105 protein-coding genes, 1 tRNA gene and 1 pseudogene (1 of these 107 running past the window's edge) are annotated in these 115343 nt (G+C 56.9%); 62 read left to right on the forward strand and 45 right to left on the reverse strand.

Annotated features, from left to right (window positions below; genetic code table 11):
* Positions 1-275: 275 nt before the first annotated feature.
* Complete coding sequence (locus ACIPF8_RS19675; protein WP_400424195.1) at positions 276-1178, reverse strand: NAD-dependent epimerase/dehydratase family protein; 903 nt, start codon at positions 1176-1178, stop codon at positions 276-278.
* A gap of 212 nt (positions 1179-1390) precedes the next feature.
* On the opposite strand from ACIPF8_RS19675, the gene ACIPF8_RS19680 reads away from it, so the two are divergent.
* The 7 genes from ACIPF8_RS19680 to ACIPF8_RS19710 all read left to right on the forward strand — a co-directional run bounded on the left by ACIPF8_RS19680 (position 1391) and on the right by ACIPF8_RS19710 (position 7748).
* The gene (locus ACIPF8_RS19680; protein ID WP_400424196.1) at positions 1391-3100 is read left to right on the forward strand and encodes a SulP family inorganic anion transporter; all 1710 of its coding nucleotides are present in this window, start codon (positions 1391-1393) and stop codon (positions 3098-3100) included.
* 2 nt (positions 3101-3102) lie between these two features.
* Positions 3103-4230: a hypothetical protein gene (locus ACIPF8_RS19685; RefSeq protein WP_400424198.1), complete on the forward strand. Its 1128-nt coding sequence runs from the start codon at positions 3103-3105 to the stop codon at positions 4228-4230.
* A gap of 344 nt (positions 4231-4574) precedes the next feature.
* Positions 4575-5099, forward strand: a complete 525-nt coding sequence (locus ACIPF8_RS19690) for a cytochrome b (RefSeq protein WP_400424509.1) — start codon at positions 4575-4577, stop codon at positions 5097-5099.
* A 34-nt stretch (positions 5100-5133) separates the two neighbouring features.
* Positions 5134-5715: a YceI family protein gene (locus tag ACIPF8_RS19695; RefSeq protein ID WP_400424512.1), complete on the forward strand. Its 582-nt coding sequence runs from the start codon at positions 5134-5136 to the stop codon at positions 5713-5715.
* A 35-nt stretch (positions 5716-5750) separates the two neighbouring features.
* Positions 5751-6323: a YceI family protein gene (locus ACIPF8_RS19700; RefSeq protein ID WP_400424200.1), complete on the forward strand. Its 573-nt coding sequence runs from the start codon at positions 5751-5753 to the stop codon at positions 6321-6323.
* Between the two features lie 481 nt (positions 6324-6804).
* The gene (locus ACIPF8_RS19705) at positions 6805-7305 is read left to right on the forward strand and encodes a DUF3761 domain-containing protein (RefSeq protein ID WP_400424201.1); all 501 of its coding nucleotides are present in this window, start codon (positions 6805-6807) and stop codon (positions 7303-7305) included.
* 197 nt (positions 7306-7502) lie between these two features.
* On the forward strand, positions 7503-7748 hold the full coding sequence (locus ACIPF8_RS19710; protein ID WP_400424203.1) for a GlsB/YeaQ/YmgE family stress response membrane protein: 246 nt from the start codon (positions 7503-7505) through the stop codon (positions 7746-7748).
* A 92-nt stretch (positions 7749-7840) separates the two neighbouring features.
* Here the strand turns inward: ACIPF8_RS19710 and ACIPF8_RS19715 are convergent, their stop codons facing one another.
* Together ACIPF8_RS19715 and ACIPF8_RS19720 are read right to left on the reverse strand one after the other, a co-directional pair.
* Positions 7841-9052: an SDR family oxidoreductase gene (locus tag ACIPF8_RS19715; RefSeq protein ID WP_400424205.1), complete on the reverse strand. Its 1212-nt coding sequence runs from the start codon at positions 9050-9052 to the stop codon at positions 7841-7843.
* 27 nt (positions 9053-9079) lie between these two features.
* Entirely contained in the window at positions 9080-9901 is an 822-nt protein-coding gene (locus ACIPF8_RS19720) for a MipA/OmpV family protein (RefSeq protein WP_400424207.1), read from the reverse strand.
* A 170-nt stretch (positions 9902-10071) separates the two neighbouring features.
* On the opposite strand from ACIPF8_RS19720, the gene ACIPF8_RS19725 reads away from it, so the two are divergent.
* The 4 genes from ACIPF8_RS19725 to ACIPF8_RS19740 all read left to right on the forward strand — a co-directional run bounded on the left by ACIPF8_RS19725 (position 10072) and on the right by ACIPF8_RS19740 (position 17256).
* Positions 10072-10770, forward strand: coding sequence for a response regulator (locus tag ACIPF8_RS19725; protein WP_400424209.1), 699 nt, complete (start codon positions 10072-10074; stop codon positions 10768-10770).
* Entirely contained in the window at positions 10770-12068 is a 1299-nt protein-coding gene (locus ACIPF8_RS19730) for an ATP-binding protein (protein ID WP_400424210.1), read from the forward strand. The genes ACIPF8_RS19725 and ACIPF8_RS19730 overlap by 1 nt, the downstream gene beginning before the upstream one ends.
* Positions 12069-12302: 234 nt before the next feature.
* Positions 12303-14996: a M1 family metallopeptidase gene (locus ACIPF8_RS19735; RefSeq protein ID WP_400424212.1), complete on the forward strand. Its 2694-nt coding sequence runs from the start codon at positions 12303-12305 to the stop codon at positions 14994-14996.
* A gap of 172 nt (positions 14997-15168) precedes the next feature.
* Positions 15169-17256: a M13 family metallopeptidase gene (locus ACIPF8_RS19740; RefSeq protein ID WP_400424214.1), complete on the forward strand. Its 2088-nt coding sequence runs from the start codon at positions 15169-15171 to the stop codon at positions 17254-17256.
* 77 nt (positions 17257-17333) lie between these two features.
* Here ACIPF8_RS19740 and ACIPF8_RS19745 read toward each other — a convergent pair whose 3' ends face one another.
* Entirely contained in the window at positions 17334-18110 is a 777-nt protein-coding gene (locus ACIPF8_RS19745; protein ID WP_400424216.1) for a tyrosine-protein phosphatase, read from the reverse strand.
* Between the two features lie 334 nt (positions 18111-18444).
* Between ACIPF8_RS19745 and ACIPF8_RS19750 the strand changes: the two genes are divergently transcribed.
* A complete protein-coding gene (locus tag ACIPF8_RS19750) occupies positions 18445-19599 on the forward strand; it encodes an ABC transporter substrate-binding protein (RefSeq protein WP_400424217.1) in 1155 nt (384 codons plus the stop codon).
* A gap of 88 nt (positions 19600-19687) precedes the next feature.
* Here ACIPF8_RS19750 and ACIPF8_RS19755 read toward each other — a convergent pair whose 3' ends face one another.
* The gene (locus ACIPF8_RS19755; protein ID WP_400424219.1) at positions 19688-20620 is read right to left on the reverse strand and encodes a 2-hydroxyacid dehydrogenase; all 933 of its coding nucleotides are present in this window, start codon (positions 20618-20620) and stop codon (positions 19688-19690) included.
* Positions 20621-20869: 249 nt separating this feature from the next.
* Between ACIPF8_RS19755 and ACIPF8_RS19760 the strand changes: the two genes are divergently transcribed.
* The 9 genes from ACIPF8_RS19760 to ACIPF8_RS19800 all read left to right on the forward strand — a co-directional run bounded on the left by ACIPF8_RS19760 (position 20870) and on the right by ACIPF8_RS19800 (position 31616).
* Entirely contained in the window at positions 20870-22132 is a 1263-nt protein-coding gene (locus tag ACIPF8_RS19760) for a cation:proton antiporter (protein ID WP_400424222.1), read from the forward strand.
* Between the two features lie 464 nt (positions 22133-22596).
* Positions 22597-23736 carry a non-hydrolyzing UDP-N-acetylglucosamine 2-epimerase gene (gene wecB / locus ACIPF8_RS19765; RefSeq protein ID WP_400424224.1) on the forward strand — a complete coding sequence of 380 codons (1140 nt, stop codon included), beginning with the start codon at positions 22597-22599 and terminating at the stop codon, positions 23734-23736.
* Between the two features lie 179 nt (positions 23737-23915).
* The gene (locus ACIPF8_RS19770) at positions 23916-25238 is read left to right on the forward strand and encodes a glycosyltransferase (RefSeq protein ID WP_400424514.1); all 1323 of its coding nucleotides are present in this window, start codon (positions 23916-23918) and stop codon (positions 25236-25238) included.
* On the forward strand, positions 25235-26308 hold the full coding sequence (locus tag ACIPF8_RS19775) for a hypothetical protein (protein WP_400424227.1): 1074 nt from the start codon (positions 25235-25237) through the stop codon (positions 26306-26308). The genes ACIPF8_RS19770 and ACIPF8_RS19775 overlap by 4 nt, the downstream gene beginning before the upstream one ends.
* On the forward strand, positions 26298-27350 hold the full coding sequence (locus ACIPF8_RS19780; RefSeq protein WP_400424230.1) for a hypothetical protein: 1053 nt from the start codon (positions 26298-26300) through the stop codon (positions 27348-27350). Before ACIPF8_RS19775 ends, ACIPF8_RS19780 begins: the two co-directional genes overlap by 11 nt.
* Positions 27347-29200 (forward strand): polysaccharide deacetylase family protein, encoded by a 1854-nt coding sequence (locus ACIPF8_RS19785; RefSeq protein WP_400424233.1) that lies wholly within the window; start codon positions 27347-27349, stop codon positions 29198-29200. The genes ACIPF8_RS19780 and ACIPF8_RS19785 overlap by 4 nt, the downstream gene beginning before the upstream one ends.
* Positions 29197-30351, forward strand: a complete 1155-nt coding sequence (locus ACIPF8_RS19790; protein WP_400424236.1) for a YaiO family outer membrane beta-barrel protein — start codon at positions 29197-29199, stop codon at positions 30349-30351. Before ACIPF8_RS19785 ends, ACIPF8_RS19790 begins: the two co-directional genes overlap by 4 nt.
* On the forward strand, positions 30348-31247 hold the full coding sequence (locus ACIPF8_RS19795) for a hypothetical protein (RefSeq protein ID WP_400424239.1): 900 nt from the start codon (positions 30348-30350) through the stop codon (positions 31245-31247). Before ACIPF8_RS19790 ends, ACIPF8_RS19795 begins: the two co-directional genes overlap by 4 nt.
* Before the next feature lie 102 nt (positions 31248-31349).
* Positions 31350-31616: a hypothetical protein gene (locus ACIPF8_RS19800; protein WP_400424242.1), complete on the forward strand. Its 267-nt coding sequence runs from the start codon at positions 31350-31352 to the stop codon at positions 31614-31616.
* 63 nt (positions 31617-31679) lie between these two features.
* Here ACIPF8_RS19800 and ACIPF8_RS19805 read toward each other — a convergent pair whose 3' ends face one another.
* Positions 31680-32108, reverse strand: coding sequence for a molybdopterin-binding protein (locus tag ACIPF8_RS19805; RefSeq protein WP_400424244.1), 429 nt, complete (start codon positions 32106-32108; stop codon positions 31680-31682).
* 319 nt (positions 32109-32427) lie between these two features.
* On the opposite strand from ACIPF8_RS19805, the gene ACIPF8_RS19810 reads away from it, so the two are divergent.
* Both ACIPF8_RS19810 and mctP read left to right on the forward strand, forming a co-directional pair.
* Positions 32428-32607, forward strand: coding sequence for a DUF3311 domain-containing protein (locus tag ACIPF8_RS19810; protein ID WP_400424246.1), 180 nt, complete (start codon positions 32428-32430; stop codon positions 32605-32607).
* Positions 32607-34118, forward strand: coding sequence for a monocarboxylate uptake permease MctP (gene mctP / locus ACIPF8_RS19815; RefSeq protein WP_400424517.1), 1512 nt, complete (start codon positions 32607-32609; stop codon positions 34116-34118). The genes ACIPF8_RS19810 and mctP overlap by 1 nt, the downstream gene beginning before the upstream one ends.
* A gap of 57 nt (positions 34119-34175) precedes the next feature.
* Here mctP and ACIPF8_RS19820 read toward each other — a convergent pair whose 3' ends face one another.
* Complete coding sequence (locus ACIPF8_RS19820; RefSeq protein WP_400424249.1) at positions 34176-34772, reverse strand: hemerythrin domain-containing protein; 597 nt, start codon at positions 34770-34772, stop codon at positions 34176-34178.
* 274 nt (positions 34773-35046) lie between these two features.
* On the reverse strand, positions 35047-35820 hold the full coding sequence (locus tag ACIPF8_RS19825) for a DUF3050 domain-containing protein (protein WP_400424252.1): 774 nt from the start codon (positions 35818-35820) through the stop codon (positions 35047-35049).
* A 216-nt stretch (positions 35821-36036) separates the two neighbouring features.
* Here ACIPF8_RS19825 and ACIPF8_RS19830 point away from each other — a divergent pair, with 216 nt between their 5' ends.
* Positions 36037-36285: an energy transducer TonB gene (locus tag ACIPF8_RS19830; protein WP_400424255.1), complete on the forward strand. Its 249-nt coding sequence runs from the start codon at positions 36037-36039 to the stop codon at positions 36283-36285.
* Between the two features lie 20 nt (positions 36286-36305).
* Here the strand turns inward: ACIPF8_RS19830 and ACIPF8_RS19835 are convergent, their stop codons facing one another.
* Positions 36306-36734, reverse strand: a complete 429-nt coding sequence (locus ACIPF8_RS19835; RefSeq protein WP_400424258.1) for a DUF3574 domain-containing protein — start codon at positions 36732-36734, stop codon at positions 36306-36308.
* Positions 36735-36898: 164 nt separating this feature from the next.
* Here ACIPF8_RS19835 and ACIPF8_RS19840 point away from each other — a divergent pair, with 164 nt between their 5' ends.
* The 3 genes from ACIPF8_RS19840 to ACIPF8_RS19850 all read left to right on the forward strand — a co-directional run bounded on the left by ACIPF8_RS19840 (position 36899) and on the right by ACIPF8_RS19850 (position 39899).
* Complete coding sequence (locus ACIPF8_RS19840; protein WP_400424519.1) at positions 36899-37507, forward strand: TetR/AcrR family transcriptional regulator; 609 nt, start codon at positions 36899-36901, stop codon at positions 37505-37507.
* Positions 37508-37742: 235 nt separating this feature from the next.
* The gene (locus tag ACIPF8_RS19845) at positions 37743-38648 is read left to right on the forward strand and encodes an alpha/beta fold hydrolase (protein WP_400424261.1); all 906 of its coding nucleotides are present in this window, start codon (positions 37743-37745) and stop codon (positions 38646-38648) included.
* Between the two features lie 186 nt (positions 38649-38834).
* Entirely contained in the window at positions 38835-39899 is a 1065-nt protein-coding gene (locus ACIPF8_RS19850) for a hypothetical protein (RefSeq protein WP_400424264.1), read from the forward strand.
* Between the two features lie 31 nt (positions 39900-39930).
* Here ACIPF8_RS19850 and ACIPF8_RS19855 read toward each other — a convergent pair whose 3' ends face one another.
* Positions 39931-40365: a hypothetical protein gene (locus ACIPF8_RS19855; protein ID WP_400424267.1), complete on the reverse strand. Its 435-nt coding sequence runs from the start codon at positions 40363-40365 to the stop codon at positions 39931-39933.
* 149 nt (positions 40366-40514) lie between these two features.
* The gene (locus tag ACIPF8_RS19860) at positions 40515-41669 is read right to left on the reverse strand and encodes an acyltransferase family protein (protein ID WP_400424522.1); all 1155 of its coding nucleotides are present in this window, start codon (positions 41667-41669) and stop codon (positions 40515-40517) included.
* A 484-nt stretch (positions 41670-42153) separates the two neighbouring features.
* Here ACIPF8_RS19860 and ACIPF8_RS19865 point away from each other — a divergent pair, with 484 nt between their 5' ends.
* Positions 42154-42786 carry a uracil-DNA glycosylase gene (locus ACIPF8_RS19865; protein WP_400424270.1) on the forward strand — a complete coding sequence of 211 codons (633 nt, stop codon included), beginning with the start codon at positions 42154-42156 and terminating at the stop codon, positions 42784-42786.
* 588 nt (positions 42787-43374) lie between these two features.
* Here the strand turns inward: ACIPF8_RS19865 and ACIPF8_RS19870 are convergent.
* Entirely contained in the window at positions 43375-44775 is a 1401-nt protein-coding gene (locus ACIPF8_RS19870; protein WP_400424272.1) for a PLP-dependent aminotransferase family protein, read from the reverse strand.
* 280 nt (positions 44776-45055) lie between these two features.
* Here ACIPF8_RS19870 and ACIPF8_RS19875 point away from each other — a divergent pair, with 280 nt between their 5' ends.
* Positions 45056-45289 (forward strand): hypothetical protein, encoded by a 234-nt coding sequence (locus tag ACIPF8_RS19875; RefSeq protein ID WP_400424275.1) that lies wholly within the window; start codon positions 45056-45058, stop codon positions 45287-45289.
* Positions 45290-45466: 177 nt separating this feature from the next.
* A complete protein-coding gene (locus tag ACIPF8_RS19880; RefSeq protein ID WP_400424277.1) occupies positions 45467-46300 on the forward strand; it encodes a heparin lyase I family protein in 834 nt (277 codons plus the stop codon).
* A 125-nt stretch (positions 46301-46425) separates the two neighbouring features.
* Here the strand turns inward: ACIPF8_RS19880 and ACIPF8_RS19885 are convergent, their stop codons facing one another.
* The 6 genes from ACIPF8_RS19885 to ACIPF8_RS19910 form a co-directional block, all read right to left on the reverse strand.
* Positions 46426-46791 carry a hypothetical protein gene (locus ACIPF8_RS19885; RefSeq protein WP_400424279.1) on the reverse strand — a complete coding sequence of 122 codons (366 nt, stop codon included), beginning with the start codon at positions 46789-46791 and terminating at the stop codon, positions 46426-46428.
* Between the two features lie 133 nt (positions 46792-46924).
* Positions 46925-47266: a Rap1a/Tai family immunity protein gene (locus tag ACIPF8_RS19890; RefSeq protein ID WP_400424281.1), complete on the reverse strand. Its 342-nt coding sequence runs from the start codon at positions 47264-47266 to the stop codon at positions 46925-46927.
* Positions 47267-47539: 273 nt separating this feature from the next.
* Entirely contained in the window at positions 47540-48085 is a 546-nt protein-coding gene (locus ACIPF8_RS19895) for a GNAT family N-acetyltransferase (protein ID WP_400424284.1), read from the reverse strand.
* A gap of 184 nt (positions 48086-48269) precedes the next feature.
* Positions 48270-49277 carry a glycoside hydrolase family 6 protein gene (locus ACIPF8_RS19900; protein WP_400424287.1) on the reverse strand — a complete coding sequence of 336 codons (1008 nt, stop codon included), beginning with the start codon at positions 49275-49277 and terminating at the stop codon, positions 48270-48272.
* Between the two features lie 177 nt (positions 49278-49454).
* Positions 49455-50150, reverse strand: coding sequence for a hypothetical protein (locus tag ACIPF8_RS19905; RefSeq protein WP_400424290.1), 696 nt, complete (start codon positions 50148-50150; stop codon positions 49455-49457).
* A 160-nt stretch (positions 50151-50310) separates the two neighbouring features.
* Positions 50311-51207: a LysR family transcriptional regulator gene (locus tag ACIPF8_RS19910; RefSeq protein WP_400424293.1), complete on the reverse strand. Its 897-nt coding sequence runs from the start codon at positions 51205-51207 to the stop codon at positions 50311-50313.
* Positions 51208-51319: 112 nt separating this feature from the next.
* On the opposite strand from ACIPF8_RS19910, the gene ACIPF8_RS19915 reads away from it, so the two are divergent.
* Together ACIPF8_RS19915 and ACIPF8_RS19920 are read left to right on the forward strand one after the other, a co-directional pair.
* Positions 51320-52531, forward strand: a complete 1212-nt coding sequence (locus ACIPF8_RS19915) for a serine hydrolase domain-containing protein (protein ID WP_400424296.1) — start codon at positions 51320-51322, stop codon at positions 52529-52531.
* Positions 52528-53766 carry an MFS transporter gene (locus ACIPF8_RS19920; RefSeq protein ID WP_400424299.1) on the forward strand — a complete coding sequence of 413 codons (1239 nt, stop codon included), beginning with the start codon at positions 52528-52530 and terminating at the stop codon, positions 53764-53766. The genes ACIPF8_RS19915 and ACIPF8_RS19920 overlap by 4 nt, the downstream gene beginning before the upstream one ends.
* Positions 53767-53835: 69 nt before the next feature.
* Here ACIPF8_RS19920 and ACIPF8_RS19925 read toward each other — a convergent pair whose 3' ends face one another.
* Together ACIPF8_RS19925 and ACIPF8_RS19930 are read right to left on the reverse strand one after the other, a co-directional pair.
* Complete coding sequence (locus ACIPF8_RS19925) at positions 53836-55017, reverse strand: acyltransferase family protein (RefSeq protein WP_400424302.1); 1182 nt, start codon at positions 55015-55017, stop codon at positions 53836-53838.
* 124 nt (positions 55018-55141) lie between these two features.
* Positions 55142-55654 carry a GNAT family N-acetyltransferase gene (locus ACIPF8_RS19930; protein WP_400424305.1) on the reverse strand — a complete coding sequence of 171 codons (513 nt, stop codon included), beginning with the start codon at positions 55652-55654 and terminating at the stop codon, positions 55142-55144.
* Positions 55655-55959: 305 nt separating this feature from the next.
* On the opposite strand from ACIPF8_RS19930, the gene ACIPF8_RS19935 reads away from it, so the two are divergent.
* Both ACIPF8_RS19935 and ACIPF8_RS19940 read left to right on the forward strand, forming a co-directional pair.
* Complete coding sequence (locus ACIPF8_RS19935; RefSeq protein WP_400424307.1) at positions 55960-56739, forward strand: flagellar brake protein; 780 nt, start codon at positions 55960-55962, stop codon at positions 56737-56739.
* A gap of 95 nt (positions 56740-56834) precedes the next feature.
* Positions 56835-57086, forward strand: a complete 252-nt coding sequence (locus tag ACIPF8_RS19940; RefSeq protein ID WP_400424310.1) for a hypothetical protein — start codon at positions 56835-56837, stop codon at positions 57084-57086.
* A gap of 92 nt (positions 57087-57178) precedes the next feature.
* On the opposite strand, the gene ACIPF8_RS19945 is transcribed toward ACIPF8_RS19940, so the two are convergent.
* Complete coding sequence (locus tag ACIPF8_RS19945) at positions 57179-60925, reverse strand: autotransporter outer membrane beta-barrel domain-containing protein (protein ID WP_400424313.1); 3747 nt, start codon at positions 60923-60925, stop codon at positions 57179-57181.
* A 159-nt stretch (positions 60926-61084) separates the two neighbouring features.
* Between ACIPF8_RS19945 and ACIPF8_RS19950 the strand changes: the two genes are divergently transcribed.
* Complete coding sequence (locus ACIPF8_RS19950) at positions 61085-61414, forward strand: hypothetical protein (RefSeq protein ID WP_400424316.1); 330 nt, start codon at positions 61085-61087, stop codon at positions 61412-61414.
* Here ACIPF8_RS19950 and ACIPF8_RS19955 read toward each other — a convergent pair.
* A complete protein-coding gene (locus ACIPF8_RS19955) occupies positions 61411-61557 on the reverse strand; it encodes a hypothetical protein (protein WP_400424318.1) in 147 nt (48 codons plus the stop codon). The two genes, ACIPF8_RS19950 and ACIPF8_RS19955, sit on opposite strands and share 4 nt — an antisense overlap.
* A gap of 9 nt (positions 61558-61566) precedes the next feature.
* Positions 61567-62277 carry a TetR/AcrR family transcriptional regulator gene (locus ACIPF8_RS19960; RefSeq protein ID WP_400424321.1) on the reverse strand — a complete coding sequence of 237 codons (711 nt, stop codon included), beginning with the start codon at positions 62275-62277 and terminating at the stop codon, positions 61567-61569.
* 82 nt (positions 62278-62359) lie between these two features.
* On the opposite strand from ACIPF8_RS19960, the gene ACIPF8_RS19965 reads away from it, so the two are divergent.
* Complete coding sequence (locus ACIPF8_RS19965; protein WP_400424324.1) at positions 62360-63883, forward strand: MDR family MFS transporter; 1524 nt, start codon at positions 62360-62362, stop codon at positions 63881-63883.
* 91 nt (positions 63884-63974) lie between these two features.
* Here the strand turns inward: ACIPF8_RS19965 and ACIPF8_RS19970 are convergent, their stop codons facing one another.
* The 4 genes from ACIPF8_RS19970 to ACIPF8_RS19985 all read right to left on the reverse strand — a co-directional run bounded on the left by ACIPF8_RS19970 (position 63975) and on the right by ACIPF8_RS19985 (position 68087).
* A complete protein-coding gene (locus tag ACIPF8_RS19970; protein ID WP_400424327.1) occupies positions 63975-65156 on the reverse strand; it encodes a GGDEF domain-containing protein in 1182 nt (393 codons plus the stop codon).
* 193 nt (positions 65157-65349) lie between these two features.
* Positions 65350-65727 carry a hypothetical protein gene (locus ACIPF8_RS19975; RefSeq protein WP_400424330.1) on the reverse strand — a complete coding sequence of 126 codons (378 nt, stop codon included), beginning with the start codon at positions 65725-65727 and terminating at the stop codon, positions 65350-65352.
* A gap of 197 nt (positions 65728-65924) precedes the next feature.
* The gene (locus ACIPF8_RS19980; protein ID WP_400424333.1) at positions 65925-66659 is read right to left on the reverse strand and encodes a polysaccharide lyase family 7 protein; all 735 of its coding nucleotides are present in this window, start codon (positions 66657-66659) and stop codon (positions 65925-65927) included.
* Between the two features lie 57 nt (positions 66660-66716).
* Positions 66717-68087 (reverse strand): HdeD family acid-resistance protein, encoded by a 1371-nt coding sequence (locus ACIPF8_RS19985; protein ID WP_400424336.1) that lies wholly within the window; start codon positions 68085-68087, stop codon positions 66717-66719.
* A 2-nt stretch (positions 68088-68089) separates the two neighbouring features.
* Here ACIPF8_RS19985 and ACIPF8_RS19990 point away from each other — a divergent pair, with 2 nt between their 5' ends.
* Positions 68090-68308 (forward strand): hypothetical protein, encoded by a 219-nt coding sequence (locus ACIPF8_RS19990; RefSeq protein ID WP_400424338.1) that lies wholly within the window; start codon positions 68090-68092, stop codon positions 68306-68308.
* 147 nt (positions 68309-68455) lie between these two features.
* Here the strand turns inward: ACIPF8_RS19990 and ACIPF8_RS19995 are convergent, their stop codons facing one another.
* On the reverse strand, positions 68456-69433 hold the full coding sequence (locus ACIPF8_RS19995) for an alpha/beta hydrolase (protein ID WP_400424341.1): 978 nt from the start codon (positions 69431-69433) through the stop codon (positions 68456-68458).
* A 78-nt stretch (positions 69434-69511) separates the two neighbouring features.
* Between ACIPF8_RS19995 and ACIPF8_RS20000 the strand changes: the two genes are divergently transcribed.
* The 4 genes from ACIPF8_RS20000 to ACIPF8_RS20015 all read left to right on the forward strand — a co-directional run bounded on the left by ACIPF8_RS20000 (position 69512) and on the right by ACIPF8_RS20015 (position 74505).
* Positions 69512-70414 (forward strand): LysR family transcriptional regulator, encoded by a 903-nt coding sequence (locus ACIPF8_RS20000; protein ID WP_400424343.1) that lies wholly within the window; start codon positions 69512-69514, stop codon positions 70412-70414.
* A 233-nt stretch (positions 70415-70647) separates the two neighbouring features.
* A complete protein-coding gene (locus tag ACIPF8_RS20005) occupies positions 70648-71397 on the forward strand; it encodes a Crp/Fnr family transcriptional regulator (RefSeq protein WP_400424346.1) in 750 nt (249 codons plus the stop codon).
* Positions 71398-71466: 69 nt separating this feature from the next.
* Complete coding sequence (locus ACIPF8_RS20010) at positions 71467-73560, forward strand: PAS domain S-box protein (protein ID WP_400424348.1); 2094 nt, start codon at positions 71467-71469, stop codon at positions 73558-73560.
* Positions 73561-73620: 60 nt separating this feature from the next.
* On the forward strand, positions 73621-74505 hold the full coding sequence (locus tag ACIPF8_RS20015; RefSeq protein ID WP_400424351.1) for a response regulator: 885 nt from the start codon (positions 73621-73623) through the stop codon (positions 74503-74505).
* A 113-nt stretch (positions 74506-74618) separates the two neighbouring features.
* Here the strand turns inward: ACIPF8_RS20015 and ACIPF8_RS20020 are convergent, their stop codons facing one another.
* Entirely contained in the window at positions 74619-76307 is a 1689-nt protein-coding gene (locus ACIPF8_RS20020; protein WP_400424353.1) for a methyl-accepting chemotaxis protein, read from the reverse strand.
* A gap of 522 nt (positions 76308-76829) precedes the next feature.
* Here ACIPF8_RS20020 and ACIPF8_RS20025 point away from each other — a divergent pair.
* The 7 genes and pseudogenes from ACIPF8_RS20025 (at position 76830) to ACIPF8_RS20055 (ending at position 84011) form a co-directional block, all read left to right on the forward strand.
* Positions 76830-77132, forward strand: a complete 303-nt coding sequence (locus tag ACIPF8_RS20025) for a DUF6582 domain-containing protein (RefSeq protein ID WP_400424356.1) — start codon at positions 76830-76832, stop codon at positions 77130-77132.
* Between the two features lie 378 nt (positions 77133-77510).
* Complete coding sequence (locus ACIPF8_RS20030) at positions 77511-78497, forward strand: TIGR04086 family membrane protein (protein ID WP_400424359.1); 987 nt, start codon at positions 77511-77513, stop codon at positions 78495-78497.
* A 153-nt stretch (positions 78498-78650) separates the two neighbouring features.
* A complete protein-coding gene (locus ACIPF8_RS20035; protein WP_400424362.1) occupies positions 78651-80189 on the forward strand; it encodes a PAS domain S-box protein in 1539 nt (512 codons plus the stop codon).
* Positions 80190-80385: 196 nt separating this feature from the next.
* Complete coding sequence (locus ACIPF8_RS20040; RefSeq protein WP_400424365.1) at positions 80386-80571, forward strand: CsbD family protein; 186 nt, start codon at positions 80386-80388, stop codon at positions 80569-80571.
* Positions 80572-80634: 63 nt separating this feature from the next.
* Positions 80635-80889 (forward strand): CsbD family protein, encoded by a 255-nt coding sequence (locus ACIPF8_RS20045; RefSeq protein WP_400424367.1) that lies wholly within the window; start codon positions 80635-80637, stop codon positions 80887-80889.
* Positions 80890-81329: 440 nt separating this feature from the next.
* A pseudogene (locus ACIPF8_RS20050) lies at positions 81330-81458 on the forward strand (ESPR domain-containing protein); the annotation flags it as partial.
* Positions 81459-81863: 405 nt separating this feature from the next.
* Positions 81864-84011 carry an autotransporter outer membrane beta-barrel domain-containing protein gene (locus ACIPF8_RS20055; protein ID WP_400424525.1) on the forward strand — a complete coding sequence of 716 codons (2148 nt, stop codon included), beginning with the start codon at positions 81864-81866 and terminating at the stop codon, positions 84009-84011.
* A 79-nt stretch (positions 84012-84090) separates the two neighbouring features.
* Here the strand turns inward: ACIPF8_RS20055 and ACIPF8_RS20060 are convergent, their stop codons facing one another.
* From ACIPF8_RS20060 to ACIPF8_RS20075, 4 genes are all read right to left on the reverse strand, one after another.
* Positions 84091-84831 carry an alpha/beta fold hydrolase gene (locus tag ACIPF8_RS20060; RefSeq protein WP_400424527.1) on the reverse strand — a complete coding sequence of 247 codons (741 nt, stop codon included), beginning with the start codon at positions 84829-84831 and terminating at the stop codon, positions 84091-84093.
* 195 nt (positions 84832-85026) lie between these two features.
* The gene (locus ACIPF8_RS20065; protein ID WP_400424369.1) at positions 85027-85662 is read right to left on the reverse strand and encodes a DsbA family protein; all 636 of its coding nucleotides are present in this window, start codon (positions 85660-85662) and stop codon (positions 85027-85029) included.
* A complete protein-coding gene (locus ACIPF8_RS20070) occupies positions 85655-86230 on the reverse strand; it encodes an NADPH-dependent FMN reductase (protein ID WP_400424371.1) in 576 nt (191 codons plus the stop codon). The genes ACIPF8_RS20065 and ACIPF8_RS20070 overlap by 8 nt, the downstream gene beginning before the upstream one ends.
* 60 nt (positions 86231-86290) lie before the next feature.
* On the reverse strand, positions 86291-86839 hold the full coding sequence (locus ACIPF8_RS20075) for a DUF4863 family protein (RefSeq protein ID WP_400424530.1): 549 nt from the start codon (positions 86837-86839) through the stop codon (positions 86291-86293).
* 104 nt (positions 86840-86943) lie between these two features.
* On the opposite strand from ACIPF8_RS20075, the gene ACIPF8_RS20080 reads away from it, so the two are divergent.
* Positions 86944-88098, forward strand: a complete 1155-nt coding sequence (locus ACIPF8_RS20080) for a LysR family transcriptional regulator (RefSeq protein ID WP_400424374.1) — start codon at positions 86944-86946, stop codon at positions 88096-88098.
* A 633-nt stretch (positions 88099-88731) separates the two neighbouring features.
* Positions 88732-89289, forward strand: coding sequence for a hypothetical protein (locus ACIPF8_RS20085; RefSeq protein WP_400424377.1), 558 nt, complete (start codon positions 88732-88734; stop codon positions 89287-89289).
* A gap of 321 nt (positions 89290-89610) precedes the next feature.
* On the opposite strand, the gene ACIPF8_RS20090 is transcribed toward ACIPF8_RS20085, so the two are convergent.
* On the reverse strand, positions 89611-90042 hold the full coding sequence (locus ACIPF8_RS20090; protein WP_400424380.1) for a hypothetical protein: 432 nt from the start codon (positions 90040-90042) through the stop codon (positions 89611-89613).
* 195 nt (positions 90043-90237) lie between these two features.
* On the opposite strand from ACIPF8_RS20090, the gene ACIPF8_RS20095 reads away from it, so the two are divergent.
* The 7 genes from ACIPF8_RS20095 to ACIPF8_RS20125 all read left to right on the forward strand — a co-directional run bounded on the left by ACIPF8_RS20095 (position 90238) and on the right by ACIPF8_RS20125 (position 96404).
* Positions 90238-92484 (forward strand): hypothetical protein, encoded by a 2247-nt coding sequence (locus tag ACIPF8_RS20095; protein ID WP_400424382.1) that lies wholly within the window; start codon positions 90238-90240, stop codon positions 92482-92484.
* Positions 92485-92659: 175 nt separating this feature from the next.
* Positions 92660-92733: transfer RNA gene (locus tag ACIPF8_RS20100), tRNA-Gly, on the forward strand.
* A 141-nt stretch (positions 92734-92874) separates the two neighbouring features.
* Entirely contained in the window at positions 92875-93582 is a 708-nt protein-coding gene (trmB, locus tag ACIPF8_RS20105) for a tRNA (guanosine(46)-N7)-methyltransferase TrmB (RefSeq protein ID WP_400424385.1), read from the forward strand.
* A gap of 68 nt (positions 93583-93650) precedes the next feature.
* Positions 93651-94220 (forward strand): hypothetical protein, encoded by a 570-nt coding sequence (locus tag ACIPF8_RS20110; RefSeq protein WP_400424387.1) that lies wholly within the window; start codon positions 93651-93653, stop codon positions 94218-94220.
* Between the two features lie 94 nt (positions 94221-94314).
* Entirely contained in the window at positions 94315-95298 is a 984-nt protein-coding gene (thiL, locus tag ACIPF8_RS20115) for a thiamine-phosphate kinase (RefSeq protein WP_400424390.1), read from the forward strand.
* Positions 95295-95819, forward strand: coding sequence for a phosphatidylglycerophosphatase A (locus tag ACIPF8_RS20120; RefSeq protein ID WP_400424393.1), 525 nt, complete (start codon positions 95295-95297; stop codon positions 95817-95819). Before thiL ends, ACIPF8_RS20120 begins: the two co-directional genes overlap by 4 nt.
* Positions 95820-95894: 75 nt before the next feature.
* Positions 95895-96404, forward strand: coding sequence for a CinA family protein (locus ACIPF8_RS20125; protein WP_400424396.1), 510 nt, complete (start codon positions 95895-95897; stop codon positions 96402-96404).
* A gap of 38 nt (positions 96405-96442) precedes the next feature.
* On the opposite strand, the gene pyrF is transcribed toward ACIPF8_RS20125, so the two are convergent.
* Entirely contained in the window at positions 96443-97270 is an 828-nt protein-coding gene (pyrF, locus tag ACIPF8_RS20130; protein ID WP_400424399.1) for an orotidine-5'-phosphate decarboxylase, read from the reverse strand.
* Positions 97271-97412: 142 nt separating this feature from the next.
* Here pyrF and ACIPF8_RS20135 point away from each other — a divergent pair, with 142 nt between their 5' ends.
* Genes ACIPF8_RS20135 through ACIPF8_RS20145 form a run of 3 tightly spaced genes read left to right on the forward strand, consistent with a single transcriptional unit; the run spans position 97413 to position 99393 of the window.
* Positions 97413-98012, forward strand: coding sequence for a LemA family protein (locus ACIPF8_RS20135; protein ID WP_400424402.1), 600 nt, complete (start codon positions 97413-97415; stop codon positions 98010-98012).
* Complete coding sequence (locus ACIPF8_RS20140; protein WP_400424404.1) at positions 98012-98890, forward strand: TPM domain-containing protein; 879 nt, start codon at positions 98012-98014, stop codon at positions 98888-98890. The genes ACIPF8_RS20135 and ACIPF8_RS20140 overlap by 1 nt, the downstream gene beginning before the upstream one ends.
* Entirely contained in the window at positions 98890-99393 is a 504-nt protein-coding gene (locus tag ACIPF8_RS20145; protein WP_400424407.1) for a TPM domain-containing protein, read from the forward strand. The genes ACIPF8_RS20140 and ACIPF8_RS20145 overlap by 1 nt, the downstream gene beginning before the upstream one ends.
* An 85-nt stretch (positions 99394-99478) precedes the next feature.
* Here the strand turns inward: ACIPF8_RS20145 and dacB are convergent, their stop codons facing one another.
* The gene (gene dacB / locus ACIPF8_RS20150) at positions 99479-100906 is read right to left on the reverse strand and encodes a D-alanyl-D-alanine carboxypeptidase/D-alanyl-D-alanine-endopeptidase (protein ID WP_400424409.1); all 1428 of its coding nucleotides are present in this window, start codon (positions 100904-100906) and stop codon (positions 99479-99481) included.
* Positions 100907-101112: 206 nt separating this feature from the next.
* A complete protein-coding gene (locus ACIPF8_RS20155) occupies positions 101113-101496 on the reverse strand; it encodes a hypothetical protein (RefSeq protein WP_400424412.1) in 384 nt (127 codons plus the stop codon).
* 548 nt (positions 101497-102044) lie between these two features.
* Between ACIPF8_RS20155 and mgtA the strand changes: the two genes are divergently transcribed.
* The gene (gene mgtA, locus ACIPF8_RS20160) at positions 102045-104807 is read left to right on the forward strand and encodes a magnesium-translocating P-type ATPase (protein WP_400424415.1); all 2763 of its coding nucleotides are present in this window, start codon (positions 102045-102047) and stop codon (positions 104805-104807) included.
* A gap of 120 nt (positions 104808-104927) precedes the next feature.
* Here the strand turns inward: mgtA and ACIPF8_RS20165 are convergent, their stop codons facing one another.
* The 8 genes from ACIPF8_RS20165 to ACIPF8_RS20200 form a co-directional block, all read right to left on the reverse strand.
* Positions 104928-105578, reverse strand: a complete 651-nt coding sequence (locus ACIPF8_RS20165; protein ID WP_400424418.1) for a DUF1345 domain-containing protein — start codon at positions 105576-105578, stop codon at positions 104928-104930.
* A gap of 233 nt (positions 105579-105811) precedes the next feature.
* Entirely contained in the window at positions 105812-108871 is a 3060-nt protein-coding gene (locus ACIPF8_RS20170; RefSeq protein WP_400424421.1) for an efflux RND transporter permease subunit, read from the reverse strand.
* A gap of 13 nt (positions 108872-108884) precedes the next feature.
* Entirely contained in the window at positions 108885-110087 is a 1203-nt protein-coding gene (locus ACIPF8_RS20175) for an efflux RND transporter periplasmic adaptor subunit (RefSeq protein ID WP_400424424.1), read from the reverse strand.
* Between the two features lie 25 nt (positions 110088-110112).
* Positions 110113-111570: an efflux transporter outer membrane subunit gene (locus tag ACIPF8_RS20180; protein ID WP_400424426.1), complete on the reverse strand. Its 1458-nt coding sequence runs from the start codon at positions 111568-111570 to the stop codon at positions 110113-110115.
* Positions 111571-112210: 640 nt separating this feature from the next.
* Positions 112211-112471 carry a hypothetical protein gene (locus tag ACIPF8_RS20185; protein WP_400424428.1) on the reverse strand — a complete coding sequence of 87 codons (261 nt, stop codon included), beginning with the start codon at positions 112469-112471 and terminating at the stop codon, positions 112211-112213.
* A gap of 22 nt (positions 112472-112493) precedes the next feature.
* Complete coding sequence (locus ACIPF8_RS20190; RefSeq protein ID WP_400424431.1) at positions 112494-112955, reverse strand: profilin family protein; 462 nt, start codon at positions 112953-112955, stop codon at positions 112494-112496.
* A gap of 248 nt (positions 112956-113203) precedes the next feature.
* A complete protein-coding gene (locus tag ACIPF8_RS20195) occupies positions 113204-114217 on the reverse strand; it encodes an AraC family transcriptional regulator (RefSeq protein ID WP_400424434.1) in 1014 nt (337 codons plus the stop codon).
* A gap of 358 nt (positions 114218-114575) precedes the next feature.
* Positions 114576-114806 (reverse strand): hypothetical protein, encoded by a 231-nt coding sequence (locus tag ACIPF8_RS20200; RefSeq protein ID WP_400424437.1) that lies wholly within the window; start codon positions 114804-114806, stop codon positions 114576-114578.
* A 122-nt stretch (positions 114807-114928) separates the two neighbouring features.
* Here ACIPF8_RS20200 and ACIPF8_RS20205 point away from each other — a divergent pair, with 122 nt between their 5' ends.
* Positions 114929-115343 carry the 5' portion of an ESPR-type extended signal peptide-containing protein gene (locus ACIPF8_RS20205; RefSeq protein WP_400424440.1) on the forward strand. It continues 3596 nt past the right edge of the window, so only the first 415 of its 4011 coding nucleotides appear in the window; its start codon is at positions 114929-114931; the stop codon falls past the right edge of the window.

The raw sequence follows: 115343 nt of genomic DNA on the forward strand, positions 1-115343 counted from the left end.
CCGCCAACGGCGGGCAACGGCTGTGCGATCGCCTTCTTTTGGTTACTTTTCTTGGCGAAGCAAGAAAAGTGACTAGCTGCCGGGCTACCCCCGGCTAGCATCCACGGAGTAGCGACAGTATTAAGTAACGATGAGCACCAGTTGTAGATGCACCGCCGCACTCACTCCGTAGCCCGTTAAAAGGGGTCAGAGTTTTTTTTCGGCAAAACTCCGCCGAAAAAAAACTCTGACCCCATTTAACTCTGTACTCCGCAGTGCTTAGAGCGACATGCGAATCAATCCAGCCGCATGTCGTTCTCAATCCAATCCAACACCGAAACATGCCGCGGCTGCCAGTGCAACTCCCTGCGCGCCCGCGCCGCACTCACCCGGCTATTCGACCCAAACGAATACACCGCGTGCCCATAACCCCACTCATCAATCGCATCCTGCACCGGCCATGATTGCGCCTCCCCCAATCCCAGACGACGCGCAATCGCCGCCCCAATCTGTGCGTATGACGCTTCACCATTCTCAACAAAATACATCGAACCCGCCGCCCCATGCAGCAAAGCCAACAGATACAGCTCAGTCACGTCCTCGATATGCACGTTCGACCAGATATTGACGCCCTTGCCGACAAACCGCACAACACCGCTACGACGCGCCTGCGCCACCAATGGCGGAATCTGCACGCTGTGCGCGCTCACGCCCAGGCCGTTACCGTAGATCATGGAATTACAGAGGATGATCGAGCGCACACCGCGCCCGGCGGCATCCAGGATCAATTTGTCCAGCGCCGCACGTGGTGCTTTTTCTGGGGCCGGCGTGTAAGGCGTGCTCTCGTCGAAAATCTGTTCCGATGCCCACTCGCCGCGCGCATCGTCGCCGATCACGCTGGAACCGCTGGTATGGATGAACGCCTTACCCGAACCGGCCAGCGCATCGAGCAAGGTCTGCACCGCAAACAGATGGTCGGAGCTGGCAGCGTTGATCACTGCATCCGCCTGTTTTGCCTCACGCGTCAATATGTCGCCGTCGGCCAGCGTGCCCAGCACCGGCGTGATGCCAAGCGTTGCCACACGTTCAGCCTGCTCTTGAGTGCGAACCAGGCCGCGCACCTGATAACCCTCGGCGATAAGCCGCACTGCAACTGAACCGCCGATAAAGCCGCTTGCGCCTGTAATAAATACGTTCATATTGAATCCTTGCAGGTTAAATGTCAGATAACAGTATGGACGACCTGTTTATTGAGAAAAATGGTCATCTCGACAAATGATATTTGACTTAAAATCAACAACAGGCCCGAGTCATGGCCACATCAAACAAACAGTCTTGTTTCTTTCCGGCTTCGCGTTGCCTGAGAAACAGCATAAAATAAAAACAAGCACGTCCACCTTCCGGGAGGCGCATGACAGTTTCACAAACACAACAAAACGACCTGAACCTGCCGCCACCGCCCGCCAAGCGAATCGCCGTTGCCGATCTGATTGCCGGCCTGTCGATTGCCGGCTTGCTGTTGCCGGAAGCGGTCGCTTACTCCAGCATCGCCAACCTGCCGCCGCAGACCGGCGTCATTGCCCTGTTTGCCGGCTTGCTCTGCTACGGCCTGTTCGGCAGCAGCCGCTTTGCCATCGTCTCCGCCACCTCTTCTTCGGCCGCGGTGCTGGCCGCTGCCACCGCTTCGCTGGCCAATGGCGACGCCGGCCTCAGAATGACGCTGGCGATCGGCCTGGTGATCATTACCGGTGTGTTCTTCCTGCTGGCCGGCCTGGCGCGGATGGGCAGCGTCACCGATTTCATCGCCAAGCCGGTATTACGCGGTTTTGCTTTCGGCCTCGCCATCGTGATCATCGTCAAGCAATTGGCGAGCGTGGTCGGCGTGCAACCCGTACACAGCGACATGACTCGCTTCATTCCTGAAATGCTGGCGCAGGTCGCTCACTGGAACTGGATCAGCGTGGCCGTCGCCGCGACAGCGCTGGCATTGCTGTACCTGTTTGCACGCCTGAAGCGGGTGCCGGGCGCACTGCTGGTGATCGTCATCGGCGTGATTGCCGGCAAATGGCTCAATTTACCGCAGTACGGAGTCGGCCTGGTCGGCAGCATCCATTTGGAGCTGGCGACGCCGACGCTGCCTATCCTGTCGCGCGCCGACTGGCTGCGCCTGGGTGAACTGGGTTTTGCGATGGCCATGATCCTGTATGCGGAATCGTATGGTTCGATCCGCAGCTTCGCGATCAAGCACAATGACACGGTGGCGCCGAACCGCGATCTGCTGGCGCTGGGCGCATCCAACCTGCTGTCCGGCCTGTTCCACGGCATGCCGGTCGGCGCCGGCTATTCCGCCACCTCTGCCAATGAAGCCGCCGGCGCGACGTCGCGCCTGTCCGGCTGGATTGCAGCGCTGGTGATGCTGGCGATCGTACTGACCTTGTTGCCGGGCATCGCGCTGACACCGGAACCGGTATTGGCGGCAATCGTGATCCATGCAGTCGGCCACACCCTCAACCCGATGATCTTCCGTCCCTACTTCCAATGGCGCCGCGATCGCCTGGTGGTGATTGCCTCGGTGATTGCGGTACTGCTGCTGGGTGTGCTGGATGGTTTGCTGGCGTCGATTGCGATCAGCCTGCTCATGATGCTGCGGCAATTCTCGCAATCGACCATTTCGGTGCTCGGACAACTCGGCCAGGGTCACGACTACGTCAACATGCGCACCCATCCGGAAGCCAAACCGGTAGCCGGCGTCATTATCCTGCGTCCCAATGAACCGCTGTTCTTCGCCAATGCCGAACGGATCCTGACCCAGGCCCGCGAATCCATCCTCAATGCCGGCAACACGGTGCACACGGTCATCCTCAGCCTGGAAGAATCGCCAGACCTCGATAGTTCCAGCCTGGAATGCCTGCACGATTTTTTCAGCTTCGTCAGCGGCAAGGGCTTGCGGCTGTTGCTGGCGCGTCTCAAGGATCCGGTGTACGACATCATGAAGAACGCCATCGCCCCGGTCTTTCCCGCTGAGTCGCTGAGTGCGTTGAGCGTGGCGGAAGCCGTGCACCTGGCGCTGGCGGACAAGCAGGCGATCAACCATCCTACCGAACAGCTAACCGGAGAATAATCATGCGTGCATGCTGGAAAATATTGGCAGCCTCGCTCTGCGCGGCCTATGCGCTGACCACGGCAACGGCAGCGAATTCGGCAGAAATCGCCTTTTCTTCCCAGAGCGATTTCACCGAAATCAACCTGAACATCAGGGATACCTTCAGCGCCAATCCGGACGCATTGGCGCTGGAAGTCACGCTCAGCCCGGACGCCCAGCAGCGCATGCAGGCGGCGAGCAGCGCCGCCCTTGACCAGAACCTGACCGTCATCATCAACGGCAAGGCCGTCAATACCGCGCGCGTCATGAATGTCCTCGACACGCCGCAGCTACAGATCACCGTTTCCAGGCAGGTGGCGATAGAGTTGTTGCCAGGCTTAATCGGCGGCAATCCCGGCTCAGCCCAGCCAGCCGATTCCGTGACGACCGCGCCAGTGATCCCGACGCCGGGACCGGCCAGCATTCCGACGCCATTGCTGGCAGCAGCACCGGTCGCGGTCCAGGCGCAGCAGGTGGTAGCGCCCTCGGTGACCGAGTCAATCACCGAACCAGTCAGCGCATCGGCTCCTGAAATCCCTGCGATGCCGGCCGCGGCGGCAGAAACGCCGCCTGCCCCCGATCCGGCGCTGCCCACCGTCGCCCTGCCTGCCGATCCGGCTCCAGTACCAACCACTGTGCTGGCGCCCATGCCTGTTGTCACAACAACTGTCGCCGCAGCGGCGCCGGATCTGGCCCCATCCGCAGCCCCCCAAGAAGCCGCCGCCGAGCCGGTAGTCGCGGCCCTGCCGCCGGCTCCGCCGCCCCCACCGCCAGTGATTCCCGGCTGGGCGCTGGGTGCATGGTTGCCGACCAGCGCCACGCCTACACAATTTGCCGATATCAATGTCGGTGATCCGGTGACCATCCTTGCCAACGCACTGGACGCCATCACTTGCAACAAAGCCAGGCTGTCGGTACTGGAAAGCAGCAACCAGCGGGTCCTGCTGCAAATGGCCCGCAACAGCCAGTGCGTGATCGGCGGCGTGCTGGTCGACCGGGTGCAGATTGCGCCATCGGTGATGCCCGCCCGAATCGTGATTTCCTTTTTTGCGCAAGGGGATGACCTCAATGCGACGCCAGCCAAGCAAGGCGTCTACCGCCGCAAATAAATCCGTTCGTGCCCCGAAAGCCGTTTATCCAGGCCATGCCGCTAGGATTATTCCTAGTGGCGACAGGTCGGCAACAGCATTTGGGAATTTCCGATACCATAGCGAATCCGTAAAGGCCTAGAGCCTGTTTCTAGAGCCGGCTAACGGCCTTGAGCAGGCCCTAAGCAAGACACGTAAAGCGATTGCTTCAAGCGCCGCAGCGGAAACTCGCGACTCTTTTACGAGTCATACTTTGCCGGAGCAAGGCAATACTCACGTCATGCAAGATGCCCGTACGGAACGTAATGTCGATGAAACCCCAAACAGATTGATAGATTAAACACGTGACAACAACATCGCTCCCTTTGCAACGCTACACCGTCACAGCCATTGTTCTGCATTGGCTGGTCGCAGCCCTGATCATTGCCACCTTCGCGCTCGGCCTGACCATGGTCGACATTCCCGGCCTGACGCCAACCAAGCTGAAATATTTTTCCTGGCACAAATGGATGGGCGTGACCGTACTCGGCCTGGCCTGCCTGCGCCTGCTCTGGCGCAAGACCAAAGGCGCGCCGCCCTATCCGGACAGCATGCAGCCTTGGCAGCAGAACGCCGCCCATGCCTTGCACATCCTGCTGTATGTGCTGATTTTTGCGGTGCCGATCTCCGGTTATTTCTATAGCCTCGCAGCCGGCGTGCCGGTCACTTACCTCGGTATCTTCCCGCTGCCGGTGCTGATCGCGCCGAATCCGGATCTGAAACCGGTGCTGAAACTGGTCCACTACACGCTCAACATGATCATGCTCGGCAGCGTCTGCGTGCATGTCCTGGCGGCGCTCAAGCATCACTTCATCGATCGCGACGGCGTGCTCAAACGCATGCTGCCCTGATCATTTTCGCCAAATTAAAAAGGATCTTTCCATGATGTCTACGCGACTCCTGTTTCGCAATACCGTTTTCTGCGCCAGCCTGTTGGCCATGGGCGCCGCCGTGCCGGCACTCGCCGCACCGCTCAAGCCCGATCTGGCCAAGAGCAGCGTCACCATCGTCTTCAAGCAGATGAACGTGCCGGTTGAAGCCAAATTCAAGCAATTCAACGCCGTCATCGATTTCAACAGCGCGCAGCCGGAAGCGGCCAAGGCCAGCGTCGAGATCGCCATCCCGAGTTTCGATCTGGGCGATCCGGAATACAACAAGGAAGTGTTGAAGAAAGAATGGTTCAACGCCCAGCAGTTTGCCAAAGCGACCTTTGTCGCCAGCTCGATCAAGCCAAGCGCAGGCGCGCCGGCTGGTAGCAAATACGATGTCGCCGGCAAGCTGACCATCAAGGGCAAGACCACCGACGTGCGCTTCCCGCTGAGCGTGAAGAAGGAAGGCGGCGCACAAGTATTTGACGGCACCTTGCCGATCAAGCGCCTGACTTATAACATCGGCGAAGGCGAATGGAAGGACACCAGCATGGTGGCCGACGAAATTACCATCAAGTTTCACCTCGTAGCGAATTAATCGAATATTTTTTCTCACCGAAAGGATCACCAGCAATGAAACTCAAGCTCATCATCGCCTCCCTGCTGGCTGCCAGCGCCGCCAGCGCATTTGCGGCTGCCGACACCTACACGATCGACCCGACCCATACCTATCCAAGCTTTGCCGCCGATCACATGGGCATTTCCGTATGGCGCGGCAAGTTCGAAAAAACCACTGGTAGCGTGACGCTGGATCGGGCCGCCAAGACCGGTTCGATCGATATCCATATCGATCCGAGCTCGATCGATTTCGGCATGGCCAAGCTGAACGAACACGCCTCCGGTCCGGACATGTTCGACGTCAAGAAATATCCTGATATCACCTACAAGAGCAGCTCGATCCAGTTCGACGGCGACAAGCCGGTCGCAGTTGACGGCGAACTGACCTTGCATGGCGTCACCAAGCCGGTGAAACTGACCATCAATTCGTTCAAGTGCATCCAGCACCCAATGCTGAAGCGCGAAGTATGCGGCGCCGACGCCACAGCGGAATTCAACCGCAGCGATTTCGGCATCAGCTATGGCGTGCCGAAGTTTGCGCCAGAAGTGAAGCTGGCGATCCAGATCGAAGCGCTCAAGACCAACTAAGACGCAAGCAAGCAGCTGCTGCAACTCCCGATAAAGCCGACCAGCCTTGCTGGTCGGCTTTTTTATTGGCAACCCCGCTTATCAATTCCCCGTTCATGCAAGGCCGCATGGCAGCATTACTCCACTGTTGACTCAACCCAGCCAGGGCCTGTTGCCATGGCCGCCAACAAACTGGCCGGATCACGACGCCGGACCAGAAAGAACGGGTCGCAAGGGCGGTTTCCGTGCATGCATCAGACAAATCGCCAAAAATTTCATCAAATCAACGATTCACCGCACAAATATCACAATTGTTTTCAATTGTAGCGATAAGTTATGTCAGCCATATCGGATATGGCTGCGTTGAATACACACCTCGGTCATTTTGCCAGGTGCGGCGCACAACACATCGTTTAGTCGTGCTGCAAGTAGACAGATTGATAACCCAGCCTGTGCCGCATCAGCGGTACATATAAGCATCACTTACCAGATGGAGAAAAAAATGAAGGCATTGTTTATTTCCGCAGCAGTCGCAGCAGCCCTCCTGACTTCCGCTACCAGCTTTGCCCAGGCTCCGGCCGCAGCGCCAGCCGGCAGCACCGGCCTGTGCAAGGACGGTAGCTACTCCTCCAACGCTACCAAGAAAGGCGCTTGCGCCGGCCATAAAGGCGTGAAGGAATGGTATACAACAGCCGCCGCGCCAGCCGCTGCCGCTACTGCTGCCGCCCCAGCTGCCGCAGCAGCACCTGCTGCAACCCCGGCCGCAACACCGGCTGCTCCTGCCGCCATGGCAAAACCGGCAGCTCCAGCGGCCACAGCAAAAGCTGCCGGCACTCCAGCGCCAGGCGGCGGTCCTGGCCTGGTTTGGGTCAACAGCAGCAGCAAGGTGTACCACTGCCCTAATACCAAGTATTACGGCACAACCAAGGCGGGTTCGTATATGTCGGAAGCCGCTGCCAAGGCAGCCGGCAATCACGCCGATCACGGCAAAGCCTGCAGCTAAGCAGCGAACAATAAACGGGGCCAGCGATGGTCCCGTTTATTATTTGGCGGTCATTTGACGCATCCACTCATCACGACAAGGCAAGATCGGCAGCATGGCCGGTCCCCAAGGTTTATCTATCTTTAACAATGTCACCGTTACTTTTAGGCTACTCTTATCGGGTAGTCAAAAGATGGTCAATCTTGAAAGGAAATCTCATGGGTATTATCGCTTGGTTGATAATTGGCGCGATTGCCGGCTGGCTGGCTGGCGTGCTGGTCAAGGGCGGCGGCTTCGGCGTGCTGGTTGACATCATCGTCGGTATCGTCGGCGCTTTCATCGGCGGCTGGTTGGCCGGTGTACTCGGCATCCAGGTCGGCAGCGGCTGGATTGCATCGATCGTGACAGCGACCATTGGCGCCGTCATCCTGTTGTTCATTCTGCGGCTCATCAAACGAGCCTGAGTCTGGCCAACAGCTAAAAGATGTACAAGAAACCCGCTTAACCGCGGGTTTCTTCATTTCAGACGCAGGCAAACCCGGCGACGCTCGCCCACCTATTCGAAATCACAAGCCATTTGCGACTTCAGCGACAAATTCCTGATCGAGTGATCGCACAAATTTATGTAATCGAGGAAGGAAGGAGCCGGTTGCAAGCCTTCACCGAGCACGCGCTGCTGATCGAAAACATAATTCAAGCGCGAAAAGCGCCCATACAGCCGCAGCGCCTTGCACAGTAAACGGGTATTGAACGGTTCGTAATGCGGCGCCTCGCCGGCCTTCTGTTGCGCCGCGTGCCGCTCACCGAGCGAGAGAGCCATGTTCATCAAGTCGGCCTCCGCCACCCGCATGTAAGCCTGCACCTTGCCTTTGCCGCCCAAACCCTGAAATGCCTGCAACAACTCGGCCACCATGGTGCTGCTTTGCTGCCCCGCGGAGACATGGTATGCAGAGAAGCTGAGCGATTTCTTCAAGGTCAGCTCGACAATAATGCGTGCGCAATAGTCGACCGGCACGATGTCCAGATAGGCGCTTGGCGGGCAGACAAAGCGGTTCAGTTCCGAAATCACTTTCAGCACCCAGAAATTACGGGCGGACGGCTTGCAGCCCAGCCAGGAATGGCCGATGACCATCGAGGGACGCACCGCCACCAACGGCAGATCGGGAAAGCATTCCCGCAACTGATTCTCGGCGCACGCCTTGGATGCGGTATATGGCGCCAGATGCGCCCTTTCGACCGGCAAGCGCAGCGCTTCAGTGACGAGCGGTCCGCGCGCCACGCCGCAGGCCATCGCGGCGCCCACATACACGAAGCGCCGCAAACTGCTGACGCCGGAAAAACGTTCTGCCAACCGCAAGGTGGCGTCGACGTTGACCGCCCAGATATCCTGCCGATTGGCCAGCGAGGTAATTGCTGCGCCATGGATGACATGGCTGACCTGATCAAGCCTGGCGTCCAAGAATGCCCGCGGATCGTTCAAATCGCCTACGACAATCTGACTTTCCGACACGTGCGGCGGCACTTCCGATGAGGAAAAGCGAGCGATCGATTGACGCACCCTTTGCGCACCTTCTGCGGCCGATTTTGCACGTACCAGAAAAAGCATCTGCTTGAAATGCGGGGTGCCGACGAGCGCCGCGGCCACTGCGCCACCGACGAAACCGGTGGCGCCGGTAACGAAGATGCGCGTTGGTCCGAGCGCTGACATGCGCGCAGCAAAATCTTGCTCCTGGCGCAACCACTTTGACCTTGGGAACAGGTTAAACACGATTTTTTACCACCGGCTCTGATTCGGTCAAAATGAATAATTCACGGTTGTAAATCCACCGTAATTGGTTTTGTCCAGCATCAACGGGCTATCGGCCGCTTTTTGCATATAATGCGTGGCGCTCAGCACAGTCGAGACCGACCAGGTCTGGTTGAAGCTGTGGGTCCAGACAATGGAAGAGGTCAACGCGTTCAAGCCTGAGTCGGCCTTATATGCGGCGTAACCCGAGTTGCGGCTTTGTTCAGCGGTGACACCGAAGAAGGTCTGGTTGTATTTGGCGCTGCCGAACTCTGCGGTACCGCTCACGCTTACCTGATCCTTGGCCAAGGTCAGCACGGTGCCACTCAGTTCGGCGTGATAGGACAAACCGCGCTCGCGATTGCTGAGCGGCTGTGAAGCGCCGACGGTGAATGTTGCTACATGGCCCAGCTTGATGCCGAGGTCCAGGTTGGCCAGTACCGAGCCCTTGATCTCGCCCATGCCTTTGAGCTTGGCCGATCCTGGCAGCAAGCCGTCGTTGGAATCCTTGCGGCCGACCCCATAGCCAATGCCTGCGCTGGCAAAAAACAGGTCGCCGATGTCATGCTTATAACCGGCGCCTTGCAGGCTGTCGACGAAGAACCCGGACGGCGTGACGATGTTCAACACCGGCACCGGCAGCATCCGATACTCGTTACTGCCGGCATAACGCGCGGCGACGCCGGCTCCCAGCCCTATCGTGACCTTGCTATCCTGCAGCCAGGATCCGGACTGTGGCTGGGATTGGCTAACCTGTTGTGCAGCGGCCATGCGCGCGGCGAAGACGCCACATAAGGCGGTGGCCGCCAATAACTTGATCTGGTGTTTCAAATTTCTCTCCGGTAAGTAAGGCAGTGCACATTCTCGGCAGTCCGGAGCTGTATGTCTGTGGTGCATCGGTAGGGAAACTGTGTCAGTTCACGGTGATTATGTTTTTGTTTGTAATGGCGCCATTCGGCATCCGGGTGAAACGCTATGATGCAAAAAAAGGGGAAAGAGCAATGAAGAAGGTTTTACTGGTCGAAGACGACGTACGTCTTGCCGAACTGATATCGGAATACCTGTGCCGCTACGATTTTGAGGTGTCGCTGGTCCTGCGCGGGGATCAGGCGCTGGAAGCCATCGAGCGCGAACAACCGGACATCGTGGTGCTTGACCTGATGCTGCCGGGCATGGACGGCATGGATATCTGCCGCGCCATCCGCAAGAACTCGACATTGCCGATATTGATGCTGACCGCGCGCGCCGACATTTTCGACCAGGTCACCGGGCTTGAGATAGGCGCCGACGATTACATGCTGAAACCGGTCGAACCGCGCCTGTTGCTGGCGCATCTGCGTGTGATCCTGCGCCGTGTCGACAGGCACGATCGCAATGTGGCCGATGCGCCGATGCGCTTTGGAGAACTGGAGGTCGACCTGTCGGCGCGCCAAGTGTGCTGGAAAGGCAAAGAAGTTGATCTCAAGACCGCCGACTACAACCTGTTCGTGATCCTGCTTCAAGCCGCAGGCAAAGTGCTGAGTCGCGATGAACTGTTGAAGCGCTGGCGCGGCATCGGCTTCGACGGCATCGACCGCACGGTCGATGTCAGCATTTCCCGTTTGCGAAGGCGTTTCGACGACGACGCCCAGGAACCGCGCAAGATCAAGACCGTTTGGGGCCGTGGTTATTTGTTCAATCCGATCGCCTGGGAGGAGTAATGCTCAGGATTCTGGTACGCCTGTATCTGATCGTCGCCACGCTGTCGATCGTCGCCATCGTGTTTGTGCAAAGAGGCTTTCCGTATCTGTTCGAATCTGAATTCAAAGCGCAGATGCTGAGCGAGTACAGCAATGAAGTCACGCTGCTGCGCGACTCCCTGGCGCCGCTCAGCCGCGCCGAGCAGCAGACTGCACTGGAGCGCATGAATCGGTTGAGTCCACGGCGCTACACCCGCTTGTCGCCCGAGCAAATGCAGGAACTGTCGCCATCGGAACACCGCGAACTGGAACGCTACCACATGGTCTGGACTGGCCGTGGCGACCATAACCGCATCAGCATCTATGCGGCCCTCGAAGACGGCGGCGTCATAGAAATCCGCTCATACAATTTGGACAAAACGGAAGCCATAGCCTATGTCGTCATCTTCACGGTGATGCTGGCGGCGATGCTGATTTGGTTGACGCCACACTGGCGCGACTTGGAAAAATTGCGCATCGCCGCGGCACGCTTCGGTGAAGGTGCGCTGGATGCACGCGCCAAGTTATCGGAAAATTCATCCATCAAACAGCTATGCGCGTACTTCAACAATATGGCGGACCGCATCGCCAGCCTGATCAAGGCGCAGCGGGAGATGGTCAACGCCGCCTCCCACGAATTGCGCACGCCGCTTGCCAGGCTCGAATTCGGCCTGGTCAATCTGATGGATACGACCGAAGACAACGGCACCCACAAACGTATACAGGCGATGCGCAAGGATGTGGAGGAACTGGATATCCTGGTCGGTGAATTGCTGACGCTGAGCATGCTGGAACAGTCGTCGCTGCCTGAACCGAGCGCAACCATCCCGTTGGAAGATTTCCTGCGCAGCGCCACCGGCGTCTCCCTGGAAGAATTGCAGCTACGACGCAACACCGTTATCTGGTCGATCTCCCCTGCTCTACGTGAAGTCGTTACCGAACCACGCAGCCTGGCGCGCGCCTTCTCCAACCTGATGCGCAACGCGCTGCGTTACAGCCGCAGCACCATCCGGGTGCGCACTGAAATAGACCGCGCCGGCGGCAGTTGGAACCTGATCGTCGAGGATGACGGTGTGGGCATTCCTGAGCAGGAACGGGAGCGTGTCTTTGATCCGTTCTACCGGCTCGATCGCAGCCGCGACCGTGCCACCGGCGGTTACGGACTGGGCCTGGCGATCGTCAAGAAAATTGCTGAGCGTCTCGGTGGCAGCGCCCGCGTCGGCAGCTCCGATCTCGGTGGCGCGATGTTCGTGTTGCGCTTTCCTTTGCCTGATCGATAAGAGTCATTTTAAGAGTCATTTTGAGGCGCATCTATCACTTCCTGTTATTCCAAATAAGGCAACCTGACTGACATTCGCAGATTCACCGCATTTGCCCGCAACCCGCCAGGGCAAATGCGTTGCGCGCGATACGCATTTCGATTTTACTTTTTTTGTTCATACGATTTAACCCTGGCACATCGACGCCACGCGCGCTAGAATCCCAAGACCAAATTTGGGAGGATTTCACTTGTGATGTGCACTACCCGTCGTTTCACATTAGCCGCTCTCGCTATCAGCATTACCTCATTCAACGCCGCAGCGGCGACCCCGAATGATGCAGCTCCCCTGGGAAAATTACCGCGCTGGGTTCAACCCCTGGCCTACCATCTCGACTTCCGCATAGATCCTCGCCAGACGGATTATTCCGGCAACGCCACCATCGACATCGAACTCAAGCAAGCCGCCGATCACCTGTGGCTGCATGGCCAGGATTTAAACGTCAGCAAAGTTACGCTGACCGATGCCGCAAAAAAAATTCACTCGGCACAGTACAAAGCCGCAGCGCCGAAGGAAGGCGTCGCCGAACTCGATTTCGGCAAGATACTGCCGGCCGGACGCTACAGCGTCAGCCTGGAATACCGTGCGCCCTTCAATCAACAACTCGAAGGCGTGTACAAGGTCAGCAGCCAGGGCGCGCCATACGTGATTACACAAATGGAAGCGATCAGCGCCCGCTACGCCTTTCCCGGCTTCGACGAACCGGCTTTCAAGACCCCGTTCACATTGAGCCTGAGCGCGCCTGAAAACCAGGTCGCCGTAGCGAACACGCAGCAAGTCGCCGAACAGAAACTGGAGAACGGCTGGCACAAGCTCAGCTTCGCGCCAACCAGGCCGTTGCCGACCTATCTGGTGGCATTCGCGGTCGGTCCGTGGGATGTCGTAGACGGGCCGCAGATCCCGGCCACGCAATGGCGCAAGCAGCCAATCCCATTGCGCGGCATCGCTCCGCAGGGTGAAGGTGCGCGCATCAAACCGGCGCTGGCACAGACACCGGCGATCATCACCGCGCTGGAAGACTATTTCGGCTTCGGCTATCCATTCGACAAAGTCGATCTGCTGGCAGCGCCCGACTTCGCTGCCGGCGCGATGGAAAATCCCGGCCTGGTGACTTTCCGCGACTTCCTGATGCTGCTGGACGCGCATTCCCCCGCCAATAACGTTCGCAGCTCATTCAACGTCGCCGCGCATGAACTCGCACATCAATGGTTCGGCGATACGGTAACGATGCCGTGGTGGGATGACCTGTGGCTGAACGAAGCTTTCGCCACCTGGATGCAAAGCAAAATCACCCAACAGCTGCATCCGGAATACCATGCCGACCTCGAATTGATCAGCAGCGCCAACCGGGCAATGCAAAGCGACAGCCTGGTCAGCGTGCGCCGTATCCGCCAACCGATCACCAATAACGGCGATATCGAAACCGCGTTCGACGGCATCACCTATCAAAAAGGTGCAGCCGTGCTGAACATGTTCGAGCGCTATTTGGGCGCCGACGTGTTCCGCCAAGGTGTCCGTGCCTACATCCAGCAGCATCAGTTCAGCAATGCCACCGCGGACGACCTGGTCGGCGCGCTGGCCAAAGCCTCGGGTAAAGACCAGCGTTTCGCCAAGGCCATGCGCAGCTTCCTCGACCAATCCGGCGTGCCGCTGGTCGATACCGCACTGACCTGGGAAAACGGCCAGGCAGTGCTGCACTTGAAACAGCAACGCTACCTGCCGCTCGGCTCAACCGGCGAAGCCAAGCGCCTGTGGGGCATTCCGGTATGCGTCCGCTATAGCGTCGACGCCGCTGCGGCCAGCAAGACAAAATGCGAATTGCTGGACCAGGAACAAGGCAAGATGGTGCTGCCGGGAGCGACCGCGGCCAGCTGGTACATGCCGAACGCAGACGCTGCCGGCTACTATCGATTCGACATGGCGCACGCCGACCTGGCGCGCTTGACCGACAACCTGGCATCGCTCCCCAACACCGAACAACTGGCCTACGCCGATGCGATCAATGCCGGCTTCAATCGCGGCGATCTTGACGCCTCTGCGGTGTTGGCGGCAGCGCCGCGCCTGGCACAGTCAAGCAGCCGCGAAGTGGCGACGGCACTGCTGCCGTCGCTCCAGTGGCTGTCGAAATACGAAGCCCGCACAGATGCCCAGCACGCGCGCCTGACCGAACTGGCACGCCAGGTGTATTTGCCGCGCCTGCAACAGTTCGGTTACCAGCGCCGAGCCAATGAAAGCCAGGACGATGCGCTGCTGCGTGCGACGCTGGCCGAATTCCTGGCGCTCGACATCAAATTGCCGGAAGTGCGCAAGACATTGCTGGCGCAAGGCGATCAAGCGTTGCAAACAAACGCCGATGGCAAACTGGAACTGACACGCGCCAATCCTGACCTGCTGCGCTCAGTGCTGGCGGTCAGCACGCAGGAACGCGGCACACCAGCCATCGATATCCTGATCAAGGCGCTCGGCAACACCAGCGAGCCGGCACAGCGCCTAGCCATATTGAGCGGCCTGGGCGCGGCCACCGCATCCGCGAATGCCGAGCGTGCCCGCAATCTTGCGCTCGACCCGCTGGTCAAGGTCGGCGAAATGAGCACCCTGCTGCGCGCCAGCAGAGAAGATGGCGAAGGCCGCGAAGCCATGTGGAAATGGTTCACCGCCAATCATGAGCAATTGGTCAACCGCAGCGGCGATTCGTCCGGCGGCAAATTGCCGGCGCTGGTTGCCGGTGACGCCTGCTCACAGAGCGAAGCGGATCGCCTGACGGCTTTCTTCGAACCGATGCTCGGCAAATTGACCGGCGCCGAACGCGGATTGGCGCAGACCCGCGAAAATACCTTGCTGTGCACGGCATTGCGCGACAAGCAGGATCCTGCAGCAATCCTGCGCTGATCGATGTTCCTGATGTAATGTCTTACTAAAAACGATATAAGATTGTGGTTTGGTTTTTTAAAAGAATGTTTTAAACATGGCAACAAGCGGATCAAGCCCTGGCCGCCAATAGATTTTTCAGAATGCCTACAAGGCTGTTTTTCCGACGACTTCTCATAAGGATTATTTACTCGTGAAACGATCTCTCATTTGTGCAGCAGTGCTGACCATGATTGCGGGTTACACCGCTTCCACCGCCAGCTTCGCTCAGACTCAATCGCCATCGCCACGCACCGTTGCAGCCGCAGTAGCCGCCACTACCCTGGCGAGCGGCATCGACATGCAGAACGCCGACTTGTCGGTGCGCCCGCAGGACGATTTCTATAACTACGTCAACGGCACCTGGCTCAAGAAAACCGAAATCCCGGCGGACAAATCGTCGTGGGGCGCTTTCTACGAGCTGCGTGAAAATTCGTTGAACCAGCTGCATACCATCGTCGATGCAGTCAGCGCTGAAAAAGATCTGACACCAGGCTCCAACAAGCAAAAGATCGCTGACCTGTACGCCAGCTACATGGATGAGCCTGCACTGGAAACGCTCGGCATCAAGCCGCTCGGCGCAGAATTCGCCAAGGTCGATGCGTTGAAGGACAAGAAACAGATCGCCGGCCTGATCGCGCACCTGAACAGCATCGGCGTCAGCGCGCCATTCGACATGGGCATTCACCAGGACGCCAAGGATTCGACCAGGGTCATCGCCGATCTCGGCCAGAGCGGCCTCGGTCTGCCGGACCGCGATTACTACCTGAAAGCCGACGACGCCAAGCTGAAGGACACGCTGGACAAATACCGTGCGCATATCGAAACCATGCTGACGATGTCCGGCGACAAGGCTGCAAAGAAAAATGCCACCAGCATCGTCGCACTCGAAACCGCATTGGCCAAGGTGCAATGGACCAAGGTCGAGAACCGCGATCCGGTCAAGACCTACAACCGGGTTGAACTGGCACAACTGCAAACACTGGCGCCACATTTCAACTGGAATGACTACCTGTCCGACGCCGACTTGAAAGACAAGGTCACGTATCTGGTGATCAGCCAGCCAAGTTACATCAAGGGCCTGGACAAGATCATTCAAAGCACGCCGCTGCCGGTCTGGAAGGCCTATTTCAAATGGCATGTGCTGAGCAGCTTTGCTGCCGATCTGTCCAAGGAATATGTCGACCAGAACTTCGCCTTCAAAGGCACCGTACTGCGCGGCATTCCGCAAAATGAACCACGCTGGAAGCGCGGCGTCAACGTGCTGGAAGCCGGCATCGGCGAAGGCCTGGGCCAGCTGTATGTCGAACAGTTCTTCCCGCCAGAGAACAAGGCGCGCATGGAAAAACTGGTGGGCAACCTGATCGCCGCCTACCATCAAAGTATCGATGGCCTGGACTGGATGGGACCGGACACCAAGAAACAGGCGCAAAAGAAATTGTCTACCCTGATGCTGAAGATCGGCTATCCAGACAAATGGCGCGATTACTCCAGCCTAGTCATCAAGCGTGACGACCTGGTCGGCAACCTGATCCGCGCCAACCAGTTTGAATACAAGCGCAACGTCGACAAACTCGGCAAGCCGGTCGACCGCACCGAATGGGGCATGACACCGCAAACCGTGAACGCCTACTACAACCCGGAATTCAACGAAATCGTTTTCCCGGCAGCCATCCTGCAACCGCCGTTCTTCAACGCCAACGCTGACGATGCAGTCAACTACGGCGGCATCGGTGCGGTCATCGGCCATGAAATCAGCCACGGCTTCGACGACCAGGGCAGCCAGTACGACGAAGTCGGCAACCTGCGTGACTGGTGGACCAAGGAAGACCACGAGAAATTCGCGGTCAAGACCAAGGCCCTGGTGGATCAGTACAGCGCCTACAGCCCGGTTCCAGGCTACAAGGTCAACGGTGAACTGACCTTGGGTGAAAACATTGCCGACAACTCCGGCCTGGCAATTGCTTACAAGGCATATCACCTGTCGCTGGGCGGCAAGCCAGCGCCGGTGATCGACGGCCTGACCGGCGATCAACGACTGTACCTGGGCTGGGGCCAAGTATGGCGCGGCAAGGTACGCGACGCGCAAGCGATCGTCTACGTCAAGACCGACCCGCACTCGCCGCCACGCTTCCGCGGCAACGGCACGCTGGAAAACCAACCAGGCTTCTACAGCGCATTCGATGTCAAGCCGGGCGACAAGATGTACCTGCCGCCTGAGCAACGCGTCATCATGTGGTAAAAGCCTGACGCAGTCATGCTGTCTCAAAAGCCACCGACTCGTCGGTGGCTTTTTTTATGTACCGGTCCCGACGACGGTCATTCCAGATAATTGCCGCGAATCCGCTCAACATCGATATCAAGCACGTTCCGCAAATAATTCTCCATGCCGGCGTATTCATCCTCCACCACCTGCAGCGCCGCTTCGATGTAGGCGGCATCCACTGCCAGCAACGGCGCAATCATTTCCTGCGGCAGCTGCGCTTTAGTGATCTGCGCCAGTACCTGCGCATTTGCCGTGGCATTGTGGCGGTTCGACTCCAGATAATTCTCGACGATCACGGCGCGATCGATGCCCAATGCCGACAACAGCAGTGCGCTGGCAAAACCGGTGCGATCCTTGCCGGCGGTGCAGTGATAGAGCATGGTCTTGTTCTGCTCGGCGAACTGCAGGAAGCGCTGGAACTGGGGTTGGTATTGCACCGGGAAAGCCCGATAAAAATCAATCATGAACTGCCGGCTATTTTCTGGATTGCCGCTCTTGAGCAAAGGTAGTATCGCCTCTTGCGACATATTGCCAACCACGACCGGATCCGCAATCCAGTTGAAAGATTCGGCAAAAGACGCTTCGGCAGCCTGCTTCTCGGAAGCCATACGAAAATCGACCACAACGTCCAGCCGATATGTTTTGAGCCTGGCGATATCCGCAGCGGATGCCATGCCGGGATTGGCGCCGCGCAGCAATCTTCCGCTCTGTATCGTGCGGCCGTCGGCGGTGACATGGCCACCCAGGTCGCGGGTATTCTGGATCTTGTCGAATTCGATGTAGCCGTTCGCCGGCTCCTGCTGTTCCTGCTTATCGGACGAATTCAGCATGACCCACCTGTCGCCAGGAATGACAGCTTGTGTTGCGTCGAAAAATAAATCATTCCTACCCCTCATATAAATTGAATCTGCGAGCTTTCGCACTCTGCACAGAACGGCCATTTTAGAGCATCGGCATGAGAGCAGTCCTGGCTGCTGAGCGCTGCAGACGCCTGGTTTCGCGACGCGTGGTGCAAATAAGTAAATACATCAACTACTGCCAAACAGCCGCCTTCTTTTGTTTTCTTCACGCAATAACTCTATAATATGCGCTAGAGCAATATTAGAAGATTGCTATATTTCTTCCAACATTGCGCAGTTTGATCAACATCTGAAAGTAGCGTTCATGCATCTTCACCGCCATCTCCTATCGTTTGTGCTCCCCCTGGTCCTCGGCATCAGCAGCCCACTCTCCTCCAGCTTTGCCGAATCAGGCGTGACCGATCAGAAAATCGTGCTGGGGCAATCCGCCGCATTTACCGGCCCGGCGGCTCAACTGGGAATTCAGATGAATGCCGGCGCCAAGGCCTATTTCGACTCGGTCAACGAACAGGGCGGCGTGTATGGACGACGCATCGAAATCATCAAGGCCGACGATAAATACGAAGCCGACCTGGCTGCCGCCAACACCAAGCGGTTGATCGAAAAGGACGACGTATTTGCCTTGTTCGGCTATGTCGGCACGCCGACCAGCAATGCGGCCCTACCGATTTTCACCGAAGCCGGCGTGCCGTTCTTCGCGCCGGTCACCGGCGCCCAATCGCTACGCGAGCCACTGAACCATCAGGTCTTCAACGTTCGCGCCAGCTACTTTGACGAAACCGAGCACCTGGTTGAAAAGCTGGCGAACGTCGGCATCAAGAACATCGCCGTGTTTTACCAGAACGACGCTTATGGCCGCGCCGGACTGGAAGGCGTGCAGCGCGCCATGAAGAAATTGAACCTGGAGTTGGTTGAAGCGGCGACGGTGGAACGCAACAGCACCGACGTCAGCGCGGCAGTCAGCAAGGTATTGCCGAAACGCCCTGCCGCCATCATCCAGATCAGCGCCTATGCATCATGCGCCGCCTACATCAAGGAAATGCGCAAGGCAGGTTATAACGGCCAGTTCTATAACGTGTCGTTCGTCGGCAGCCAAGCCCTGGCCGATGCGCTGGGCAAGGATGGCGAAGGCGTCGTGATTTCTCAGGTGGTTCCATTCCCATGGAGATCATCGGCTCCAGTGGTAACCGAATACACCAAACTGATGGAAAAATCGGGCGTCAAGGAGCCCAATTTTTCCAGTCTTGAAGGATTCATTGCAGCGAAAGTATTCGTTGAAGGCTTGAAGCGCGCCGGCAAGGATTTGACGCGCGCAAAACTGGTCAAGGCGTTGGAATCTATCAACATGAAGAACTACAACGGCGGCGGTTTCGACATCAACTTCAGCGGCAGTAATCACAACGGCTCGAAGTTCGTCGACATGACCATGATTACCAAGGATAAAAAATTCCTGAATTGATGTGCTGGTGTTGACTATCGGCTCCCTATAAAAAATCCGGCATTCGCCGGATTTTTTTATGTGCAATGCATATGCGCATGTGCCACCTTCAAACAGGCGTCAATACCGCTTGCCCGGAAAAATGGCGGTCGGCGTTTTCCAGGAACAGGCGCACCGTCTCCGCCACCGATTCCGGCGACCAGCCGGCCACATGCGGCGTCAGCACCGCATTCGGCAAATCCAGTAATTCTGTCGGCGGCAATGGCTCGCTTTCGTAAACATCAAGGCCGGCGCCGGCGATCCTCCCTTCGCGCAAGGCCAGCGCCAGCGCTGCGGTATCGATCACGCTGCCGCGTGCAATATTGACGATAAAGCCGCGCGGTCCCAACGCATCCAGTATCGGCCGATTGATCAGGTGTTTGGTGCCGGCGCCGCCAGGCGTGGCAACCACCAGGAAATCAGCCCATTGCGCCAGCTCAAGCGGCGACGCGAAATAATCAAATGGCAGATCGGCGCGTGCCGAGCGGTTGTGATAGCCGATCGTGATGTCGAAGCCGGCCGCACGTCGCGCGATTTGCTTGCCGATTGTGCCCATACCGATAATCCCAAGGCGCTTGCCGGAGACGCTGGGCGGCAACGGCAAGGCATCGCGCCAGACTCCCTTATGCAAGGCCACACCCAACTGCGGAATGCCGCGTACCGTCGCCAACAGCAGGCCCATCGCGTGGTCGGCAACGCAGGCATCGTTGGTGCCGGCGCCGTTGGACACGGTGATGCCGCGTTCGCGCGCTGCGGCGACGTCGATGTTTTCAAAGCCGGCGCCCAGTGCGGAAATCAATTCCAGCTTGGGCATCGCAGCAATTTCCTGCGCCTGCAAACCGATCGAGCCGATGGTGAGCACCGCCTGGATTTCGGCCGCATGGCTGGCAATGGCGGCACGCCGCAGCTCGGCCGTCGGTGCATACACAATGTTGAAATGCTGGCCGATACGCTGCAGGTTTTCATCGGACAAGCGATTGAGGATCAGTAAGGTAGAGAGCATCGGATATCGGCAAAGAAGAGTTAGACAAGGCGCGCCATGGCGGCACTGCATGTAATGATAGCCGCGAAGTACACTTGCCTGCTTGCTGACGCCAAATCCGTCTTTGATCACGCGGCGACGGCCCGAAGAGGCGGCGGTGCCTGCGTAATTGAAAGGTATAATTCGGCGCCACGCAGCAACAGCAAGCCGGCCATGGCGCGACCGCTGGCATTCGACATAACTGTAGTGAAGTCATTCTCAAGGATCGACATGCAAATCTGGTTGTTGCAACTTGGCGTCATCATTCTTGCTGCGCTCATCTGCGGCGCTTTGGCGGAACGGCTGGGGCAATCGAAAGTGGTCGGTGAAATCGCCGCCGGCCTGCTGCTGGGCCCGTCGCTCCTCGGCGCAATCGATATCGATCTGTATCACTCCCTCTTTTCCAGCGTGACAATGCCGGCCATGTCGCAGCTGGGCGAACTCGGCCTGGTGCTGCTGATGTTTCAGCTAGGCTTGCACCTGGATCTCAAAAGCCTGCAAGGACGCGCCAGGATGACTGCGCCGTTGACGGTTTCGCTGCTTGGGATGATTATCCCGTTCGCCCTGGGTTGCGCGATCGGCGTTGTCTCCAGGCCTATCGTCGCGCCGCAGGTTGCGCCATTGGGTTACATTCTGTTTTGCGGCCTGGCGCTGTCGATTTCCGCGGTGCCTGTGATGGCACGGATCGTCATGGATCTACGCATGAGCGATTCGCCGGCGGCGGCCCTGGCCCTGGCCTCCGCCACGTTCACCGACCTCCTCGGCTGGCTGATGCTGGCAGTGATTGCGGCCCTCGCCGCGGGTACATTTTCCTTCGGCCAGACGCTGCGCGATCTCGGCCTGCTGTGCGCGTTTGTCGCCGCCTCCGTGTTGATCGCCAGACCGCTGTGGCAGCGCCTGCTCAATCGTCGCAAGGAAATGGCGATGTCGCCAGCGATATTGGCATGCGTCATCTGCTATGTCCTGCTCTCCTCGTGGATCACGGCAACGATCGGTTTTCACAGCGCCTTCGGCGCGTTGATGGCGGCGCTCGTCCTGCGTGGCCATCCCGCACTTGTGCAAGCGTGGCGCCAGCGGGTAGAAAGCTTTGTAGAGCTGGTCCTGATGCCGGTTTTTTTCGCCTATGCCGGTATCCGCGTTTCGCTGGGCAGCATTCAGTCGGCGGATTTCTGGCCATGGTTTTGCCTGTTCCTGGCCGCCGCAATCTTTGGAAAATTCGGTGGCAGCTATCTGGGCGCTCGCCTGTCAGGCATCCCGCACCGCGACGCCAGGGTGATTGGCGCGTTAATGAATACCCGCGGCTTGATGGAACTGATCGTGCTGACGATCGGTTTGCAGTTGGGTATCTTGCCGGTACCCGTGTATTCGATGCTGGTGCTGATGGCTCTGGTGACAACCGCCATGACCGTGCCACTATTGCGGCGCTGGCAACGGCAGGAAAGTACGATTACCAATAATCGAAAAATGGATGATGGAAACCCGGTGCCGACCTGATCTGGATTGCGGCCGCCCTCAACAAGCATGCGTGCCGTTCGGCATCCGCAGATATCACACCTAGGCAATGCGAGCCCAGCAAGCAAGCTGTTGTATTGCTTGAACTTTCATGACAATCTTTAACATTAAATAACAATTTAATAATAACTTAACAACAAAACTAATCGTTATTTATTATAATATTTGCATTAAGTAGTCATGTCACCTAGACTGAATTGATATTTCCCCATGGAAATTTATCATGATGGAAAACGGGTATGCCTCAGATGTCTGCAGCCGCTCATTCCTGCGGCTATGGCAGCGGCGCCTCTAGATTCAGTGTCAGGACCACTTCAGCATCCGTTTCAAGCATAGAACACAGGACCTCGCGAAACTTATCTCAACAGGGTCGCAGTTAACCCGACCAGTCGAGGGTGAAATTGAAAGTCCTATCCATCTTTGGTACACGCCCGGAAGCCGTCAAAATGGCTCCAGTCGTCAAGGCGCTTGCGCGCGAAGCAGGCATCGAATCGCTGGTTTGCGTCACCGGCCAGCATCGGCTCATGCTGCAGCAGGTACTGGATCTGTTTCAGATCAAGGTTGACCACAGCCTGGATGTGATGCTGCCAAACCAGACGCTGAACGGCTTGAGCGCACGCCTGATCTCCTTGCTTGATCCGGTGCTGGAAGCGGTCAAGCCGGATCGGGTCCTGGTGCATGGCGACACCACGACAGCGATGATGGCGGCACTGGCGGCCTTTCATCGGCGCATACCGGTGGCGCATGTCGAAGCCGGCCTGCGCACCGGTGATCTGAGCCAACCCTGGCCGGAAGAAATGAACCGCCGCTTTGTCGATGTGGTCAGCGATTTGCTGTTTGCCCCGACCGCCGGTTCCAAGTCCAATCTCGCTAGCGAGCATCTGGCAGGCCGCATCATCATCACCGGCAACACGGTGATTGACGCGTTGCGCCTGACCACCGAGCGGATCGACCAGGATATACAGCTGCGCCATAGCCTCGACGCTCACTTTCCCTATCTCAAACCGGACCGCAAGCTATTGCTGGTAACCGGCCATCGACGTGAAAATTTTGGCAACGGTTTTGCCGAAATCTGCGATGCACTGGCAAAACTGGCGCGTCGCTCCGACATACAAATCGTCTATCCGGTGCATCTGAATCCGAATGTGCAAGGGCCGGTGCAGGCCGCCCTCTCACACTTGTCGAACGTCCATTTGATCGAACCGCTGGATTATTTACTGTTTGTACGTTTAATGCAGCGTGCCCATGTGATACTGACTGACTCCGGCGGTGTGCAAGAAGAGGCGCCGTCGCTGGGCAAGCCGGTGCTGGTGATGCGCAACGTCACCGAGCGTCCGGAAGCGGTTGCGGCCGGCACGGTACAACTGGTGGGCACCGATTCGGCACGTATCAGCGCAGCAGTTGCCAGGCTCTACGATGACGACGACGCCTGGCGGCAGGCGACGCATCGCGTCAATCCCTATGGGGACGGACGCGCCTCGGAGCGTATCGTCGATGTGCTGTGCGGAAGATCCATAGATGAATTCGGTGCAGAGATATCTGCCCAAGTAGAACAAGCACCATTGCCGGCAAAAGCGATGCAATAAATTCGGCAGCCGAGCAATTCAGGGAGTCGATCATGCGTTACCCGCTTCATGTGCTGCGCCTGGCAGCGAGATATGGATGTTTGTCTGCGTCATGCGTGTTATTCCCCGCCATCGCAACGGCAGCCGAACAGCAATCGCCGCCGCTGCATTTCGATCTGCGCCTGATCGAACTGGACCTGATGACAGCCGTACTCGGCTGCCTCATCTTCCTGTTGGTTATCTATACGATCCGGCACTACCTGTTCACCCTCAACCGCCTGTTCGGCCGGCAGCGCCAGCCCTATCTCGACATCGAGCAGGCTTCCTGGCCGCAAGTGGTGGTCTGTGTTGCCGCCCACAACGAAGAACGGGTGATCGCCGACGCCTTGCACGCCCTGCTCGAAGTCGATTACCCGCGCGACAAATTGATCATCATGCCGATGAACGATCGCTCTACCGACGGCACCCGTGAAATCATCGATCGCATTGCCGCAGCAAACCCGGACCGCTTCATGCTGTTCCACCGCAGCGAAGGACGTCCAGGTAAAGCCGCGGCATTGCGCGACGCCACCGAAAAAATCCAGGCCGAAATCATTATCGTATTCGATGCCGATTACCTGCCGGCGCGCGGCCTGATCAAACAGTTGGTCGCGCCATTCTTCGATCCGGAAGTCGGCGCCATCATGGGACGCGTCGTTCCCATCAATGCCGGCGCCAATCTGCTGACACGCCTGCTCGATCTGGAACGCGCCGGCGGCTATCAGGTCGACCAGGCGGCGCGCATGAACCTCGGCCTGGTGCCGCAGTATGGCGGCACTGTCGGCGGCGTGCGGCGTTGTGCGCTGGAGGAAATCGGCGGCTGGAATATCGACATGCTGGCCGAAGATACCGATGTGACGTTCCGTCTTTTGCAGCACGGCTGGAAGACCGTGTATCAAAACCGTTCCGAATGCTATGAAGAGGTGCCCGAGGTGTGGCCGGTCAGGATTCGGCAGATCAGCAGATGGTCGCGCGGCCACAACCAGGTGATGGGCCGCAACCTGATGCGCCTGCTGAAAAATCGCCGCATCAGCCTGCGCGAAAGAGTCGACGGTGCGCTACTGCTTTGCGTATTCATCATGCCGCCGCTGTTGCTGGTCGGCTGGGCATTGACCATCATCCAGTTCTTCATGACGTCGCATCAGTGGCTGTTCGGCTGGCTGGCCTTGAGCGGCATGGTGGCCTACGGCGCATTCGGCACCAACGCGGCCTTTTTTGAAATGGCGGCCGCCACCTACCTGGATGGTAATCGCAACCGCATCCGCCTGCTGCCGCTGAACATATTCGGCTTCCTGATCAGCCTGGTCTCGATCTCGCGCGCGGCTGTCAGCCAGATCCTGGATGCGATACGAAAGCGCGAACTGGTATGGCACAAAACCGAAAGATTCAGGATCACCCCGGCTTCACCGATCCAGGACCTGATATCGCCACTGGAAAACACGCCGACCACTACCCCCGTTACATTCGGCGGGAAGGCAACTTGAACATGCTGTTTCCGGCGCTATTACTGTTCAGCGTGATCTCCATCCTTTTCTTGCCCTTCATTCCAGCGGTGGCCGAGTGGCTGCGTCCGACCGATGTGGCGCCGCTGCCGGTACGCAGAAACGAAGTAAACAATCTGCGCTATTTCGCCGACAGTTTTCGCCAGCGCATTCTCAACATGCCAGGCGTCGACTTCGCGAAGCTGCGGCTTCTGCAAACCGATCGCACCGTCAGCATCGGCAACAACCTGAACATCGTGCATCAGCAGTTCAGCGACGGCAACCCTGCCGACTACTATCCCGCGACCTTGAATATATTACGGCAAACGAACGGCATCGTCATTTTCGTGCACGACGCCATCCTGCCGCCAGGCAGCCAAACCCAGGCCGATCTGTTCGCCGCATCCAACCTTGCGGTCGGCGACGGCGCCAGCCTGCGCGCCTGTTCGGCGCAAGGCGCCATCACGCTTGGCGCCGATACGGTCGTGCATCGCTGGATTGACGCCCCGTGCATCCGTGTCGGCAGCAACGCATCGATTGACGGACGCATTACTGCGATCACGGAAATCCTGTTTTCCGCCGGCAGCCGATTCGTGCGGGCCGGTGCGCCGGACATGCGTTTCGGCGCGTCTGCAAGCACCGCCGAGGCAGCGCCGCCAGCGCGTCCTTTCCGGGTGCGCCATGTCTTCGACGACGGTGCACAGCAATCGCCGCAGGCGATCCAGGACGGCGACTTCGTGGTGCGCGGGCCGTACCTGATCCGCTCCGGCACGACGGTATTCGGCAACATCAAGACGTACGGCGATTTGCAGTTGGAACAAGGAAGCGCGATTGCCGGCAGCATCGTCTCCAACAAGAATATTGTGCTGGCGCGGGGATGCTCGGTACTCGGCCCGGTGATCAGCCAGAACGATATAGTCATCGGCCCGGATTGCCGCATCGGTACGCCGGATGCCCCCACCACCATGATCTGCAGGAAATTATCGATTGCCGCCGGCTGCGTCGTGCATGGCGTGATAACGACCCAGGACGGTGCGACGGTGATGCCCACGGAGGCCAACCATGCAGCCTGATTGGCGTCACTTGACACGCGTTGCCCGCGCCATGCGAACGACATCGTCGCGGTTGCTTGCGGCCATCGGCTTTCTCAGTCTCTGCCAGGTTGTGCCGGCGACCGCGGCAGACAATTCTCCGGACGCTCCCATGTTTGCCGATTTTTCCTTGCCCAATGGCGCCATCACAGTCTTTGCCAAAGGCGATTATGTCGAACCTTATTTCGCGCTGAAAGCTCTGCTGGCGGCGCATCGCCTGGGCGTCGACGTGACCCAGGCCACTTCGGCTTTCGGTCATTGGCTGCTGCCGTTCCAGCAAGCTAACGGCCCCTTCCCTCGGGTCTGCCGCAGCGGCGCCAACGATTGGCTGGCTTGCGGACCGGCCGACGCCGACGATTCCCTGGACGCGCTCTGGTGCCTGGCCGCAGCCGAAATTCTGCCGAACGATGAAGTATTGGCCGCCAGTTGCATCAGGTCGCTGGAAAACCTGGCAACCCTGTGGAACCCGGCACAGCAAACCTTTCGCGCCCTGTCCGGCGGCACTGCGGCTTATTTTGCCGATAACGTCGAAGTCATCGGCGCACTCGCCTATTTGCGCCATGACCGCGCGGCAAGCAGCCGCTTTGCCGTGCAGCTGGCAGCTTTGCCAAGCGCTGCCAGCATGCAAAAAGGGCTGCGTCAAAATTATGGCTACGATCCGAATGGCGCTCTCGAACCGCAACGCGCCAGCGTGCCGCCGACGCCTTACGGCTTCTACCCGAATGCGGTGGCGCCGGTTTATCTGTGGCTGTACCAACTGCGCCACGGCGCCAGTGGTGCGCGCTACTGGCAAGTCTGGAAAGAACGCTACGGTGAAAAATGGCTGGCCGGAGAAAGCGATCATTTCCCATGGGGGCTGATCGCCTGGGCCGCCTATCTCTCGGGTGATCAGGCAAGCGCCCGCGCCTGGCTCAAGAATGCCGATGCCTGGCGTGTTGCGGGCCGCTGGAATGTCGTCGAAGAAGGTGTGCGAACTGGCTTGAGCCATGCACTGCAATCTTCCGCCACAGAGAAATCGCCATGAGCGCGGCGGGCCGAAGCAAATGGAACAAGGCGGGGCTGGCGCTATTGGTGATCACCATTGTTGGCGCCGCCGCCGTCTGGGTCGAACGCATCCGGGAAGTCGCTCCGGCGCGCTGGTCAAGCGACGCCATCGCGCTGATCCTGCCGGACAACCTGCCGGAAGCCAATCGCCTGTATGCGTCGGCGTGGCTGGATGCCGCTTCTGAAGAAGGCGTCCGGCTGGAAGCCGTTACTGCATCGGAGTTTGCACGGCGCGGCTTGCAGGGCGAGCGGCCGTTTGCCGGCGCGATACTGCCTGACACCATCCACCGCCAGATCAGCACCGCCTTCGTCAACCAGATCAGTCGTTTTGTAGAGCACGGCGGCGCATTGATGCTGGTCGGCGATGCCGGCGTACTGGACGAGAACGGCTACTACGCGGAACCGGCGTCGCGCTTTTCAACGCTGGCCGGTACGCCCTATGCCCTGTATAGCAAGCTGCACGACAAGATGTCGTTCAACCCCACCATCTCCGGCAGTCCGCAGATGATGCAGGCGCTGAACCTGCCACCGGGACGCTGGATCGAGAGCGGCGGGCAGGCCGTCGTCTCCGGCTACGGCGAGGACACCTTGCGCTACCCGGTCCTGCACACCGGCGACACCTATGCCGGCACGATACGCATGCAGGCCCAGGATAAAACCGTGATTGCCGGCGAACATCCGTTCGGCAAAGGCCAGGTGCTATTCGTCAATCTACCGCTGGGTTATCTGAAACTACGCACCGACGGCATCCTGATGCATGGCTTCCTGCATTATTTTGCCAACCGGATCATGGGCCAGCCGCAGCTGTCGGCGGCGCCTGAAGCGATCGGCGGCCTGGTGCTGAACTGGCACTGCGACGCCAAGATATGCATTCCGGCCATGGAGCAGCTGATCAAGGCTGGCGTATTCAAGCGTGGCCCGTTCAGCATTCATGTGACTGCCGGTCCGGATCAGCGCGAATTCGGCGACGGTCTCGGCGTCGACCTGAACAATAACAAGGCATTCCAGGAAACGCTGCGTACCCTGCTTGCGCAGGGCAATGAAATCGGCAGCCACGGCGGCTGGATCCACGACTGGTTCGGCAAGCATCTGTCCGACAGCAACGAGGCGCAAATGACCACCTACCTGGAACAGAATGCGGATGCGATCAAGCGCCTGATCGGTCACGACCAGACCGAATATTCCGCCCCTACCGGCAACCAGCCGGTGTGGGTCACCGACTGGCTCGATGCGCAGCATGTCGACGCCTATTATTTCACCGGGAATATCGGCCAGGGACCGACCCACACCTACCGCGACGGCCGCCGCGATGGCCACATCTGGTCGTTCCCGGTACAGACCTACGGCCACATCAGCACGATCGAAGAAGCCTACACCGAGCATCTTCCAGAAAGTGAAATCAGCAACTGGTTGACTTCACTGGTGAAATTTACCGAGAATACCGGGCAGATACGATTGATTTACTTCCATCCGCCAGGAGCTGTCCTGTATCCCGACGCCATCAACCAGCTGATGCTCGCCGCCGACGCCGCCGCCAAGGAAGGCCGTTTCCGCTGGCGCACGATGACCGACCTGGCGCACTTCATGAGCCGCCGCGAGCAGACCGTGTGGAACATTTCCAATGACAACGAGAGCGTGGTGATCGATGCCGCCAATGCCGCTTCACTGAACCAACTAACCTGGCTATTTCCCATCGCGCTGTACTCCGAGCCGCGGGTCAACGCCGGCCAGGCCAAGGTAGAACAGCGCGGAGATACCTGGGCAGTGATCGCCGCCGACGTCAAGCAATTGCGCATTTCAACACCGTTGATAAAGAAAGCACTGCATTGAATACTTTTACCCGCAACGAAGGCGTCCATCGTCCGGCTCGCCAAAAGACATCGGCAACAGCAACAGCGCTGGTCACATTAGGCATTTCCTTCGGCTGCGCGACCAGCGCTATCGCCGCCGATGAGGACTTTTCCATACCTGTACCTGCTTTACAGCATCCGCGCCTGCTGCCCATACAAAATATGCCCGCCGCGCCAGACGCACAGATCGCCTCGGCTGCTGCGAGCGCCCCCGCACCCGCACCTGTTTCTGCTCCTGCTCCTGCCCCAGCGGCATCAGCTACACAGTTTCCGCCGCCGGCAACCAATACAGAAACCAACGAATCCACGCCAGCCGCAGCCGGCGACATGCCGGCCAGCGCTGCCCCGGCCGTTGCATTCGAGGACCACGCCGTCCCTGTGGCGCCTCCCGAAGCACCTGCCGCAGCACCGACGGAACTGCCGCCCGAACGCGCCGCGCTCGAACTGATTGGCAGCGATGGCAAGATGACCAACGGCTATGGCTACGCCCGCGCATTCTCGCTGCGCGGCATGGCGGTAACGGCGGCCGGCGTGGTGCAGGGAGAATTGACGCAGCAGTCCCGCTTCGGATTTTCCGGCAACTACGGCAACGTCTCGCTGACGCACGATTTCTCTGAAGACTATTACACCAATGTCGGCGTCGGCATTGGCAATAGCCCGCTGTTCCCGAGCTGGCGCGTCGACGCCACCGGATATCGAAAATTCGGCAGCGAACGGCAGTACGTGGCCGGCGTTGGCGCTTACTACGCCAAGGGCAATGAACTCGAGCGCTCCGACCAGGGCCTGCTGTTCACCGGCCTGGCCTATTTCACCGGCATCGTGATAGAAGGCGGCGTGCGCCTGAACTGGGCCGATCCCGGCGACATACTCGGCCCCAGCGAATACATAGCCGCGACCTTCGGCAACGACGATCAGCGCGCCATCATCATTCGTTACGAACACGCCAAGGAAACCTACAAGGTCCTGCCGGGCGGTCCGGAACTGGTGAACTTCAAAAGCAATACGATCAACGTCCAGTTGCGCCAAAGGGTAAGCCGGGACAGCATGCTGCTGGCGGGGCTGGAATACTACCTTAGCCCAGCCTATGACCGCCTCTCACTCAATCTTGGCTGGCGCTGGAGTTTTAGATGAAACCGAGGCAAGATGCCGCTGCCGATGCAACCGACGCAGAGCAAGTGTCGGAAGCGGCAAGCGGCATGCCTGACGGTACGCTACCGATCAAACCCGGTAAAAAACAGGCGCATGACAAACCACGCCGGCGCGCTGTCATCAACCCGCGTTTCGCCGGCTTTGGCGGCCAACTGATCCAGACGCACCGCGCCCTGCGCCGCCTGCCTTTCCCGCCCAGCCGCTGGGTCGATGTCTTGCTGGTGCCGGCGATCATCTTCTTTTGTACGCTGTTGGCGTGGCCATGGATTGCCGAACTGTGGTCGGCAATCATCAGGTTCTGGGTCAATGGTCTGGGTAGCGAGGTGCTATTGAAGGCCGACAAGACTTCTTTTCCCGGAATTGACACCGTGCCTTACGCCTACGTCCAGGCGGCGCTTCCCGATCCGCTGCAATGGTGGAGCGGCATGCTGATTACCATCGCGCTGCTGTTCGGCACCACCTTGCTGCCGGCGCGCATGCTGCCGATATCCTATGCCTTGCGTGTGGTTGGCATAATCCAGGTCGCCAGTCAGTTCTATTTCTTTTTCTGGGCGGCCGAATTCCCCTATCAGTCGGCCTCGTCCATCTCGGCGCTGACACAGTCGTCGATGGTGCTGATCCTGCTGACGCCGTGGATCTATGCGTTGTTGTACAACATCTTCGATTTTGGCATTGTGCGCAAAATACTGCTGTCGCTGATCGGCGTGCTTTACCTGATTGTACTGACACCCTTCCAGTACACGTTCGCGGCCTGGATCATGCAGGAATATTCATTGCTGTGGCATCCGCTGATCTACCTGCTGGGTTCCAGCCTGTTGCAGTTCGGCGCCCTGGTCGGGTTTTATTCCTGGGCCATGAGCTGGAAACGGCGCGAATAACATGTCGTTGCTTGCCCTCGCCGGCAATGCAAATAAACCTGCGGTAATGCGGCGCGGCTTATACTGCGCGCATCAGCCATTGTTAAACGATAAGGACACGTTATGAAAAAGACTGGAATGGCAAAGAGCGACGCCAAAAAGCTCATGGGAAAAATGAGCGCCCCCAACGCCGCAAGCTTTGGCAACGGCGAAACCGTTGCACTGGATCGGCGCGAACAGCGCAAGCGCGATCAGGCACTCGGCCTGGTGCCGTTTGCGGTCAAGCTCAACAGCGAACTGGTGTTACAACTGCAAACGCTGGCAAAGGAACGCCAGCTCGACCTCAATGAAGTGGTCGCCGAAGTCCTGGTAAAAGGGCTCGCTGCCTGATTCGGAAATGCGCAACGGCGGGCGACATTGCATCGCCCCGCCCTTCAATCAGAAAAATCCTCATCAAGCCTTGACGCCAACCACCACATGGGAAGCCTTGAAGAAGGCAACAACAGGCTTGCCGGTGGCCAGTCCCAATCCTTCGACGCTTTCCAGCGTCACGATCGCCGCCAGGGTTTCGCCGCCCTTCAAGGTAATGTCGACTTCGGCGTTCACCGCGCCCGGCTTGATTCCCTTGACATGACCTTCCAGGCGATTGCGCGTGGAGAGCTTTACACCGGCATCCGGGTTCGCCAGGATGATCCAGGGCGCCTTGACCAGGGCCAAGGCTTCACCACCAACCTTCAGGCCGAGCGATTTGGTGCTTGAGCGCGTAATGACGGCTACCAGGCGATCGCCACCCGCCAGGGTAATTTCCACCTCATCGTTGACTGCGCCTTCCTGGATGGCGCTGACTTTTCCTGTGAATTGATTGCGTGCGCTGGTCAACATGTCGGAGTCCTTTCTGACGGATTAGGGGGGAAGCGAATTTCCAATTGTAGTCCTGTTCATTACTTGCCGACGCTTCGAACTCAGTTCCGAAGCCCGAAAAGCGCTAGTCGCCTATGGATTTTCGGCGGTGACGAATCCGGCCAAGGAGTGAGTTGAGGCATGCCGAAGCGGTCCGCTGTAAGCATCGGAAAACGGGCGTAGAATCCATTCCAGACGAATGACGATGTATGTTTTTTTCCCGATTGCCGGCGGCATGCTGATGCTGCGCAGCGGGAGCCGCAAGTAAGCCTGGTTGCCAACTTAACGCAAGGAGTTCAGCATGTGGAGTCTGCTTTTATTGCCCTTCATCGGTTTGTTATGGGTGCCGTTTTATAACAACGAACTGCCCTCCTTGTTCGGCTTTCCTTTCTTTTACTGGTACCAGTTGCTGTGGGTGCCGCTCACCTCGCTGCTGATCTGGATCGTGTATCGCCATGGCGTGCGCAAGGGAGTTGAATGATGCCCACCCAAGTCAACTGGACCGCGCTCAGCGTCTTCATCTTTTTCTTCGTGCTGGTGACGGTGATGGGCTTTGCTGCATCGCGCTGGCAAAGCGGCAAAGCCAACAAAGGTGCGCATCTCGACGAATGGGGCCTGGGCGGCCGCAACTTCGGCACCTGGATCACCTGGTTCCTGGTCGGCGGCGATTTCTATACCGCCTACACCGTGATCGCCGTACCGGCGCTGGTGTACGCGGTGGGCGCCTACGGATTCTTCGCACTGCCCTATACGATCATCGTCTATCCGATCGTATTCCTTATCATGCCGCGACTGTGGCATGCCGCGCACCGCGCCGGCCACGTGACTGCCGCCGATGTCGTGTACGGACGCTACGGCTCACGCCAGCTCGAATTCGCGATTGCGCTCACCGGCGTCGTCGCCACCATGCCATACATCGCGTTGCAACTGGTCGGCATGGAAGTAGTGATCAAGGCGCTGGGCTTGACGGGCGAGCTGCCGCTGGCGGCGGCATTCGTGATCCTGGCGCTGTACACCTATTCGGCGGGGTTGCGGGCGCCGGCGCTGATCGCCTTCGTCAAGGATTTGATGATCTACATCGTGGTGCTGGTTGCGGTGGTGCTGGTGCCGATGAAGCTCGGCGGCTATAGCGCCGTGTTCGCTTCCGCCGGCGAAGCATTCGCTGCCAAAGGCGGCGCCACCGGCCTCACCCTGCAGCCGCAACAGCTGCTGCCGTTTGCCACACTGGCGCTTGGCTCGGCGTTGGCAGCCTTCATGTATCCGCACACGCTGACCGGGATCTTTGCAGCCAAGAGCGCCGACACGATTCGCAAGAACGCCGTTTTCCTGCCTGCCTATACCGTGCTGCTCGGATTGATCGCACTGCTCGGCTTCATGGCTTACGCGGCCAAGCTCACCGTCAGCAACAATAACGATGTGGTGCCGGCGCTGTTCAATGCACTATTCCCGAGCTGGTTCAGCGGCTTCGCGTTTGCCGCGATTGCCATCGGCGCGCTGGTGCCGGCAGCAGTCATGTCGATCGGCGCCTCCAACCTGTTCACCCGCAATTTCTGGAAGCCTTATGTGAACCCGGAGATCAGCCCGGCGGGCGAACAGAAAGTGGCCAAGATCGTCTCGCTGCTGGTCAAGGTCGGCGCGCTGATCTTCATCCTGTTCCTGCCGACCAAATTTGCCATCGACATGCAACTGCTGGGCGGCTTGTGGATTCTGCAAACCTTTCCGGCGGTGGTGTTCGGTCTGTTCTTCCGCTGGTACCGCGCACCGGCGCTGCTGGCCGGCTGGGCCGTGGGATTGGCCGGCGGCAGCTGGCTGGCATTCGCCGACGGCATCAAGCCGGTGCATACGCTGGTGCTGGGTGGCAGCAGCTATACCGTTTATACCGGATTGCTGGCGCTGCTATTGAATATCGCGGTGGCTTCGGTGCTGCAGGTGATACTCGGTGAACGCGGGGCGATCAAGGATGAACTGGCACCAGACGGCGCGGTGCGCTAAAGACTTGGCGCTGAGGTGGCAGGCAAGCCAGTGCGGCTTGCCTGTTGCGGGAATCGTTTATGAGGGCAGGTACAGAGGATAGAGGATGTTTTCTTCGCGGGTAATGCGGTCGACCAGCACCTTGCCGAGATTTTCAAACTCGCCCTTGAAACCAGTGCGTGCATCTGGCAGCAGCAGCCAGTCCTTGCCTTGATATTTATCGAAAAAATCAAACGCAACGCGCCCGATGCCATCCATTTCCTTTTTATAGGAACGATACACTTCGAGTAAATTCGGCTCTTCCGCCAGATTGCGGCGCATGTACGAATACAGCTTCACGCCTTCAGTCAGCAGGTGGCCATACATCGCCATGCGCATCTCGCGTAATGCTCCCGGGATGCTTTCCCAGGCATCGGTACTCATCTTGTTGGCTACCGACGAATACATCAGCAGCAGTGCCGCATGATCACCCTTCAATTGAGGAATCAGTTTTTCGTCGTATTGAATCTGGTTGTTAGCAGCGCTTGCCGCCGGTTGCAGTTCCGGCCGTGCCGCTGCCGGAGCGGCAGCCCTGGCTGGCGAAGCAACCGGAGCAGGGGCGGGCGTTCTTGCGGCCGGCCTTTCCTGATCTTGCTCAACGGTCGCGGATTTATTGAAGATGGATTTCAGCCACATGGTTCATCTCTCCCTGTTTGCAGATAGGAATTGCGCTGCGCTCGAACACGTTTCAGATGTGCCGTGTTTCCGCGACGATAATACATTAATTCCCAACAGGAAACATATTTCTCAAATGTAATTTTATCGATACATTCGCGCTCCCACCATTCGGCGAATTCGCAACTTCGGCGTTCCGCTTATCCGTCCATTTTTGGTGCAAACGGCCTGGATGGGATGGTTTTCCAGCCCACCCTGGCAAGGTGTTAATTGCTCAACACAGCCGATTCACAGACTACTTCTGCCGATGCTGCAGCGCGACCAGAAGACTGTCCCACAGCAGATGGCGCTCGTTGATTGCGCTGATCCCGGCTTCCAGCACTTCGCGCAGCTGGATCGGATCGCCACCGGTGATTTCGTTGATCATCCGCTCCGCGGCCGGACCGTGATCGCCGGAATCGACTTCGATGTGCCGCTCCAGATAGAAATTGAGTTCCGGCACGGCGGCCGGATCGATCTGCCAGGTATTCAACAGCGCCTGGAACATCTCTGGAATGACATTCTCCCGTCCATAGAAAAAGCTGCCGACAACCTGATGCGTCTCAGCCTTTTTGCAAGTGGTGATCGTCGCGTTGACGAAGCGCTGGACCGCCGGCTCGACTTCTGCCCGCCCCAGCGCGGCCGAGAGCGGATCGCCTTTCTTGATGACGTTGAGGAATTGATTGATCTGCCGTGTCGATGCGCCGATTTCCTGCATCGCAGAAAGGTAAAGATCGAAATGGGTCATGGCGCCATGCGGCGTGATATCGGACTCTTCGCCCAGCACGATTTCGTTGATCAGGCGCGCGGCATTCGGATTCGCTGGCGGATACCAAGGGATGGAAACCGTGGTCAGGTCACACTGGAGCCGCTTTACCAGCGACATGAAATCCCAGACCGCAAAAACATGCCATTCCATGAACAGGCGCAAATCCTCCATCGTGCGGATAGCGGAAAAAACTGCATGGTTGGTCAGCAGCGTATGTTTTTCCTTGATGCTCAGTTGAAGCGATTCAATGGTAGTTGCCATGTTATCTCCACAAGTTAAGTTACACACAATTGTGTGCGAGATAACATTGGCAGATATATTTCCACGTGGCAACTAACAATTTCAAGAATGCAACAACGGCCGCAATCTCGGAATCCCGCGAGCGCTACATCACACAAACCCGACACAAGACATTTGCGAAACCGGGCCGCATCTGCAAAGATGCTGGAATGACAATCCGCGGGAAAGAGCATCGATATGACGCTGATCGACAAACTGCTATCGAGAACGGCCGAATCGAAACCGGCCATAAGCAACAAAGTGCTGGTGCGCGTCTATCTGGACACGGCGGGACATGTGCGCGACGTGAAGATCAGGAAAAGCTGCGGCGACCCGGAGCGCGATGCGCAGGCGCTGCGGGAAATTGCCAACATGCGCTTCCCCAGCAAATCGCGCGGTGCAAAAACTTCGCATAATTGGCACGATCTGGCCTACACATTTTCATGAGCGGCCATGCCGGTAGCAGCTCAGAACGATGCGCAGACGCGTGAAAACAACAAGCCCACCGCATCCTGATGGAACTGTGCAACATAGGCACTGCGTATGCTCGATAGGCGCGTCATGGTTTCCGCGCTTTCTGCAGCAACAATTCGGATCACGAAGCTGTCTTCCTGAATAGTCTTGCCGCTGGCCGCATCGCGCCATTGCCCGCGTGTATCCCAGGTCGTCAAGCCGTCGGGGAAAAGCGGCGTCACCACATCCGCCATGAACTTGGCGCGTTCGGCATCCGTTACCGGTTCGCGTTCATGGATATCGCGGCCGAACAGCAATTCGGCCTGCAGTTGCTTGCTGCTGTTCGCCTGTTTGCACAATTCGGCGTCGCTGCCTTGTGGAACGGTAGCGCAGCCAGCCAGCAGCATGGCGCTCAGTAAAGTGCAAAAAAGTATTCGACGCATGGAGGCTCCTGATGGACGCGAACTTTAGGAAAGCCAAATGCTATCGCAATCCTGCGGTCCAGCAACAGGAAATGGGAAACTTCGGCAGTGACAATTTAGAGCTGGATATCAAACCGGTCCAAAATTAGCTTCCAATTTCGCACATGCGTGCTAAACTTCGCCACATGGATACCCACACCGAAAAAAGCGAGCTGACGCTGGCGGCGATTATCGATACCGCATTGGACATGGTCGCGACCCAGGGCATGGAGAGCCTGTCTCTTGGCGAGGTCGCCAAGCGGCTGGATATCAGCAAAAGCGGCGTGTTCTCCCGCGTTGGCTCACGCGAAGCCTTGCGCGAAGCGGTGCTCAACGAGTTCGACCGGCGTTTTAGTGAGGCCGTGTTCGAACCGGCGATGACCATGCCGCGCGGCTTGCCGCGCCTCAATGCGCTGGTGATGAACTGGATCGCACGGGCCTGCAACGTGACCGGCTGCATCTACGTTGCCGGCGCTTTCGAGTATGACGATGTGGATAGCCCGATCCGCGAGCGCATGCAGCACAACGTGCTGCGCTGGCGCGCAGTACTGCGCCGCGCGGTGATACAGGCGCTGGAGGCCGGCCATTTGCGGCCCGATACCGACCCAGAACAACTGGTGTTCGAGATTTACAGCCTGATGGTGGGACTGATGCACGACGCCCGCTTTCTGCGCGATCCCAAAGCCCAGGAGCGGGTGCGCAATGCCTATGAACGCCTGACCTCGACATATCGTAGCTTCAACTATCACGGATGAAGCCCGGGTTACATCGGTGCTTCATTTTTTACGCATAAATTTCGCACACACGTGCGAATAAAGGAATCTGCCATGTTCATTCTTGCCGGATGCATTGCCCTGGCCGTAGTTGTCGGCCTAGGCGCGTGGCGCTTGCGTCACTTTTCAGAGTGGAATATTCCAGCCTGCAACGACGATTTCATCTTCTTTTGATCAGCCCTGACCATCCGCCATTCCCACCGACAGAAAGCCCCTTATGGACATGTCCTCCAATCCGAGTGCCCAGATAACTGCAGGCACTCCGGCGCGCAGACCACCGCCACCCGCGCACCTGCTGACATTGCTGAGAGCTGGCTTGCACATGTCGCAAATCATGCCAGCAAAGTGGGCCACGCGAGTCGCTGCTCGGCTGTTCTGCACACCGGTTCCCAGCAAGCTGGCGTCGCGCCGCTTTGCCCCGCCGACCGGCGTGCGCGTTGAATCGCTGCCGTTTGAACAAGCCTCGCTGACGCTGTATCACTGGCCGGCGCCGAAAGATGCACCGCAGTTGCTGATGACGCATGGCTGGGGTGGCTGGGGCTTGCAACTGACGGCATTGGCCGAGGCGTTGAGCGCAGCCGGCTGGGCCGTCGTGCTGATCGACCAGCCGGCGCACGGACGCAGCGCCGCCTGGCGCAGCACACTGCCGCAGTTTGCGCGGGCGCTCGGTTACGCCGCGGCACGCCTGGGCCGGGTGCAAACTGTGATCGGCCATTCGATGGGTGGCGCCGCTGCCTGCATCGCCGCCGCAAACGGCTTGAACCTGCACAAGCTGGTCCTGATTTCCGCACCGATTTCAATGATTCAGGTGACACACGAATACGCCACAGCCTTTGGCCTTCGCGAAAAGCTGCGCGCAAACATGGTGTCTTACCTGGAAGGGCGCGAAGGCATGGTGTTCGAACGCATGGACGCCATCCATACCGCGCCGCGAATCAACGCCCCAACGCTGGTGGTGCATGACCGCGAAGACAGTGTCGTGCCCTATGCTGCCGCACAAACGCTGATCGAAAATCTGCCCGACGCCAGGTTGCTTGAAACAAGCGGACTGGGACATCGGCGGGTACTGAAGGATCCGAGCGTGATCCACGCCGTGACGCAATTCCTCGGACCGGTCAACTAATCACATGCATGTTGCAGTCCTGTCATGGCCGGCCACGCCATGGCGGGCGCGTTTCCGTATCGCCTCGCAGAGTGCTATGAAAAATGCAACGCAGCCCGCAAATGGCGGCCTGTTTGCTATCATGCCCCTTTCGCCCGCGCCTTCTAGCGCCGCGGCACGCCTCAGACTCACCGATACGGTAACTTGATGACATCCTCCATTGCGCACCCTGCCCCCCTCAGCTCCCCTTCTGGCGCGATTCCAGAAGAGGCGATCGACGCTGCGGCAAAGCATCTGCGCGATATTCTTTCGATTGCCATCGAGCACAGCGACCAGCAGCGCGCCCTGGTGGTAGCGGATGGCCGCTGCGATCTTGCAGTAGCCCTCACCGAAGCCTATCGGCGCTGTCTGCCGGAGGCGATCTTCATCGACTTTGACACGGTCACGCCGGATGCTGTGCTAGCCGCCTTTGCCGAATTGGGCGCCAACGATCTGGTGATACTGGTGCAGTCCACCAACTTCCGCCTTGAAGCTTTCCGCATCCGCGTCGAACTCTTCAAGCGCTCGCTCAAGGTGATCGAACATCCACACCTGTCGCGCATGCCCTGGCCGCAAGGGCTTCATTACATTGAGTCGCTGGCGTATGACCCGGCGTACTATCGCGGCGTCGGCCAGGCGCTGAAGGCGCGTATCGATAATGCCAGCAGCGGCATCGTCGACAGTGGCGGAGAACAACTGGTATTTGCCTCGCCGTTCGAATCGGCCAAGCTGAATATCGGCGACTATAGCGAGATGAACAACGTCGGTGGCCAATTCCCGATCGGTGAAGTGTTCACCGAAGCGCAGGACCTGGAAGCCGTCAATGGGCGCGTACGCATTTTTGTGTTTGGCGACACCTCATTCCGGGTCAACCAGCCGGCCAAGCCAATCACCCTCGTGATCAGCAAAGGCCGCGTGGTCGACGTCATCGATTCAACACCGGATTTCGATCAGGTGCTGGCCAATATCCGCGCAGACGAAGGCGAGGTATGGCTGCGCGAGCTCGGCTTCGGCATGAACCGCGCCTTTTCGCAGGAACGCATGGTCAGCGATATCGGCACCTACGAACGCATGTGCGGCGTCCACCTGTCGCTCGGCGCCAAACACGGCGTCTACAGCAAACCCAACATCAAACGCGCCAGCGCCAGATATCACATCGACGTCTTTGCAGTAACGGAAGCGGTCTACCTGGATGACGAGATCGTATATCGAAACGGCGCCTGGCAAGTCTGAGCGGCCTGCGGCTGGCGATCCGATCCCGGCATCAGTGGTGCGCCAGCTCGTGCGGACGTGACGTGGCGGCAAACACGGCCTGGTTGAAATAGCGCTGCAGCGCCATGATCTCGCGCGCCACATTCACCGGGAAGCCTTGCCGCCCACCGCGGTTATCGAGCAATAGCTGCTCCAGGAATCGCATGCACGCCGCCGGCTTCTCCCATCTCTCCGCCAACTCATTGGTAATCCTCGGAAAATACCTAGCCAACTCCCACGGCTTTTCAGATGCCGGCAACTTCGCAAACCACTGGTAAGTCTGCTCGCGCAAATCCTGATCCCGCCGGTCTTCCTGGCGCCGGAAAAATTCCCAGCGCTTCACCTCGGTTTTCGGCATCGCATCAACGCCATCGAGCACCGATTTGGCTTCAATGATGGATACCTTTTCAAATGGCAAAGCGTGCAATTCTGTATTTATTGTTTTCATGCCTATCCCGTTTAGTCTACAACTGTCACATTGAGAGTTAACGGCTAAGACACGCGGATATTTAGAAGAGAATTTTTGTGATTCCACAAGGAAACAAAGGTGGATATCGCCGTGTACTCACTGCACCACGGCGCTCGAGTTCAACTGCTTTATTTGGAATCGGAAGCAATCGATGCGGAAGGAAAATCTCGCCGTTGGCGACCTGCAAGGTAACGTAGACGAATAGCAATATTCGCCGGTTCGGCAATGTAGCGCGACACCAGCGCAGCAACCACGATGGTCAACCCAAGGAACAAACACAACCAAGGCAAGCTGGCGCCATAGCTCAGTTGCTCCCTGTTCAGCACATTGCGCATCAGCCCCAGAACCACAATATGGAACAGGTAGATCTCATAACTGTGCCGCCCCAACCAGCGCAGTGCGCCGGTCATCCGCCCCGTACTCCAGCCCGGAGTGCGATCGTTTGCAGCGCCAAGTAAAAAGGCAGCGCTGCACAACGCGATCAACGAGAAGCCGAATATTTCATGTCCCCGGATTCCACGCAGGTAGACAACCGTCAATGCGATGCCGGCAATCCATCTCAACCAACGTCCATACTTGAAACCTGACGGCATGCGGCGCGCCAGCAACGCCGTGAGGCAACCAAATGTAATGGCGTCGAAACAGGCAAGATAGCCATACATGAAAAAAATCTCGTTGTCGGTGTGCTGGCTGCGATAAATCGGTCCAACGACAATCGCGACGATGCAAACGCCCGCAATGAGCCAGGTGCGCCGCAACAGCAGGCATATCAAAGGAAGAGCCAGGTAGAACATCTCCTCGACCGATAGTGACCAGTAAATATTGAGGCAGTAATTGAAATAGCCGGTCGACTGCATCAGCACGTTGTGCCAGAAAGTCAGCACCGATCCCGCGGCGATGAAGAAATAGGAAGCCGGCAAATGATGATGGCCATCGGTGTTGCTGAAAAACGGCGTGCCCAAGCAACCAAGAGTGACGATGATGACAAGCGCCAGCAACAGGCAAGGCATGATCCTGGCAAAGCGAAAAAGATAAAACGTGCGCGCATCAATGTTTTTCAACTCGCCCCAGCGGCTCAGTGAGGTGGACGTAATCAAGAACCCGGAGATCACGAAGAACATGGTGACGCCGTAATTGCCGTTGCGCGTTATTGCATCCAGAACAGCCGGGTTCAGCACGCTGCCAAGCGGACTATTCTTCAAGCCGTAAGCCAACGTAAAGTGCAAAATCAGTACGCAGAAAATCGCGATACCGCGAAGAAAATCAACCCGCTCATTTCTCATCGAAACGTTCAGCGACACATGCATTCCTTGTTTGGTAAATTGCAATAGATCGGATACAGCTGGCGCACGCTGCAAACTAGTGACAGCGATTATCGCGCGAAATTGGATTCTCGTTGTTGCTGCGGTCGCTGGCGCAAATTGATCTCCGCGCTGGTTTCGGCGCACCTATTATGCTGGACCGCGCTGATCTGTCCTGATGGGGTTGGCCTCATGGTTCGTGAATGACCGCAATGTGTTTGTTGCGACGGGCAGCCCCCTAAATCGCCGTTCAACTCCAATTGCTGGAAGGTCTGCAATCTTACTCAGAGCGGCCTCTCAAACCAAACATCAAAAGCAAGTCAATCTATTGGTAAATCGGACAGGACGGCCTGATCTGAAAATACGAATTGGCCATTGACCGTTGATCGAGAACGCGGATTGCGATACGCAAAATAACTCAATAGAATGACGAATTAATACTTGGTAGCCTTGGGAATTTTTGGCCATGACGATTGAATATCACGATATCCCTCGATCATTCAGGCAATCGGAATTTGTAGAGGCGCGACACCGTATGCTCCATGAGTCTCACATTGCTCCGCTGACCGCGTATGTGAAGAGTCTCCGTGCCAAACATCCCGATTGGGAATTTCAGGACTTTGATCCGATGGATGGCGGTATTGACGCGGACATGCTCTTTTTGCTGGAAAAGCCCGGTCCCATGACCTCCCCTCAAACGAAACGGAAAGGTTCAGGCTTCATCTCCCGCAACAACGACGACTCCACTGCAGAGGCTCTCTTTAGGTTCATGCAACAGGCGGGAATCGACCGTAAAAGGGTCGTGCTGTGGAATGTAATACCCGGGTGGAACGGCACTATAAAAATAAAAACTGGTGAGAGACATGCGGGAGTGGAGGAGTTGGCAAACTTAATGAAGTTGTTGCCTCGACTTAAAACGGTGGTTCTGGTTGGGCGTCAGGCAGGTAAGGCCGAGAGGCTCATGCTGTCGATGAACGTGAAAATTTTCATGTCGGCGCATCCCTCCCCCAAGGTCAGAAACATGAATCGGGCAATGTGGGATCTAATACCAGAGCAATGGGCGGAGGCCAGTCGAGTTCATCAGATAACGATTTGCTAACGAGTGTTGCGGCCAGTTTGTAGACCGTTGCCCTCTCCTGCTTTGGCCCGGCTACCGTTATCTCTTCGAAGGGTGGCTCTCTCCTCATGTACGGACGTTCGCGAACGGATTTCGAGGAACTGCTCCTGGCCGGAGTCAGCTCTAAGCGACACTCGCGCTTCTCCAAACCGCTCATTTATTCAATGGCAAGTCGATTTAATACGTATTCCGGTCAAAGCCAACCATCTATTCTCGTTCAAAACCAGTCAAGCATTCTCATTGAATGCAGGTCAGTAACTTCGATCCGGACTAGGCCACTGATTCCAGTTGAATACCGACATGCGAGAACTTATGAAAAGATCTTTGCAAGAACGAGCTACGCGACCATAACAATGCCAGGCGTTGAGTAACGTTGAGACGTATACCGCAGTTTTAAGTGAGCAGCGGCTTCCGCACCCAAGCGGACGTCGTGCAGCACGGCTAACGTAGCATTCTTTCAATCTGTTCACTTTCGCGCGTGATCTCACGATAAATAAACACTGAGGCAGCAAACCAATGTGTGACTACATTGAGAGAACTTCCGGATGACGCACAGTGTTTCCTGGACAGTTAAACCACGGTAGCGCTAAACGACTCGGGCCGCCGCGCAAGTAGATGTGACAATCGTTGAAGACCCGCCTGTAAGTGTCCGCGGTCCTTGATGCTACCCAATGAGATCCGAATTGCATTCACCGATCCGCTGCCAGTTGCGAATGCTTCCGCCGGCGTGACCGCGATGCCCTCGCTGTCGGCTGCGCGTGCAAGCTGTGAGGAGTTCCAATACGCCGGCAACTCGAGCCATACGTGCAGGCCGTCACCAAAGCCGTTGTACCGCCCCGCCAGAATATCCCGCGCCATCCTGTGGCGCAGGCGCGCCTCGTTGCGTACGCCTTCCATCAATCGGTCAGCCGAACCGTCGAGGATCCACTGAGTGGCCAGTGCGGCCGTCAGAGGGGCGACCATCAGCGCAAATGATCTTAGCGCGACCAGGAAACGTTCGCGTTCGTGCGGGTCGCGTATTAGTACGAAGGCGACACGCAAGCCGGGTGTCAGGCATTTCGACAGGGTTGAGATGTAGTACACCTGTTCCGGGGCAAACGTCGCAATAGGTGGTGGCGGGGCATCGGCAAGGAGCCAGTAGGGATCGTCCTCGACGATGCGCACATTGCAGCGCTTGGCGATGCTGGCGAGCTCCTTGCGCCGGCGTTCCGGAATGGTGATGGCGGTCGGGTTCTGTAATGTCGGATTGAGGTAGATCAGCTTGGGCTTGTGCTGGCGGCACGCTTCTTCAAGCATCTCAGGCAGCATTCCGTGCTTGTCCGCTTCCACCGCAATGATGTGCCGGCCGAATTGGGTCGCTGCAGCACGCAAGCCGGGATAACTCATTGGTTCTGCCAGGATGACATCGCCAGGCCCCGTCAGCGCAAGGATCAATGCGGCGATCGCCGCTTGCGCTCCCGGACAGACAACAACCTGTCGAGAATCCAGGTGTCCAAACATCGGTGCTAGCCATTTAGCTCCAGCCTTGCGGTCGGCGTCGCTTCCGCCGGCCAAGTGGTAAGTCATCAGCAATTCATTATCTGCCCTCATCAGTACTTGGGACAAACCTTGTTTCAACATGTCGTCGAAGTCCACGCCATCCGGCGGTGGTGGGATATTCATGCTCAGGTCGAGGATAGCGTTCAATTCGACTTTCGGCGCCGCGACATAAGTGCCTCGCGCGCCGCGGCCCTCCAGCAAGTTGCGGCGTCTGGCTTCGTCGTATGCGCGCGTGATCGTCGTCAGGTCGACATCCAGCTGTGCTGCCAACTGGCGCTGCGGAGGTAGACGGTCACCCGGTTTCAGCGATCCATCTACCATCGCCGCCTGCAACGCATCCGCAATCTGCAAAAAACGTGGCCCTTTGTTCCCGGCCAATCGCGGCAACCAGATTGGCACATTTTCATCTTGTATGGTTTTCGGCTGGGACATTTTGTCTCAATGTATGGAAATTGTTTTCAAGTAGTATGCATCAGGACGTGCAGCAACAACATCCTTGCATGGCAGTCGTTGACGTTTTCTCCTCCCTCATCTGCCTTCGGCAAATCACTCCGCGGGATGCCATTCTTATTTCGTAGGTCGATGTAATCAAAGATTCGAGCAAGATGCCTGAGAGGATGGTTTGAACAAAAAATGAAGCTGCTGAAGCAGCGTTTTGAGGTAGTGCGCCTCACGATAGATAGTGTCAAGTAATAGCCTGGAAATATCCAAAATGATGGAATGGATCCCTATAGTCTTAGTTACGTTCAAGGTTCTCGTGCTCGGCACGGGCATGTTCTTCGCCATCAAGTGGCATTACGATCAAGGGAAGAAGGCGACGGAGAAACGCGCGGTGCTACGCGCGAGCGGCAAGGTGGCCGCGGTCTTCGTGCTATCGCTCCTGGGCCTGGTGCTCGTCACCTACGTCCTTGCCAGGGTGCTCGATTTGGACTTGACCTTCCCATGATGGCAAAGCGTAGTCGGCCGATATCCAGTGATGCGACAGCAATTCCCTGACGCAGCTATTGGGCTGCGTCGACAGGCGGGTCAGTTTGCAGCTCAAAAAATGGAGGAAATCGCGCACGAAGTTGCCAACTGACAATACAATGACATCTGGCTCATTTTGTTTTTGGGATCGACCTTCATGAAACCGCTTCAGATGATTGCTGTGACAGCTCTTTCGATGCTCGCCGCATCCGCCTCGGCGCAGGCAATCTTTCACGCCGACTACGAAGATGGCAGCGTGAGCTCTGGATACCCGACGAAAGGACCGAACCGCGTCGAAGTTCCCGGCATCGAACCGGGTCTCGCTACTGCCCGGGATGCTGCTTACGTGGTGGTCGGTGGCGCCCATGACACTGCTTACGCTGTTGCCAACAAGGTGGTTCTGGATGACCCTGCATATGTGGGCGGCGGCTTTCCCCGCAGCGAATTCGGACTAGGGCGCATCGCGGGCGCCAGTTACCGCGACGGCGACCACGGCGTATACACCTTCAGCATGCTGCTCAAAGATCTCGTGCCCTCCGTGAAAGGAACACGCAAAGCGCCTTCCGAGGACGTGGTCTGGCAGTTCAAACATCACGGCGGCGGACACGATATCCATCTCGCGCTGCAGGGTACACAACTCAAACTCGGTTGGGGTGGCAATGTCCATAAGATGGTAGTCATCGACAATGTCATGCCATATGTGAATCAGTGGATAGATTTCCGCTTCGATATACTCTGGAAGAGCGACAACACTGGCAACCTCACCTTCGAAATGAAACTGCCTGGAGAAACCAGATTAGGGCATGCCGTTACCATGGAGGGTCTACAGACCTATGTGACCGCGAGTCCCGATGGCACGCCGTGGACCGGCATCGGTTCTGTCCAGTATGGCCTGTATCGCAATGGGGCAAATTCTGCGGCCGGTGACACAAAGACGCTCATCGTCTACCACGATGAAGTAACCGCAACCAACTTCACCGCCCAGCCTTAGCCTTCTAACTAGGACGTGCATGATCATTTTGAGACTGTCGCGACGGAGTTAATTTCCCAATCCGACATTCAGACTGAGGACGACTGATAGGTCCTCAAAATCAAGTATATGAGTTAAATTCTCGGTTAGCGACCGGCCTTGGTAATTTCAATCGCATGAGTTTCACCGGTTTCCAATGTAATCCGAATTTCCGAAACCCCGATCTGCTCAATCTCCTGTACCCACCATATATTAGACGCGATGCGCCTCACTTCGCGATATTGGCCAGAGATTTTGTTGTAAGCAAAATCATCAAATGGCTCTTCGAGATAATAAATGATAAGCCCACATCCACCTATCACACACCATTTTTCGTCAACGTCAATGATCGCTGTTACTGGATCACCATAGAAATCACCGATAACGATGGGATCGCGATCATCTAGCTCCAGCCAAACTGTCTCAAATTCATGCGAAATTCGATACTTATTTGAACAGGCCAATTCGTTCATACGTATGATCCATGTATCTAGAATTTGAAGAAGTTAACATTTTTAGACCAGTGCTCGCCGAACGCTTCTGGCCGGTTCCAGCCAATCACATGGGAGACCCATCAATATTTGATCCAACGCCTCATATCAAATGTCAGTGCTGGCATTTGGGCGACATCAGTGCGCGGTTTATCAGCAATTGCGCACCATCAGTCCATTCTTCCGGATGGGCGCCAAGATAGGAGAGAACCGCTCGCAATTCGTCCTCTGTTGAGCGAAGCCCCGATTCGTCGCAGACCAGTCCCAGCGAGCGCCCATACTCAGCACTTCCGTGAACGTACCCGGTTATGTATGTGGCAAGCGCTGTAGCAGCGACTTTACTTGCGAGCGCCTGATCAAGGCCACGCTTCAATTCGTCGACTGTAAGCGCGAAACAGTTTTGCGCCACAACCAGTGCACAAAAAACAAATATTAGTCTTTTAGATAGCATACTCATCACCGGTGGTGTCGTCGGCGCTATTGAATCGCGTTAAATTGAAATTGATGGAGAGAACCGACTTGCAAATATCATTAGTGCCATTGCTGTCCGTAAGATATTCACGTACCAAGTGTATTTTTTATTTTTCAAATAAACCTCGAGTAAACATTTCACGCTTAGCTGAATTGAGTTGAAGTGCCAATAGGAAAATTCTTTAGAGTTTCATTATGGCCGCCTGCCGCCTGTCGCGAAGCTCAGGGCTCGTCCCAACAGCATCAGCAGCCGGCGGCTTCAGGCAGATTTCTTTCGTGCGTGCCATTCATTTTCGCTGATGGAAAGGACAATTGTATTCCACATCCGTCCCTTGAAAAATCGATCATTGACGCGCTCCGATTCGATCTTCATTCCGAATGCGTGGCAAAGTTTTATCGCTGCCTTGTTTTCAGATATGGTCTCCGCATAGATCCGATGTAACCCCAACTCGACAAAGCCAAATTCGATCAACGCATTGCCGGCATCGCGTGCCGCACCGGCTCCTTGCCACTGCCGGCCCAGTTCGCAGCCGATAGACGCATGCCTTGGTGACTCTATTCGAATGCCACATGAGCCCATCAACTCGCCCGATGGCGAAACAACGGCGAGTTGATACTTTGATCGCGGGATCTCGTCACTTTGCGTAATAAACATAGCTAGAAGCTCTTCCGCTTTGTTGGTCGCGGAGTCTTCCTCACTATAAAAACGCTGAAACTTCGGATCACTTCTCAGGCTTTTATATTGCGCCAGATCCTCTCGACGAAAATCCCGCAGGCGCACCCCGTCGGCTGGTATTGAAATCATTGTATTTAGCTATATAGTTGGTCTATAGACCAAATATCCCACGAAATACCTGTTGTGGCGACCATCTACACGACATAGCTGCTGTGACCGGCTTCCGCTTCTTAATGAGGCATTGCCATATTTTCCGAAAGCCCATACTGCCCCATGCCTGCATTGACTCAGGGGCTTATCAAGCCGTAATTTTTTACATACCGTCAATAAGACGAATGGCTAGTTCGGGACTGAACGTGCCGGCGGCCGGGCCGCCATGACAGTCTCTGGTGGAAGAGGACGCGCCGTCCGAATTGCCTGGAAGTTTGACCCACACAGCCAGCACATTTTCCGCGATTGCGTGAATCCGAGTGCCGATCTTGCGTCCGGGAGGATTGCACCAATCGCCGGGATTGGCTCCGTTGCCGTTACGGCTCGTATCAACAACCATGGATTTTGTGTAGCCGTACCCAGAAGATAATACGGCATTGATCGCCTCGCCATAAGCACGGGACTGATCGAGGGTATAAAAATTAGAGACATTCAAGGAAAATCCTCGTGCGCCCTTCACTCCTGCTGCATTCAGGTAATTGGCCATGGTGCTTGAGGGTTTCCAGCCCACATTCCCCGCGTCCAGGTAAACATCAGCATGGGGCGCACGTTGCTGGAATCCTGCCACCGCATAATTGAACAAGGCCAGGCGGTCGCCACGTTTTGCCGGGGTAAGACATTCACTGTCTGCCAGCGCATCCGGTTCCAGAATGACGACGGCGCGCTTGTCGCCGATACCATTGATAAAGTCGTCTATCCAGACCCTGTAGTCTGCCGCATTCGCCGCGCCGCCGGCAGACGCCCTGCCGCTGCAGTCACGGTTAGGCAAATTATAGGCAACAAGAATCGGAGTTTTATGGACACTATCCGCAGCCGAAACGTAACGGCGGACTGTCTCAGTAAGCTTGTCCGTCGTCTGGCTGCTTCCGGTCAACCACATGGCAGCCGGCACATCGGCAATCGATGCCCTAATTTTTGCTACGCGGGGATCGTCAGGATTCCTCTTTAGCCACAGCGCGGCGGATGAAGCAGGATTGACGTAAAAGGCATCGCGGCCATCGTCAGGTGAGCCCGAGACAGTCATTTTTTTGTGCTCGTCCCGCGGCCTAGATTGCTGAGCACATGCGCTTGTAAGGATCAATAGAAAAATCAGTATAAAATTTTTCTTCATCACTTCTCTCCGCGATATGTATCGATAGAAATGATTCGACTAACTATTAGCGACATCATTTTGTATTTTGGGGTGCAATGAATCGCCATCCGTTTGAGAGACACTTTCGGCCATCCGCAATTGGCCGAACGAGTACGTCTAAGGAGTAAATTTTCCAGGTTCGGATAGCCTGCCGAATCACCAAAGACGCCACCAAGTTTTCCTCTCAATCTCGACAGGCTTCTTCATGAAGACTGGCTCAGAACGCACGTATGACGTCCAGACATCCTCACCCATCAAATCACTAAGCCGATTTATGATTTTCACCGAGCGCTCCATGATTTGTCGCGCTTGCACTACAAGTTCGCCTCTGGGGACTCGGATACAAGTGTGCGTCTCATCATGGTCGGGGTCTCGCTGTCGGAGATAGACATAATCTTCATAGGCGTCAGCCTCCATTTCCCAGCCCTGATCAATATCGTAATCAATCTCCCCCGATTCGACTGACAACAGCGCATTCAGGAAGCGCGATATCTCTGAATAACTGTCATACCAAGGAAAGGAGACATGAATGTTGTCTTCGCCATTCCACAGCCGGAAACGCAACCAGAAGTGGTGACGAATTGAATTAAACGTCAGCCCATGATGAACGGCAAATTTAACAACTTGCTTATAGTAAGCAGACAATTCGTCCTCGTGTCCAATAAGCTCGTTAGTGCAAACCATAGTGGGCTGCTGCCTGGGAATTGAGGGCAGGTCAAGACTCTGTGTGAATTTTGACCTGTCTGCATCTATGTACCTGTCTGGACCGAAATAGAGTTCGTCCTTTAAGAGGAAACAAAGCTCCGCATTCAGCATTGATACTGACTTCGCTTCAGAGAACCAAGGTTTCATATTTTGCGCTCAAGTTTAATGGCAAGTGCTCTGTCAGTGTGTCCGGATCTGGCCGTTTTTTTGTCGGTTGTGATCGCTGCAATTTACCTCGAAACGATCATGTGATCTTCTCTAAAAGTAGTCGATTCGCACGCGGTAGCAAAACGCCATATCCATTTTTCTACGCATCCGCTTTTGCAAAAACCCGCTCTACCAAAAAATCGATGAACACTCGCAGTTTAGGTGTCCAGTGCCGGCTGCTGGGCCACAGTACACGGAACACAATCGTGCGATCAACATATTCGTCGAGTACTGTACGTAACTTGCCGCTCGCGATCCCTTCGGCGGCGGCAAAGTTGGGCAGGCAGGCGATGCCTAATCCGCGCTGGGCGAAGCAGACTCGGGTTTCTATGTTATTGCAGATCATCGATACCGGAAGGGTGATCTGCGGCTCGGACGGTTGTTGGCGCAGGGGCCAGACTTCCAGTTTGCCGCTGTTGGGATAGCGATAGTGCAGGCAGCGATGGGCGGCCAGATCGGCCGGCTTCTGCGGTACGCCGTGGCGCGCAAAATAGTCGGGCGAACCCACCAGGAGCACGTGAAATGTGCCCAAGGTGCGCGCCGACAGCCGTGAGTCCGACAAGTCCCCGGTACGCACCACCGCATCGAATCCTTCCTCGATGACGTCGACGCTGCGATCGGTGAAGTCGAGGTCAAGCTCGACCTCCGGATACTGCTGCATAAAGTCGGCCAGCACCGGTAGCATCAGTGAGCTGACCAGCGGCAGGCTGACGCGCAGGCGTCCGCGCGGCGCGCCGGTGCTGAGCGTGAGTTCTTGTTCTGCCGCCTCGATCTCCGCCAGCACGCGGCGGCTGCGCTCCAGGAACATCACGCCCTCTGAGGTCAAGGTGATGCTGCGCGTGCTGCGATGAAACAGACGCACTCCGAGCCGTTCTTCCAGCCGCGCTACACGCTTGCCGATGGCTGAAGCCGACACGCCCAATAGGCGGCCGGCAGCGACGAAGCTGCGGGTTTCTGCGACCTGCACGAATACGGCGAATCCACTCAGGCTTTCCATAGCTCTCTCGATTGCGGACATTCATGTCCCTATAGTCTGGAACTATAGCCCAGTTTATCTTTAATCGATGGCCTCCTATGATTCTCCGACACACAATCAAAAGGAGTCATCCATGCCGATCCAAACGCCTATCCTTGAGGCAGATCACCCGCCCGCCTTGCCGCAAACGCCAATCGATGCGGCGCTTGATGCCGCGCTCATCGAGCAACGTCTGGTTGGTGCGGTGGTCCTGGTGGCGCAACATGGTCAGCTTGTTTACGTACGGGCTGCCGGCTTTGCCGATCGCGAAGCGCAGCGTCGCATGCGTACTGATGCACTGTTTCGGCTAGCCTCGATCAGTAAGCCCTTTGTTTCCACCGCGGCCATGATCCTGGTGGGACAGGGCCGGATCGGGCTGGACGATACGCTGGGGCGTTGGCTGCCGGAATTCCAGCCGCGCCTGGCAGATGGTGCTCCGGCGCGGATCACCGTGCGGCAGTTGCTGTCGCATACCGCCGGCCTCGGCTACCGTTTTTTCGAGGCCGATGAGCAAGGACCGCTAGCGCTGGCCGGTGTCTCTGACGGCATGGATTCCACTCCCATTACGCTGACGGAAAACCTGCGCCGCATCGCCACCGTGTCGTTGCAGTACGAGCCCGGCGCCAGTTGGGGATATTCGCTGGCGACCGATGTGCTCGGGGCACTCATCGAGCGGATTTGCGAAATGCCTCTGGGGGCCGCGTTGCAGCAGTTGTTAGCGGGACCGCTGGACTTGCGCGACACGGCGTTTGTCGCTGTCGACGCCAGCCGCCTGGCCACTCCTTACGTCAGTGAATCACCGCAACCGCGACGCATGCGTGAGCTGGACGTGGTACCGGCGTTTGAGGGAACTGTTGGTATCCGCTACGCGCCGTCCCGGGCGCTGGATGCCAATGCCTTTGCGTCGGGCGGCGCCGGCATGACGGGCAGCGCCGGCGATTTTCTGCGGCTCTTGGAGTTGTTGCGTCAAGGCGGCGGCGAGCTGCTACCGGCGGCGCTGGTCGATGAGATGGGCAGGAATCAAACGGGTGAACTGGAGCTGCCGAACTCGCCCGGCTTTGGCTTCGGTCTCGGTTTTTCGGTACTTCGCGATCCGATCGCCGCAGCCTCCCCGGAAAGCGCTGGCACTTGGCGCTGGGGCGGTGCTTACGGCCATTCCTGGTGGGTGGACCGCGCTCAGGGCTTGAGCGTGGTGGCCTTCACGAATACGCTATACGAGGGCATGTCGGGTCGGTTCGTCACCGATTTGCGGGATGCGGTTTACGCCCATTTGCCGGCCTGGAAAAACGTGGAGCAAGCCGCATGAAAGGCGTCGCAATGTGCAGCACTTCGCCTGCGACTATCGTGGTGGCTGAAGCTCCCGCGTTGCCGTTGGCGGCGCTGCTCGCGCTTGCCACCGCGGGCTTTATCACTATCCTGACGGAAGCGCTGCCGGCCGGACTACTGGCGCAGATGAGCCGCGATCTGGCGATCTCGGAGGCGTTGATCGGACAATTTGTCACCATTTATGCCATTGGTTCGTTGCTGGCGGCGATTCCGTTGGTGGCGCTAACGCGCAGCTGGCGCCGGCGGCCTTTGCTGCAAACAGCGATATGCGGTTTCTTTATCGTCAATACGATCACAGCGCTGGCCGACAATTATCTGCTGATCCTGCTGGCGCGGCTGTTCGCCGGGATCTTTGCCGGTTTGCTGTGGGCTTTACTGGCCGGCTTCGCCGGTCGCATGGTGACCGATTCGCTGCGCGGCCGTGCGATCGCGGTCGCCATGGTGGGAGCGCCTCTGGCCTTATCTCTCGGGATTCCGTTGGGGACGTTGGTGGGCAGCTGGGTCGGCTGGCGCTACACCTTCGGCGCAGTGAGTCTACTGACGTTAGTGCTGGTCTTCTGGGTACAGATGAAGGTGCCTGACTTTGCCGGCGAACCGAAGAGCCGCCGCAACACGGTGGTCGATGTGCTTGCCATGCCTGGTGTCAGTGCGGTACTGGCGGTCACTTTTTCTTTTGTGCTGGCGCACAATATTCTCTATACCTACATCGCCCCCTTCCTGACGCAAGCCGGCATGGCGGCGCGCACAGACCTGGTGCTGTTCGTCTTTGGTTGCATGGCGATGGCGGGCATCTGGATTGTCGGCGTCGGCATCGACCGCTGGCTGCGACGGTTGACAGTGCTGAGCATCATATTGTTCGGCATTGCGGCGCTGGCGCTCGCGGTCTGGAGCCGGACGCCGCCGATCATCTATCTCAGCATCGGCATCTGGGGGCTGGCCTTCGGTGGCATTGCAACCCTGTTCCAGACTGCCGCCGCCAATGCCTCCGGGACCGCAGCCGACGTCGGACAAGCGCTGATCGTCACCGTCTGGAACGCTGCCATTGCCGGCGGTGGCGCCATCGGAGGGGTGCTGCTGGAAATGCGTGGTGCGGCGAGCTTACCCTGGGTTCTGGTCCTATTGCTAGCGCTCGCCTTACTGATCACCTGGCGCGCTTCGCGCCACGGTTTTCCGGCCAGGCAGCTGACCACCAAGTCGACACCAGGCGTGGCCTAAGCGGCCGTCAGCGATGTGCGTGTAACGGAACGCACAACGACTACCGGCCCGGGTATCAATTTTTCCGGATTAGGCAGTTGCCATGGCCGGCTGCGGACGCGGCGAGAAATTGCTGGGGAAACAGCGATCGCGTAGACGCATGAAAGGCCGCTCGACCAGGTTGTACATTGCCCATCCCACCAGCAGCGCTGCCACTGCGATGATCAGCACAGCGGTTGCAGAGCCTGGCGCAATGCCGAACCGTGCCAGCTGTGTCGCGATGATCGTCGCGAGTGGCTTGTGACTCAGGTAGATCGCATAAGACCACAACGCAAGATGGGATGCCCCGGGTACGCGAATCCGGTGCAGCAACGACGTCGGGCTGAGTGCTGCCAGGACCAGCACGCCGAAGCACAAGGCGATCAGGGAATAACCGAAGCCGCTCATGAAGTACCCGTAGCCATAGTTTTCGATGTAGTAAAAATCGACGAGCGACCACACCAGCACAGCAGCGGCGACCAATCCGGCAACAAGGATTGCCTGCCCGTGCCGCATCAACCGCTCCCATTGATCGCGATGAAAATTCTTCAGCAGCGCCAAGGCCACGCCGGGCAAAAATTCGTCGCCGCGGCAGAACGATGAGTAATACACGTTCGGATAGTAGCCGCCCATGGAGCCATCGGCGATCCGTCCATATTTCAGCCACAACACACTACGCAATATGACGCCGGCCAGCATCAGTCCACCTAGCAGGATCCAGGCCAGCCGAATCGACTTGCCAAAGCGAGCCGCCAGCAACACGGTAGCCGGCAACAGCAAATAGAACTGCTCTTCGATGCACAAAGACCAGGCGTGTGAAAAAGCGGTGCCAGGTGTGAGTTGATAATTCTGTGTGAAAGTAACAAACCGCCAAAGCGCCGGTGGTGATGTACCGCCCATCATCAGCGGGAACAGAAAATAAAACGCCAGCACCACGTAATAGTTCGGCAGCGTGCGTAGCAGTCGGCGCGCATAAAACAGCGGCAGCGATAGCGTGCGCCCACTGGCTATGCCGGAAAATAGCTGATTCCCGATCAGGTAACCGCTCAGCACGAAGAACAGATCGACGCCAATCCAGCCGACCATGCTGGCCCATCCGAAAGTCGCGTCATGGCTGACGAAACACATGTAGTGATACATGAACACCAAAACGATGGCGATGCTTCTTAGCGTATCCAGGCCATGTATGCGCGGTCGTGCTGCCGCATTGAGCGGAGTTTGTTGTGGGTTCATTCGCGGCGATGTGGGTTGAAGATTTCAGGATGCCAATTTCAGGGCGACATGAAGCGCCGCAAATAATTGTCGCACGACAACACTATCATCATTGATAAATATTCTGCGGCTCGCCACTCCCCCTTCAGGCACGCATGTTTTTTGTGAGAAGTGCGCATGGCACGCCAAACAAGAGTGGCAGCTCTTGGACTTGCTGGAAGCCCAAAGCGGCATACAAACGCTGGGCGGATTTCATGACCGCCGTGGTGTGCAATGCGATCACGGCAGCCTCATCGCGCCTGGCCCGCGCGATGCACTCTTCCAGCAATCTCTTGCCAAGGCCAAGCCCGCGATGCGCTGGCGAGACGGACAGCATGCGGACCATCGGCCAATCCGGCTGAAAAAAGCTCGGCTTGGGTTGAGTCGCGCCGACGTAGCCAACTGCGCCGACGATCTCGCCGCTTAATTCAGCCACGATGACTTCGCTTTGGTCGGCCTGCTCCGTCAACGACCCCAGCCTTGCTGCCAGCTTGTCTCCTTCGGGCATCAAGCCAATCAATTCGGTCCACGCCAATTTCACCACCGCATCGACAGCCTCCTTTTCGTCTGCGCGAAAATTCCTGATTTGTATTTCTGACGTCGCGCTGCTTGATGTCACCTCTACCTCCATTTGAATTTACAAACGTTTACAGATGTCAATGTATCTCAATTCATGCCCGAAACAAACGATCGTCACGCAACCATACGCGCGATTAATCGAAGCCTCTTGGACAAGTCATCAAATCACAGCATTACCGCCCGCAGCGCAAGATGGGGAAGCGCTTGAGCGAAAATGAAAGCGGCATCGACGTGTGAAAAAAAACTGTCTCAATTTAACAAAAAATGACAAAAATTCACAAAATTTATCGCCATTTACGGCATCCTTACGCCGCAGGGAGAGTTTGATAAAAATCGGGGAATAAAATGACAAAAAATAATTTAACAGTAGAGGCAAGAGCAGAGCTGGGCCACGTTTCGCCGTTGACAGCATCGCTCGCGGGGCTGGAAGAATTCAGGATCTCGTATCCCAAAACCATCGCCCAAGTATTGCGCCAGTTCGCGCGCCAGATGGATTTTCTGAATATCGCGTTCGGACGGCACGGCGAACGCACCGTTACGCGCATCCTCGCTGTAGACGAAAACAGCCGCACCTTTCACTACGACTACGGCGCCACCGAAACCGAAAATCTGCGCCTGCAGGATTCGGTGGAAAATCTGTTCTCCGGCATGCAATCAGGCGTCCACGTCCAATTTCTCTGCAGCCGGCCAGAACCAGTTCTGCACGACGGCTTGCCGGCCTTCAAATCGCCGTTTCCCGACAGCGTGTATCGCATACAGCGACGCGAAAGTTTTCGGGTGGAAACGCCGATTGCCAATCCCTACATCTGTACTGCTACGTTGCCCGACGCGCGGCGCGTGCGTTTCGATATTGTCGACCTGTCCTTGACCGGCATCCGGCTGCGCTCTACCGACGCCAGCATCGGCGAACTGGAAATTGGCACGACGCTGACTGAGGCCACATTCGATTACCGCGATCTTGGCGCCATGGAGTCGGAATTGAAAATTACATTCGTCCACAATAGCCAGAGCTTCAGCAATCCGATTTACCACTTCGGTTGCCGTTTTCTGACTTTGCCGAAAGCCAAGGAAGCGAGCTTGCAGCGCCTGATCACCTTTCTGGAACTCAGCAGAAACCGACGTTGACTCACCACGACAGACCTTCTCACACAGCGGCGTGTGGCTTGTAGCCAACGCCGCTTTTTCTTTATCTGCCAACTGCCGTAATGAAGGAAAAAAGATTGGATCAGGAATTACTGCCCGGCACCGCGAACACCTTTGCTGTTGCAATTAAAAAATTAGGACAGAAAAAGCGCATATCCGTTATGAAAAAAGGATATGAGCGCGTGCTTGTAATCCCCTCAGGATTGATTAGTCTGAACGTGGATTCGTTGAATGAGGAATCATCGAAAGGTGATTTGTTTTATGGAAATCGGTCTGATACTTGTGCTGTTGATTCCGTTCTCAATCATCGTCGCCTGGGTCGTCGATGAGGTGTACCAGGAGTACGTTCTGCACCATTACTATTGATACGCAGTTGGGATTTGCAGTAATGCAAACCCGGCGCAAAAATCGGCGCCGGAATTTACCAGGCAAAACGCAAACCAACCGTCGCGTTGATGCCATCGCGCTTTTGGCCGTCTGCACTGTTCAACGCAAATTGATAGGTAGCGTTGGAATAGAAACTAAAGTTTTTGGCGATTTTGGTCGCCAAGCCGCCGCCTAGCTCTAAACGGCTGCTGTTGGCCAGCAACGGCGCAGTCTCAGCACCCGAATAAACGGTATTGGCATTGCTGCCCCAGTCCTTCCACAGGTTGGTCACCACGCTAGGCTCCCAGAGTTGGCCGCTGGCGCTCTCGATTTCCCACTTGGCCCGCAGGCCGAGACGACCGCTGAGGCCGTTGGTCGTCCCTAATGCCACATTTCCCAAGCCATCGTTTTGTTCATCGAAACGCACCCGCTGCCACACCAGTTGCGCTTGCGGTTCGATGTTGAAACCCGGGCCGAATTGCGGCAGCGAGAATCCATAGCCGGTTTCCAGCGAGCCCAGCAAGCCGAGTCCGTTGGTACTCAGATTGGCATTCTGTGTGGAAGCTGAACCGCTGTAATGCGTCGCTTGCAATACCGCATCGAGATACCAGCCGTCGGCGCCGTAGTGCGTCCAGTATGCGCCGCCCGACCAGGCATTGAGGTTCAGCGTGCCGGTGCGTTCGCGCACATAGCCGGTGGCGTCGGCATTGGTGACCAAGCCATCGACATTCATGTTCGCATTGCTGAACGCGGCATAGACGCCGGCACTATCCTGCCGCCCTGCGTTACCGGCGCCACGCCACAGATCGGCGCCGACCTGGAAACCAGCCATATTGCCTTTGACGCTCGGACTGGCGTAGGCCTGGTAGCGATTATTGGCGTAATTGTTGTAGACACGCCCCCAGCCGATCGACGACATGCTTTGGCCGGGCACATTCGGTGTCGGAGCCAAACCTGCGTTTGCATCCGCTCCGCTCCGATCATGCAAGGTACCAAGTGCGAGCAGTCCGAGTTGTCGTGCAATCGGCTGCACTACGCCGTAAGTGGCGATCTCCGGACCGATAATCGGATACGTGCCCGGCGGCAGAATTTCATCCGGTGGCGTTGGCGGCAGGGTCGGATCAATCGGCTCCTCCGGATCCAATGGATCGGTAGTGAAGACATTACGCAGGAACCAGTTATCAGGAAAATTTCCGGCAACGCCGCCGCGGAACAAATGATAGTCAGTGAAGCCGCTACGCACCTCTGCCGCCAGCTTGAACGCATCCGCGGTGGTTGTGCCGCCATTGACGGCGGCAATCACTTCAATGCCATCGCCAGTCGAGGTGACAGGCGCACCGGGATTCGTATTGTGAATCAATACTGCGGTGCTGCCCGTTGCGGCGCCACCATCGATGATGAGTCGATCGGATGGTGAGCCGTCCGCGCCCAGATAAGTGTTGAGCATGAGCCTGCCATTCATGCCCGTGTAATTGCCTTGAACAGTCAACGCGCCGTAATTGGTACTGCCACTGATTCCGCTACCCGGCCGCAGCGTCCCTTGGTTGATAACGTTGCCGACGATGGAGCCGAAACCGGCCAGCGTGCCCGCCGCCGCAACTGTAGTGTCGGATGTAATGGAACCATTGACCGCAAGGGTGCCGCCATTAACCAAGGTCGGTCCTGTATAGGTTTGCGCGCCCTCCAGATTGAGCAAACCCGGCCCGGCCTGGATGAGTTCACCTGGCCCACTAATCTGATTGGCAACGCTCACCGTATCTGCGCGGTTGAATATCAACGTGCCGTCATTGATGATGTTGCCGGCCACGCTACCTGTCGTGCCGCCGTTACCAAGCTGCAAAGTGCCAGCCGCAACGGTAGTCGCGCCGGTATAAGTGTTGTTGGCCGTCAGCACGGTTGTACCGCTGCCGGCTTGTGTCAGCGCCCCGGAGCCGGAGATCACGCCCGGCAGCACGGACGTGTCCGATCGATTGATCACCAAGGCGCCGTTGTTGCTAACGTCGCCAACGATGCTGCCCGTCGTCCCGCCATTCCCCAATTGCAAAACGCCGGCACTGATCGTGGTGCCGCCGGTATAGGTGTTGTCGCTGGCAAGCACGGTGACGCCGCTGCCAGCCTGCGTCAGCGAACCGGTTCCGGAGATCGTGCCTGGCAATGTCCTGATGCCCGTCTGATTGACGACCAGTGCGGCGTTATTGACGATGTCGCCGAGAATAGTGCCGGTGCTGCCGCCATTCCCCAGTTGCAGGGTGCCGCTATTGATCTGCGACACACCGGTGAATGCATTCATCCCGGTTAGCGTCAGCACGCCGGCGCCATCCTTGATGACGCCACCGGAACCCGTGAGATTGCCGGCCAGGGTCACATTGTTGCCGTTGGTATCGAATACAGCGCCATTGCTACCCAGTGCATTGAGGCGCGCCGATACGTCAGTGGTGACACCAGTGCCCCACTGCAGGCCGCCGCCGTTGAGGTTGAGGTTGCCGGTGCCGAAGTTGGCCAAGGATTGGAAATTGATCAGGCCGCCATTGATCGTGGTGTCGCCGCTATAGGTGTTAGTGCCACTCAATGCGAGCGTGCCGCTGCCCGCCTTCAGCAGGGTCCCGCCGTTGCCGCTGATGATGGAACTTACCGAAGCGAGCGCATTGACGCCATTGACCTGGAACGTGTGCGTGCCGGTGGTGGCCAGGACGATGTTAGCGCCCGAAACGTCCATATTGGCGCCATCGGCCAGGTTGGCGATGCTGCCGTTGTTCCAGTTGATCGTGCCGGTGTTACCGCTGCGAATTGTCCCCGCTTGCAGAGTACCGCCGCTGTTGATACTGACAGACCCGGTGCCTGATGTGCCATTACCGAGCGTGATGGTTTGTACGCTGGCGGTACCGCCATTGACGTTTAATGTACCAGTGGCCGAGCCGTTAATGCCAGCGGAGCGGTCGCCAAGCATCATGGTTTGTGCCGTGATTGTGCCGCCGCTGTTGACGGTCAGCGATCCAGTAACACCAGCACTACTGCCCGTGCCGCTCTGCCCCGTAACGATTGACGTCGCAGCCAGCGTTCCGCTTCCAAGCGTTAACGTACCCTGCGTCCCCGCGCTGCCACCGGGACCGGATTGGCCAATCAACAGGTTGGTAACTACTGCGTCGACCGAGCCGGCGCCGAGATTGACATTCCCTAACGTAGATGCGAGAGAACTATTGCCGCCCGCGCCGATGGTCCAGTTTGCAACCGGACTGCTGCCATCGGTGCCACGCAAAACCAGTGTTCCACCTGCCGCAAGGGTGATCGTGCCGCTGGTCTTGGCGCCCGTCCCGACATTGATGGTATCGGCATTGATCCTCGTGTTCGCACCCAGATTGACGGTGCCAATATTGCGCACAGCATTGGCTGCGCCACTGGCGGTGGCAGCGACATTGAATGAAGACGTAGTGATGACGCTGTCCGCGGCCAGCGTCAATATGGCGCTGGTGTTGGTACTGCCATTGTTGCTGCCGGCATAGCGGCCACCAACCGAGAACGACTGCGTCGGATTATTGAACGTGAAATTCGACAAGCCAGACATATCCAGGTTCTGCGCGGTGTTATTCGTTATGCTGCCAAGAACAAAGGGGCTGCCTCCTGCATATTGGAGTGTGCCGCCCGCACCGGTAATGACGCCGCTGACATTGTCAGCCACGGTGAGGCCGGTAATCGGATAAATTGCATTGCCGATGTCATAAGTCGGATTGGCGCTCGTCAAATTGATGGTTTGTTGCGCATACGCCATAGGCGCGACCATCATGCACAAAGCGGTGAGCGTCATCGGACGGATGTCCCAAGCCGCATGTAAGGCAGACACCAAACGTGTTTTAGGTTGAGGGGCGGTAGATTTCATCATCTCTCTCAGCACTCCCGTTGGAAAGCCCTACAGACTAAAGTTATCTATTGTTACCTTCCATTATTATATGTTTTTGAAAGTTTAATGTTTGTACTTTATTTTCATAAAGCAAGAGAAATGCGGGAGTTATCTGAAAACCCCTTGGTCACCAGCGTTGCGCCGGTATTCATCAGGATTCCAGTACCTGCAGCCGAATGGCTAGCGAGAGAACAAGATCAAAAAAAGCCCGGCACCACAATCGTGGTGCCGGGCATATCACTGGATCAGCGTTGGACTTTACCAGGAGAAGCGCAAACCGACCGTAGCATTGATGCCGTCACGCTTTTGGCCGTCTGCATTGTTCAGCGCAAATTGATAGGTCGCCTTCGAATCAAGTTTTGGGCGGCCGCAGGTGCTTTCATGAGTTCTGTTTAATTTGGCGCGGCGACCAGGACATTGAAGGTATCAGGCAAAAGCGCCGGACGTGGATGAGGATTCGCCGCAGTTGGCGTCGGCGCCGCGCCGAATTTCCCGCTCACCAGATACACCTGATGGTTTTCCGGATTAAGCGCAGCCATGCCTTCCGATTATTTCATCGGCTTCTGCGGTCCCACCCCGTGCACCAGCAGGGCAATCGCATGCCGTGCAATTGCCTCAGCATCAATCGGGTTGCGCTCGGTGCCGAGTTGGCGCGTCATGCTTGTTGCAAGCGGCAGGATCGTCAGCCCGAGCAGCGACAAGAATACCAGCGGCGGCTCCAGATCGGCATTGAGCATCCCTTCGCGCTGCCAGCGTTTGATGCATCGTAACGCCGCCTTCCGATCTTCATCGCCGACACGTTCGCCCATCCGCTGCCTGATCTGGTCGTCATGCGTGATCACTCCGCGCAGCCATAGCGGCGCAAACCACGGATACCTTGTCGCGACATCCATGAAGCGTCGCGCCAGTTCTGTGATGGCGGCCACGGGATCGTCCGGATACTCCTGGAATACGCCGCTTAATGCCGCTTTCACTGGCAAGAAACGCTCTTCAATCAGCACGTCGATCAACTGGTCACGACTGGTGAAGTAGTAATTCACCATCGCCGGCGTCACCTTGGCTTCGCGCGCAATGGAGACCAGCGTCGTATCGAGGATACCTTGCCGCGCAAACAGCACCAGCGCCGTATCGAGCAGGCGGTTGCGCTGTTCAGGCCCGCGCGCACTGCCCGCAGGCCTTCCCGGCCGCCTTGCGGTTGCCGCCGCTACCGTTGCATTCTTCTCAACCTTTGCAGGCACAGTGGTTTTTTTCGTCGCCATGTCGATTCGATTATTTGACTACCCAAGGGATTTCAAATATATTAAACGATCATTTAATTAAATACAATCAGGTTTCCACATCATGAGTACCGATATTTCCGTGCAAATTGAAGGCGCCGGTGCGATAAGCGAACAAGCGCAAAACCGCCCGCCGATCCGCCTCATTTTTTCGGCATTGCTGCTGGTGATGCTGCTGGCAGCGCTCGACCAGACCATCGTGTCGACCGCATTGCCGACGATTGTCAGCGACCTGGGTGGCCTTGAAAGCCTGTCGTGGGTTGTCACCGCCTATCTGCTGGCGTCGACCATCGTCGTGCCGCTCTATGGCAAATTCGGCGACCTGTTCGGCCGCAAGATCGTCTTGCAGGCATCGATCGTGTTGTTCCTGATCGGCTCCGTCCTGTGCGGCGTGGCGCAGAACATGACGCAGCTCGTGATATTGCGCGCGCTGCAGGGATTGGGCGGCGGTGGCCTGATGGTGGTGACGATGGCGGCCATCGGCGACATCATTCCACCCGCCGAGCGCGGCCGCTACCAAGGCATGTTTGGCGGTGTATTCGGACTGGCGACGGTGGTCGGCCCGCTGATCGGCGGCTTTATCGTTGAGCACCTGTCCTGGCGCTGGATCTTCTACATCAACGTCCCGCTCGGCATCGTCGCACTGCTGGTCATCGGCACCGCGTTCAAACCGCGCATCGTGCGTGTGAAACATCAGATCGACTACATGGGCGCGGCATTCCTGGCATCGGCGCTCACCTGCATCATCCTGTTTACCAGCCAAGGCGGCACGATCATGCCATGGTCATCGCCGCAGCTATGGTTCACGCTGGCGCTGGGCATCGTCTCGATAGGCGGCTTCATTTATGAAGAACGCATCGCAGTCGAACCGATCATCCCGCTCGAACTGTTCCGCCAGCGCACCTTCGTGCTGAGCAGCCTGATCGGATTCATCGTCGGCATGTCGCTATTCGGATCGGTAACCTTCCTCCCGCTCTACCTTCAGGTCGTCAAGTATTCGACGCCGTCGGAAGCCGGCATGCAATTGCTGCCGTTAATGGGCGGCTTGCTCGTCACATCGATCATCGGCGGCCAGATCATCAGCAAGATCGGCAAGTACCGCCACTTCCCGATTATCGGCACATTCCTGGCCTGCATCGGCATGTTCCTGCTGGCCTCCGTAGATAACGCAACACCGCTTCACGTGATGTACCTGTACATGGCGCTGCTCGGCGCCGGGCTCGGCATGGTCATGCAAGTACTTGTGCTGGCGGTGCAAAACAGTGTGGAGTTCAAGCACATGGGCGTGGCGACATCCGGTGCGATGATGTTCCGTTCGATTGGCGGCTCAATCGGCGTTGCAGCCTTCGGCGCACTGTTCACGCAGGGATTGCACACCCGGCTTGCCGCACTCATTCCGCCAGGTACGGAACTACCGCAAACATTCGGCCCTTCAACCGTGCATCATTTACCGGCAGCGCTGCGTGACGATTATCTGCAAGCATTTGGCGGCGCACTGAGTTCGGTGTATATCGTCGCGGGTTGCCTGATCGCCCTGGCGTTCGTGCTGGCATGGCTGTTTGAGGATGTGCCGCTACGAAAAAAATGAATTGCATGCTTGGACTTCAAGAATGCGGACTACGTGCCTCTTCGGCAAGACGGTAACTACACTACGCACTGTATTGCGGCCAGAGAAAATCTCAGGCCGTTTCTTCCTGCAATAACGGCTTTCCCTGCGCATCAAGCGTACGCGATCGCCCCTGCGCCTTGGCGCTGTATAGCATCACATCGGCACGCCGCAGCATCGCTTCGAGCGTATCGTCGGCGGAGGTGCGGATGGCAATGCCGGCACTGTAGGTCATCTCATGGCCAAGTTCACGCAACGTCGCTTCGGCAAGATAGGCACGCATACGCTGATCAAATGCCTTTGCCGCGGCGTGATCCGCCTGCTTCAGAAGCACGCAGAACTCCTCGCCGCCGTACCGGCCAACGATATCACCCGAGCGTACTGCCGCCTGCAGCGCCCTGGCGAGAAATTTGAGCGCACGGTCACCGGCCTCATGGCCCCGACTGTCATTGACTCGTTTGAAGTAATCGATATCCAGCATCAGCACAGCGAGCGGCGTGTCATAACGGACGCTGTTTTCCAGTTCGATGTTGGACTGCACCAGCCACGCGCGCCGGTTGAGCACACCGGTCAGATCATCGTACGTCGCCAGGCGATCCAGGGCGCGCGCCGCTTCGTCGCGGTGCGCCAGCAGGATGCCGGTCAGCGACAATACCGCGGTCGCATTGGCAACCAGCGCGAACGCAATATTCACCGGATGCGGCGTGAGGAAAGCCGGGAACTGATCGGTAAAAAATGCCCCGAGCACACCGCGCCAGGCAGTCACCACCATTTGCGCCATCAAGGCGACCACCAGCAGCCAGCGCCATCGGCCGACAGGCAGCAGCGGTTCGCGCCAGAGCGTCGCCGCCACCATGGCCATCTGCAGCGCCAGCAAACCGTTGGCCCAACCTACCCGAAACGCATAACTGGAAAACCCGATGCCATAACCAAGCGTCAGCACCACGGCAATGATCGTTGGCGCCCGCGCCAGCGCCGTCCGGCCGCACCACAAATCGAACGCGGTGGCGTTCAGCGCCAGACCACCGGCGATGCCGGCCATCGATAAAGTAGACAAGGTGCGGTCGGTCCACGAACCGGCTTCGACCAACCCGGAGATCAGCAGCAGCACCCAACCCGCCGCCTGCAAAAAGATGCCCAACTGCGCCCGCCGTGCCGCCATGTTTACCCGCCCCATCACGGAAGGCAGCGCGACGGCCATGGTCAGCATGCTGACAGTCAGTGCAAACAGCAGGGAGGCAACGTCGGTGGGCATGGGTGGGTGCGCAGGCGGCAGGATATCGGCGGGGGTATGGTAAGACGTATTCAGTTTTCTTGCATGCAGGGGAAGCACAAATGTAAAATTGCAAAAGCCTCGGACCAATTAAGGCACGAGGCTTCCAACGGATTCATATTTTCTGGGCACGCTGCCCCGAAAAACGACGAGCGATTTTGCTACATAACGCAAATCATCTCTTTTGCACTGTCCATTTTCCCTCGGGCGTTTTGCAAACCGGCATCGACAAAGTCTGATCCTGTCCTTTTGCATGCAGCACAATATGCAGTCTGCGGCAAATATTGGCATCTGTCTTGACGGTGTCCGTCGCACTCAACTCAGCCTCAATGCTCACCGAATTGCCCAGACTTTTATTGGACCATTGCTGCGTCTCGCCATCCGCTTTTTCCGTCAGAACGCTATCGGCAGCTGCAATGAGCGATGTCTTGTCTTTCGGTTTCAGATAGGTGATCGGCGTGTCACTCAAAAATCGCAGGTTAGCCGCCTGAGAGGCGCCAATTAAGCCAACAACTAAAACGGCACTCACTAAAAATGACATTGACTTACGCATTTTTATCTCTCCATATAGCATATTTGACAATGAATTATCACACATATTTCATCGCAGCAACTGCAATCAAACTTCTGCCTCGGTCGCAGCAATAGCCATTTGATGCAGCGGACGTGCCGCCCTTCAATTGCGGCGCTAAATATTCACCTTACTATTCACCTGGCACCCGCCGGGAACATTTCCGTTTTCGTCGGCGGCTACGTGCGCTTCAATGCGAAGAACTCAACGCGTCCGGCAGATTCGGGCGAGGCATTATCTTGCAGATAATTTCCTGCCTTGAAGTAGACCTTCTCACCATTCCAAGTGGAGTCGTACTCAAAGGACATTGAGGCGCCGTTGACCGTTACATTAACGACATGATCGGATTGAGAGATGATGTAAGAGAAGCGCTCGTGCAGAGGAATGCCTTTGAGTAGCGTAAATCTCTCCTCTGTTGCGCTCGTGTTTCGCTTTACCCCAACAACAATATTCCCTTTCGACCAGCGGATCTTGAGCGCCTCAGTATTCCCGTGGGTACCGTGGATTTGTCCGACGATGAGGTTCCCCGTGCTCGGTTGCTGATCGACCGCCAGTGTCGCAGAGAGTACATGTTGTCCTGTGAATTCCCATTCATTGTTGTCGCGTAATTCCGTTCTCGGATAATGCGAACCTCTGGTAGTTGCGCCGCCAGATGTGCAATAGAAAACCATCGCTCCGTTATCTGCGTTCAGAAAAAAATACGGCGACGCATATTCGTTGAGTTGCTTCCCCCGTATTTCCTCAATGCTGTCGCGCTTTGCAATTGGAAGCTGCAACGTATAGCCGCTCAAATCAAAACGTTTTCCGGGTGGATCCAGTACTGGTTGCTCCTGGGCGAACGCCGGGAGCAATGCCGTACCGAGCAAAACGGTGGCAAAGGCGTGGACAACAAATTTCCGCGACTTTTTATTCATATGGATCCTATTGTCCTATTGAATTGAGCATGCTGAAAGAGGTTGGCCTCAGTCCGTTCAACGCGCATCAACGGCGTCGTGGTCTTGGGCACGCCATTCGCGGCGCAAGTGCGCCATCCGGTTGAAGGCCGTCCTCGCCAACTTCCACCAGGCGAACGGACGCGGATCGGCCAGCATGCTGAGTGCCCTGGAATAATCCAGCGTCAGCCCGGGCGTCCACGCCATCGTCACCGCGCGCTTCCGAATCTGCGCGGCGACCCACAACTCCGGCGTCGCCAGGATGCGGAAGAACACCCGCCAGCCGGCGCGATTACCGTACAGCCGGCCAACGGCGCCGTCGATGGCGGCTTCCAGCGCCTGGGCTACGGTGCTGGAGCAATTGCGATGCGTCAGGTTATAGGTAGCATCGCTCCGATAACGCAGCCAAAACGACTGCAGCCGGCGCGGGTCGTAATTGCGGATGCGCACCTGGACAGTTGATGGACACCATGCCTTTGATTCTGTCGCATAGTCCGGCTGGAACACCCCGGGCACATCGTTCTCTCGGGTGGCGCGCAGCAGACGCCCGAAATCATCCGGCGACCGGTCGATCTCTACTCCCGGGTACAGGCTGATGTAAATCCCCTCCGGCGATTCCAATGCTGCATGCCCGGTGGAGATCACGCCGTTGACATCGACCGCTGCGATATAGCGGTCGACAATCGGATAATTCTGGGTCGGCGATTTGGCGGAGCCTGTAGGCGTCCAGATATGCACAGTCAGCGCCTGTTCGTGGTCCGCAGGCGGACCCTCCCACTCCACTTGTGTGAACCCAGAAACCACCGCTTCATCCGGCTGCACGGCCGGGTGCGCCGATTCCGACAGGGCTGGATTGCCGTTCATGCGACGCACGCGGGCTGCCAGCCCAATCATGTTGGCGCCGCCGAACATCAGGAACAGGCCCAGGCAATACGGCAGCGTTCCCACGTAATGTGTCGGGTAGGGTTGATAAAAAAAGATCGCCAGCAAAATCTCGGCGACTCCCCAGGAGAACGCTACGCGCCAGCGACGATAGCGGACCATGTAGGCAGAGATGCACTGGATGAGGCCATCGGTCAGGAACAGCGTGCCGAAGATCATCGACAGCAAGAAATTGCCATGGTGATGGCCCGCGAAAATGAGTATCGCCGCCAGCACCACGGCACTGCCTTTCACATAGCGCAGGATGCGCTGGCCGCCGACGCCAGTCCACGCCACGGCCAGCGTTGCCAGACCTTCGATCAGGAACAGATAGGCAAAGAAATTGATCGGGAAGTACAACGCACTATCGAGAGCATCAATAAAGACGACCAGGCCGGCAACCAGCCATGTCAATCCGATGACGACGATGCTGCGCCAACGCTTGCGCAGATACTCGACTCCCAATAACAGCAACACCAACCGGATCATGAATGCTCCTCCTGCTTTTGCCTGCGGCGGCAATGCTGATTGACTCGCTCGCTGCCATTATGGTTAGTGCGCAGCGTAATCGCAACAGCGGACGAAATCACTTTGCGCCGCCTGATGGTTACCCAAGGAAAACCAGGGATTTGATCATATCAGAGAATTTCTGTGCCTCGGACTGGCATAAAAATTACTCAGTGGAGCAACAGGAGATTTCATCCATCTAAACAAAATGAGGTAACGGGCTTGCCGAAAATGCGTGCCGACCACCGCTCCAGAGGCCGGCACGTACGATTTCATATGGTCCCTTGCAAGCGGTGCTTGCACACACTTCCATGTTTTACCTTGCTTGCAGTTCTTGCAAGATTTTGCGATCACGCCATGTGTTGACGGAACCAGTCAGCAGCATGGCCGGCGGCGCGGTCTACTGCATCGGGCTCGTCATAATATTGGAAGTGATTGGTGCCGTTCTCCCAGATCAGTTTTTTGTCTGTTGTTGGAATCGACTCGTAGTGCCGTTTTGCCGCGGCCGGGTTCATGCAGGTGTCGGAATGAATAATCAGCGCAGGCTTCTTGAGCGTCGAGACGCCGGGAACAGTGGTGTACGAGAAATGATCGAGATCGCTCATGATGGCATAGCGATTCTCCCAGCCTTTGAGGGTCCAGGGGCCATACCAGCTCCAGACGAGCGGTCCGGGAAGGCCGGCATCCGAACCAGTCTTCGGATTACCGAGATCGGGCGAAACAATCGGTTTGTAGACGACCTCGCCGGTCGCCTCATAGCGCAGCTTGGCATCGCGCGCGCGTTCAAGCCGGGCAGCCAACAGCGTTTCCAGTTGTTCGGTTGAGGGCGCCGTTGCGGCGTCAAAAGGGTTTTCGCTAACCCCTGCCGCAATCATGAACAGGTCTGTCTCTCGATCACGATAATAGCCAGTCACGGCCGTCACTGCTTTCACCCGGTCATCGTAAGAGGCAATATCAAGCATCTCCGGACCGCCCTGGCATATGCCGAGCAAGAAAACCTGCGTCGAATCGACATCCGGACGCGTCAGCATGTAGTCGAGTGCAGATACCACATCCTCATTCTTCATCTTGGGATTTTCCAGGCGGCGCGGCATGCCGCTGCTCTCGCCGACCGTACGCGGATCAAAAGCGAGTGTCACGAAGCCCTCGTCCGCAAGCCGGGTGGCGTAATGGGTAGGAGCCTGCTCTTTCTGGAAAGAATAAGGTCCGAGCACGACAATCGTCGGAAACGGCCCCTCTCCTTTGGGGCGATACAGGACACCAACAACAGTTTCGCCATGCGAAGGGAAACTTACTTTTTCAGGGGTGTAGTTACCGTGTTTAGCCAAGATGGTTCTCCTTTTGATCTTGCTCAAATTCTATGGGACGATCATTATTGATACAATCTCGCCAAACTTTATACTCAGATGAATGAATTTCACCAATTGAAGGGTCACGATCTTTTCGCGATGACCGTGTTCCTGTCTGCAGCAAGGAACCGCAGCTTTCGCGCAACGGCGATCGAATTTGACGTGACGCCCTCGGCGATCAGCCATTCAATCAGAAACCTGGAAGAACGCATTGGCGTACGCCTGTTCAATCGGACTACCCGCAGCATTGCACTGACGGATGCGGGCGAACGGCTTGCCGCCAAACTACGCCATGCAATTGCGTCTGTCGCGGACGCAATGCACGAAGTCGAAGACTTGCGGAATACGCCCAGCGGAACCGTGCGAATCAACGCCAGCGATGTAGCGATACGCATGATCCTGCGGCCGATACTCGCACGCTTCCTGCGCGAGTATCCGCTGGTGCGGCTCGACATCGTGACCGACGGCAGGCTCAGCGACATCGTCGCCGAAGGCTTCGACGCCGGCATTCGGTTGGCAGACGCGGTCCCGCAAGACATGGTCGCGGTACACCTGACGGAAACCGTAAGCTTCGCCGCAGTGGCATCCCCTGGCTATCTTGCCGCGCACGGCCGGCCGCAGGTTCCTCAGGATTTATATCGGCACGATTGCATTTGCTTTCGCTTTGAGAGCGGCTTGATCTACCGCTGGGAGTTCGAGCGTCATGGCATCGTCGAAACAATCGACGTCAAAGGACCGCTCACCCTGACCGATCAGATTTTAATGGTGGACGCCGCCATTGATGGTATCGGGATCGCGTTTGTGCCCGACTTCCTGGTTGCCGATTCGCTCCAGAATGGCGCCCTCGAACGTGTCCTCGTCGATTGGTGTCCAGCATTTGCCGGCGTCTGTCTCTACTACCCCGGTCATCGTCACGTTTCAGCGGGCCTGCGGGCACTCATCAATGCCATAAAACATTGACATTCGCGCAGCGCGTCACTCGCAAATCCCTCCAAATGCAGCTCAGCACGTCGGCAGCGTTGTTTTTTGGCACTATCCCAACCCATTATGTGTAATAACGCGAATTCCACGACCTCGCAGCGCAATCCAGTCAAGACGATTTAATTGGGCGTGTTACCTTGACTGACGCGGATATTCTTCTATTTCCGCTTTTTACAATCAGCAAGCTCAAGACCGGGACCAGGAGGACCGATATGTTCAGTGCACCTGATCCAAACCAGAATCATCTCCTGGCAGCATTGCTTGACACCGAATTCGATCGCCTGGCGCCACATTTGGAGTTAATCCCGATGCAGCTGGGCGATCTGCTCTACGATTCCGGCGGCAAGCTGCAGCATGTCTATTTTCCGACCACATCGATTGTCTCGCTGCAATATCTGCTGGAAAACGGCGGCTCTTCCGAAATTGCCGGTGTCGGCAATGAAGGGATATTAGGCATTTCCATTTTCATGGGCGGCGATACCACGCCCAGCCGTGCCGTGGTGCAGACCGGTGGCCATGGTTATCGGCTCAAATCGCACATATTGATTGAAGAATTCAATCGTGGAGGGCCGGTGATGCGCCTGCTGCTGCGCTACACCCAAGCTCTGCTGACACAAACGAGCCAGACTGCCGTGTGCAATCGCCATCACTCGCTAGATCAGCAATTGTGCCGCTGGCTCCTGCTGACACTGGATCGCCTTCCCACGAATGAATTGACGATGACGCAGGAATTGATCGCCAACATGCTGGGAGTGCGGCGCGAAGGAGTCACCGAGGCGGCCGGCAAGTTGCAAAGCCTCGGTTTTATCCGATATCGGCGCGGCCACATCACCGTGCTGAACCGGGCTGGCCTCACCAGCAACGTTTGCGAATGCTATGACGTGGTCAAGAAGGAATTTGCGCGACTGCTGTCTGATGTGCGTCAGCGTCAGGGCAAGCCGGCGCCAATTCGCCCGGACTGACAGGATTCACCATTACCTTGTTTGAGCCGAGGCTAGCGCTCAATTGTAAGTCCATCAGAATCTGAATTTATGCCCACCATAGAAGAACCGTCTGCCAACCAGGCACAGCAAACCGTACAGCAGCCATTGCTGAAGGCGGGGGCCTTGCAAGACGCCATTTTCAACAGCGCCAATTTCTCTTGCATCGCCACCGACGCCCAAGGCGTGATTCAGATTTTTAATGTCGGCGCTGAGCGCATGCTCGGTTACAAAGCGAGAGATGTCGTCGACAAGATCACGCCTGCCGGGATTTCGGATGCGCAAGAATTGATTGCCCGCGCCGCTTCCCTGAGCCTGGAACTGGATACCCCGATCACCCCGGGATTTGAAGCGCTAGTGTTCAAAGCCTCGCGCGGCATTGAGGATATCTATGAACTGACCTATATCCGCAAGGATGGCAGTCGATTCCCGGCGATGGTGTCGGTCACCGCACTGCGCGATGCGCAAGAAAAGGTCATCGGCTACCTCTTGATCGGCACCGACAACACGGCGCGTAAACGGGTCGAAGCGGAGCAGGCACTGCTCGATCAACGGCTGCGCGACCAGCAGTTCTACACGCGTTCATTGATCGAATCGAATATCGACGCCTTGATGACCACCGATCCGCGCGGCATCATCAGCGACGTCAACCAGCAGATGGAAGCGCTGACCGGCTGCACGCGCGATGAATTGATCGGCGCACCGTTCAAAAATTACTTCACCGATCCGCAACGTGCCGAGGCAGCGATCACGCGCGTGCTGCGCGAAGGCAAGGTCACCAATTATGAATTGACCGCGCACGCCAGAGACGGCACCGAAACCGTAGTCTCCTACAACGCCACCACTTTCCATAACCGCGACAACAAGTTGCAGGGCGTGTTCGCCGCCGCCCGCGACGTCACCGATCGCAAGCAATTCGAACGTAAGGTGCAAGAAAATAACGTCGAACTGGAAAACGCCAAGGCCGCTGCGGAAAAGGCTAATTTGGCAAAATCGGAGTTCCTGTCCAGCATGAGCCATGAGTTGCGCACGCCACTCAATGCCGTGCTCGGATTCGCGCAGCTGATGGCATCCGATGTACCGCCGCCCTCGTCCGCACAGAAGCTGTCGATTGACCAGATACTGCAAGCCGGATGGTATCTGCTGCGACTGATCAATGAAATCCTCGATCTGGCGATGATCGAGTCCGGCAAAGTGACGTTGTCGCAAGAATCGATGTCGCTCACCGAGGTCATACAGGATTGCCAGGCCATGATTGAACCGCAGGCACAAAAGCGCGGCGTGCAAATGACTTTCCCGCTTCTTGACGATCTCTTCTATGTGCATGCCGATCGGACCAGGGTCAAGCAAGTGATGGTCAACCTGTTGTCGAATGCGATTAAATACAACCGGGTCGCCGGCACGGTCGTTGTCAAATGCGTGATGCGCGGCGCAGATCGGGTCCGCGTCAGCGTCACTGATACCGGGGCCGGCTTGACGCAGGAACAGTTAGCGCAATTGTTCCAGCCGTTCAATCGGCTCGGGCAAGAGGGCAGTATCGAAGAAGGCACGGGCATCGGCCTGGTGGTCACCAAGCAACTGGTCGAATTGATGGGCGGCGTCCTCGGCGTCGAGAGCAGCGTCGGCGCCGGCAGTGTATTTTGGGTCGAGTTACCTTCATCGAGCATGCCGGAACTGGCGCTTGACAGCATCGACGCGCACAAATTGGCGAAACGGAGTCATGCGGTGGCACACGCATCTAGCTCGCGTCACACATTGCTCTATGTCGAAGATAATCCAGCCAATCTGGTCCTGGTCGAGCAATTGATTGCGCGGCGCGGCGATATAAAGCTGCTGACAGCGATCAATGGCCATCTCGGCATCCAGATGGCCCGGGAACATCACCCGGACGTGATTTTGATGGATATCAATTTACCCGGCATCAGTGGTTATGGCGCGTTGAAAATTTTGCTCGAAGATGCGGCAACAGCGCACATCCCGATCATGGCGCTCTCGGCCAACGCCGTCCCGCGCGATATCCAGAAAGGCATTGACGCCGGCTTCTTCCGCTATTTGACCAAGCCCATTGAGGTCATGGAATTCATGGATGCCCTCGACGTTGCACTGCGCCATGCAGAACAAAATGGTTTGTCGAATCGCGTCTAGGCAGTGACGAAATGCCGTATGGTTTATTAGTAGGTGAATGATTTTTTTGGGAATACTGCAATGCTTGAAGCATCCGAAATTCTGAATGCCAGCATCTTGATCGTCGATGATCAGGAAGCTAATGTCCTGCTGTTGGAAAGAATGCTGCGCAATGCCGGTTACCAACACATCACGTCGACAATGGACCCGCGTACCGTCTGCCCCTTGCACCTGGCGCATCGCTACGACCTGATTCTGCTCGATCTGCAAATGCCGGAGATGGATGGATTCCAGGTCATGGAAGAGTTGAAGGGAATCGAAAGGACAGGATATTTACCCGTGCTGGTCATCACCGCGCAACCCGACCACAAACTGCGCGCGCTACAAGCCGGCGCTAAAGATTTTGTCAGCAAACCATTCGACTTGATTGAAGTGCAGACGCGCATCCACAACATGCTGGAAGTCCGGCTGCTGTATCAGAAACTGGATAATTACAACAAGATACTGGAACAGACCGTGCAGGAACGCACGGCCGAACTGCGCGAGAGCGAGTCGCGCTTCAAGAGCTTGACGGAACTGTCGTCGGACTGGTATTGGGAACAGGATGCGCAAGGAAAATTCACCAAAGTCTCCGGCCCGGTCTTTGAGATGCTCGGCATCGACGCCAACCACACCTCCAGCGCCAGCAGTGTTGCGGATACAGGGCAATGGAATGAGGCCGAGCGCAAACAATTGAACGACAACATTGCCAATCGTCGCCCCTTCCTCGACTTTGTCTACAGTCGCAGCAAAGCCGATGGTACTACGCAATATCTTCAGGTCAGCGGAGAGCCGATGCTCAATTCGGCCAGCCTTTTTATCGGTTACCGCGGAATCGGCATGGACATCACCGACCGCATGCCTCGTGATACGGAAGAAAAGCATTTGCACAGTGATGCGGATAAAAACGAAGGCGGCACGGATTAATCGGAATGTAGCGGCTACGCCGGATGACGTAGCCGGATTTGCAGTTTGCCGCTTGCGTTCGCGTCAATCGGTTACGATCGACTAAGAATACGCGCTAGCAGCCACGGTTAAAGTTAAAGTGCCTCCCATTCGTCGTTTGCGATAATTTTTTTATGCGCGTTGTTGCTGGCGACAATGCCGATGCGGCGCTGATTTTCTGCCTGGGTGAACGCTTTACGCTGTTGGTTGGCCGTCGACATGGCAACCATCTCGAACTTGTCATTGAGCTTGAACACCCTGACCACGTGCGCCAGATTGTCAGCCTGCTCTTGCAATGACACGGTCGCAGCGGCCGCTTCCTCCACCAATGCTGCATTCTGTTGCGTCACCGTGTCCATCTCGCCAATGGCTTGATTGATCTGTTCGATGCCGGCCTCCTGCTCGCGGCTGGCCGAGGTGATCTCGCCCATGATGTCGGTGACCCGCTTGACGCTGGCGACGATCTCGCTCATGGTGCTGCCGGCCTGATTGACCAGCTCGCTGCCTACATCGACCTTCTCGACCGAATCGCCAATCAGCTGCTTGATTTCTTTAGCCGCGCCAGCAGAACGCTGCGCCAGGTTGCGCACTTCTGTCGCCACCACAGCAAAGCCACGCCCCTGCTCACCCGCACGCGCCGCTTCCACCGCCGCATTCAGCGCAAGGATATTGGTTTGAAAAGCGATGCCATCGATGACACCGATGATGTCGACGATCTTGCGCGACGAATCCTTGATCGAACCCATGGTATCAACTACCCGAGACACGACCTCGCCGCCCTTGACGGCGACGTCCGATGCCGATATCGCCAGGCGGTTGGCTTGATGCGCGTTATCTGCATTTTGCTTGACGATAGAAGTCATTTCCTCCATCGAAGAAGCGGTTTCCTCCAGCGAACTTGCCTGCTGCTCGGTGCGCGAAGAAAGATCCTGGTTGCCACTGGCGATCTGCCCCGATGCAGTAGCGATGGTGTCGGTGCCGTTGCGCACCTGGCTGATGATGTTTTCCAGGCTGCCGTTCATATCTTTCAGCGCCGCCATCAATTGCCCGGTTTCATCGGTCGAGTTGACGACAATGGTACTGGTAAGATCGCCGTCCGCGACCTTGCGTGCAATGGCGACGGCCCTACTCAACGGCCGCGTGATACTGCGCGTCACCAACACGCCGACGAATATGCCAATCAGCGTGGCCGCAATCGACAGCGCCAGCACGCCCATGCGCGTTTCCCTGGCTTGCAATTCAGACGCTTTGCCGGATTCCTCCATCAAACCAGATTGAAAACTGACCAGTTTGTCGAGCGTATCCTGATAGCTCCGCTGCTCTGGACGCAATTCTCCGAACAGCACGCTCTTTGCTTCCGCGATCTTGTCGTCCTTCACAAGCTTGAGGAAGGTCGTTCGCGTGGCGATGAATTTTTGCCTGATTTCCATGAGCTCCTTGAGAAGTTCGCGGCCCCTCGGGGTAGTAATGGTTTTATCCAGCTTCTCAATGGACTCACTGATGACTTTGGAGTTTTTCTCGATACTTGCAAACTCGCTATCCCGGCTATCGACATCCGTCATTAAAAGGACATTGCGCAGGGAGCGCGCGGTTTCATTCAGCTCATCCTTGATCGTGTGGGCGAGAACCGTTTTGGGATAACGGTCGGCATTCGTCAGATTGATGTTGTCACTCAATCCTCCGACACGAACATAAGCAAGGGTCGCAATCACTAACAGCAATGTGATGACTGCACTAAAACTCAGGAATAACTTCTGGCCAATTTTCAGGTTTCTCAGTTTCATTTTTATTTTCCTTGGTATATGAAGTGATTACATGAGCTGGCATTTCGATGGTGCCGCTCTAGTGGACGACATCCGTTGATCAATGTCATCAGATACGGAAAGCGATCAACCAAAGCGGCGATCTGCCAGACTCCTTTATCGATACAAAAAGATCTCGAACCGATGCACTCCAGGCAAACGCAATCCCCAGGCGAACTATCAATTCATAGCGCCTGGTGCAAATACTTTGTCGGGCCTGCATCTTTGAATGGAACTGGATACGCGTTATCCACGTACTCATGTCCCACGAATGCATTAACGGCAACATTTGTAAAAACTTTAACGTTCGGGAAAATCCGACTAGCGACAATCGCGAAATGAGCAAGGCAGATAATGGAAGAGTCATTGGTGGCATGACGTAGTGACAAGCATCAGCTTGGCGCTCTCGATAAAAAACTTATATCGGGCATTTCCGGGAAAGCACAGAACTTTGGAATTGGTCTGGGCTCTGACATGAACACAACCTGACACTGGAGAGACGATATGACCCAGACGACATGGAAGCCACATGCACAACATGGCGAGTTGAACAGCAAGGAAAGGGATCATTTACCCGAGAGCGCATTCGCATTTCCGAAACAGCGCAAAGAGCCGATGACCGATGCCTCACATGTGAGGAATGCGCTGGCGCGCTTCGACCAGGTAGATGCAGTATCTGACGTTGAGCGTGACGCCGCGTTCGAAAATATCAAGGCAGCGGCAAAGCATTTTGGCGTCGAAATGACGGAGATGAACTGGAGGGAGCTTGGTAAAAAACCGCATACCAAAAACCATTCCCACAAATAGGCGTTAATCGATGGCGTGATTGGACGATTACCAAACCTTGATCACCAAACTTCCACTTTTAGCCCGCTCTACAGATCGGTGGATTTCCGAAGAAAGTAGCCATCACATTCTCCATCTCTCTTCATTATTTTGCATAGACACTAAAAAGAATACGACACATACGATCGCGCCAGGTCGTATGCGCGGGACTTACCGCGCAAAAGCGAAACACATCCCCAATCTATCAGCTTGCTCATGATGAATGCACTAGATTTTCTGGTGTAAATGCATCAGGAATCTTTGCCATCGCAGTCCTATACTCCCCCAACTCAAGCAGTCCCCACAGGGCCAATGACGGCCGTGCGGGGCCGCTCCGATCAATTTCAAACGTGGGGTTATATGGAAATCTATAACGACAATATCGAACAGCGTCCTGAGTTGCTGCGCTTTGGCTGGGGTATCTCATGGAGCGCCGTGCTGGCCGGATTTTTCCTGTCGCTGATGATCTACCTGGTACTGACCGTGCTCGGCACCGCCATCGGCGCGGGTGCGGTCGATCCGCTGGGCGACAAGAATCCGCTGACCGGCGCCGGCGTGGGTGTCGGTATCTGGCTGGCGGTCACCACCCTGATCTCGCTATTTTTCGGCGCCTTCATCAGCGGCCGCGCGGCGCCACGGCAAGGCGCTTTGCACGGCTTGCTGACCTGGTCGCTCATGACGGTGGCCGGCACCTGGCTGCTGGCCTCTCTGGCTTCCGGCGTCACCGGCGCCGCCGCCAACATGGTAGGCAACGGCCTGTCGCTGGCCGGCCGCAGCGTTGCCGCAGCGGCGCCCGACATCGCCTCAGGCGTCAAGGATCAGCTGCAGCAGAAAGGCATTGAATTCGACTGGAACGGCATGCAGGATCAGTTGAACGATTTGCTGCGCGATTCCGGCAAGCAGGCATTGCAGCCGGGCCAGCTAAAGGCTAATGCCAAGAACGCCGCCGACGATGCCAGCCGTACCGCGCAACAGGCCGGCTCCACACCGCAAACCGCTGGCGACGACCTGGCGCAATGGTTTGCCCGCGTAAAGCAGAAGGCTTTGCCTGCGCTGGACGCGGCGGACCGAGATGCACTGGTCAACATCGTGGCGGCGCGCAGCGGCAAATCGCACGAGGAAGCGCAAAAAATCGTCGACAACTATGCCCAGGCCTACGCTACAGCGCTGGTCAAATATCAGCAACTGAAGGCGCAGCTCGAACAGCAGGCGCGTGAGACGGCGGCGAGCGCGGCCAAGGGCGTCTCAAAGGCGGCCTGGAGTTCTCTGGCGATCCTGTTGCTCGGTGCGCTGGTTGCTGCGTTCGGCGGCTGGTTCGGTTTGCGCTTGCGACCACGCCCGATCTAAGCACTGCCGCCTTCCGCATCCACGGCAATCCAATCTGCACCGCAATTTTCCAGACAGGTATAGTGGATGCTGGTCCGCACCTGGCGAGACGGCGACAATGTCGTCATCTCGCCAGGTGCACATTCACATTGAAGCCCAAGTCAGAAATCTACTATGGATCAAACTCCCGTCGTAAGCGATGCCGACGACAAGGTGCTGCGCAGCCAGACCGACCGTCGCCAGCTACAACAGATCATCACCGGCCTGACTGAAGGCGTGATCCTGGTCGAGCCAGACCAGAGCATCGTCTGGGCCAATCAGGCGGCGCTGGACATGCACGGGGTCGAAGACTTCAAGCAGTTGGGCGCCAACGCCAGCGAATACCGCGACCGCTTTCGCCTGCGCTATCGCAACAACCACGTAGTGCAGCCCGGCAGCTATCCGATCGATCGCGTGGTCGCCGGCGAAGGATTCAGCGACGTGATTGTCGAAGTCTATCCGGCCCACGACGAAGAACAATACTGGGTGCATCGGGTACGCAGCCTGGTGCTGACCAACAGCGCCGATGAGCCGGACTGCCTGGTGCTGATCCTGCACGACGCCACCGACTGGGCCAGCGCCGAACAGCGCTTCGAAAAGACCTTCAACGCCAATCCGGCGCCGGCCGTGATCTGCCGCCTGAGCGACCAGCGTTATATCAAGGTCAACCAGGGTTTCGTCGAAATGACCGGCTATGCACGCGAACAGGTAATCGGCCGTTCAGTTTATGAAATCGATGTCTTCGAAAATGCCGACCGCCGCGAGCTCGCTATCGAGCGCCTGGGAGAAGGCGCCACCATCCCGCAGATGGAGGCGGTGCTACGCCTGCCGCATGGCGACACCAAAGCCGTCGTGGTGGCCGGCCAGCCTATCGATATCGGCGAAGAAGCCTGCATGCTGTTCACCTTCATGGATCTGGAGCCGCGCAAGAAAGCCGAAAACGCCTTGCGCCAGAGCGAAGAACGATTCGAGAAATCGTTCCGCATGACGCCGGTCCCGACCGTATTGCTGACAGCCGACGATTTCGTCGTGCTGGACCTCAACTCTGCATTCACCGCCACCACCGGCTTTACCCAGGAAGAAGCGCTCGGCAAATCGATCGATGACATGGGCCTGTGGTCTGCCGAGGTGCGCGCACGAATCGCCGCCTCGCTGGCCGAATCGGGGAGCCTGCTCAATGCTGAATTCCAGCTACAGAACAAGGATGGCGATACCCTCTCCTGCCTGGTGTCGGTGGAAGTCGTCAGTATTCACAGCAAGGAATGCCTGCTGATGGCCTTCCTCGACATCACCGAGCGCAAGCGCTCCGAAATGGAACTGGTGGTGGCAATCGAAACCGTGATGCAAGATGCGTCGTGGTTCAGCCGCACCCTGATCGAGAAACTGGCCAATGTGCGCCGCTCCAGTATGCCGGACGGCGGCAACGCCCAACTGGCCGATCTCACCAGCCGCGAGCGCGATGTCTTCGACCTGCTCTGCCGCGGCATGGCGGACAAGGAAATCGCCAAGGAACTGGCGCTGGCGCCGAATACCGTGCGTAACCATGTCTCCACCATCTACGCCAAGCTGGACGTGCACAGCCGCAGCGAAGCCATCGTCTGGGCGCGCGAGCGTGGCTTCTTCGGCCTGCCTGCCGCCGACGTCACGCGGCGCAAGAAGGCTGAGCGCGGCTGAAAGCGCAACTGTTAGCGCAACTGCTAGTACAACTGCTGCAAATGCACTAGCCGGATCGGTGCATTTGCAACTGTTTTCGGGGTGAGCAAATGACGACAATGGAACCGTTGAAGAAGCAGCTGACAAATCTTGCAGAAGGATTCTCTTCTCAACATTGATTCAGTCTTTACCATCAATCACTTACCAGGAGCACAACATGGACAAGAATCGCATCGAAGGCGTTACCAAACAGGTCAAGGGTTCGGTCAAGGAAACCATCGGCAAGATCACCGGCAACAAGAGTACGGAAGCCGAAGGCATTGCCGAAAAAGTCGAAGGGCAAGTGCAGACCAAGGTTGGCGAAGCTGCTGACAAACTGCGCGATGTAGTCAAGAACAAGTAAGCAGCCAAGCTGGCCGGCGCGCGGCGCCGGCCGCTTTCACTCACCTCATTCCGAAGGATGTATATGTCTGAAGACCGCATCATAGGCAACGTCAAGAACGTCGCCGGCAAGATCCAGGATGCCGTGGGCAACCTGACCGATGATCCGCACATGCAACTCGAAGGCAAAGCGCGCCAGTTGGCCGGACGCACTCAAGCCAAATACGGCGAAGCGATCGACACCGCCATCGAATTCGCCAACCAACGCCCGATCAGCACGCTCGCCATCGCAGGCGCGATAGGCTTTCTTGTCGGTGCAATCTGGTCGCGACGCAACTAGGTATTCGCTGAATGGCCCGTTGACCGGTGAGCCAATTTGGTTCGCAGCCATTCAACAAAAAATGGGCATCGCTCCCATACCCAGCTGTGAAAACGCCGCGCGAAGCAGCTTACATCGAGAGCAAAGCCTCATTGCGCCGGCAAGATACCTGAGACGATCCGCACAAAAAGCCCACGAATCTTGTGGCGGGCCCGGAAGAATTTCTACAGAGAACTACTGTTGGGATGAGCACCGCCAGCACATATTAAATGACAACAATTTCTTTTTAGTAACAATATTTATATATGCAAGCCAACGCGTTTCCTCGCCTCAATTTCTTTCAGTGCTTATTTCCTACTCGCAGTTAGGAACATTCTTAATTTAAGACAATTCCTATATTTTACAAAGACATAGATCCACATACTCGCCCTGTCCCCACATTTATCGAGCAGGTGCAAGTCATGAACAATGTATATCGCGTCATATGGAACACCACCACTGGAACTTGGGCTGCGGCATCCGAATTAACAAAGGGTCGCAAGAAAGCTACAGCCACATCCGCATTGATCGCTGCAATTGCAGGCGCTACTTTCGCACCCAGCGCAACCGCACAGCAGATCATCGATGGTCAAACAATCACCGTGACTACACCTGGAAGCGCAGCACTTACGCCTGCGCCCGGCGCTAGCGTTAGCGTTATTAATGGCTCAGTACTGAACGCGTCTGGCATGGGAGTCATAGGCGTAAGTATGAGCGGCTTTGGATCGACATTGACGATGTCTGACTCGACAATCAATGCAAGTGGCCCGCTAGCGATAGGTATTAACCAAATTGCCGGCAGCCTGAGCATGCAAAACATGACTCTGAACAACACAAGTGGGGGAACAGGAATCAACGTTGGCAATGCAGTCAACGCACCTATACTCAACATCGCCAACTCCAGAATCAATACTGTAGCGAACGGAATTAGCACAAGCGCAGCAAGCATCATCACGTTGAGTGACAATACCTCCATCGATACCTCGGGCGCCAATGGGATTGGCATTGATCTGCATAAAGGGGCTATCTTGCGCGCATCCGATACGAACATCCTGACTATGGGCGCCACCGCCGCCGGCCTTAGCCTTGGGGGCGGCGATGCCAGCACTGCAGCCGCCGCCGCCGCGGAACTTAACAATGTGAGCATCAATACGCTCGGCACAAGCTCCGCCGGTATTTTCGTCGCCAACAGCGGCAGCGTCAAAGCACACGGCAGTTCAGTTGTCAGCGCACAATCGTACGGCGTGCAATTCAGCACCGGCGCAAATAACAGTTTCTCAATGGATGCCGGTAGCGGGATTGACGCTGGGCAGGCAATCGTTATCGCCGATCAGTCGGGTAGCAATTCACAATTCAGCAGTACCGATTCGACACTCACTTCGCGTGGTGGCTCGGGATTTGTCGCCAGCAACGGCGCGCATCTCAATGCGACACTGATCAACTCTGCTGTCGATGTGGGCGCCGGTGGTTTGATCGCACAGGCTGGCAATGGCGGCCAACTGATTCTGAACAGCTCAGGTACAGCCCTTACAGGCGGTATGCACGTGCTCGATTCAGCATCGACTTTGAGCCTCAACTTGAATGGCGCACAATGGATTGCTGACGGCAACTCCAGTCTCACTAATCTCGCCATGGATAGCGGTAGCGTCGTCAATGTGAGCCAGGGTCACGCAGTGGGCGGCGTGCTGACGGTCAAGGGCAACCTGATCGGCAACGGCACGATCGCACTCAACACAGTACTTGGTGGCGATGACTCGAATACCGACAAGGTCGTTATCGACGGCGGCCACGCCAGCGGACAGACCACGCTGGCCATCAACAATGTTGGCGGCACGGGTTCGCAGACAAACAACGGCATCATGGTGGTTGAAGCAATCAATAGCGGCACGTCGGATATCGGCTCGTTCAAGATGGACGCGCCGGTGCGCGCTGGCGCCTTTGACTATCGCTTGTTCCGCGGCGGCCAAAATGCCACGCAGTCGGACAACTGGTATCTGCGCGACACCTATAATCCAGACCCTGTGATGCCTGATGATCCGGTAACACCGATTGATCCCAACAAGCCTGAACCGGGCGACGCTGGCGGTATCACACCGCCTGTACCTCAGAAGATCTTTGGCCCCGAGTTGTCGGTATACGGCAGCGTCATGCCAACTGCCGTACGTATCGGACAAGCAACCCTCGGTTCGCTGGATAGCCGTCTCGGGCAGTCGAACGCCATCGCTACCGATGCACAATCGCAAAGCAATCCATCGAATGGCGCCTGGGGCCGCGTGTTCGGGCAATCAGTTCGGGACAACTATTCGAGCATCGTCGATCCGTCGGTGTCAACCAAAATCGGCGGCTTCCAGGCCGGTGTGGATATCCTGAATCTGCAGCAAGCACAGGGCGAACGTGATCGCATCGGCGCTTACCTCGGCTTTGCCCATGCCGATGCAAACGTCGACGGTACAGTGACGCTGACCAACGCCGACGGCAGCGGCCAAAATGTACGCCAGAACACTGGCAGCATCAAACTTGACGGCTGGAGTGTCGGCGCGTACTGGACGCATTTCGGCCAGTCCGGCTGGTACACCGACGCAGTGCTGCAAGGCACCGTGTATAACGGCAATGCATCGACCGATCGTGCGTCCGTTGGTGTTAACGGCACTGGCATCACTGCATCTGTCGAAGGTGGCTACCCGTTCGTAGTTGGCAAAAACTTGACGCTCGAACCGCAGGCACAGTTGATTTATCAAAACGTGAACCTGAAAGATGCCGCCGACAGCCTCGGTTCTATAGACTTCGGCTCATCGAACAGCGTGCTGGGCCGCATCGGTGCGAAACTTCAATACACGCATCAAGACGGCAACAAACTTATCCAGCCGTACCTGAAGGCGAATTTGTGGTCGACACTTGGCGGCACGAACAGCGCGGTCAACTATGGTGGCGTCGATTCGATCAGCACCAAGACGGACGGAAGCTGGGGGGAAATGGGTGCCGGCGTTACAGCCAAGGTTAGCCAGAAAGTCAGCCTCAACGCGCATGTCAATGGTCTGTTCAGCATGGGCGGCCAGAAGCGTTCTGGAGTCGATGTAGGCGCTACCCTGAAGTACGAGTGGTAACACCTGCGCGTCTCAGCCCATCTTGCTCGTTCTGATAGTCGTCGCGGCAATCCTCCCTTGCCGGCGCGCCCGTTTCCCCTCAGTTCCCCTTGGCGGCAGCAAGAATCACATTGACGACCGCCTGCGGCTGCGACAGCATCACCGCATGGCTGCTCGCCACGCTTGTGACGGTGGCTCCGATCTTCTTGGCCATGGCTGCTTGCAGTTCGGGCAGGATCATGCGGTCTTTAGTGGTCAGAACATACCAGGATGGCTTGGTTTTCCAAGCTGCGGCCTGAAGTGGCTCGCCAAAGCTTTTACCCAGGATGGGACCTTGGCTGACCGCCAGAAGCGCGGTTTTTGCTACTGGCAAATCCTGTGCAAAATCTTCTGCCATCGCCTTGGTGGTCAGCTTGACGAAGCCGCCGGCATCCGCTTCCAGGTGCTGCGAACCGGGTGCCGGCGGATAGTCCTTACCGGTGTCGAACACCGACTGCGCTTCAGACGGCGCAAACGCAGCCACATACACCAGCGCTTTAACTTTGTCGTCGATGCCGGCCTGGGTGATCACAGCCCCACCCCAGGAATGGCCGACCAGGATTACCTGTCCGGCTTGTGCATCAATGGCGCGCTTGGTGGTGGCAACGTCGTCGGCCAGGGAGCTCAGCGGATTCTGTACAGCCACGACTTTGAAGCCTTTGGCTTGCAGCAGCGGGACTACCTTGTCCCAACTGGAGCCGTCGGCAAAAGCGCCATGCACGAGAACGATAGTTTTTTGCGACGATGCTACCTCCGCCGCACTTGCCGGCGACTGGGCAAACAACATGCTGACGGCCGCCATGGCAAACACCGCATGCTTCAACTTGGCGGAAGCGGCTTGCCATTTTCCGGGGCTTCGTAGCCAGGACGTCGAGGAAACCGGGGTATTGGTGAAGAATTGTGTGTGCATTTTTGGTCCAGTTCAGTTTGAGTAAAAATTGTGATAAAAAACCCGTTCCCGGGTCAAATGGAAAGCAGCCGCAGCCGCGTCCATGATTCATGCTGCCGGCGTCAGCGGTTCACGGTCCTTGCAGGCGAGCGCATTGAATTCCTCTACCGGCAACAGCCCTGCAATTAGGCGTTGTCGCAGCAGCCATGCCGGCGTTCCCTGCACACCATACTGACGTCCCAGGTTTTCGGAATCGCTGACTGCGGCCAATGCGCTGCCGTCGGCAAATGCCCTGTGCAAGCCGTCGAGGTCAACACCCAACCTCAAGGCGTGGCGGTCAATGACAGCGGGATCGCCAATGTTTTCGCCCTGGACAAAATGCGCTGCAAAGATATCCTCGTTGAACTGCTTGAACATCTCCGGCTGATAGCGCCGTAACCACTCAGCAGCCGCCAAAGCGATGCGGCTGTTGGGCAAGCGCGGCGGCCAGTTAAGCGGCAGCCCGGCTTGCCTGGCTTCTCGCTCCAGCATGCGATACATCGGGCCGTCGCGCGGCCCTGCTTCTATGCCGCCGAACGGAATCTCAGGGTGTGCTTGGAACGGCAGCTCGATTACCTCAAATCCTGCTTGCACCAAAATTTCAGTCCGGTGCAGGCCGACGTAGCAGAACGGGCAAAGAAAGTCGTACCAATGCAAGATCCTGTTATCGTCAGCGGTTGGCAGCAAAGTAATCGGATCATTCATCTTCTCCACCTTTCTGCGGAAAGCGCCGTATCAGCTCCAAAAGATTGTTAAGCAGAAGGCTGAAGAAATGACGACTCTTGTCGTCCACCAGCCGGCCGTTGGCATCGAAGCGCTCGCTGGCATTGCCGATCATGACTTCGGGTTGATTGACGGCGGTGACGTCCAGTGCGACTAGAATCTGTCGCAGGTGATACTGGGCACGAGCGGTACCGAGCACGCCGGGCGATGCGCCTGCAATCGCCGCCGGCTTACCGGCCCATGCGCTCTCGCCACCCGGCCGCGAGGCCCAATCGATGGCATTCTTGAGGACGCCCGGGATCGAATAGTTGTATTCAGGCGTGGTGAACAAGATCGCGTCGGCGCGCTTGATGGCTTGCTTCAGACGCAGCACACTGGCAGGCAAGTCCTGTTCCAGCTCCTGGTTATAGAGAGGCAGGTCTTCCAGGGAGTAAATCTCCAGCTCCACTTCAGCCGGCAGCAGCTCTTGCGCCGCTTGCAGCAGCATTAGATTGTAGGATTGGGCGCGCAGGCTGCCGGCGACGCCTAGGATGCGAATACGGTTGGTCATGATGCTCGTTCTGATTAAAAGTTGAAAAATTCTGTCGGCGCGGAAGGCGGTGGCGTACTGCTAGGCACGTACCTCGTTCTGCACCGGCGGCTCGACATAGGCGATGCTGCCCGCCGGCAGGAAGAACAAGGCAATCAGCGCCCCGCCTTTGACTTCCGGGTAGTGGCGGCTGCCCGGCGCCGGCGCGGTCCAGCCGGCCCCGCACCAGCCGTTGGGGCCCGCCAGGACAGCACCTTCATCCAGCGGCACCACCAGGTTCACCTCGCCATGCGGATGCTCGTGGAAATCGCCTCGAAATATCTTGCCGGCCGCTACCGAAGGATTACTTTCGCTATCGATGTAGACGGCGGCGATGCTAAAGTTGCAGGTCTGCGCCGTCGGCTCGGCCAGGCGGCCACGCCGGTAGTGAGCGCCGCCGATCTCGATATCAGCTGCCCAGCCTTCTTCGACGCCGGTCTTGATCAAGCCGGCAAGCTGGTTGTACAGGGTGCTGTCGGGGCCGTATTTTCGGTTGAGCCATTGTTCCATCTCCGTGCCCGCCGTCATGCCCTGGATTTCTTCCAAGAATCCTGCGCATTGTTTGATGAGTTGATCGCGTTTGTCCACTATCGCTCCCCCGGAATCAGGCAGTGCCTTATTGCGTTTGCCTGCCGTCCAATAAGCTGTCCCCTTCTGCCGGGCATCCCTTGTTTGGTCGACGTGAGAATCTTCGCATGGCCTATTTCAAACAAAAAGAGATGGTTTTACATGATAGATATGCATGGCATTCAACTCAGAGAAACCTCCCTTCCCACAGCGCCAGATTGCCTGGTTGGCGAACGCCGGGCGATAATACGCGCCCGCGAACAATCCAATACGAAAGACAGCTGAACATGATCAGTTTCGACAGGCTGGACCTCAATCTTCTACGCGTCTTCGACGCAGTCATGGAAGAGCGCAGCGTATTGCGAGCAAGCCAGCGGCTGCACCTGAGCCAGTCGGCGGTAAGCCATGCGCTGGCGCGCCTACGGGAAAACCTGAGCGAGGAAATTTTTGTCCGTACCGGCAGAGGAATGACGCCGACCGACTATGCCTTCGAAATCAGCACGCCCTTGCGCAGCGCTCTGCAAACTATCAGCAGCGCGCTGGCGCAGGCGTCCTCGCCATTCCAACCGGCGACGGTCAGCCGATCGTTCGTGATTGCCGCCAACGACTATGTGTCGGCAATCCTGCTGCCGCGTTTCAACCGCGTCCTGTCCGACATCGCCCCCGGCGTTGACCTGGTCATTCGCCCCTCCACCCGCCTCGACTTGGCTGAACAAATCGATCTGGGGCGCATCGACCTGGCCATCGGCACCTTCGACAGCATTCCAGAACGTCTGCGTTCGCAGCTCCTTCTATTACAGGACGAGGTGCTGGTCATGCGCAGCAAGCATCCGACCGAGGCCAAGAAAATAGGCCTGAAAGACATGGCCGCCTATCCGTTGATAGTGGTGTCGTTAGGAGGCCAAGAGGAAGGCGCAGTCAGCGGCTTCATCCATGAACGCGGTCTGGGGCGACAATCCGAGATGTATGATCGACCGGCGCTGGAGCATGCCTTCCAAAAAGCGCCCGCTCAACCGCGCAGGCACATTACCATTCCGCATTTCATGGCGATTCCGGCGCTCCTTGAAGATGGCGATCTGATGGCGATCGTGCCGCGGCCACTGGCTGCCTTGTTTGCGAAAGCGCACGGACTGCTGGTTAAGGAACTGCCTTATAAAATCTTGCCCAAGCGCCTGGACCTGGTGTGGCACTCGCACAATGACCTTGATCCAGCGCATTGCTGGCTGCGCACGCAACTCAGGGAAGTGGCAAGAGAATTGCCCGGCACAATGTTGGAATCATGATTGCGTGCGCGCACCGAATCAACGTTATCGGCAAGCACGCCCATCCAAGCGAAGATAAACGACCAAACAGTGTTTCGCAGCTAGGCATGCTGCGATAAGGTCATCGCCGAAACCATTACTCACAAGAGTTGTCACGAGAACTGATTAATCTCGCGGCGAAAATTCAGGAATTGCCGCCACACCGTAGGTATTTTGTTGAAGAATACGTTGAGCAGTTGCAGCAGGATCTGTAATGGCTGCCGCATCCGGACAACTGTCGCTGTCTATTAATTAAAGAGAACAAATAGATAGTTGTCCGGGATTTTTAGATGGGAAGCTAACGAGGGAGAGTTAGCGGAAGTTGGGCAAGGCAATCATGAGTTGATGCAGCTAACTCGCGATTCATTGATCAACTTCGAACATGCACAGCGTACGTGTGCGCATCAATGGCGGCTTACAATTTTCTTCGATTTTTCAAGCAACGTCCCAGTCCCCGGTTCTTCATTCGTCGTGATCACAAACGGGGCAATATTCTGACACCAGCTAACCGTCGTATACCTGACCAAAGAATTAATTGCGCAATTGCAACAATATATTTGATAGACTTACATCAAATTGTGCGGCAATTCACGAACCTAGCCACGAGAAGCGTCCATGCCTACTCTTGATGAAGTAGCAAAAAAATACAGCGCCACGATAGTGCGCAAGCGCGGTTTGGACATCATATCGGTGCCGGTAGAGTGCGATGGACAGATTGATATCGGTTTTTTTCGCACAGAACGGAAATCTCTGGGTAAAGTGCTGCCTTTTTTGGCACGAGAAGAATTCAGTCCGGACCTATACACATATGGGGGTCAGACGGAAAGTTGGCTTTCGTTATTTGGTGCCGATGAAGAGCTTTGCCACGCGCTTCGAACACTATTGGATGGGTGTGCTACCAGTATCGAATGGTCTGGTTCACGGGCTACTGCGCGAGTAAGCATTCTGCGCGGCTCCCCGGATGGCGACTCAACGGGAGGTGAGAGATTCTTTGCGAACCTGGCCATGATCGCTAATCGGCTTGAGACGATTTACGTAATTGGCCGAAGTAACGATATGCCTCAGAACGCAGGGTCATTGGGGCCCGCGAAAGTCAGAAAAATTATGCTGACAAGCATTTTCATCGGCACATTTTCTTTTCTGATGGCAGTGCACTACGCATTTCGCCGCTAGAAATCAGCGTACTTACAGTGTCGCCAATCTGAAAATTATTGCTCATCAAAGTTACTCCATATTAAGACAGCTGTGCGTAATGCACTCAACATTTTTGTTGACCATCTTATTTATGTGTGTTTTTACGGACAGCAGGAATACTGTATGAAATATCGAGACCGGATCCCGAATACTTCCGGCATGTACTTCTGTGAGTCTAGATGTTGTTGGATTTGCCGATACAATTCAAAACCAAGTGGCATGACACCGCCCTAGTTAGTGACTGCCAACAAACGGCTTGCAATTCGGTCGACGACGTTACTTTGTGCTTTTGGCACATCACTATATAGAAATCGGCTTCCGTTTTTTTAGCAATATCCATTGACGAACAAGGAAAAAAGCGAGGGTGAAGAAGATCGCATTTCGTATCGCATCGAAGATCGAATCGTCAACCCAGAGTTTGACCAATTGATCTTTGCTGTAATCGATATATGTTAGCCCGCTTGAACTTAATCGCACGACAGCTTCACTATAGCCAAACAAGGTACGATATCGAGCAACTTCGGCGGTAACGGTTTGCCTGTTCAAATCTCTATGTCCGCATGCGACCCGGCCACCAACAAAACTAGCACCACAAGAAAGGCAATGGCCGCCGGTGATCGGATAGGAGATGGCGGTGGGTGTTGCAAGCATTTGTCCGGGGCTGAACAGCATCGGCTGATCTTTTTTGTAGCTGGGAACAACACCGTCCTGCCGATCACGCAATAAAATCAACGATCATTTATATGCGAATTGACGGAAACACTAGAAGTTGGCTACACTGAAACATTTCTTTGCGCAAAAATTTCAGAGAGCGCATCCATCACGGTTTGCTTCCAATTCGTGATGAAGGACATAGCCTGTGCAGGTAAACGAAAGTACGGGTAGCGAATTTCATCGGATACAAAATATTGATAGGAATTTCACGTGATGAGCCCGACCAGACCTGTTATTGCGTTCGCTCTACTCAGGCAGTGTGCTGAAGCATTACAGACCGATTTATTTGGCGGCGTTTCTTTGCTTATCCGCCCGCTAATTTCGGATCTCGCGGGACAGGTTTACAACTCAAACCTGTTGGCATCTCGGATGGCTGATGCATACGGAATTTCTTTTCCATCAACGGTCTTGGAAGATTTCCTTCCGCGTTTAATCAGTGCCGGAATATTAAAAACCGAAGATACATCAAGCGGAATAGCGCGTGCCGTCTATTGTGATCAAGGTGACAATGTTGTTGAGATTCAGGATGAGGAAGAATTCCAGAACATTATTGATGATTTTCTCTCTCACTCAGAAATTTTACTTAAGAGCGCAAATCTGCAAATTCCTGAAAATTTGCTGATTTCTGGATTTCTCACCCACTTAAGTACATTAGATTTCTCATCAATTAGGGCGCGTCCGATTGTTAGCCGCACCACAGAGACAGGCATCATTCAAGGCCCTGCAATTAAAGAAAAAAATGCGCTCAGCGAACAGTTGGAGCAAGGAGCTGCCATTGATGTTTTGGTGGCATCGTATGTTTCGAAGTTAAAAGCTTTCGATCCAGACAAACTGGTTCTTTTATCAAAAGTTGCCGATGGTGCGCTTGGGCTCGAACTGGTATTGGATCTTCAAGCTCCATCTTCTGTTCCGAGAATTTCCTCGACAACCGTTGTCATTGACACGCCGATATTGCTTGCGTTTTTAGATCTTTCATCAAAACAAGATTTGGATGTGACCCGCAGGCTAATCAGTCAAATTTCTGCTGCTGGCGGGAAAATTGCCGCTTTTCAGCACTCCATCGAAGAGGCGGAGGGAATTCTTGCAGCAATAAAAGCGGCTCGTTACGCGGGAAATGCCTATGGGCCAACAATTTCACGATTGTCGAATTCTACCTATCGAGCTTTTTTCGATTCAATGAGCAATCGAGTGGCGTTTGTTTGGCACGAACAGCATAAATTTGAATTAATTCAAGAAACATCTACGCATTTTTATAAAAATTTTACGCAGCAGGACGAAGAGGATCTGACTCATCGAATTCAGCTGAGTGCCTTCGATCGTCGCTTGACTCGTGAGCGTGACTCGAAATCAGTAGCCGAGACCATGCGACGATTAGGTGGAGCTCATGTCCCTATTGGTCAAATATCCACTTGCAAATTTGTCTTTGTAACTGGAAATACTTCCTTGCAACGAAACGCGGCGAGGTTCTTACGAGATCAGGGATTTGTAAAACCCGGTGAATTCACACCAATCGTAACTGATCGCTATATTGCGGGACTTTGCTGGCTTATATCCGGCGGAGTCGCTGACAAATCACCTTCTACGGCACGACTTCTTGCGAATTGCGCCGCAGCTTTACGACTTCGTCCTGAGCTTGCAGAACGGACGAAGCGGTTTCTTTTGGCTCTAGACGACGAGAAGGCTAAACACTTTGAAGCGCTGATGACCAACGATAGAGCGTCACAATATTTGGTTGAGGCAACTTTTGGCAATCCAGATGTAATAACAGCGCTGAATGTCGAAGATATCTTTGATGAGGTGCAACGACGTGCAGCCGAATTAGTAACTAAGGAAAAGGATGAATTCTATCGTGCTCAAGTTACCAATTTGGAGGTGGCTGCCGCCGAAAGCAATGCCCTAGCCTTGTCATTACAGGAAAAGGTCATAGACTTATCAATCGACAATCAAGCAAAGGAGTTGCAAGCAAAGCATCTAGCCGAAAAGGCTAATACATTGGAAAATGAATCGGCTAGGCAGCGCGAGGTACTGGATAAACAAGAAGAAGCACTGTTGAAACAAGCGACGGAAATTTCCTCACTGGGAACTACGTTGCTGCAACTTAACGATACCGCGACTAGTGCACGTGAAGCAATGGAGCGTCATAAGACAAGGGCAATCGCCACTGCGTCGCGTTATGCGGACAGGAGAATTCTGCAAATTCGAATACTTGGATGCATACTATTATTTGGGTGCGCCTTATTACTCGGCTTCACCGATAAATTCTGGATCCCCACTCTTTCAGTTGATGCACAAAAATATGCAAATGTGTGCTTGGTTGTTGCACAAGCCATTTTCGCAATTTTAGGCGTGGCGATTTTTTTCGATAAATTTTTTGGACAGCGTCTGCGGTCTTGGCGAACTAAACTCTATACGGAAAAATTGCTTGAACTTGGTTTTGACGATAGTCAGGCTATCCCTTGACTGCTATGTAATGAAACATTTTTTCACCAAGTCAACTGGTATCACAGCAAGCTGTTCATTCTTGCCCGGGAAAATGCGATCACACTTCGGATAGATCGGCCATCACATTCCCCATCCCCTCAAACATCTTTCAAGTTTGCAAACCCCGTCAAATCCCGCGTAAAATGCGGGTATCGCGGGTGTAGTTCAATGGTAGAACGAAAGCTTCCCAAGCTTTAGACGAGGGTTCGATCCCCCCTACCCGCTCCAGACCAGCGTTGGCACCTGCTATTCGAGGTGCCATTTGTATTTTTGAGGCGTGCAATTGTCTGGCGTTACAATGACGCTGTATTGCTGCAGTACCTTGCGGGCATTCCTGCGCTTGCCTCACCCTAACTTTCTCTATCCAGCATGTCAGAAAACAAATCCGGCAAACCACTTTTTTACGATCCGACCGAGCATCGGATCCGCAGCTTTGTCACGCGCGCCGGGCGTTTGTCGACGGCGCAGGCGCGGGCTATTGAGGAATTGGGGCCGCGTTTTTGTGTTCCTTATGACAAGGCCGTGGTTGATCTCGACCAGGTTTTCGGGCGCAGCGCGCCGACAGTGCTGGAGATTGGCTTCGGCATGGGCGAGACTTCGGCGAAGATTGCTGCCGGCATGCCGGAAAAGAATTTCCTCGGGGTCGAAGTGCATACGCCTGGCGTCGGCAGTTTGTTGAAGTTGATCGGCGAGCAGCAGCTGGAAAACTTGCGGTTGATCCAGCATGATGCGGTGGAAGTGCTGACCAACATGATTGCACCAGGCTCGCTGGCCGGTGCGCATGTATTCTTTCCGGATCCGTGGCACAAGGCGCGCCACAACAAGCGGCGCCTGATCCAGGGGCCGTTGGTGAGTTTGCTGGCATCGCGCATTGCGCCGGGTGGTTATCTGCATTGCGCGACCGACTGGCAGGAGTATGCTGAGCAAATGCTGGAAGTATTGAGCGCCGAGCCGTTACTGAAAAATACCGCGGAAACCTACGCGGAACGGCCGGATTATCGTCCTGTGACCAAGTTCGAGAATCGTGGCTTGCGTCTTGGACATGGCGTATGGGATCTAGTGTTTACACGCGTTTGACCTGATCGTCGGCGCTGTTTTTTGCAGCGCGACGCCAGGCAAATGTTTTCTGATAGAAGGTCTGCGGCATGTTGATCATTCGATTTTTTTCCGGTATCGACAACAGATTTGCCAAGATGGCGGCTTCGATGTCGCTGCTTGCGCTGTTTCAATTTCCGCTGGCGCACGCCGGCGAGCAGCCAACTGCGCTGCCGCCCGGCACGATAACAGTGGAAGACACGCACTATGCGCCTGCCCCTCCCGGCACCGCGGCGCCACAGCAGCCGGTTGCTACTCACCGGCCATCGGCTGAGGACATGATCGATGCTGCGAAACGCAATGTTGGACAGATAGACCGTGATCTGCGCAAGGACTCTCCTCCTGCCGGCGAGCCGGCGCCTGCTACGACAGCTGCGCCAAACCGCCAGGAAATACTGGAAAAGGCCCTCGCCGGGCCGGTCGTGCCGAAAGAGACGCCCAGGCCGGGGGAAACCACCATGGAAGACATCACGCGGCCGGATGGCCAGCGGGTGACCAAGGTGACCGGGCCGAACGGTACGTATTGTGTAACGCAAATTTCGGTCGGCAACACCAAGGGTGAAGACATCATCCAGCGCGGCGCCGTTTCGCGGACTACCACCTGCGGATCACCGTTCTGACCAGGCTTGCGGCAACGCAATCTTTCGGCACGAATAATTCAGTAAAGTGCTTGTAAATCGGCTGAAAACGCCCGTCATTCGGTACAATCCGTGGATGTTGTCCGAATTCGACCTAATCTCCCGCTACTTCACCCGCCCGGCACGCAGCAATATTGCGCAGATTGCCCTCGGCGTTGGTGACGACTGCGCATTGCTGACACCCGCTGCCGGCACCCAGATCGCCATTTCCACCGATATGCTGGTGGAAGGACGGCATTTTTTCCCCGACGCCGAACCGTTCACGCTGGGCCACAAGTGCCTGGCAGTCAACCTGTCCGACCTGGCGGCGATGGGCGCGCGGCCGCTGGCCTTTACCTTGGCGCTGGCGCTGCCAGCCGCCCGCGAAGATTGGCTGGCGCCGTTTTCCGCTGGTTTGCTGGCCTTGGCCGATGAGCATCATTGCGAACTGATCGGCGGCGACACCACCAAAGGCCCACTGAATATCTGCATCACCGTCTTCGGCGAAACCTTGCCGGGCCAGGCATTGCGCCGCGATGCTGCGCAAGCGGGCGACGATATCTGGGTTTCCGGCACGCTGGGTGACGCGCGGCTGGCGCTGGCGGGTTACCGCAACGAACTGAGCGATCAACTGGTAATGGATGCCGATCAGCATGCGCTGGCGGCAACGCGCATGCACCAGCCGACGCCGCGCGTCTCGCTGGGCATTGCGCTGCGCGGGATCGCGCGGGCGGCAATCGACATTTCCGACGGTTTGATCGGCGACCTCGGCCATATCCTGGCGCGCTCTGGCGTCGGCGCCACGCTGGCGGTCGACAGCTTGCCAGCCGGCCCGATCCTGGCGCAGCAAACCCAGGCGATCCGCCGCCACTTCACATTGGCCGGCGGCGACGACTACGAATTGTGTTTCACCGCTCCCGCCGACCGCCGCGATGCAGTAGTCGCCGCAGGCCAGGCAGCGGCGACCGACGTGACCCGCATCGGCAGCATTGATGCCGCCAGCGGCTTGCGCCTGCACGATGCCGACGGCGCCGCGCTGAACCTGCAACTTACTTCCTTCGACCATTTTCGCTCCACATGACCACACCGGAAAGCAGCACCACTCCTCGCCCAATCAAGGCCACTGGCCGTTTCATGCTGGCGCATCCGGCACACATCATTGCCCAAGGTTTCGGCAGCGGCTTGTCGCCGGTGATGCCGGGTACCTTCGGCACCTTGTTCGCCTGGCTGTCGTATGTGGTGATGACCACGCGCTGGCCGGAAATCTTTACGCCGCTGAATTGGCTGGTGATCATCGCCGCCGGTTTCGTGGTCGGCGTCTGGACTTGCCAGGTCACCGGCCGCCATTTGCGCGCGCCCGATCACGGCAGCATGGTGTGGGATGAAATCATCGCGTTCTGGCTGGTGCTGGTGCTGGTGACGCCGGCCAACATGTCGTCGCAATTCGCGGCGTTCCTGGTGTTCCGTTTTTTCGACATGGTCAAGCCGCCACCGATTTCTTACTTCGACCGCCATCTCAAAGGTGGCTTCGGCGTGATGTGGGATGACATTGTGGCAGCGTTTTATACGCTGCTGGCGCTGGCTTTGTGGCGGGTGATTTAAACGACTGCACCGATTGCATCTGCCCACGACAAGTGGCAGTATGTACTGAACCGGGCAGACAAGAGGAGTTGAGACATGAACACGAGCAACGTGGTTGAAGACAACACCGAACAAATCATCGATCTCGCAGGACAAGTCGGGCGCGCCTTGCAAGCCAAGGGCTGGTTCCTGTCGACGGCGGAATCATGCACCGGCGGCGGCGTGTCGCAAGCCATCACTGAAATCGCCGGCTCATCGGAATGGTTTGATTGCGGCTTCGTAACCTACTCGAACGCCTCCAAGACGGAACTACTGGATATCCCGGAAGCTGAGATCGCCCAGCACGGCACAGTGAGCGAAGAAATCGCCGCGGCGATGGCTGAAGGCGCGCTGGCCAACAGCAATGCCGACGTCACCGTCTCCACCACCGGCATCGCCGGACCGGGCGGCGCGGTTCCCGGCAAACCGGTCGGCACCGTCTGCTTCGGCTGGTCAGCGGGTCATCGCACGCGTACCGAACGGCTTGTATTTTCTGGCGATCGTCGCGCGGTGCGGGAACAGACTGTCATCCACGCCTTGCAAGGGCTGCTGCGCTTCCTGGAATAAATCGGCTTCAATGCGTTGACCGAAGCCGGTCTACATGATTAACCCCGGAAACGATTGATCGCGTCGCGCGTTTCGCGTGCTACGCGTCCTGCTGCCTGGGCAAAATCTTCGCCGGCAGCCTGGTCCGGCTTGGCATACAGGATCGCCCGCGACGAATTGATCATCATGCCTTGGCCGCTGGCGGTCTTGCCGGCGTTCACGGTGGCCTGGATATCGCCGCCCTGAGCGCCGACACCTGGCACCAGCAACGGCATGTCGCCGATGATGCTGCGCACTTGCGCCAGCTCCTGCGGGAAAGTCGCTCCCACCACCAGGCCGCACTGGCCGTTGGTGTTCCATTTTTCAGCTACCAGGCGCGCCACATGCTGATACAGCGGCACGCCGTCGACCGTCAGGAATTGCAGGTCGGAGCCGCCGGCGTTGGAGGTGCGGCACAGTACGATCGCGCCGCGGTCCTTCCACTCCAGGTAGGGTGCGACGGAATCGAAGCCCATGTAAGGACTCACTGTCACCGCATCGGCGCCGTAGCGTTCGAAGGCTTCGCGCGCATACTGCTCAGCGGTTGCGCCGATATCGCCGCGTTTGGCGTCCATCACGATCGGGATGTGCGGGTAATTGGTGCGCAAATATTCACAGATGGCCTCGAGCTGGTCTTCCGCGCGTATTGCCGAAAAATAGGCGATTTGCGGCTTGAAAGAGCAGGCTGTATCGGCAGTCGCATCTATAATTGCCTTACAGAAATCAAAGATGGCATGCGATTTCTGCTGCAGATGTGATGGAAATTTGGCAATATCCGGATCCAGCCCTACGCACAGCAAAGAGTTGTTGGCGCTCCAGGCGGCGGATAATTTTTCGATGAAAGTCACGATGAAGCCTCAATAATGCGAACCCCGCATTGTAATTCCAAATTAGGGCCTGATTGCCCGTCGGCCCAGTATTTAACACTTGAGCGGCTATCAATAGTTTGCTAACGTGCATCACACTTGTTTCTTTTTTCAGGGATCCCGAATGAAAACTTACTTCAAATGGCTGGCCATCGCCCTCCTCGCATCCTTGCTCAGCGCTTGCGGCTACAACGATTTCCAGACCAAGGACGAAGCCGTCAAGGCGGCTTGGGGTGAAGTCGTCAACCAATATCAAGGACGTGCCGACCTGGTGCCGAAAATTGCCCAGATCGTGAAGGCCTACGCCACCCATGAAGAAGCCACCTTCGAAGCGGTGACCAAGGCGCGCTCGGCCGCGACCAGCTTCCAGATTACGCCAGAGGTATTGAACGATCCGGCGGCGTTTGAGAAATTCCAGCAGGTACAAGGGCAGTTGTCATCGGCCCTGTCGCGCCTGATGGCCGTCTCGGAAAATTATCCGCAATTGAAGGCGGATGGCTTGTACCGCGATGCCCAATCGCAGCTGGAAGGCATCGAGAACCGCATCAAGGTGGCACGCAACCGCTACATCGTCGCGGTGCAGGACTACAACGTGCTGGCGCGCAGCTTCCCGACCAACCTGACCGCCATGGCGATGGGTTACAAGGTCAAGCCTTCCTTCACGGTCGATAACGAAAAAGCGATCTCGACATCGCCTGACGTCGATTTCGGCGGCAAAAAATAATGTCCCGTAGCACGACGATGTCTGCTTTGTCGCGCGTGGTGCTGGCCTGCTGGCTGGCACTGCTGGCTGTACTGGCCCTGCCCGCCCTGGCGCAAACCATGGCGCAGCAGGTGCCGGTGCCGCCGTTGCAGTCACATGTCACCGATCTGGTCGGCATGCTGCAGCCGGAGCAGCGCGCTACGCTGGATAACGTGCTGAGCCAGTACGAAGAGCGCACCGGTAGCCAGATTGCGGTCCTGTTGTTGAGCAAGACCGAGCCGGAAGGCATCGAGGATTATGCAGTGCGGGTTGCCGATGCCTGGAAACTGGGCCGCAAGGGCATCGACGACGGTGTCATCCTGCTGGTCGCCAAGGACAATCCGAAAGCGCTGCGGCGCATGATGATCCTGACCGGGCGCGGCGTGCAGGGTTCGCTGACCGATGCGCAATCGAAGCGCATCTTGCAGGACATCATCGCGCCCTACTTCGTCAAGAATGATTATTACGGCGGCTTGACCGCTGGCGTCTCGGCCATCATGCCGCTGCTCGACAGCGAGCATTTTGCCGCACCGACGCGCAAGGCGGCGCAACAACAAGAACCGACATCCGATCTGCTGGGCGCACTGGCGCCGCTGCTGTTCTTCGGTTTCATTATCCTGATCACGGTCATTTCACGCGCACGCGGCGGTGGAGGCGGCGGCAGTGGCAACTCCGGCCGCACGCTCAACAGCAATGTCTGGGGCAACGCGGCTGGCGTCATCATCGGCAGCATCTTGAGCCAGGGCGGACGTGGCGGCGGCGGTGGTTTTGGTGGCGGTGGCGGAGGATTCGGCGGCGGTGGCGGTTTTTCCGGTGGCGGCGGTGGATTTGATGGCGGCGGCGCCTCGGGGGATTGGTAATGGCATCGACTCTACAACGCTTCTGGCGCCACCTGCTGACAACCAGGCGCAGCGCACAGCGCGCCTTCCCGGCGGCGACGCTGAAGGCGATCCAGCACAAGATTGCCGAAGGCGAAATCACGCACCGGGCCGAGGTCAAGATGATCGTCGAAGGCTCGCTGACCCTGCCGGCAGTGCTGAACGGCGTCACGTCGCGCAACCGCGCACATGAACTGTTCGCTCACTATCGCATTTGGGATACCGAAGAAAACGTCGGCGTGCTGCTGTATGTGAACCTGGCCGATCACAAAGTCGAAATCGTGGTCGATCGCGCAGTCGGCCGCGCCATCAAGAGCGCCGAATGGCAAGCTGTGTGCAAAACCATGACCAAGGAATTCGCCAGCGGCACCTTCCATGACAGCACCCTGGCAGCGCTGGAACAGATGAACGGCTACCTCACCCAGCATTTCCCCGACCAAGGCCGGAAAAAGAACGAGCTGTCCGACAAGCCGCTGGTCCTGTAATCCCCACCAATTAAATCGACTCTGACCCCAATTAATTAATTGGGGTCAGAGTCGATTTATTTCCGGCGCAGTTCAGTCACGCAGCTTAGCCGTTCTCATATACCCACTGCAGCAACCCATCCTGCGCCGCCTGTCCTTTGGCTGCGTTGGGGTCGTTGATCAGGCACACCACTGCGTAATATTTTCCCGAAGCTGCCAGCACGTAGCCGGCAATCGCCCGCACGTCGTTCAGGGTGCCGGTCTTGACGTGGGCCTGTCCGGCTACGCCTTGGTCTTTCAGGCGCTTGCGCATGGTGCCGTCGTAGCCGACCAGCGGCATTGAGGAGACGAATTCCGGCATGGTCGGCGACTGGAAGGCGGAGGTCATCATGCGACCCATGGTCTTGGCCGAGACGCGCTCGTTGCGCGACAGGCCGGAGCCGTTCTCGATCACCAGGCCAGTGGCGTCGATGCCCTTGTTGGCCAGCCAGCTCTGGATTGCCCGCGCGCCGCGCTCCGGCGTCGCCGGCACTTTGAGGATATCGGCGGCGATGGTCAGCAGCACCTGGCGCGCCATGACGTTGTTGCTGTATTTGTTGATGTCGCGGATTACTTCCGGCAAGGTGACCGAACTCCATTCGGTGACCAGCCGCGCGGTCGGCGGCACCACGCCGTTCTTGACGCTGCCGCTGAAGCTGCCGCCGAGGTCGGTCCACATCTGGCGGAATACCGCGCCGAAGTATTGGGTCGAACTCATCTTGTAGGGATTGACGTACCAGGTCTTCTCGCCGCAGGAGGCTGGCAGCGCGCCGTTGAAGCTGGCGCCGTCGGCATCCACCGAGGCTTGCAGCTTGCCTTGCCAATCGTCGCAGCCGCCCTTGCCGAGCCTTGGCGCGGCGACGGCGTAGCCGCTCATCGGCGGATCGATGACGACGCTGACCTGGCGCTTGTCCTGGTCCGGCATGAACTGGAACGTCAGCGTCTTGTAGTTCAGCAGCAAGGCGTCAGGACCGACGTTGTATGGCTTCATCGGATCGCCGTCGAATTCGGACGGATCGTAGGCATTCTGGTCAAACGTGCTGCGGTCCAGCAGCACATTGCCGCGGATGTCGCGGATGCCCTTGGCGCGGATCTGGCGCAGGAACAGCCAGAAATTTTCCAGCACCAACTTGGGATCGCCGTTGCCCTTGAAAATCAGGTCGCCCTGCAAGGTGTTGCCGACCTGGTTGCCATCGGCGTAAGCCTGGGTTTTCCAGCGATAGGTCGGCCCCAGCAACTCCAGTGCCGCATCGGTGGTGAGCAGCTTCATGGTGGAAGCCGGATTGAACGGCACGTTGGCATTGGAGGAGGCCAACACGCGACCAGTGCCGTCGACTTCCTGCACGTACACGCCGACGCTTTGGGCAGAGATGCCGGCCTGCTGCAAAGCGTTGCTGAACGGCGCCGGCAATGAAGGCGATGCATCCTGGGCCTGGGCATTGACCAGCGACAGAGAAGACAAGAGGGCAAGACTGAACGCGTGGATTTTTTTCAAGTGAGCACCGGTGAAAAAGAAATGTTGCGAGGGATTATCCCACGCGATCACGCGATGCAAGGATTGAAGATGGCGATGAGGCCAGAAACAGTATAGGAAACAGTACGGGAATAGTCAGCTCTATGTCCGCTGCACAAAAAAAGGAACCCCCAGCATGCCGGCCGGTATCCCGCCCGTACATGCCGCTGTTGCTGCTGCGCTGCCGCTCAGAGCAGCGCCGGGATCGATTCCAGGATAATCAGGGCCAGCAAGGCGCCGCACACGGCGCCAATGGCGCGCAAACCGCCCCGCGCGACCCGTGATGCCACCGGCACCTCACCACACAAAATCAACCCTGCAATGGCCATCGGCACGAAGAACAGCAGGTTCTGCATAATCAAGTGGACCACGATTGTCTCCTTATGGATTGCAGAAAACGTATTCGGCGCGTTTGCAACAATCTCGGTAACTTGCCATTTCAGTATAGGTTTTTGATGCTGGAAAACAAGTACAAATAATCGAATGGCAACGAAAAACGTGACTAATAAGACAACTGGAAAGTCGAACCAAAAAAGCTGTTGCTGTCCTGCACAATACTTCTTGACCGCCATCCATGGCGCGGCTACTATCCACCAGTCTAAATTTTATGGAGTCCCTTTAATGGGCACTTGTTCGAGTGACAGTTGTTGCCAGACCCGTTCTGGCGCCGCCTCGGCAAGATAACGCAGGACTTCCCCTGCCGTCATCTCGCCATAGGCGAATGATGGTATCCCCCAGTGCTCGGCGTCCGTTTTTCGACGTTCGTTTGCGAGTACTTCGTGTTCCACCACCTGATCTTGTTATACCAAGTTGCGCGGCCGCCTCGTTTGTTGTGCCTGCCGCCGGCTTGGCGAAACCTGTTCCGATTGCAGCTTTGCAGCTGCGGCGGGGCTAGTCGAATAGTGCGCCGTTGCCAGGACTCTTGATATTGTCATCAAGATGTCACCGATCGACTTTACAGTCTGGGCCGCACTGGACGTTTTTTACTTTTGCGAAGAGCTTGTCATCCATATGGATCGGCAGTCGTTAACATAAAGTTAAAAAGCGATAAAGTGAAAACCGCGCAGATGTACCCTGATCGACGACAGCCGACCGCATTGCATGAAAAAAGAAGAATTCCATGAATCTGAATATTCTCAAAGAAACCTTCGTTAGCTTTGTTCACACGCATGGCATGGATCGCCACTTCCGTCGGCTTGCTCCCGACATGTTCCGCAGCACGCCAGTTACCAAGGAAGTGCCGCATACACTGGCGGAAACCTTGTCAACCGCAGCCCGCGTTGACATCAATGAACTGTTCAAGACGTTACACAGCCGCGCCGACGGCCTGACCGAGGCAGAAGCCGACGATATCCGCGCCACCGCGGGGCCGAATGAGGTCGAGCACGAAAAGCCGATCTCCAAGTGGGTCCATTTGTGGCAGTGCTACAAAAACCCGTTCAACCTGCTGCTGACGGTGCTGGCCACCGTGTCTTACCTGACGGAAGACATGAAAGCCACCATCGTCATCGGTTCGATGGTGGTGCTGTCGACCTTGATGCGCTTCATCCAGGAGTCGCGCTCCAACACCGCCGCCGACAAGCTCAAGGCGATGGTCAGCAATACCGCCACCGTGCTGCGTCACGACCTGGCCGAAGACATTGCCGAAGAAGCCTTGCGCTACTTCGACGTGACCCTGCATCCGAAGGGCGCGCGTCGCATCGAATTACCGATCAAGAAACTAGTGCCGGGCGATATCGTCCAGCTGTCCGCCGGCGACATGATCCCGGCCGACCTGCGCTTGCTGACCGCCAAGGATCTGTTCATCAGCCAGGCGGCCATGACCGGCGAATCGCTGCCGGTGGAAAAATTCGTGGTCCATCGCGGCGCCGCCACCAGCAACCCGCTGGAACTCGATAACCTGTGCTTCATGGGCACCAACGTGGTCAGTGGATCGGCTACAGCGATCGTCGTCACGACCGGCAACCGCACCTACTTCGGCGCACTGGCCGAACGCGTCACCGCCTCTGACCGTACACCGACGGCTTTCCAGTCCGGCGTCAACAAGGTCAGCTGGCTGCTGATCCGCTTCATGATGGTGATGACGCCGGTGGTGTTCCTGCTGAACGGCTACACCAAAGGCGACTGGGTTGAAGCGTTCCTGTTCGCGATGTCGATTGCGGTCGGCCTGACGCCGGAAATGCTGCCGATGATCGTCACCTCAACCTTGGCCAAAGGCGCCGTCGCCCTGTCGCGCAAGAAGGTCATCGTCAAGCGTCTCGATGCGATCCAGAACTTCGGCGCGATGGACGTACTGTGCACCGACAAGACCGGCACCCTGACCCAGGACAAGATTTTCCTGGAGCGCCACACCAACATCCTCGGCGAGCAGGACGACCTGGTGCTGGAATACGCCTACCTCAACAGCCATTACCAAACCGGCCTGAAGAACCTGCTCGACGTCGCCGTACTGGAACACGCCGAACTGCAGCGTGAAATGGCGTTGGCGTCGGCTTACCGCAAGGTCGATGAAATCCCGTTCGACTTCCAGCGCCGCCGCATGTCGGTGGTGGTCAGCGAACGCGAAGACCATCACGAGTTGATCTGCAAAGGCGCGGTTGAAGAAATCGTCTCGGTTTGTACCCACGCCCGCCACAACGGCGAGGTGGTGCCGTTCACCAAGGAACTGCTGCAAGAAATCTACGAAACCACATCCAGCCTGAATGCCGAAGGCTTGCGCGTGGTAGCGGTAGCGGCCAAGGATCTGCCACCGACCAAGGAAGTATATGGCGTCGCCGATGAAAGCGACCTGGTGCTGATCGGCTACATCGCCTTCCTCGATCCACCGAAGGAATCGACCAAACCGGCGCTCGACGCACTGAAGGCGCACGGCATTACGGTCAAGATCCTGACCGGCGACAACGAACTGGTGACGGCCAAAATCTGCCGCCAGGTCGGCCTCGTCGTCGACGGCATGTTGCTCGGCAACGACGTCGAAAAAATGAGCGATGCCGACCTCGCGGTTGCAGTCGACACCACCACCGTATTCGCCAAGCTCAGCCCGACCCACAAGGAACGCATCGTGCGCGTGCTGCACGACAAGGGCCACGTAGTCGGCTTCATGGGCGACGGCATCAACGATGCGCCGGCGCTGCGCGCTGCCGATATCGGCATCTCGGTCGATACCGCAGTCGATATCGCCAAGGAAGCCGCCGACATCATCCTGCTGGAAAAGAGCCTGATGGTGCTGGAAGAAGGTGTGCTGGAAGGCCGCAAGACCTTCGCCAATATGCTGAAGTACATCAAGATGACCGCCAGCTCGAACTTCGGCAACGTGTTCTCGGTACTGGTGGCCAGCGCGTTCCTGCCGTTCCTGCCGATGCTGCCGCTGCATCTGCTGGTGCAAAACCTGCTGTACGATATCTCGCAAATCACGATTCCTTTCGATAACGTCGACAAGGAATTCCTGGAAAAACCGCAGCGCTGGAACGCCGGCGAAATCGGCCGCTTCATGGTGTTCTTCGGTCCGATCAGCTCGATTTTCGACATCACCACCTTCGCCCTGATGTGGTACGTCTTCGGCGCCAATACGCCGGAACATCAAACCCTGTTCCAGTCCGGCTGGTTCATCGAAGGCTTGCTGTCGCAAACCCTGATCGTGCACATGATCCGCACCCGCAAGATTCCATTCTTCCAGAGCCGCGCGTCGTGGGCGTTGATGAGCATGACCATCATCATCATGCTGGTCGGGATCCTGCTGCCGATGTCGCCGCTGGCGCATTACTTCAAGCTGCAAGCTTTGCCGCTGACTTACTTCCCATGGTTGCTGTTGATCCTGGTGGCGTACGCGGTGCTGACGCAGGCGATGAAGGGCTGGTATGCACGTCGCTACGGCTGGCAGTAACAGCCGGGGCGAATCGACACGGCGGGAGTGAACATCTGAACCGGCACTTCCGCCGGCACAACAAAAAAGCCAATCGATCGATTGGCTTTTTTTACGTCTATCCAGTCACCTGCCTGATATTCAACTGACCAGACCAGCTGCGATATTGATCGACAAACCGAGGATTGCCGAGTTGAACAGGAAGGTCAGCACCGATTGCATCAGGACGATCTTGCGCATCGGCCGCGTCATGATGCTGACGTCGGAGGTCTGTACTGCAACGGCCATGGTGAACGAGAAATACAAAAAGTCCCAGTAATCGGGATTCTTCTCGTCGTCAGGAAAACGCAGCGGCAGTTTGTCGATTGCGCAGGCATAGAACAGACGCGCATAGTGCAGCGCAAAGATGGTGCCGAGCAGGAACCACGAGCCAAGCACGGTCATGCCAGTGAACAGGTAGCGCAATTCTTTTGGTCCCGGCAGAAAATCCTTCGCTTGCGTCAATCCAAGCACCACGGCGCCGATGCTGGAGACCGCCGCGATGCAGATCAGGATCAGGATCGTGGTGTCGTTCTCATCCTCGATAGCAGCGCGCAGTTTAACCTGGGCAGAGTTGGCCCGGGTCATCATCCACCAGAGCATGGCCAGGTAGGACCATACGCCGGCATTCCAGCCCACCAGCGCGCGGGTCAGTTGGGAGCCGATAGGAAGAGTCACCCAGGCTACAACGCCAATCGCCAGCGCGATCACCAAACGCGGGTGGGTGTGGAAAATCAGGCGGCTTATGTTCATGATGCGGATGTCCTTGGGTGAATGCGAAATCGATTGCTGCACGACGGACGGGAAATCCTCGCGCCGCTTTTTAAATCGACAGCATATTGCAACTATGGACTTTCGTGTTGCGCGATGACGTTGAGACCAATGACAGGATGATGAACAGTGCCGAACCGTAGCCCCCTGTTCTCGCAAATAAAAAATGCCGTTCAGTCTTCACTGAACGGCATTACAACAAAGCGTGCTTGTAACTAGGACGGCTTCAACTCGGGCGCTACCGGATGGGCGGCCGCAGCATGCTTCTTCCTGAACTTCTTCGATGTCCATACAAGCAAGTCATCGACATAGGTGAACACGACTGGAATCACCAGCAAACTCAGGAAAGTCGAGGTTACCAGACCGCCGATCACGGCAATCGCCATCGGCCCGCGGAAGCTGCTGTCGGCTCCCCAGCCAATCGCGATCGGCATCATGCCGGCGCCCATCGCAATGGTGGTCATGACGATCGGCTGGGCACGCTTGTGGCAGGCATCCATCAAGGCATCGAAACGGTTCAGGCCGTGATCGCGGCGAGCGACGATGGCGTATTCGACCAGCAGGATCGAATTCTTCACCGCAATGCCCATCAGCATCAGCAGACCGATCAATGACGGCATCGAGAACGAATTGTGCGTTATCAGCAAGGCCGCGAACGCGCCGCCGATCGACAACGGCAGCGCCGCCAGGATCGTCACCGGTTGCAGGAAGCCCTTGAACAGGAGCACCAGCACCATGTACACGCACAATACGCCAGTCAACATTGCCATGCCAAAGCCGGTGAACAGGTCCTTCATCACTTCCGCATCGCCCAGCTCGCCGCGCTTGACGTTGGGCGGCAGGTTCTTCAGGTTCGGCAACTGGTTCACCTTGGCCAGCACTTCACCCAGTTCATGGCCGTTCAGCTCCACATGGATGATGACGCGACGATTGCGGTCGATGCGGTCGATGCGCGCCGGGCCGCTGTCGAAACGGATATCCGCGACCGAATTCAATGGCACGTTGCCCTTCTTCCCAGGCACTGACAAACGCTCCAGCACGCTGATATCCTGACGCGCAGATTCCGGCAGCCGCACCCGGATCGGCACCTGGCGTTCCGGCAGGTTCAGCTTGGCAAGCGATTGGTCGTAATCGCCGGCGGTGGCCACGCGCAGGGTTTCGCCGATTGCCGAAGCTGTCACGCCGAGGTCGGCGGCTTTGGCGAAGTTCGGTGTCACGATGATCTCCGGCCGCACCAGACTGATGCTGGAGATGATATTGCCAAGTCCGGGTATGGTACGGATTTCACGCTCGATCGCTTTAGTCGCCGCGGTCAATGCTTGTGGATCGTCGCCCGACAGCAGCAGCTGCAATTCCTCGCCATTGCCGCCAGCGCCGATCGTCACGCGCACGCCAGGCAATGTCGCCAGCGTCGCGCGCAGTTCCGTATCCACCTCGGTCTGACTGCGCTTGCGTTCTGGACGGTCTTTCAGCAAGACGGTCAATTTTGAACGCCGCGCTTCGTCGCCGCCGATGGCGCTGTAGACCCGATCAACGTCCTTGTTTTGCATGATCAAGCGCCGCGCCTCCTCGGAGCTCGCCTTGGTATCGGCGAGCACGCTGCCTGGCGGCAGTTCCAGCGAAACCTGGGTCTGGCCGCGATCGCTTGGCGGAATGAAACCGGTCGGCAGGAATGGAATCATGGCCAGCGAACCGGCAAAAAAGACGGCTGCCATTACTGTAGTTTTGACGCGATGGTGCAAGCACCATGAGGCAATCGCCAGATAGCGGTTCATCAGGCGGCTGTCTTTTTCCGGACGGACGATAGGCTTCAGCAGATAAGCTGCCATCATCGGCGTCAGCAAGCGCGCGACCACCAACGATGCCGTCACGGCAATGGCCGCAGTCCAGCCGAACTGTTTGAAATATTTACCGACGATGCCACTCATGAACGCGGTAGGCAGGAACACCGCTACCAACGTAAATGTCGTGGCGACCACCGCCAGACCGATTTCATCCGCCGCTTCCAGCGCCGCCTGATAGGGAGTTTTTCCCATCCGCAGATGGCGCACGATGTTTTCGATTTCGACAATCGCATCGTCGACCAGGATACCGACCACCAACGCCAGCGACAGCAAGGTGACGCCATTGAGCGAGAAGCCGAGGAAGTTCATCACTAGGAAGGTCGGGATGATGGATAGCGGCAGCGCAGCAGCAGCCACCAGCGTAGCGCGCCAGTCGCGCAGGAACACCCAGACCACCAGCACCGCCAGCAACGCCCCTTCGTACAGCAGCGACATCGAACCTTCGTAATTCTCCTGCACTGCATCGACGTTGTTGAACGCTTCTTCGATCTTGACGTGCTTCTCTTTTTCCGTCAGTTGGACGATAGCCTTGCGCACCGCCTTGGACACCGTAATTTCACTGGCGCCCTTGCTACGCGTGATTTCAAAACCGACCACCGGCTTGCCGTCGAGCAGTGTGATCGCGGTGCGTTCACCGATGCCGTCGGTCACCTTGGCGACCTGATCCAGGCGGATGATGTGCCCATCCGGCAAAGCCATTTGCAATGCGGCGATTTCCGCTACGTTGCCGACGGTCCCAATGGTACGCACCGATTGGCGAGCGCCGCTGATGTCGGCTTTGCCGCCCGGCGACTCCTGCTGCACGCGCTGCAGCTGGCGCGAAATATCGGCCGCCGAGACATTCAGTGCCGCCATGCGCACCGGATCCAGCTCGACCAACGCTTCGCGGCTGACGCCGCCGACACGGGCTATCCGCCCGACGCCGGGAACCGACAACAGCGCTTTGGACACCGTGTTGTCGACAAACCAGGACAAGGCTTCTTCATCGAGTTGATCCGATTTGACCGTATAGGTGAGGATAGGCTGACCCGAGGTGCTGGCCTTGGAATAGACCGGATCGCGCACATCCACCGGCAAATCGCTGCGGATGCGATTGACCGCATCGTGCACGTCGTCCATCGCCTCCTGCAAATCCTTTTCCAGGCGGAATTCGATGGTGGTATCGACCACGCCATCATTGATGGTGGTGTAGATGTGGCGGATATCGGTAATGGTGGCGACCGAATTTTCGATCTTGCGGGCGACCTCGGTTTCCAGCTGCGACGGCGAGGCGCCGGGCAAGCTGGTGGTCACCGTGATGAACGGAAATTCGATGTCGGGAGAGTCCTGTACCAACATGCTTTTGAAGCTCATCAGGCCCATGACGGTGAGCATGATGAACAGCAGGATGGCCGGAACCGGATGCTTGATCGAGAGGGCGGAAAAATTCATGGCCGGTCCTCGCTTATTTCATTGCCAGCGGCGCGGCATTTGCAGCGGCCGGCTTGGCTACCGGTTTGGCGTCAGGCGCGGATACCGGCGTCACCGTTGCAGCTGGCACCACGCTCACCGTATCGCCATCGGCCAGGAAGCCGGCTCCCTGCGACACCAGCGTCATGTCCTTGGTAATGCTGTTGGCGCCGCCGGTGACTTCGATGCGGTCGCCGACACGGCGCCCCAGGGTGATCTTGGTTTGCGTAACCTTGTCATCCTTGCCCAACTGGTAAACGTAGCTGAAGCCGTCGCGCATGACCACTGCGCTCTGCGGCAAGGTCAGCGCCTCAGCGTGCCCCAGCACAAACTCGCCAGTGCCAAACATGCCGGCATGGGCGTTGCCCGGCGCCGGCAGGTCGACATAGACCAGTGCATTACGTGTTACCGGATCGGCCGTCGGCGCAATCATGCGGACCTTGCCATCTACGGTGACACCGTTGGTGATATGCAGTTTGACCGCCTGGCCCGGCTTGATCTGCAACAGGTCGGTGGCATTCACCTCGGCGCGCCACTCAAGGCGATTCTGACGAATCAAGCGGAACAACTCCTGCCCTTGCGACGCTACCGCACCCACCGTTGCCGTGCGCGACGAAATCACGCCGTCGTCGGGCGCCACCACCTGTGTCTGACGCAAGCGGATCTCTTGCATGTCCAGGCTGGCCTGGGCCGACATCAGGCGCGCCTTGGTGCTGCGTTCGGCGATCTCGTATTGCGTGGTCTGCTGCGCACTCAACGCGCCGCTGTTGGCCAAGGTATGGGCGCGTTCGGCATTCGATTGCGCCTCTGCCAAGGCCGCTCTTGCTTCCTCCACTGCGGCTTTCTGCTGCGCCACTTGCGCGGCGACGCTTTCGTTGGTGAAGCGCGCCAGCACCTGGCCGCGCTTGACGACGTCACCGACATTGACGCGCACTTCCGCCAGTTGAATCCCGCCCAACTCGCTGCCGACGATGGCTTCCTGCCAGGCGGCGACGCTGCCATTGGCCGTGAACGACATCGGCCAGTCTGCGCTTTGCGGCTTGGTGGTGGTGACCGTCAGCGAGGCCCTGGGTTTGGCGTCAGCGGCGCTCTTGTCCGTGGTCTTGGCGTGATTCGCCGTCATGGCCCACAATCCGACCGCGCCCAACACAACGACGACGCCGACCGATGCTGCCTGTTTTAAAGATGGCTTTTTCATGAAAGTATTCTTTGCTTGTCTGGTATTAGGAACGATCGGATTGGGATGCCGCTGCCGGCACTGCGGATAGCTTGGCATCTTGCTGCCAGCCTCCGCCTAATGCCTTGTACAGTGCGATCCAGGCATTGACGTGATCGCGCTGCACACTGATCACGGTTTGCTGGGCCGCCAGGAAAGTACGGCGTGCATCTTCCAGTTCAAACAGGCTGCCTCCACCGGCCTTGAACTTGTCGTCATTGGCGCGATAGTAGCTCTCATAATCGCGCGATGCCGCAGCCGCATCGGCCTCGCGCCGCGCCGCCGCATCCAGGCGCACCAGCGCCTCTTCAATTTCGCGCACTGCGCTGCGCACCTGCAGCTGATAACCGGCATACGCTTCGTCGTAGCGCGCTTGCGCCAGGTCGACCGCGGCACGGCGGCGGCCGCCATCGAACAGCGGCAGGCTGATGGATGGACCGAACGACCAAGTGTTGGAACGGCTGTTCTGGCCGTCGAAGCGCAAGCCGCCGACACCGATGCTGCCCATCAGCGAAATCTTTGGATAGCGGTCAGCCTGGGCGACATTGATGTCAGCACTGGCGGCGGCCAGGGTACGCTCGGCCATTGCGATATCGGGACGCTGCGAGATGGTCTGCGCCGGGATGCCGTCGACCGTGATGCTATGCGGCTGCGGCAGGCGATCACTGGCGCTGAGCTTGGCGCGCAGGGCCGGTTCCGGGATATCGGTCAAGGCCACCAGCGCTTTGACGTCGAGGTCGCATTCGGCGCGCTGTACGATCAGCTTCTGCCGCGCATCGGCGGTCGAGCCGTTGATCAAGGCGCCATCGGCCGGTGCGGTAAATCCGGCCTTGATCTTGAGTGCGGTCAGCTGGGCGGTCTGTTCGCGCGAGCTCAGGTCCTGCGCCAGCATCGCTGCGGTCGCTTCGCAAGCACGGTAATTGACCAGGGTGCTGCCGACTTCGGCCGCCAGCGAAACCCGGGTGCCGTACCAATCGGCATTGCTGGCCGCCAGGCGTGCATCAGCGGCGTCGATTGCCTTGCGTTTGCCGCCGAACAGATCGAGTTCCCAGCTGGCGTCGAACGTCGCGCTGTTGCTGGTGGCGACGTAGGCGGTTTCACCGCTGAACGATCTGCTGCGAATGCTGCTGGCATTGGCTGCCAGCGACGGGTACAGGGCGCTGCCGGACGAAGCGGCGTTGGCGCGAGCCTGCGCAATGCGCGCCAGGGCCTGCGCCAGGGTTGGATTGCCAGCCTCCACGGCGGCCACCAGTTCGCCGACCAGAGGATCGTCGAATTGCGACCACCAGCGCGTCAGGTCCGTCGTGCCGCCATCCGCCGCCGGTGTCGGCAGCTTGGTCTGGAATTCGGGCAAAACAGCTTTCGATGACACTGCCGGCGTAGGTACCTGGTAGGTAGGCCCAACGACGCAACCGGCGATCGCGGACAGCAGGGGTACGCTGCCGAGAATCTGAAGTAAACGCATCTTTCTCCCTTACTTAGTTTTTGAAGCTCCCAGATGGGATTGGTTATTGGTTTTATGCTCTTGGACTGCGCATGACTCGATCTCTGCCCCCACTACCTGAATTTTCCCGGAAAAGTGAGTGTCGCCACTGTAGAGTGGAAAATTGCCGCTTGGTACGTGATTGCGACGATATGCAGGATTTGTGGGACAAATTGACAAAAACGAGGGCCGGAATGCAGGAGATTGCGCCAGATCGACTTCCTCGAAAAATTTATAAAATACTAATTTATGGCTATGACTTCCCGCTGAAACCAGAAAATTTCCCGACGGCAATCATAACGTGCTTCGCCTCTGTTTCGTAAGTATTTACCTGAGCAAATCAACGAAAGATTAGCAAACCTGGCAATCGGTTAGTGTGTTTTTTTGTTCGTTTGCTTTAAGTGTGGATTTTGCAGCTAGCCGGAAGGCGGAGCGCACGACGAGAAGCTGAAGAAGAGCGAATGGCCAAGTAGCCTACATGTCGGTATCAAGCTGGAAAGGGAGACTTGTTTCGGCGTTTGGGCGCACAGTCCGGCCGCAAATCAGAGGTTGATTCTGGTCAATCCGCACATCGCGCCGCCGGCGTGGTCAACACTACCCTGTCACCGCCGGCAAGACGGTTTCAATAGCATTCGGTTTCTTGCAAGACCAGACCTAACAGCGGATTAATCACGGCGACCAGGCGCCCGGCGTTGGACAGGCGGATCCAGTACCCCGTGATTTGCCCTTCATCGATGCCCGGGTTTTCCCGCACGGTTTTTTCGAGCGCGTGCAGCCAGGCAACCTGGCTTCCAATCCCCGGATGGAGCGTCATCAGCGTTGCAATGGCCGATAACCTGGCATCTCCGTCCTGCTCTTGCATGGCAACCGCTACTGCTTGCATGTGACCCCTCTTTCCAGCCGAGTCATCGGCAGGCATTGCGTGCTTGAATGCTTTCCTTGAACGTATTCTCGATGCCACCGGTCGGGTCGGCGATTCGGCCAAGATGATTTCCTGCCTGGTTGATCAACATAAAGGCGCTGTCGTTGCCCAACTGCTCGTTGCTGACACCTATCAAGGCAACGCCCATGACTTTGTAGCCGCTGATTGCGCCGACGCCGCGATCGGCACGCAGGAACTGGATCGCATTGCGGGTCGTCTGCGCGTGGTAATACTGAACACCGCCGAACACAACCATGGTGAGCACCATCGGCCGCGGCGGCGGTCCGCAAAAATTGAATTCATTGATTATTTTTGCCAGTTCCGCGGACGACGAATGCAATCCGGCCGATTGCGCCAGTATCGTCCCCCGCAGATCCAGCACCAGCCCATGAGTCAGCCCGGCACCGACCAACTCTTCGACAAATTTCTGCCAATCCGTTGCCATACAAACCTCCTGAACAAAAAGGATGGGTGACGACTACGTGTGAAGCATTGGGTTATTTTTACTGGACTGGATTGCCAAGCTGCCTGGCACAGTCGTAATTGGCCAGTATAGGAGATGCCGAAAAGAAATATAAATTCCTTTTGGAAATATCAGACATAGAGAAAGTGCATAACACTTTGTACACAAAATCTCCGGGTGCGCGATTGATGTCCTTATCTGGCTAATCACCCTTCCGGACGATCAATGAATCAAGCCGCCACCCGCTCCGCCAAGCCATCCTTCATGCGCGCTTTGGCAAAGGCGCCCGGCGAGCATCCGAGCCTCTGCCGGAACACTCGGCCAAAATAAGCCGGCTCACTAAAGCCGGAGCGATAGCCGATTTCTGCAACGGTCAAAGAAGAAAAATGACTATCGGTCAACATCCGTATCGCGGCAGTCATGCGCAATTCTCGCAACGCATCGAGAAAAGTCGATCCTTGTCGCGCACGCGAAAAGCGCCGATGGACTTCTCTCACCGAAATTCCAAAATGTTGCGCAATATGCGTGGCCGATATTTCCGGGTCCATGTAGTGTTCCGCTAGCCAGTTATGCATGCGCGCAAACAAATCGGCTTTATTGTGGCTGGAAATGTGGGCGTCCGCCGGGAGTGCGGGGCCGCTCTCCTGCAAAGCAAATGCATAGATGGACAGCACGTGCTCAAACATCTGCAAGTGCTGCCCAGGGGCCGTTGCAGCAATGACTTCCGGCTTTAAGTGATTCAAATAGGAAGACAAGACGGCTGCCCATCCTTTGTCGCCTGGCAGCACCCGCGCGCCGTGCCCGTGCGGCTCAGGCCTCCAGAGGCGAACGACGGCATCAGGAATCGACAAACAAGTAAAATTCGCATCCGGCACCTTGACCACCATATCCTGCGTGGTACTGAACAAGACCAGATCGCGGGCGCCAAAATGCGTTTCCTGATGTCCTTGCTGAAGCACGCCATTGCCGCTGTGCCTCATCACGACGACCTGATACGAATGGCCCGTCGCCTCAGCTGCGTGCTGGCACGTCCCGTGTACGACAACCGGGCTGGCGCCTTGCGAAAACAGGCAAGCCACGCCTCCCAACTGGAACGTGCTGGCGCGTGCATCGAAATGCTCACGCTCACTACTATCCAGTTCAACCGGATTCAATACTCTGGAAACTATCCCCGCCCAACGTTCAAAGCGTGGCATTTCCGATACAAGGTCAACGCTGTAGGAAGAAGACAGGACTGTATTCATTCACAACCTCGCAGTTTTCCGTTGTTGGTTGCTCCCCTGATATCGCCAAGGACATACGTTGACTATGTCGGCTTTGTGCCATGCGTGTGTCGATAGGAGATTTGAGACAAACAATAATAAATCTGGCCGGCAATTGTCAACAAATATTACTTTCAATCAACCAAATATCATTACGGCAATAAAATCGCTCATCACCTTGCCTGCGCATCGCAATTTGTCCACATACCGGGTTGAGCGCACAGCCCGCTCGCCTCAACCTTCCGTCTCAGTCAATCTTGCGACTGCATTGCGGCCAATCCGCGAATCGTCACAAAAATTCATACAATTGGCGCGAATTTACTATTCCCGGATTCTTTTTTCATATCTGCAAAATTCTGTTCGGCAATAGTATTTCCACAAGCAATCCGCTATTCAATTGTGCAGTGATCCAAGTTAACACTTCCATTCGCTGCTGGCTGTCGCCGTCGATTGAACTGTGCGATGTGCGGATAACGTTGCCGGCCTTGCCTGAAGCAATCCGGGCTTGGCGAAGGCAAGTACTCCCGGTCTGCTCATTCGCAGCCTGACGGATGACATCGACAATTTTCATGGAGGTACTTCCATACCCGCCTTCGCGACGCCGAATCGCGCTGGCCGAATGTGCACCGTATCGGCTCTGCAATTTTTCCAATGTAATCGTTTTCTATTGCCAACCACGATAAAGGCAACATCATGAACCGCATCTACCGCGTGATATTCAATCGTCGTACTGGACAACTTGTCGTCGCATCAGAATTGGCAAACGGTTACGGAAAAAGTCAGAGCGCAGGATTGGGGGCGATCATTTCTTTGGGCGGCAAGACCATCATTGCCTTGGCGCTGGCGGCGTCCGGCGATCTTTATGCGCAACAGTCGGCCGTTACCCTGTGCGGGCCGACCAACAGTTACAACATCACCAACAGCGTAGCTCTACCAACAAATGGAGCCTGTGGTTCGTATTCGGCAACCTTGTCTTCAGTCGGTGTGAGCTTTACGTTATATGGCAGCGGCACTAACGCCGGATTAGCGAATTTGGTCACGACGAATGGCTTCAATATCAGTGGCGGCAACGTATCCGTTGGCAATTTCCAGATAAAAAACGTGCTGG

It is taken from the genome of Collimonas sp. NPDC087041, assembly GCF_044745265.1.
GTDB lineage: Bacteria > Pseudomonadota > Gammaproteobacteria > Burkholderiales > Burkholderiaceae_D > Collimonas.

Excerpts from the sequence above, each read along its gene's own strand:
- ACIPF8_RS19945 (WP_400424313.1), bottom strand. The coding sequence starts at position 60,925 with ATGACGCTCACCGCTTTGTGCATGATGGTCGCGCCTATGGCGTATGCG.
- ACIPF8_RS19980 (WP_400424333.1), bottom strand. The coding sequence starts at position 66,659 with ATGAATAAAAAGTCGCGGAAATTTGTTGTCCACGCCTTTGCCACCGTT.
- ACIPF8_RS20005 (WP_400424346.1), top strand. The coding sequence starts at position 70,648 with ATGTTCAGTGCACCTGATCCAAACCAGAATCATCTCCTGGCAGCATTG.
- ACIPF8_RS20080 (WP_400424374.1), top strand. The coding sequence starts at position 86,944 with ATGGCCTATTTCAAACAAAAAGAGATGGTTTTACATGATAGATATGCA.
- ACIPF8_RS19835 (WP_400424258.1), bottom strand. The coding sequence starts at position 36,734 with ATGCGTCGAATACTTTTTTGCACTTTACTGAGCGCCATGCTGCTGGCT.
- mctP (WP_400424517.1), top strand. The coding sequence starts at position 32,607 with ATGCCCACCCAAGTCAACTGGACCGCGCTCAGCGTCTTCATCTTTTTC.
- ACIPF8_RS20030 (WP_400424359.1), top strand. The coding sequence starts at position 77,511 with ATGGAAATCTATAACGACAATATCGAACAGCGTCCTGAGTTGCTGCGC.
- ACIPF8_RS19925 (WP_400424302.1), bottom strand. The coding sequence starts at position 55,017 with ATGAACCCACAACAAACTCCGCTCAATGCGGCAGCACGACCGCGCATA.
- ACIPF8_RS19675 (WP_400424195.1), bottom strand. The coding sequence starts at position 1,178 with ATGAACGTATTTATTACAGGCGCAAGCGGCTTTATCGGCGGTTCAGTT.
- ACIPF8_RS19755 (WP_400424219.1), bottom strand. The coding sequence starts at position 20,620 with ATGCTCTCTACCTTACTGATCCTCAATCGCTTGTCCGATGAAAACCTG.
- ACIPF8_RS19735 (WP_400424212.1), top strand. The coding sequence starts at position 12,303 with ATGTGCACTACCCGTCGTTTCACATTAGCCGCTCTCGCTATCAGCATT.
- ACIPF8_RS19760 (WP_400424222.1), top strand. The coding sequence starts at position 20,870 with ATGCAAATCTGGTTGTTGCAACTTGGCGTCATCATTCTTGCTGCGCTC.
- ACIPF8_RS19960 (WP_400424321.1), bottom strand. The coding sequence starts at position 62,277 with ATGGCGACGAAAAAAACCACTGTGCCTGCAAAGGTTGAGAAGAATGCA.
- ACIPF8_RS20020 (WP_400424353.1), bottom strand. The coding sequence starts at position 76,307 with ATGAAACTGAGAAACCTGAAAATTGGCCAGAAGTTATTCCTGAGTTTT.
- ACIPF8_RS20140 (WP_400424404.1), top strand. The coding sequence starts at position 98,012 with ATGTCCCGTAGCACGACGATGTCTGCTTTGTCGCGCGTGGTGCTGGCC.
- ACIPF8_RS19885 (WP_400424279.1), bottom strand. The coding sequence starts at position 46,791 with ATGAACGAATTGGCCTGTTCAAATAAGTATCGAATTTCGCATGAATTT.
- ACIPF8_RS19875 (WP_400424275.1), top strand. The coding sequence starts at position 45,056 with ATGATGGAATGGATCCCTATAGTCTTAGTTACGTTCAAGGTTCTCGTG.
- ACIPF8_RS19985 (WP_400424336.1), bottom strand. The coding sequence starts at position 68,087 with ATGATCCGGTTGGTGTTGCTGTTATTGGGAGTCGAGTATCTGCGCAAG.
- ACIPF8_RS19745 (WP_400424216.1), bottom strand. The coding sequence starts at position 18,110 with ATGCTGAATTCGTCCGATAAGCAGGAACAGCAGGAGCCGGCGAACGGC.
- ACIPF8_RS20190 (WP_400424431.1), bottom strand. The coding sequence starts at position 112,955 with ATGGCAACGGATTGGCAGAAATTTGTCGAAGAGTTGGTCGGTGCCGGG.
- ACIPF8_RS19860 (WP_400424522.1), bottom strand. The coding sequence starts at position 41,669 with ATGAGAAATGAGCGGGTTGATTTTCTTCGCGGTATCGCGATTTTCTGC.
- ACIPF8_RS19825 (WP_400424252.1), bottom strand. The coding sequence starts at position 35,820 with ATGGCAACTACCATTGAATCGCTTCAACTGAGCATCAAGGAAAAACAT.
- ACIPF8_RS19865 (WP_400424270.1), top strand. The coding sequence starts at position 42,154 with ATGACGATTGAATATCACGATATCCCTCGATCATTCAGGCAATCGGAA.
- ACIPF8_RS19840 (WP_400424519.1), top strand. The coding sequence starts at position 36,899 with ATGGATACCCACACCGAAAAAAGCGAGCTGACGCTGGCGGCGATTATC.
- ACIPF8_RS19970 (WP_400424327.1), bottom strand. The coding sequence starts at position 65,156 with ATGCCCACCGACGTTGCCTCCCTGCTGTTTGCACTGACTGTCAGCATG.
- ACIPF8_RS20085 (WP_400424377.1), top strand. The coding sequence starts at position 88,732 with ATGCCTACTCTTGATGAAGTAGCAAAAAAATACAGCGCCACGATAGTG.
- wecB (WP_400424224.1), top strand. The coding sequence starts at position 22,597 with ATGGCTCCAGTCGTCAAGGCGCTTGCGCGCGAAGCAGGCATCGAATCG.
- ACIPF8_RS19785 (WP_400424233.1), top strand. The coding sequence starts at position 27,347 with ATGAGCGCGGCGGGCCGAAGCAAATGGAACAAGGCGGGGCTGGCGCTA.
- ACIPF8_RS19770 (WP_400424514.1), top strand. The coding sequence starts at position 23,916 with ATGACAGCCGTACTCGGCTGCCTCATCTTCCTGTTGGTTATCTATACG.
- mgtA (WP_400424415.1), top strand. The coding sequence starts at position 102,045 with ATGAATCTGAATATTCTCAAAGAAACCTTCGTTAGCTTTGTTCACACG.
- ACIPF8_RS19780 (WP_400424230.1), top strand. The coding sequence starts at position 26,298 with ATGCAGCCTGATTGGCGTCACTTGACACGCGTTGCCCGCGCCATGCGA.
- thiL (WP_400424390.1), top strand. The coding sequence starts at position 94,315 with ATGTTGTCCGAATTCGACCTAATCTCCCGCTACTTCACCCGCCCGGCA.
- ACIPF8_RS19915 (WP_400424296.1), top strand. The coding sequence starts at position 51,320 with ATGCCGATCCAAACGCCTATCCTTGAGGCAGATCACCCGCCCGCCTTG.
- ACIPF8_RS20000 (WP_400424343.1), top strand. The coding sequence starts at position 69,512 with ATGAATGAATTTCACCAATTGAAGGGTCACGATCTTTTCGCGATGACC.
- ACIPF8_RS20175 (WP_400424424.1), bottom strand. The coding sequence starts at position 110,087 with ATGAAAAAGCCATCTTTAAAACAGGCAGCATCGGTCGGCGTCGTCGTT.
- ACIPF8_RS20040 (WP_400424365.1), top strand. The coding sequence starts at position 80,386 with ATGGACAAGAATCGCATCGAAGGCGTTACCAAACAGGTCAAGGGTTCG.
- ACIPF8_RS19680 (WP_400424196.1), top strand. The coding sequence starts at position 1,391 with ATGACAGTTTCACAAACACAACAAAACGACCTGAACCTGCCGCCACCG.
- ACIPF8_RS19900 (WP_400424287.1), bottom strand. The coding sequence starts at position 49,277 with ATGAAGAAAAATTTTATACTGATTTTTCTATTGATCCTTACAAGCGCA.
- ACIPF8_RS20195 (WP_400424434.1), bottom strand. The coding sequence starts at position 114,217 with ATGAATACAGTCCTGTCTTCTTCCTACAGCGTTGACCTTGTATCGGAA.
- ACIPF8_RS19695 (WP_400424512.1), top strand. The coding sequence starts at position 5,134 with ATGTCTACGCGACTCCTGTTTCGCAATACCGTTTTCTGCGCCAGCCTG.
- ACIPF8_RS19710 (WP_400424203.1), top strand. The coding sequence starts at position 7,503 with ATGGGTATTATCGCTTGGTTGATAATTGGCGCGATTGCCGGCTGGCTG.
- ACIPF8_RS19855 (WP_400424267.1), bottom strand. The coding sequence starts at position 40,365 with ATGAAAACAATAAATACAGAATTGCACGCTTTGCCATTTGAAAAGGTA.
- ACIPF8_RS19725 (WP_400424209.1), top strand. The coding sequence starts at position 10,072 with ATGAAGAAGGTTTTACTGGTCGAAGACGACGTACGTCTTGCCGAACTG.
- ACIPF8_RS19955 (WP_400424318.1), bottom strand. The coding sequence starts at position 61,557 with ATGGCTGCGCTTAATCCGGAAAACCATCAGGTGTATCTGGTGAGCGGG.
- ACIPF8_RS19750 (WP_400424217.1), top strand. The coding sequence starts at position 18,445 with ATGCATCTTCACCGCCATCTCCTATCGTTTGTGCTCCCCCTGGTCCTC.
- ACIPF8_RS20125 (WP_400424396.1), top strand. The coding sequence starts at position 95,895 with ATGAACACGAGCAACGTGGTTGAAGACAACACCGAACAAATCATCGAT.
- ACIPF8_RS19685 (WP_400424198.1), top strand. The coding sequence starts at position 3,103 with ATGCGTGCATGCTGGAAAATATTGGCAGCCTCGCTCTGCGCGGCCTAT.
- ACIPF8_RS20185 (WP_400424428.1), bottom strand. The coding sequence starts at position 112,471 with ATGCAAGCAGTAGCGGTTGCCATGCAAGAGCAGGACGGAGATGCCAGG.
- ACIPF8_RS19950 (WP_400424316.1), top strand. The coding sequence starts at position 61,085 with ATGTTTGTACTTTATTTTCATAAAGCAAGAGAAATGCGGGAGTTATCT.
- ACIPF8_RS19730 (WP_400424210.1), top strand. The coding sequence starts at position 10,770 with ATGCTCAGGATTCTGGTACGCCTGTATCTGATCGTCGCCACGCTGTCG.
- ACIPF8_RS19905 (WP_400424290.1), bottom strand. The coding sequence starts at position 50,150 with ATGAAACCTTGGTTCTCTGAAGCGAAGTCAGTATCAATGCTGAATGCG.
- ACIPF8_RS20180 (WP_400424426.1), bottom strand. The coding sequence starts at position 111,570 with ATGCGTTTACTTCAGATTCTCGGCAGCGTACCCCTGCTGTCCGCGATC.
- ACIPF8_RS19920 (WP_400424299.1), top strand. The coding sequence starts at position 52,528 with ATGAAAGGCGTCGCAATGTGCAGCACTTCGCCTGCGACTATCGTGGTG.
- ACIPF8_RS20165 (WP_400424418.1), bottom strand. The coding sequence starts at position 105,578 with ATGAACATAAGCCGCCTGATTTTCCACACCCACCCGCGTTTGGTGATC.
- ACIPF8_RS19795 (WP_400424239.1), top strand. The coding sequence starts at position 30,348 with ATGAAACCGAGGCAAGATGCCGCTGCCGATGCAACCGACGCAGAGCAA.
- ACIPF8_RS20015 (WP_400424351.1), top strand. The coding sequence starts at position 73,621 with ATGCTTGAAGCATCCGAAATTCTGAATGCCAGCATCTTGATCGTCGAT.
- ACIPF8_RS19820 (WP_400424249.1), bottom strand. The coding sequence starts at position 34,772 with ATGTGGCTGAAATCCATCTTCAATAAATCCGCGACCGTTGAGCAAGAT.
- ACIPF8_RS19870 (WP_400424272.1), bottom strand. The coding sequence starts at position 44,775 with ATGTCCCAGCCGAAAACCATACAAGATGAAAATGTGCCAATCTGGTTG.
- ACIPF8_RS20070 (WP_400424371.1), bottom strand. The coding sequence starts at position 86,230 with ATGACCAACCGTATTCGCATCCTAGGCGTCGCCGGCAGCCTGCGCGCC.
- ACIPF8_RS19800 (WP_400424242.1), top strand. The coding sequence starts at position 31,350 with ATGAAAAAGACTGGAATGGCAAAGAGCGACGCCAAAAAGCTCATGGGA.
- ACIPF8_RS20095 (WP_400424382.1), top strand. The coding sequence starts at position 90,238 with ATGAGCCCGACCAGACCTGTTATTGCGTTCGCTCTACTCAGGCAGTGT.
- ACIPF8_RS19975 (WP_400424330.1), bottom strand. The coding sequence starts at position 65,727 with ATGCGTAAGTCAATGTCATTTTTAGTGAGTGCCGTTTTAGTTGTTGGC.
- ACIPF8_RS20045 (WP_400424367.1), top strand. The coding sequence starts at position 80,635 with ATGTCTGAAGACCGCATCATAGGCAACGTCAAGAACGTCGCCGGCAAG.
- ACIPF8_RS20065 (WP_400424369.1), bottom strand. The coding sequence starts at position 85,662 with ATGAATGATCCGATTACTTTGCTGCCAACCGCTGACGATAACAGGATC.
- ACIPF8_RS20145 (WP_400424407.1), top strand. The coding sequence starts at position 98,890 with ATGGCATCGACTCTACAACGCTTCTGGCGCCACCTGCTGACAACCAGG.
- ACIPF8_RS19850 (WP_400424264.1), top strand. The coding sequence starts at position 38,835 with ATGACATCCTCCATTGCGCACCCTGCCCCCCTCAGCTCCCCTTCTGGC.
- ACIPF8_RS19935 (WP_400424307.1), top strand. The coding sequence starts at position 55,960 with ATGACAAAAAATAATTTAACAGTAGAGGCAAGAGCAGAGCTGGGCCAC.
- ACIPF8_RS19705 (WP_400424201.1), top strand. The coding sequence starts at position 6,805 with ATGAAGGCATTGTTTATTTCCGCAGCAGTCGCAGCAGCCCTCCTGACT.
- ACIPF8_RS20035 (WP_400424362.1), top strand. The coding sequence starts at position 78,651 with ATGGATCAAACTCCCGTCGTAAGCGATGCCGACGACAAGGTGCTGCGC.
- ACIPF8_RS20025 (WP_400424356.1), top strand. The coding sequence starts at position 76,830 with ATGACCCAGACGACATGGAAGCCACATGCACAACATGGCGAGTTGAAC.
- ACIPF8_RS19700 (WP_400424200.1), top strand. The coding sequence starts at position 5,751 with ATGAAACTCAAGCTCATCATCGCCTCCCTGCTGGCTGCCAGCGCCGCC.
- ACIPF8_RS20200 (WP_400424437.1), bottom strand. The coding sequence starts at position 114,806 with ATGAAAATTGTCGATGTCATCCGTCAGGCTGCGAATGAGCAGACCGGG.
- ACIPF8_RS19965 (WP_400424324.1), top strand. The coding sequence starts at position 62,360 with ATGAGTACCGATATTTCCGTGCAAATTGAAGGCGCCGGTGCGATAAGC.
- ACIPF8_RS20060 (WP_400424527.1), bottom strand. The coding sequence starts at position 84,831 with ATGGCGGCCGTCAGCATGTTGTTTGCCCAGTCGCCGGCAAGTGCGGCG.
- ACIPF8_RS19810 (WP_400424246.1), top strand. The coding sequence starts at position 32,428 with ATGTGGAGTCTGCTTTTATTGCCCTTCATCGGTTTGTTATGGGTGCCG.
- ACIPF8_RS19880 (WP_400424277.1), top strand. The coding sequence starts at position 45,467 with ATGAAACCGCTTCAGATGATTGCTGTGACAGCTCTTTCGATGCTCGCC.
- ACIPF8_RS20170 (WP_400424421.1), bottom strand. The coding sequence starts at position 108,871 with ATGAATTTTTCCGCCCTCTCGATCAAGCATCCGGTTCCGGCCATCCTG.
- ACIPF8_RS19805 (WP_400424244.1), bottom strand. The coding sequence starts at position 32,108 with ATGTTGACCAGCGCACGCAATCAATTCACAGGAAAAGTCAGCGCCATC.
- ACIPF8_RS19890 (WP_400424281.1), bottom strand. The coding sequence starts at position 47,266 with ATGAGTATGCTATCTAAAAGACTAATATTTGTTTTTTGTGCACTGGTT.
- ACIPF8_RS20135 (WP_400424402.1), top strand. The coding sequence starts at position 97,413 with ATGAAAACTTACTTCAAATGGCTGGCCATCGCCCTCCTCGCATCCTTG.
- ACIPF8_RS20120 (WP_400424393.1), top strand. The coding sequence starts at position 95,295 with ATGACCACACCGGAAAGCAGCACCACTCCTCGCCCAATCAAGGCCACT.
- ACIPF8_RS19895 (WP_400424284.1), bottom strand. The coding sequence starts at position 48,085 with ATGATTTCAATACCAGCCGACGGGGTGCGCCTGCGGGATTTTCGTCGA.
- ACIPF8_RS20155 (WP_400424412.1), bottom strand. The coding sequence starts at position 101,496 with ATGGCGGTCAAGAAGTATTGTGCAGGACAGCAACAGCTTTTTTGGTTC.
- ACIPF8_RS20010 (WP_400424348.1), top strand. The coding sequence starts at position 71,467 with ATGCCCACCATAGAAGAACCGTCTGCCAACCAGGCACAGCAAACCGTA.
- trmB (WP_400424385.1), top strand. The coding sequence starts at position 92,875 with ATGTCAGAAAACAAATCCGGCAAACCACTTTTTTACGATCCGACCGAG.
- ACIPF8_RS19845 (WP_400424261.1), top strand. The coding sequence starts at position 37,743 with ATGGACATGTCCTCCAATCCGAGTGCCCAGATAACTGCAGGCACTCCG.
- ACIPF8_RS19910 (WP_400424293.1), bottom strand. The coding sequence starts at position 51,207 with ATGGAAAGCCTGAGTGGATTCGCCGTATTCGTGCAGGTCGCAGAAACC.
- ACIPF8_RS19830 (WP_400424255.1), top strand. The coding sequence starts at position 36,037 with ATGACGCTGATCGACAAACTGCTATCGAGAACGGCCGAATCGAAACCG.
- ACIPF8_RS20110 (WP_400424387.1), top strand. The coding sequence starts at position 93,651 with ATGTTGATCATTCGATTTTTTTCCGGTATCGACAACAGATTTGCCAAG.
- ACIPF8_RS19990 (WP_400424338.1), top strand. The coding sequence starts at position 68,090 with ATGCTCCTCCTGCTTTTGCCTGCGGCGGCAATGCTGATTGACTCGCTC.